This window comes from Endozoicomonas sp. ISHI1 (assembly GCF_024606225.1).
Taxonomy (GTDB): domain Bacteria; phylum Pseudomonadota; class Gammaproteobacteria; order Pseudomonadales; family Endozoicomonadaceae; genus Endozoicomonas_A.
The window spans coordinates 1-113,133 of record NZ_JAGRPU010000021.1 but is presented as its reverse complement, the minus strand read 5'-3'; the positions used below and the strand labels follow the sequence as shown (position 1 = coordinate 113,133).

Below are 113,133 nucleotides of genomic sequence, written 5' to 3'. Positions count from 1 at the left end.
AAGAACAAGGGCTTCATTTAAGGCTTTCCCCAGATGGCGAAAGCCTTTATGTAACAGGCAAAAGTGAAGACGACACGCCCTATCCTCTGTTTATCCGACAGTACGACAGTCAACAGCTAAAACCCGCTGCCTCTTTTGGCGACAATGGCAAAGCGATAATAACTATCAACGACATTGATACGGTCAAGAGTCAGCAGGACATTCTGATACAAAAAGACCAGATCTACTTTGCCCTATTCAGTTCTGAGGATGAGGTGTTGTTTATTCGCCGTTTCGCCACTGACAATGGACAGGTGGATAGTGCTTTTATGATTGACGACAAGATTGATTTTTCTTCCCGAACACCTGATTCGTTAGCAACCGTCAAGCTGATGACCACGGAAGATTATTTGCACGCCATTATTTACCACAGTGATGGACAACTGTCCGTGTTTACTTATCAAGATCAGGTTAATGTCCATCGTTTTGACACCACCATTAAACCAGAGGCAGCAAAGTCCATGCGCCTTGTTTTTGTCGATGATAAAGTCTATCTGGCTTTTGAAGATGCTGATATTGACGAGGGTAGTCGGCAGCTACGGATGCAAGAAATTTCACTGGATTTTGAAAACTATAACTATCAAAAATCGGCTGCCGTTTTATCCTCTGCGGGATCGTCTTCGGCCATTCAAGGTTGGGGAATTGGGCTTATTACAACGGGCACTGTGTTGGCTGTATCGGTTGCGGTTATCGTAGCCATTAAGAAGTTTAAAAGACAATCACTTGGAACAAAAATGGAAACCACTGAATTACTACCTTTAGGTAAGCTTGAATAACCGACAAATAGGAGCAACTTCAAGAGCAATCGCCAAAAACATTATCATTTTCACAAAGGGGTATCGGGCCAATAGCTTATCCGGAAAAAGTTGGCCCTTGGTATCCCCCTGCTCAAACGTAAGTTTTTCCCGGTTACCCGCATGTTTATGCATGATGACCCAACGTAGTCTATATGTACGGACACAAATACGAGTAGTTCTCATCATTGTTTTTCAGGGTACTCACTCAATGAATAACGGCCCGATGAAAGATCAGTATCGGAAAAGTCCGACTATATTTACAAAGTCGTCTGTATTGTTCTTATCACTTGTCGTTTGTTTTTCAGACTGGAACAGTTGGGCCAGCACTGTTGAGCTGGACAATAATAATTTCAAGCACTACCTGAATGCCGACCACCCGGTAGAAGGTCGCTATCGGTTGATCAGTGATATTGACCTTAGCAAATTCATTCGCTGGAAACCCATTGGCAATACCTCCAGACCGTTCTCTGTCACTCTGCTTGGCAATGGTCACGTTATTTCCGGTCTTAAATGTTCAACATGGGCAGCGAATAAAACCACAGGCTTGTTCGGAGTTCTGCAAGACAGCACCATCAGACAGATCATGCTAAACCAGCCCGAAGTTACCAGTTATGGAAGTTCAAGCCCCACAGGTGCACTTGCAGGAGAGTTGCAACGCAGCAGGATAGAAGAAGTGGTCAATTCTGCCGGTACCATCAAAACGACCGGTTCTAAGAGCCATTGCGGAGGTATTGCGGGGAGTATCTCTGACAGCGTCATACGCGATAGCGTGAACACAGGCACCGTTATTACAACCGGAAAAGCCACTGCTGGCGGTATCGCTGGATTGGCTGATCAGGCGTCTTCTCTTTCAAATGACCTGAATACCGGAACAATAATCTCCAGGAAAAGATTGAGCCTACCTGCCGGTGGCATTGTCGGAACACTGAAAAGCAACAGCGTTGCTAACAATAATATGAATACCGGCGAAGTCACGGTTACGTTTACCGACAGTTCCGGGGGGATTGCAGGAGAAGCGCAAGCAGCCAGGGTATTGCATAACCTGAACACCGGATACGTTGCCTCAGATCTTGTGATAGGTTCCAGTTATATCGGAGGAGGCAGTAGTGGCGGAATAGTGGGGAAGAGCAGTCAAGCCCTGGTCAGCCAAAACCTCAACACAGGCAGTATTTATTCAAAGCATTATTCAAGTGCGGGCGGGATAGCAGGGGAAGTCAGCAACGCTCCGGTTATTCAAAATGTAAATGTTGGAACGGTCACCTGTGACTGCAATTATGGAGCTGCGGGAGGTATTGCCGGAAAGCTTTCAGGTGGAAGCATTCATGACAACCTGAATGCTGGAGCAGTAGCAGAGAAAAACAGGATGGCAGTTTATGTCGGTGGAATTGCCGGGATCGCCTATGATTCGGCCTCGGTTTATAACAATGTCAATACGGGGGCAGTTGAAGCACATTCAAGCTATATAAGCCCAGCAGTCGGAAGTCCTTATGGAGCAGGTCGTATTGGGAATAACCTGGATACTTTCACAAGGTATAAATGGACTCCTAGCAGTAATTATGGATACAACTTAGGTGTCTTAAGAATATCGAAAAGTTCTCTCAAATCAAACCTGTATGGTTTAAACAGCGATCTCTGGAATGCCGGTAATGCAACACAGCTGCCGATGCTCAAAAGCGTTAACACCCCTTACCGTGACCTTGCCCGAATAGATGGTACCCAACAGACTGATAACCAGTTTCCCACCGTCCTGAATGAGTTTGCAGATCCTGGTGGTGCCATAGATGCTACCTCTTTCACTCGTACTATCTGGAACGGATGGGATGGTTATTTACCCTTTCCAAAAGTTTTCTCCAAACCACAAACATCACTGGCTGGAATTGATTGCACACCAGGGGGATTTGACTGCGGCCAGGAAAAACCTCCTCAATTAATCCATGAAATTGCAATAGATCCAAACAGGTTGCCGGTGCATGCTGCTCCAACGCCTACAGGAGGCGTTGTCCCACCAAGTTATTGCGGGCCCCACAGGGTTTTGAGTGTCTCATGGAATATGAACAGTATGCTCATGGCTGTGGGAATAGGTTCCGGTGGCGGTTCCGGATGCCCTGTTTCAGGCTCCGTACAAATCTTTGATATGAGTGACCCGGCGAGGCCCAGACTCCTGCATACCTTGCACGATGCTAAACACTGGGTGGAGACTGTTGCCTTCAACCACGACGGTACCCAGCTGGCAGTCGGGGGGTATGATAAAAAGGTCAGGATTTATGACCCAGTGAACCCGTCCACTCCCCTTGCCACCCTGTCCGATGCGAAAGGCCCGATAGACGGCGTTAAATACAATCACGGAGGTACTCAGCTGGCAGTTGGTAGATATAATAAGGTCAGGATTTATGACCCGAGGGATCTGTCCATTCGCCCGACAATTCTGACCAATGCAAATGATTGGGTACTGAGCCTTGACTACAATCACGACGGTACCCAGCTGGCAGTGGGGGGGTACGGTAAAAAGGTCAGGATTTATGACCCGTGGGATCTGACCATTGCCCCGCAAGCTGTGATCCCTGGGCTTTATCGTATGAGCGCTAAATTCAACCACGACGGCACGCTGCTGGCAACTGGGGGAAGTGACTATAGGTACAGAGGACACAGTGTTGAGGTTTATGACATAAAGAACCTGGACAGCCCAAAGTATACTCTGGGGGATACGCCATGGACGGTCACGAGCATTGACTTCAATCACGACAGCACCCGACTCGCCTTTGGGGCTGGGAGGAGTGTCAGGATATATGACATGTTGAATCCAACTGGGGTTCTGTACACCCTCTCTGATGCGACAAGTGCTATAAAGAGCGTTAACTACAACCACGACGGCACCTTGCTGGCAGTCGGGACGCACGCTGGAAAGGTCAGGATTTATCGGGTCGGTATAAAAGCTTCAGCGACAACATCGCCATCTGCAAGTCTCTCAACCAGTCAACCCACCACTGCTTCTACAACCATTTCGGGAACTCCATCAGAAAATTCAACGCTGGTCAGGCATTCATCGTCGTATACACAGCCATCAGCCGACGAATTGACGACCACTTCTGTTCCCACTACTTTGCCCAGTTCGGAGACACTATCAGCAACACCATCTGCTCTATCATCAACGTCTGAACGGTCATCAACCAGTGAATTGAGCACTCATTCTGAAGCCCGTACTTCAGCCAGTTCGGTGTCACATTCTGAAGTTTCATCTGCTGTCCCATCGTCATCAGCACAACCTTCAAGCAGTGAATTGAGCACGGCTTCTGTAGCCCAAACTTCAGCCAGTTTGGTGTCACCGTCAGAAGTTTCATCTGCTGCCCCATCGTCATCAGCACAACCTTCAAGCAGTGAATTGATCACTACTTCTGTAGCCCGAACTTCAGCCAGTTCGGTGCCACCTTCAGAAATTTCATCCGCTGCTCCATCATCAGCACAACCTTCAACCAGTGAATTGAGCACGGCTACTGTAGCCCGAACTTCATCCAGTTCAATGTTACCTTCAAGAGCTACGCCCAATGCCCCATCGTCATCCGCACAGCCAGCAATCAGCAGGGCCAGCACTGTTCAGCTGGACAATAGTAATTTCAATCAATATCTGAATGCCGACCACCCGGTCGAGGGACGCTATGAGTTAATCAGTGATATTGACCTGAGCGGATCTGAATGGAAACCGGTCGGCAATACCTCCAAACCCTTATCTGTCACTCTGCTTGGCAACGGCCACGTTATTTCCGGCCTTAAAATTTCAACATGGGCAGTGAATAAAGCCACGGGCTTGTTCGGAGTTCTGCAAGACAGCACCATCAGGCAGATCATTCTAAACCAGCCCGAAGTTAACAGTTATGGAAGTTCAAGCCCCACAGGTGCACTTGCAGGAGAGTTGCAACGCAGCAGGATAGAAGAAGTAGTCAATTCTGCCGGAACCATCAAAACGGCCGGTGCTCAGAGTCATTGCGGAGGTATTGCTGGCAGTCACTTTAATAGTGTCATACGCGATAGCGTGAACACCGGTACCGTTTTCACAACTGGACTCAGCAGCTCAGGCGGTATTGCTGGATTGGCCGATCAGTCATCTACCGTTTCAAATGACCTGAATACTGGAAAAATAATCTCCGGGTATGGGGGTTTATCATCTGCCGGTGGCATTGTCGGCACACTGAAAAGCAACAGTATTGCTAACAATAATATGAATACCGGCGAAGTCACTGTTAGCCATTACGAAATTTCCGGGGGAATTGCAGGAGAAGCAGAAGCAGCCCAAATATCACGTAACCTGAACACTGGAAAAATTGACTCAGATTATTTGACAGGCTCCAGACATAGAGAAGGTGGCTACAGTGGTGGAATAGTAGGGAAGAACAGGCAAACCCTTGTCAGCAAAAACATCAATACAGGTAGTGTTTCTACAGTAGGCTTTAACATTGTGGGTGGAATAGTAGGGGAAGTATGGGACGCTCCTGTGATTCAAAATGTAAATGTCGGAACGGTCACTAATGACGGTGGTTATGCAGACGCTGGAGGTATTGCCGGTAAGGTTTCAGGTGGAAGCATTCATGACAACCTGAATGCCGGAGCAGTAACAGAAAAATACGACATTATGGCTTACGTCGGTGGTATTGCTGCGACTGCCAGGTACTCGGCCTCGGTTTATAACAATGTCAATACCGGATCAGTTGAAGCCAAATCAAGATATAGCCATATGAGCCCGGCAGTCGGGCGCCCTCTTGATGTACGTCATATTGCGAATAACCTGGGCACTTTTACAAGGCCTGAATGGCCTGGTTATGAACGACAAAAATACAATAAAGGTGTCGTAAGTCTATCGAAAAGTGCTCTCAAATCAGGCTTGCACGGTTTGAGCAGAGAATTCTGGAACGCCGGTGACGCAACACAGTTGCCGATACTCAAAGGCGTTAACACCCCCTACCGTGACCTTGTCCGAATAAATGGTACCAAACAGGCAAACAACCAGTTTCCCATCGTCCTGAACGAGTTTGCTGACCCCGGTGGTGCCATAGATGCTACCTCTTTCAATTGTACTGTCTGGAACGGTCGGGATGGCTATTTACCTTTTCCAAAGGTTTTCTCCAAACCACAAACATTACTGGCTGGAATTGATTGCACACCAGGGGGATTTGACTGCAGCGGGGTAAAAGACAACACGACAACTCTGTTGACTATAACATTGTCATCTGGAAAGCCGCTAACCACTGAATTGACCACAGCTGCTGCATCCAGTGCCTTGCCTGACAGTACATACCCAACAACCGATGCACTCAGCCTGTCAGACAACTGCCAGCCACCAGAAGGCACACCGCTCTTTCAAACCTATGACTCGGAAAGCCAGCGGATATACGTCGTCATTCAGCCTGAGTCCACTTCCAAAGGGATCATTCTGGCACGCTATAGTGGTTCTGAACTGGATCAACAATTTGGCCGGTGCGGCATTGTGACTTACACCACATCTGCCGACCACTCCATAATACTGGACTCCTACCAGTCTCTGGCAGGACGGGTGACTCACGAAAACACTGGCTCTCAACTTAACCTTGTTGCAACAACACCTTCAGGGAAAACAGCTCTGTTCGAGTTCCCTTTAAGTGACACCCAGAAATATCCGGCACAATTCATCGTGCTTGACAAGGTATTCCCTGAAAGTGTGCAAATTAATGATACTGCTTATCATAATGGCTTCATGTATTTAACAGGTACTCTCGATAACAGACTATTTGTTGGCCGCTACCACCAGCGTCGGCTCTTTTTTCCTGAAAACACTGACCTGTATGATAAAGAACAGGGACTTAGTCTAAGGCTCTCCCCGGATGGCGAACGCCTTTATGTAACCGGCAAAAATGTAGGCGACTCGCCCTATCCTCTGTTTATCCGAAAATACGACAGTCAGCAGCTAAAACCCGCCACCTCTTTTGACAACAATGGCAAAGCGATAATAACTATCAACGACATTGATACGGTCAAGAGTCAGCAGGACATCCTGATACAAAAAGACCAGATCTACTTTGCCATATTCAGTCCTGAGGAAGAGAAACTTTCTTTTCGCCGCTTCGCCGCCGACAATGGACAGATGGATAGCGCTTTTATGATTGACGACAAGTTTTATTTTGCTTCCCAAACAACCGATTCGTTTGCAACCGTCAAGCTGATGACCACGGAAGATTATTTGCACGCCATTATTTACCACAGTGATGGGCGACTGTCCGTGTTTACTTATCAAGATCAGGTCAATATCTATCGTTTTGACACCACCATTCAACCTGCAGCAGCAAAGTCTATGCGCCCTGTTTTTGTTGGTGATAAAGTCTATCTGGCTGTTGAAAATGCTTATGTTGAGGGAGGTAGCCGGCAGGTACAGATGCAAGCAATTTCACTGGGTCTTGAAAACTATAACTATCAAAAATCCGCTGTCGCTTTATCCTCTGCGGGATCATCTTCGGCCATTCAAGGTGGGGGAATTAGGCTTATTAGAACGGGCACTGTGTTGGCTGTATCGGTTGCAGTTATCGTGGCCATTAAGAAGTTTTAAAGACAACCACTTGAAACAAAAATGGAAACTTCTGAGTTGCCCCCTGCTCAAAATTAAGTTTTTAATGGCTATCTGCATGATGATTCATTGTGGTCTATACATACGAATGCTGAATACGAGTACGAATATTTATTCTATCTGTGGTTGTGCCTCAATGAACAAAAACGTGATAAAAAATCAAAATCGGCAAAGCTTGGTTATCAGCAAAAAGCCACTAGCATTATTACTGTCACTTGTCGTTTTTTTTCCAAGCTGGAACAATTGCGCCGACACTATTGAGCTGGACAATAATAATTTCAATCAATATCTGAATGCCGAGCACCCGGTCAAAGGTCGCTATCGGTTAATCGGTGATATTGACCTGAGCCGATTCATTCCCTGGAAACCCGTAGGCAATACCTCTAATCCGTTTTCTCTCATCCTGTATGGCAACGGCCATGTTATTTCCAACCTTGAGGTTGCAACGTTAGCAAATAACACTGCCTCAGGATTGTTCGGGTCATTGCAAAACAGCACCATCAGGCAGATCCTGCTAAAACAACCAAAAGTGACCAGCACCGGAAATATGAGCCCAACGGGTGCACTGGTGGGAGAGTTGAAAGGCAGCAGGATTGAAGAGGTGGTCAATTATGCCGGTACCATCAAAACGTCAGGGTTTCGCAGTCATGCCGGAGGTTTAGCGGGCAGTGTTTCTGATAGCGTCATACGCGATAGTGTCAACACCGGCACCGTTCTTACAACCGGTCCTGCCAGCACAGGTGGCATTGCTGGATTTGCAAGTCGGGCATCGTCCCTGTCAAATGCCCTGAATACCGGAAAAATAGTCTCCAGAAATTTACATTCCTCGCCTGCCGGCGGCATTGTCGGTACCCTGAAAGGCGACAGCCTTGCTAACAACAATGTCAATACCGGTGAAGTTAATGTTGGCTTTACCGAATATTCCGGGGGCATCGCAGGAGAAGCAGAAGCAGCGGAGGTATTATATAACCTCAACACTGGAAACATTGCCTCAGATTATTCGAGAGCCTACTGTAGGCTAGGTGGAAGCAGTGGTGGAATAGTGGGGCACGCCTCCAGGCAAAGCCTGGTCAGCAAAAATCTCAATACGGGTAGCATTTTTACCAGGGATTGGCGTACCTACGGAGGAGGAATAGCAGGAGATGTAGTCAACACTACTGTTATTCAAAATGTTAATGCCGGAACGGTCACGACTCACGACTATCAGTCATCTGCCGGGGGAATTACCGGAGAAGCTGCTGAAGGTTCAGGCATTCGGGACAACCTGAATGCCGGAGCAATCATAACAAAAGGTGTGAATGGTCACTTGGGTGGTATTACCGGGGCTGCCACTCTTTCAACCTCAGTGTACAACAATGTTAATACAGGGTCGGTTGAAGCCCGGGAAATCTATAGCTATGAAAGCGGTGGAGCGGGCAGAGTTTGGAGAGCAGGTTCCATTGAGCATAACCTGGATACTTTCACAAAGTATCAATGGATCAGGAGAGGTAGTGGATTTAATGGACGCAATCAAGGTGTCATAAGACTATCGAAAAGTGCCCTCAAATCAAACGTAACCCTATTGAACAGCACGCTCTGGAATGCCGGTGATGCCTCACAGCTTCCAATGCTCAGAGGCATTAATACTCCCTACCGTGAACTTGCCCGAATAAATGGTACCAAACAAACAAACAATCAGTTCCCGTCGGCCCTGAATGAGTTTGCAGATCCCGGTGGTGCTTCAAATGCCACCTCTTTCAATCGTACTGTCTGGAACAATCGGGATGGCTATTTGCCGTTTCTGAAAGTTTTCTCCAAACCACAAACATCACTGGCCGGGATTGACTGTACAGAAGGGGGATTTGATTGCGGCAAGGAGAATACTCCGTCAGCGATACAGTCTTCAACCACCTATTCTCAAGGCTTGTCAGGTAACTGCCCGCCACCAGAAGGCACGCCACTCTTTCAAGCGTATGATCCTGAAAACCAGCAGGTGTATGTTGTCATTCAACCTGAGCCGTCTTCTGAAGGGGCTTCCACAGGAGTTATTCTGGCACGCTATAAAGGTTCTGAACTGGATCAACAATTTGGACGGTGCGGCGTTGTAACTTACACCACCTCTTCCGACTACTCTGGAATACTGGATTCCTACCCGTCTCTGACTGGGCAGGTTATTCACGAAAAGGCAAGTTCTCACCTGTTTCTTGTTGCAACAACACAGTCAGGAAAAGCAGTTCTATTCGAGTTCTCGTTAAGTGCTGCCCGGAGCTACCGGGCAGAATTCACTGTACGTAACGACCTATTCCCTGAAAATGTACAAATTAAGGATACCGCTTATCATCAGGGCGTCATGTATTTAACAGGCACCCTCGATAACAGCCTGTTGGTTGGCCGTTACCAGCAGCGACGGCTCTTTTTTCCTGAAACCAGTGATCCGTATGATAAAGAACAAGGATTTCATTTAAAGCTATCCCAAGATGGCGAACGCCTTTATGTAACCGGTAAAAGTGAAGAAGATGCGTCCTATCCTCTGTTTATCAGACAATACGACAGTCAACATCTAAAACCCGCTGCCTCTTTTGGCAATAATGGCAAAGAGATAATCACTATCAATAGCGGTGACACGGTCAACAGCCAGCAGGACGTCCTGATACAAGAAGATCAGGCCTTCGTTGCCGTATTCAGCCCTGGGGAAGAAACACTTTCTATTCGCCGGTTCGCCACGGACAATGGAAAGATTGACAGTGCTTATATGATTGACGACAGGGTTGATTTTCCTTCCCTCGCACCGGGTTCATTTGCGACCGTCAGGCTGATGGCAACGGAAGATTATTTGCACGCCATTATTTACAACAGCGATGGACAACTGTCCGTATTTACTTATAAAGATCAGGTCAATGTCCATCGTTTCGACACCACCATTAAACCTGCGGCGGCAAAGTCTATGCGTCCGGTTTTTGTGGGTAACAAAGTCTATCTGGCCTCTGAAAATACAGATATTGAGGAGGATAGTCGGCAGCTACAGATGCAAGAAATCGCTTTGGATTTTGAAAACTTTAACTATCCAAAATCCCTTGGCACTTCATCGTCTGCCGGATCGTCTGCGGTTCTCCCTGATTGGGGAATTGGGCCTTTCGCAGTGGGCTCTGTGATGGTTGCAACGTTTGCAGTTCTCGTAGCCATTAAGTGGTTCAAAAGACAACCACCCGGATCAAAAATGGAAACCACTGAATAACTACCCTTAGATGAACTTAAATAACCAACAAACAGGTGCATCCCTCAAGGGCAATCGCCATAAACATTATCATTGCCTCAAAGGGGTATCGGGCCAATAGCTTATCCAGAAAAAGTTGGCCCCTGCTGCCCCCCCCTGCTCAAACGTAAGTTTTTCCAGGTTACCCGCATGTTAATGCATGACGCCCCCTCATAGTCTATATATACGGGTCACAAATACGGATAGTTCTCATCATTGTTTTTCATGGTACTCACTCAATGAATAACAGCCCGATGAAAGATCAGTATCGGCAAAGCCCGACTATCTTCACAAAGTCGTCTGTACTTTTATTGTCACTTGTCGTGTTTTTTCCAAACTGGAACAGTTGGGCCAGTACTGTTCAGCTGGACAATAGTAATTTCAACCAATACCTGAATGCCGACCACCCGGTCGAAGGACGCTATGAGTTAATCGGTAATATTGACCTGAGCGGATCTCAATGGAAGCCTGTCGGCAATACCTCCAAATCCTTCTCTGTCACTCTGCTTGGCAATGGTTACGTTATTTCCGGTCTCGAACTTTCAACGTCAGCAGGTAACACTCCCTCGGGCTTGTTCGGGTCATTGCACAACAGCACCATCCAACAAATCCTGTTTAAACAACCAAAAGTGACCAGTACCGGAAATACGAGCCCCACAGGTGTGCTTGTGGGAGTGTTGAAAGGCAGCAGGGTTGAAGAGGTGGTCAATTCTGCCGGAGCTATTCAAACAGGCGGTTTTCACAGTCATGCAGGAGGTATAGCGGGCAGTATTTCTGATAGCGTCATTCGCGATAGTGTGAACACCGGCACCGTTTCCACAACCGGGAGTGCCAGTACCGGCGGTATCGCTGGGGTGGTGGATCAGGGGTCTTCTGTATCAAACAACCTGAATATTGGAAGAATAACTCCCAGAAACAAACAAAAATCACCTACCGGTGGTATTGTCGGAGGGCTGAAAAGCAATAGCGTTGCCAACAACAATGTGAATGCCGGAGAGATTAATGTTGGCAATAACGGAGATTCCGGAGGGATTGCAGGAATAGCAACAGCAGCCAGGGTTTTACATAACCTGAACACCGGAAAAATTGCCACCTATTATGTGGATGGCGCTGACTTGTGGGAAGGTGGAAGCATTGGCGGAATAACAGGGGAGGCTACCAGCCAAACCCTGATTAGCAAAAACCTCAATACAGGTAGCATTTCTGGGAAGTACCGCTCCCAAGTGGGTGGAATAACCGGGCAAACAGTCAGCGCTCCTATTGTTCAAAATGTGAACGCCGGATCTGTCACTACGGATGGTGGTTTTGCATACACTGGAGGTATCGCCGGAGAAGCCAGACGTGTAGTCATCCGTGACAACCTTAATGCTGGAGCAATTATAGGGAAAGGTTATCGTAGTCCAGTCGGTGGTATTTCAGCAGCCGCCCGCAGTGCTGAGGTTTACAATAATGTTAATACGGGCTCCGTTAATGCGACCGAGCTAGTAAGAGTAAGCGGCGTAGTTGCATACCCTTACTGGAGAGGCCTCATTGCGTATAATATAGACACTTTCACAAAGTATCACTGGTTTTCCACTTCCAATTCCACTTCCAATTCCACTTCCACTTTCAATAGGTATGGATACAATTCCGGTGTCGTACGGCTATCAAAAAGTGCTCTCAAATCAGGCTTAAACGGTTTGAACAGCACGCTCTGGAATGCCGGTGATGCAACACAGCTGCCGATGCTCAAAGGCGTTAACACCCCCTACCGTGACCTTGTCCGAATTAATGGCACCCAACAGGCAAATAACCAGTTTCCCATCGTCCTGAATGAGTTTGCCGACCCTGGTGGTGCCACAGAGGCGACCTCTTTTAATCGTACTGTCTGGAATGGCCAGGATGGCTATTTACCCTTTCCAAAAGTTTTCTCCAAACCACAAACACTACTGGCTGGAATTGATTGCACACCAGGGGGATTTGACTGCGGCCAGGAAAGACCTCCTCCATTAAACCATGAAATTGCAATGGATCAAAACAGGTTGTCGGCGCGTGCTGCACCAATACCCACAGTGCGTCCCTCAACCAGTCAACTCACCACTGCTTCTACAACCATTCCTGCAACCTCCACTCCTGCAACCTCTATTTCTACACTCCCCCCCATAACGGTACCATGCGATTCTCTTAAAGATCAGGCGACAGGGGTTCTTCAGCGGCTAAACCAATATAGAGACCTTGTTAGAGGACGACACTGCATTGTTCTCAGCACCAACTCGTCAGAGAGTTTAAGTAAGTTTCTCAATGAGATTCCAGAGAACATCGTTATTTTGTTCTCTTCCGAAACGACTTCTGGCGCAACGCTTTCTCAATCCGTTACCCCCGCATTAGGTAAAATCCCGGTTAAGTATTTAATTAACAGTGAAATAGTTTTGAAAGATGGACAGGACATTATCGGGGCTCCAAATGAAGGTTACGAAATCGTCATATCGCCTGATGCAACTTATACAGATTTATATATGATCACCCTTGGATCCTTTAACGAATTTAGTTTCAGTGAAACAAAAGACAACTATATAAGACACATTAATTTCCAGCCAACTGCACCTAATGGCCGCAAACCAATTAGCACTATTATTTCAGCACGCTGTACTAACCGGAGACTGTTTGTAGAAAACAACGTATTCAATCTCAATTGCCAGGACGGAGTCAGAATTGATTGCAGACTACCTCTGGATGCATCTGTCAGTGCTTTGCGCCCCGGGCCGGGCCTGATGTTCGCCAATAACATGGTCACCGGTGATACCATCGGTTCATGGCACCGCGACTATATTGCTGATGGAGGGCTATTTATTAAACTTCCCGCCATCAAAAGCCAGTTTCTCAGGATTGCGATTAACGGGAACATATTCCAGGGCAAGATGGGGTGGGCGGCTGAGTTACATATTGGGCCGGGAAGCAGTATCGACATCTTTAGAAACACGATCGACATTGACAATACAGGCCAAATTTTGTGGGAAACTGTGTCGCCGGGATATAAAAAAGAAAAGTTTGCTTTCTCTCTTGTCGGTCATTCGGATACCCATGAAGAACCTCCTGTTTATAATCTCGCGGGCAATCAGATCCAGGTAAAAAATACAGCTATCGAAATCAAAGGAATCGTTAAGCTGGTTCTCGCTTGCAACCAATTTCAGGCAGTCAAACTCTGGCGACAAGAGCAGCATGAATACAGCATTAAAAGCGCAGATCCATTCGTTTTGGCATACAATTGCGAAAGCTTCGTGAATTCAAGCATGGCAACTACCGGCCCACTTACACTCACCCAGATTGTGAATATCTGGACACCCATCGGGAATTCCACAGCCAGTGCTTTAAGTGGACTGACCAACTTCGAGGGTCAATTCTACTTTAACTCGTCTGTCTGGCTGACAGTCAATTCGTCCTCTGTTTCTCCTTCTGGCCAGACCTTCACTTCATCAGCACAGCCTCCAACCAGCGAATTGATCACCACTTCTGTAGCCAGCACTTCAACCAGTTCAGTGTCACCTTCTGAAGTTACATCTCTTGACCTATCGTCATCAGCAAAGCCTTCAACCAGTGAATTGAGCACGGCCTCTTTAGCCCGAACTTCATCCAGTTCGATGCCACTTTCTGAAGTTTCATCTGCTGTCCTATCATCATCAGCACCGCCTTCAACCCGTGAATTGAGCACGGCTTCTATAGCACGTACTTCATCCGGTTCGGCTTCACCTTCTGAAGTGTCATCTGCTGCCCCATCGTCATCAGTGCAGCCTTCAACCCGTGAATTGAGCACGACTTCTATAGCACGTACTTCATTCGGTTCGGTGCCACCTTCTGAAGTTTTATCTGTTGCCTTATCGTCATCAGCGCAGCCTTCAGGCAGCGAATTGAGTACGGCTTCTGTAGCCCGAACTTCATCCGGTTCGGCGACACCTTCTGGAGTTTCATCCGTTGTCCCATCGTCATCAGCACAGCCTTCAACCAAGGAATTGATCACGGCTGCTGCAATCAAAGCCTTAGCTGATTCGGAATCACCATCAGACACTTCATCCGCTTTTGAAATATCATCCACAACAAACACACGGCAAACTAAATATTCATCGTCGTTTATATCCTCGTCTAACAGAACATCCCCCACAACTCATTCACCCAGTCTGTCTGGTAACTGCCAACCCCCGGAAGGCACACCGCTCTTTCAAACCTATGACCCGGAAAACCAGCGGATATACGTCGTCATTCAGCCTGAGTCGCCTACCAAAGGGGTTGTTCTGGCGCGCTATCAAGGTTCTGAACTGGATCAACAATTTGGCCGGTGCGGCGTTGTGACTTATACGACTTCTGCCGACTACTACAGAATACTGGATTCCTACCCATCTCTGACAGGGCAGGTTATTCATGAACAGACGGGGTCTCACCTTGCCCTTATTGCAACAACGACGTCAGGAAAAGCCGTTCTGTTCGAGTTCCCGCTAAGTGCCACCCGGAGTTATCGGGCAGAGTACACTGTACGTAACGAGCTATTTCCTGAAAATGTACAAATTAATGATACCGCTTATCATCAGGGCGTCATGTATTTAACAGGCACCCTCGATAACAGCCTGTTGGTTGGCCGTTACCAGCAGCGACGGCTCTTTTTTCCTGAAACCAGTGATCCGTATGACAAAGAACAGGGACTTCATTTAAAGCTATCCCAAGACGGCGAACGCCTTTATGTAGCCGGTAAAAGTGAAGAAGATGCGTCCTATCCTCTGTTTATCAGACAATACGACAGTCAGCAGCTAAAACCCGCTGCCTCTTTTGGCAACAATGGTAAAGAGATAATCACTATCAATAGCGGTGACACGGTCAACAGTCAGCAGGACATCCTGATACAAGAAGATCAGGCCTTCGTTGCCGTATTCAGCCCTGGGGAAGAAACACTTTCTATTCGCCGGTTCGCCACTGACAATGGACAGATGGACAGTGCTTATATGATTGACGACAGGGTTGATTTACCTTCCCTCACACCAGGTTCATTTGCGACCGTCAGGCTGATGGCAACGGAAGATTACCTGTACGCCATTATTTACAACAGCGATGGACGACTGTCCGTGTTGACCTACGAAGATCAGGTCAATGTCCATCGTTTCGACACCACTATTAAACCTGCGGCGGCAAAGTCTATGCATCCGGTATTTGTGGGTAAAAAAGTCTATCTGGCCTTTGAAAATACAGATATTGAGGAGGATAGTCGGCAGGTACAGATGCAAGAAATCGTTCTGGCTCTTGAAAGCTATAACAATCCAAAATCCCGTGCTGCTTCATCATCTGCCGGATTGTCTGCGGTCCTTCCTGATTGGGGAGTTGCGCCTATTGCAGTGGGCTCTGTGATGGTTGCAACGGTTGCAGTTCTCGTAGCCTTGAAGTGGTTCAAAAGACAACCACCCGGATCAAAAATGGAAACCTCTGAATTACTACCCTTAGAAAAACGTAAATAACCGACAACCAGAAGATTCCTGGCAGCATTTATGCTGGCGTTCCCGGCATGACAACAGGCAAGATACTTAAAACCTGCCTGTGAGAACAACAAAACGCAAAACTGAATCCGACAGCTGAAGGTTTCCAAGTTAACGCAGTTTAGGTATCTTACGCCGACTTTTTCATTTGCAGACTATGTGCCTTTTATGACCGACCCAGTTGAACCTGATCACAGCCCCGATGCGACTAAACGTCGAGAAATAAAAAGTTTTGTCCTGCGCACTGGTCGTATGACCACAGGGCAGCGTCGTGGCTGGGATGAATGCTGGGACAAGTGGGGCCTGCAAAAGGAAGACGGTCCATTAAACATCCGTGAAGTCTTTGGTCGGGAGGCACCTGTCGTACTGGAAATCGGCTACGGCATGGGTCTGTCTCTGGTTGCCATGGCAAAAGCCGAGAGCGACAAGAATTTTATCGGTATTGAAGTGCATCGCCCGGGGGTTGGCAGCCTGTTGAATGAATCCCGGCTGGCAGGTGTTACCAATGTTCGCAGCTATTGTGACGATGCTGTTGAAGTGCTTCGTGAATGCATAGCCGATGGCAGCCTGTCCAGAGTTCAGATTTATTTCCCTGACCCCTGGCACAAAAAGCGTCATCACAAGCGTCGCCTGGTTCAACCCAAATTTATTGCAGCCATCAGACCGAAACTGGCTCTGGGTGGTGTTATCCATCTGGCCACAGACTGGGAAAACTATGCTGAACAGATGATGGAAGTCATGACGGCCGCTGAAGGTTTTAAAAATCAGGAAGATCAAGGCCAATACGCACCAAGGCCTGACTTCAGACCGCTGACCAAGTTTGAAAAGCGCGGTCAAAGACTGGGTCACGGAGTTTGGGATCTGCTGTTTGAGAGAACAGAATAAATCTTACCCCACCCGGAAGGGGCAGAGTTTCAATCGCTTTGCTCCCCTTAGCAACGCCCCAGTTTCTCCGACAATATCCCGACACAGATTGTGATCACCAGCAATACCGGAGCGAGAGTGTAATGATTGAAGTAGCCCAGTAAGTTGCCGAGCCATTGAGGCGCAAAATAAAAGATTGCACCAAACAGGGCGAGATTCAAAACAGCTCTTGCAGGAATTCTCACAGCGGCATGAAGCCGGTTCATCCAATCAGTGCTCCATGAGGCAATAAAACGTCCCACAAAGGCCACTGCTACTGCTGTCAGGGCCATAGCGATAACATCAAGATGCTCACGAGCCAACTTTGACAGAAAAATAATGTTGTCTGTTATCCATTCCATAGTTCACCCTTCGTTTTGAGTAAGGATACAGTTCCCAACAGATTCCAGAAAATGGCGTCCAGTCGCTAATTGAGTGGGAACATCATCCATCAGTAAACAGAGCCAGCAGATCATTCAAAAAGAGTCGTCCCTGTTTCGTTGGCTGTAATCGATCCTGCTCGAGCAAACCTTTTTGAATCGCTTGCTGACATTGAACGTCTATGTCTGAGTAGGCCATTCCGGTTCTTTGCTGAAACAATGAGTGATCAACCCCCTGGTTAAGACGCAGAACATTCATCATAAACTCAATCGGCAGATCATCCTCATTCAATATTCTACTGCCCGCTTCAAAGGGTTTATCCGCTGCCAGATAGTCTGAGGGCATTCTGGTTTTCCAGTTTCGATAAATTCTGCCCATCTCCTGCTGGGTCATCTTGCCATGAGCCCCCGCACCAATGCCGATATAGTCACCAAACTGCCAATAGTTCAAATTATGTTTTGCCTGTCTGCCGGGACGACTATAGGCTGAAATCTCGTACTGCTGATAGCCTGCCTCTGCCAGTAAATCCCACCCTTTTTCCTGAATGGACCAGAGGGTATCGTCCTCGGGTAAGACCGGAGGTTTTGAATAGAAAACCGTATTGGGTTCAATGGTGAGCTGGTACCAGGAAATATGAGTCGGTTCCAGTGCAATTGCTTTCTTCAGATCTGACAGACCGTCCTGAATGCTCTGGCCGGGCAGTCCGTGCATCAGATCAATATTGAAGTTGTCAAAGCCCATCCCCCTCAGGGACTCAATCGCCTTGCGCGCTTCATCTGAACTGTGAATACGACCCAGCGTCTTGAGCTTTTCGTCCTGAAAACTCTGAACCCCCAATGACAATCGGTTGATACCGGCTTTTCGATAATCTTTGAACCGGTCATGTTCATAGGTCCCGGGGTTGGCTTCCATGGTGATTTCAATATCCGGCGAGAAACGGATTCTCTTTTCCAGCTCACAGAGAAAACGATCAAAACCTCTGGCAGACATCAAACTGGGGGTACCGCCACCGAAGAAAATCGTATTAAGCGCTCTTCCCTGGAGAGTATTCACTTCACTGTCAAAGTCTGTTAACAGGGCATCGATATAAGCGTCTTCTGGAATACCATCGCTGAGCGCATGGGAGTTGAAGTCACAGTAAGGGCATTTTTTGACACACCAGGGAATGTGCACGTAAAGGCTCAATGGAGGAAGTTCGAGCATATTGAGAATCAGGCCAAGTGATTAAAGCGACCAGGTGTCATCACCGGCCGCATTGAGAAAAAGTAACATGCGTCTGTCAGAGGCGTTGCTTCAACTGCTTCAAAAGCTGTGTCATGGCTTTTGCCCGGTGGCTGATGCTGTTTTTCTGTTCCCGACTGAGTTCAGCCGCTGCACAGTTCTGATCAGGCACATAAAAAAGAGGATCATAACCAAAACCCCGATCACCAGAAGGTGCCTCCAGGATGTAGCCCTCCCAGCTTCCATGACATATCAGAGGAGTGGGGTCTTCTGCATGGCGCATGTAGACCAGTACACTGTGAAAACGAGCGGTTCTTTGCTCTTTGGGCAATCCTTCCAGTCTCTGCAAGAGCTTCTGATTGTTCTCTCTATCGGTGGCCTCTTCACCGGCAAATCGTGCCGAGTAAATACCTGGCTGGCCATTCAGGGCATCCACTTCAATCCCGGAGTCATCAGCAATGGCTGCAAGACCTGTGATTTTTGCCGCATTTCTGGCCTTGATCAAAGCGTTTTCTACAAAGGTCAGCCCTGTTTCCTCAACAGAACCTAGGCTGAACTCACTTTGAGCCAATACTTCAAAATCCAGCCCTGAGAGCATCTGCTGAAGCTCCTTCAGCTTGCCCTGATTACCACTGGCCAATACTACTTTCTTTGGCTCTTGCTTTGGCTCTTGCTTTAGCTCTTTTTTTACCAATGACTTCACTGGCCACCCTCGTAAAATTTCTGGCTGAACTGAATGGTATGACTCTGACTGGCGCCTTCAGGGTGTACTTTGATGGTGAATTTTAGCATTTCTTCATTACTGAACCGGAAACCTGCCAGATAATAGATGGCATCACCTTCCCTGATTTCCTTGAATTTCAGCGCTGACTGCTGACCCAGAAGGTTGGCGGTTTTGCCATCAAAAGAGGCTTTTACTGCCTTGCCTTCCTCACTGTCCCTGACGTTTCGGACAACCATATTGACCAAGCCATTTTTTGGCCCGCGCTCCAGGTCATAAGTCTTGGCTATGTCAGGCTGAATAAAGGTGCTGGGGAATGCACTGTAATACACTTCATAGTCGCCAAACCGGGCCGGTTTGTCATTCATGACACGGGCTTCGGGTACCGGGGCAGCATGGGCCCCCGAAAAAACGGCCAGCGCCAACAGTAGACTGAACAGCCTTACACAAGCCATGACTTCACTCTCCTCGAGTCAGATGATAGATAGCCACTTCTCCCATCAGGTTGGGCAGCAGGCGGGTTCTCCAGCCTCCCCTGTTGGCGCTATCTGTTACCATACGATTAATGATCTTCAGCTTTTTCTGATGGCAAAGATCTTCAAAATCCTTAAACGTGCAGAAGTGTATATTAGGTGTGTCATACCAGGTATAAGGCATAAATTTGGATACCGGCATTCTACCTTTGGTAGCCAGATACCAACGGCAACGCCAGTGACCAAAATTTGGGAAGGTAACAATGCACTCCCGGCCCACTCTCAGCATTTCATCGAGTGCTAAATGGGGAAACTGCAAGGCCTGTAGAGCTTGAGTCATCACCACGGTATCAAAACTTTGATCGCCAAAATTGTCCAACCCCTGGTCAATGTTTTGCTCAAGAACGTTCACGCCACTTTCAATACAGTTCTGAATATTCTGTGGATTAATCTCCAGCCCATAACCCCGAACCTGCTTGTTTTTGCCCAGGTCTGCCAGCAGAGTGCCTTCACCGCAGGCCAGATCAAGAACCCGACTGCCCTGGTCAATCCAGTCACTGATAATGGCAAAATCAACACGGTTACTCATACAGCAGCCTCTTTGCACTCGACAGCGACTCGTTTCATATAGCCCGAAATGGCATTCACATATCGGGGAATGTTCATCAGGAATGCATCGTGCCCCTGGGGAGCATCCACTTCCATGTAAGAGACCTGCTTGCCCGCCTTCAGGAGTGCATCGGTAATCTCTCTGGAACGCTCCGGGGAGAAACGCCAGTCGGTAGTGAATGAAACCAGCAAAAAGTGTGCTTTGGCTGGAGACAGGGCCTGAGCAAGATCATCATTAAACTTCCGGGCCGGATCAAAATAATCCAGTGCCCGGGTCATCAGCAGATAGGTGTTGGCATCAAAGCTGCCAGAGAAGTGTTCCCCCTGATAGCGGAGATAGCTCTCTACCTGGAACTGAGCGCCATAATCGAAACTGTACTCCCCACTCTTGAGTTCACGGCCAAACTTCTGTCCCATGGCATCATCGGACAGATAGGTGATGTGGCCTACCATCCTGGCTAATCCCAGGCCGCTCTTGGGTAGCGTTCCCTCTTCAAGATATTGGCCATCCCGAAAGTTTTCATCGGAGCGAATGGCCTGACGGGCCACTTCATTGAAGGCAATATTCTGTGCCGACAGTTTCGGTGCAGAGGCAATGACTACAGCATGACGCAGACGTTCAGGATAAGCCATAGACCAGTAAAGCGTTTGCATGCCGCCAAGACTGCCACCCACCACCGCAGCCCATTGTCGAATACCCAGATGATCTGCCAGTCTGGCCTGGCTCTCGACCCAATCTTCCACAGTCAGTATGGGAAAATCAGAACCGTAGAGTTTGCCAGTTTGTGGGTTGATACTGATCGGGCCTGTGCTGCCATGACAACCCCCGAGATTGTTCAGACTGACAACAAAGAAGTGATTGGTATCCAGAGGCTTGCCGGGACCAATAAAGTTATCCCACCAGCCAGGCTTACGGTCTTCCATGGTGTGATAACCGGCTGCATGGTGATGGCCACTGAGCGCGTGGCAAATCAAAACACCATTATTCTTTTCGGTATTCAGCTCACCATAGGTTTCAATTACCAGGTCATATTCGTTCAGGGTTTGACCACAACTTAGCCGAAGGGGCCGATCAAAATGAACCGTTTCGGGTTCGACCAGGCCCACCGAGTCAGGGGGAATAGTTTCTGGCATAGTTACCTATCTATCACTTGTTACCGTGAAACACTTTTCAGCACGTCGAGTGATGAAAAACTGTTCTTTTACTCATGGTGCTTTCCACGGATTGTCCATCGGCATGCATGATCATCAGACGAACACAGTTAACCTGGAAACCCAATCTGCATTCACAATCGGTAGAGGCTGCTGCAAAAGTTGCGAGCATAGCGCAGCACTTTTGCGGCAACCTCAGAACGGGGGAGTGTATCTATTTGATGGATACTTGTCAGTATGCAAGCCGGAGATCGCAAGAGTGAGTTCAGTGAAACAACACTCATCACATCAAATTCCTGGTTTGATACTTCATTGCAGGTGTCATTTTCAATAAAAATGACTTCATCCCCATGAAGATGAAATCTCTTTTTCTGAAATAGAAAATAGCCATTAAAAAATAAATACTGACTCAAGACCTCAGGTTCTTTAGTGGCTAAGCAGAAAACAACGGTCCAGAGCCAACTCCGTCAAAGCCAGCAGATGACTCAGGAAAACACCTTCTACCTGACGTGAAGAAAAGTAAAGATGCTGATCTTGAATGTATTCGTCGACGCTCTGATTACAGGTCAGGGAGATGTAAAAAGCCCTCATCGCTTCATCCTCGACATTGAGAACAGAGACAATTGTTGCGTCGGGTAGTGTCGTTTCGCTCATGCAAAACTCCTTGAGGCATTCCACCTCTATTACACAGGATCTTTGGCTGTCCTGTGCAATTCTGAAAAGCATCAAGATTCCTGAATGACTTCAGTAAAATTCCTGTGAGCCACACCAGCGACCTTTATTACCGTGAAGGTTGTCCCGCTGCACCGACATTAGAGATGGATCAGGAAAAGGGAAGTAATGAGTCGGTAGCAGACTGTTCAACCGGTAAGCGATGCTCGTCGTTTTCAAAGCATTTCTGAAACGATAGATTCACTTCAGAACAGAGTCATAAACATTCGCCTATCACCCTCATTCTTGTGTAATTACTTCGCAAGTATAGCCTGCATATAAGTAACTTATCTGAACTTAGCCTGAAGTATGTGCTATCGTAGAGCCAGTGTAAAAGTCACCCTTAACTGCACAGAAGCCTGCCAAACTGCTGCTTCGTTAGAATAGGCAGGCAGCTATCTGTTACAGACAGGCTGATTTCGTCCGAACTATTTCCCGGTGAAAAAGTAACAACTATGTCCATTGAATCCTTAAGCCAACTTGAAAACAAGCTTCAAAACCTGATCGACAAACTTGAGCTCACTCGAATGGAGCTTGAGGAATTGCGTTCAACCAATAACCGTCTGGAAGACGAAAACACTCATCTGAAACAGGAATTAAGTTCCTGGAGCGACAGGGTGGGTACTCTGTTAGGCAAACTGGACAGCGTATCCGATGAAGCTGAAGATGTGGCATACGAGCAGGCATAAAAGGTCATAAATCAGGTTCATGGCCCATGCTTCGGGAATGAAGCTCCTGCTCTTTAGCTGCCAGGCAGTTTCTACCGCCTGATTGTCATCAGGCGGAGAATGATCCGCTTTCCATTGCTTCAAGTTGCTCCAGCGCTTCAATCCACTCTTCTTCGGTTTCCGCGATGCCCTTCTTATATCGAGTCTGTTGATCGAGCAATAATTTCAAACGTTCTTTTTCTGCACTTTCATAGAGCTCCGGACTGGCCAGTTCAGATTCAACCTCAACCAGCAACGATTGCAACTTCTCCAGTTTTTGCTCCAGAGAATCCACTTTCTTTTTCATCGGCCTGAGCTGCTTACGACGCTCTGCATCCAGACGTTTCTGCTCTTTGCGGGCTTGTGCCGAGTGAGTCGATTGAACCGTTTCAGAAATATTTTCTGATTTATCTTCCTGACGCTGCTGAGTTAACCAGACGCTATAATCCTCCAGATCGCCTTCAAAAGCTTCAACCCGGCCATCATGGACCAGAAAAAGATCGTCTGTAGTACTGCGCAGGAGATTACGATCATGCGACACCAGTATCATGGCTCCTTCGAATGTCTGCAGAGCCATAGTCAGAGCATGACGCATCTCAAGGTCAAGGTGGTTGGTTGGTTCATCCAGCAACAGCAGGTTTGGCTTTTGCCAGGCTACAATAGCCAGGGCCAGCCTCGCCTGTTCGCCACCAGAAAAACCTGCAATCGTTTCCAGAGCCTTATCACCATGAAAACCAAAACCGCCCAGAAAGTTTCTCAACTCCTGTTCCCGTGCCCCAGGCGACATTCGTTGTAGATGAAGCAATGGGCTGGCATCGGCATCGAGTTTTTCCAATTGATGCTGGGCAAAATATCCTACTCTCAGGTGCTCTCCATCATGTCTCTGGCCAGCTACCAGAGGAAGCTCTCCAGCCAGTGTCCGAATCAAGGTTGATTTACCCGCACCGTTAGCCCCCAGCAAACCAATGCGACTGCCAGGCAGGATATTCAGTTTCAGCCTGATAAGTGTGTTGCCTTTATAACCCAACTCCGCCTTGTCGAGGGTCAGCAGTGGTGAAGACATTTTTTCAGGATCAGGAAAGCTGAAGCTGAAAGGTGAATCGACGTGGGCCGGCGCTATTTCTTCCAGTCTGGCCAGCGCTTTTAGGCGACTCTGTGCCTGTTTCGCCTTGGTCGCTTTGGCACGAAACCGCTCAACAAACGTCTCCATGTGAGCGCGCTGCTTTTGTTGCTTTTCAAAAGCAGCCTGCTGCTGTTGAAGACGCTCAGAGCGCATCCGTTCAAAAGCAGAATAGTTACCACGATAGGTGTGCAGTTTCCGATGCTCAATATGGAGGGTAATGTCAATCACTGCGTCCAGAAAATCACGGTCGTGAGAGATGATAATCAACGTCCCCTGGTAACGCTTAAGAAAACTTTCCAACCAGACAATAGCGTCCAGATCAAGGTGGTTGGTTGGCTCATCAAGGAAAAGTAAATCCGAACGACACATGAGAGTTCTTGCCAGATTCAATCTCATTCTCCAGCCACCGGAGAAATCTTTTACGCTACAGTCGATTTTTTCATGGGAAAATCCAAGACCATGGAGCATTTGTTCGGCACGGGAACGTGCTGTGTAGCCATCTGCCTGAAGCAGCTTTTCGTGAAGTTCAGCAAGCCTGCCATGCTCTTGTTCTTGTTCGGCACACTTGATGGATTTTTCTATTTCCCGAAGTGTTTCATCACCGTCCAGCACATAATCGACGGCTTTCTGGTCCAGAGCCAAAACCTCCTGGGCCATATGAGCAATCCCCCGACCCGCATCGATGCCGACATCGCCCTTGTCCGGTTGCAGGTTACCCATAATCAGGGCCAGCAGACTCGACTTGCCACACCCATTGGCGCCCACCAGTCCAACATGCTGGCCGTGATGAATTGTTGCGCTGGTTTCTTCCAGCAAAACCTTGCCAGAGCGCAATAAACTGACTGAGTTCAAATTAATCATGGCGCGCATTATAAACGCTGTTTCACTGGCATTCCTACGGGAATATGAACCCACTGTGGATTCAAAGATCGACATACTACAAGAAGTTAATATCTGGCAGGCTGATCAAGACATTCGAGATCAAAACCCAGGGCAGGCTACTTCCAAAAATGTGGCAACGTAATCATTGCCACAAAGAAGTACTCGCTGATAGCTGGCGAGAGGGATACGGATTATTTGGTTTTATTGCAGGAGAGGCTTTCCTCTCCTGCGGATACTGCTTAAGAGATTAACGCTTGTCTTTTCTCTTGGCTGTCGCTTTCTTCCTGGCTGGAGCCTTTTTGGCAGCGGCCTTGCGAACTGGCGCTTTTTTCTTCACTACCGCCTTATTGGCAGCTGCTTTACGAGCAGGCGCCTTTTTCTTAGCTACCGTCTTTTTGGCAGCCGCCTTACGAGCAGGCGCCTTTTTCTTGGCGGGCGCTTTTTTCTTGGCATCGGCCTTAGCCTTGGTCTTTGCTTTCTTCAAAGACTCTTTAGCCTTATCCAGTTTTTTCTTAAGCGCTTCAATTTCTTTTTCCAGCTTCTTAACCGGATCTACCTTGCGGGTAGTCTTCTTCGCTGCAGTTTTTTTAACTGCAGGCTTTTTGGCGGCTGCTTTTTTAGCTGCAGGCTTTTTGGCGGCTGCTTTTTTAGCTGCAGGCTTTTTGGCTGCTGCTTTTTTAGCTGCCGGTTTTTTTTCAACTGGCTTTTTAGCCGCTGGTTTTTTAACAGCCTTTTTAGCGGCTGGTTTCTTTTTGGCTACAGGCATTTGGTCATCCCTCGTCATTGCCTTTAGAAGTACCTCTATATAAAAGCTGAATAATTTATATCCAGTTTTAATTAGAAAATAGAGTGCTTATCACGCGACTGCAAATTTTTTTATACATTTTTTTATATAAAATGATTTTTTTCCTTCAAAAAAAACTTGCCGCCTCTCGTTTTATTTTTTTATGAGAGTCATTTAACCCTTGTATTTAAGGCATTTTTGTATAACCAATGTTCCATAGCACTTGCTATCTCTTGATGTTTGCACAAAGATGGAGGAACTTTTGTACTAAGAAAAATTTGACCCTTTCTTTGTCGAGCTAACACAAACACTCATGAGCCGGAAATGCAGCCTGGTCGGAACATGAAAACAATCACTGCAAATTCAGGAAGAGCTGCATTTTCGCAATAAATAGAGAGACTTCATGAGACTAAAAGCACTTGCTAGCATCGCCCTGATGTCCTGTTCCATGCAATCAGTTGCTGTCCTGGAGAAAGAGTCAGACAAACTCAGCTACAGTCTGGGTGCAATTTTGGCCGAGCAACTCAAGCAGTTCGAGGGCATTAACTCAGACGCATTGTCTCAGGGAATCAAGGATACTCTGGAGAACAAACCTTTGGCTTTTGACAAGCAGGAAATGTTCAAGCTGATCGAAAAAGCCCGGAAGGATCAAGAGAAAAAACGTCAGGAACAACTGGCAGAAGAAGCAAAAAAGAACCTTGAAAAAGGTCAGGCTTTCCTGAAAGATAACTCTAAAAAATCAGGCATAAAGACACTGAAAAGTGGCCTTCAATACAAAGTGATTAAAAGCGGTCAAGGTATTAAACCACAAGAAAACAGTGAAGTGACTGTCCATTACGAAGGACGTCTTGTTGATGGCAGGGTCTTTGACAGTTCATACAGCATAAACCAACCGGTGACGTTCAAACTGAATCAGGTCATCAAAGGCTGGACTGAAGGTCTGAAGCAGATGCAAGAAGGCTCCATTTGGGAACTTTATATCCCTTCGGACCTCGCTTATGGTCCCGGAGGTATTCCCGGGAGAATCAGACCTAATGAGGTGCTGATTTTTAAAGTTGAGCTTTTGAGTGTGAGAAAAGACTCACAGGTCAATGAGGAGAAACAGAAGTAAATATCCCCATCATTGACTGAGCGGTTTCCTTCATACTGCGTGCTGGAAGATATTCAGACTATCTGCCGGCATTACTAATGCTGGGAGAGCAATTCTCTGTGAGATTCGTGAAGCACTTCAATCATCTGGTCTTCCAGAGAAAAACGTTCTTCCAAAGCTTCACCTAGCTCGGACAGGTGAGCCTGCAGCATAGACACACTACTAAGGGACTCACAACCGTCGTTAAAATCCAGACAAACCTGCGTATTTTTTTCCAGTTCGGGCAGAATAGAGTGAGCCATTTCTACTCCCCCATCATTAAAATCAATACCTTCCTGAATCAGTTGTTCGTAGACTTCGAAATGACCAGCTGAAACATAATCAACCAGAATCTGGCACATTTCTTTCAATTTATTTGCAACAGGCCTTTTATCATCGTGAAATTGATTCACTCCATTGATTGAGCAGTAGAGAACGATCAGAGCCTGCCGCTCGTTTAGCCAGCGGTCAATGATTTCTGATACGCCACCCCAACGTTCTCTGGCCGTTTTGCACCCCTCCAGCATGACTATTCCTCTTCGTTTGGATCTCATCTACTCGAAACGGGATCACTTTATCGCCCCTTAAAAATGACGACTCAGTTGCTAGGTTATGACAGTGGATTTTTTGCGGCAAGAGGTAATTTCAATTTACTGTAAATTTCGATCTGAATTATATTTGTACACTCGCTCCAAAAGTCGTTTTTTCAGGGATTTGAGCGTTTTTTAATTCTATTAAGGATAAGAAGATCAGATTTCATTAAAAAAAATTATTTAATAATGCAGTCAAAAAAGAGACTCTGTCTTCCATGCCCTGAACTCCCGGCTCATCTAAAAACAGGGTATGACCAATGACATAAAAATAACACAGGAGAAAACAGTTAAAACAACTTTATACCCTCCATCAGGAAAGGGTTTTCCAGTAAAAAGAAAGCTCCATGCGTGAGAAAGTCTGACAGGATCCGAAGATCATTCGACTTACTCACCAGATCCGTTTTTTCAAAAAATCATGAATCATTCAGATTCAAAATAATGTTTCAGAAACTCATCAAAATGGGTCGAGTCAGACGCTTTCAATCGCTCCTGGTCTGCTCTCGATTCTGCGGCTATACGCCCAAAATACTCCAACCTTTCAGGCTCAATCTCTTGTTGGCTGAAATAGCGGGAGTGCTCTTCAGACTGCTTGAGCATCCAATTAATATAACCGTCTCCGCTGCTTTTTAGTGCCTGCAGGATTCTGGCTGAGGGTGTGCACTCAGAATCCAGTAGCTTTTCTTTCTGCTGAATCAGAGATTCCGAGAACAGATCAGACTCATTGGCCTGATCCAGTATCCGGGCCACGGGCATCATTTTGTCGATTAAACTCAGTCCCCAATCAGTCAGAGTGACCGGACCTTGCTCATCATTTAACTTCAAGCCGGGACGTCTTCCTTCTGAAACAGTTCGGGCAAAGTTTTCAGTCACTCTCTGGCACTCTGCATGATTAATTTCAGGACTGTCCATCAAAGCAGTAAACACCAGAAAAACATCCAGAAACGCAGCATCGACCATGGACAACCCCAGCGGCTCCATTGGATTAATGTCCATGCAGCGCACTTCAACGTATTCAACGCCATAATGTGATAATGCGGTCAGGGGCTTTTCGCCCCGTTTGGCAATTCGCTTGGGTCGAATGTTGCTGTAATACTCGTTCTCGATCTGGAGAAGATTGGTATTCAGCTGTAGATAACGATCGCCATTTTTGAGCCCGATCTCTTCATAAGGCTGATAGGGGGTTTTAATGGCTTTAGCAAGGCTGGAAACGTACTCTCCCAGAGTGTTGTAACAAATACTCAAAGATGACTGAGCATTATTGGTGTAGCCCAGGTCACTCATTCGCAGAGAGGTTGCCCAGGGCAAATACAATGTGTCTTCATCCAGTTTTGCCAGTGATTCGATGGGTTTTTGCTGAGTAAAGAAACTCTTGCTCACTGCAGGTGAAGCTCCGAAAAGATACATCAGCAGCCAGGAATATCGGCGAAAGTTTCTGATCATTGCCAGATAGGATTCTGACTGGAAATCTTCCAGAGAACGATCTGAAGACTCAGCATCAGACAACAACTGCCAGAGTGACTCCGGCAACGAAAAGTTATAGTGAATGCCGGCAATAGTCTGCATCGCCTTGCCATAACGATGCGCCAGTCCTTCACGGTAGACAGTCTTCATTTTGCCTGGGTTAGAGTCGCCATAACGGGCAATAGGAATACTCTGCTCACCTTCCAGCAAAGCCGGCATACTGCCCGCCCAGAGCGTTTCACTATCAAGGTTTTGGCAGGTGTAGCTATGAAGCTCTTCCAGAAACTTCATGACATCTTCCAGCTTGCAGTAGACCGGAGTAATGAACTCTAGCAAAGCTTCAGAGTAGTCAGTCGTGATATAGGGATGCGTCAGAGTCCTGCCCAAGACTTCCGGATGAGAAAACTGCGACAAACGTGCGTCAGCCGATACCCTCAGCCCTTCACGTTCGATTCCGTGTCGTATACCACTGAGCAGGTTTTGGTTGGACGACTGCTGAAGCAGTTGCAGACGAAACTCATACTGGCTAGTCAAAATACAATTCCAATCCAGGTGCGTTTTTTTGAGATCAACACTCTGCCCGGGAGCCTGCGAGCAGTGTATAAGGCGGTAATCATTTCTTGGAACGGACTATATAACGTTAGAATCTGCCTTGCACCTATCGAATAACTGCGAAGCCTCTCAGACCGTGAGCAGCCTCTCAGAGGCTGCTCCTGTGACCCACTTACTTTCTCAGCTTTTTAGCATTGGCAAACAGATCAGCAAAAGAACCAGCGGACTGCTCTTTTTTAACCTGCTGGTTATTTCTTTTGCCACCACGATTTTGAGGTTTTGTGCCACCAGTGCGTTCACCACGAGGCTGCTGCCTCGCCTGAGCCACTTCTTCAGCCTTGTCACCCATGCGCATGGAGAGTCCAATACGCTTGCGCTGGACGTCTACTTCCATGACTTTGACCTTGACGATATCACCGGCCTTAACCACTTCAGCAGGATCTTTTACGAAGGTGTTGGACAGCGCAGAAATATGCACCAGACCATCCTGATGAACACCCACATCAACAAAGGCACCAAAGTTGGTAACGTTGGTAACAACGCCTTCCAGCTCCATGTTCAGCTTCAGGTCACTGATTTTTTCAACACCTTCCTGGAATTCCGGCGCCTTGAATTCTGGACGAGGGTCACGTCCGGGCTTGTCCAGTTCAGAAATAATGTCGGTCACGGTGGGCAGACCAAAGCTTTCATCCGTAAACGTTTTGGGATCCAGAGACCTCAGGAACAGGGAGTCACCAATCAGGCCGTGCACTGCGCGCTCGGACTGACTGGCAATCTTTTCCACAACCGGATATGACTCAGGGTGCACTGCAGAAGCATCCAGAGGGTTTTCACCATTCATGACGCGCAGGAAACCTGCAGCCTGTTCAAATGCTTTAGGACCAAAACGACCTACTTTCTTGAGTGCTTCACGATCAGAAAACACACCGTTCTGGTCTCGGAAGGCAACAATGTTATCTGCCAGCGTTCTGTTTAAGCCGGACACACGGGTCAGCAAAGCACTGGAAGCTGTGTTTACATCAACACCGACAGCGTTTACACAATCTTCAACAACCGCTTCCAAAGAGCGCGACAACTGAGTCTGACTGACATCGTGCTGATACTGGCCGACACCAATCGCTTTAGGTTCAATTTTAACCAGTTCAGCCAGTGGGTCTTGCAGACGACGAGCAATGGATACGGCACCACGAATAGAAACATCCAGGTCCGGGAATTCACGAGCTGCCAGTTCAGAGGCAGAATAAACCGATGCACCGGCTTCACTGACGACAATTTTAGTCAGACCCAGTTTGGGGTAAGCTCTCATCAGTTCTGCGACGAGACGATCCGTTTCACGGGATGCCGTGCCATTGCCAATACTGACCAGCTCGACACTGTGAGTCAGACAGAGAGTTGCCAGTGTACCCAGAGCCTCTTTCCACTGACGCTGAGGCGCGTGGGGGAAGATGGTGGTGTGCTCTACCAGTTTGCCTGTAGCGTCCACGACGGCCACTTTAACACCCGTTCGCAGACCCGGATCAAGACCCAGAGTTGGGCGCAGCCCCGCAGGAGCTGCCAAAAGCAGATCTTTCAGGTTCTTGGCAAAAACCTTGATCGCTTCTTCCTCTGCACTTTCACGTATGCGGGTCATCAAGTCAGTTTCAAGCTGGGTCAGGAGCTTTACTCTCCAGGTCCAGCGCACGACATCTTTTAGCCACTTGTCAGCCGCTCTGCCCTGATCAGCAATGTGCCAGTGGTCCGCAATGACTTTTTCGCAGGGATGCGTTTCCAGACGCGAATCAGGTTCATTCTCCAAACGAATGTTAGACTGAAGCACACCTTCATTACGGCCACGGAAGATCGCCAGAGCACGATGAGAAGGAACCTGTTTGATCGGCTCATCATGTTCAAAGTAGTCGCGGAACTTCGCACCCTCTTCTTCCTTGCCTTCAACACTCCGGCTGGAAAGAATGCCTTGACTCCATAACATATCCCGGAGTTTGCCCAGCAGTTCAGCGTCTTCACTGAACCTTTCCATCAGAATGTAGCGGGCACCTTCGAGTGCCGCCTTACTGTCAGCAACGCCTTTATTAACATCAACAAAATCGGCAGCAACCGCTTCCGGATCGGTATCCGGCTCGTTGAACAGTTGATCAGCCAAAGCTTCCAAACCGGCTTCAATGGCGATCTGACCTTTGGTACGACGTTTCGGCTTATAGGGAAGATAAAGATCTTCAAGGCGGGTTTTAGTGTCCGCAGCACGAATGTCCTTTTCCAGCTCAGGCGTCAGTTTCTCCTGATCCCGAATACTGTTCAGAACCGTTTCACGACGCTCCTCCAACTCACGAAGATACCGCAGACGCTCTTCCAGCGTACGCAGTTGTGTATCATCAAGAGCGCCTGTAGCCTCTTTACGGTATCGGGCAATAAAAGGAACGGTTGCGCCATCATCCAGCAATGCAACAGCACTGGTGACCTGCTCCGGACGAACGTTCAGCTCTTCAGCGATACGCTGAAAGATGATTTCCATAGAACCCACTCAATGTTAACTTTGAATTTATCGAATACGGTACAAAATAATATCCGCACCATTAGAGCAGACTGACAGGCATTTAGGCAAAAGTCCTGAAAACGTTCCTGCCTGGAAGCTATCAACTTGTCTTCACCCAGCTTGCCAGAGTATTGAGGGTCGAGGGCGTGTTCAGCATCAGCAAACGCATAGTTAGCACTCTGCTTGCGGTCACCCATACGCATGACTGCGCGCTTGCCAAACTGCCTGTCAATCTGACCAGGGCTGCGACCACGACTCTTTTCTATCGTCATCCGTTGTTGATACCCTCAACGAGCTCTTTTTGACAAGAGACTGTGTGAATGACTCCCACCAAACTGCCTAATGCAGCTATGGCCAGAGCTTCTATAGTCCGTAGGCCGTATTCTAATGACAATCGATTGATTGTCACGGGGTGATGGCAGCGATTCTGTTATCTTAAGCAGACTTTGCTACACAATATTGGAGTAACTGATAAGACCCTTTGTGCCAGTCGGGGCTGTCCGCAACAGAAGTACGCTCCCTGTACACCGGATAAGCCGACTGTCATCTTAATCCTTCTTCGTCCATTTAAGAAAGAGACAGCCTCAACTTCTGTACAAAACTAGTCTTTGAATCGCCCTGGTACCAAGACTTGACGCCCTGACTTGGTTGAAACCAGATTTTCATCCGTGTCTTTTGAACGCTTGCGCTTAAGCGCTTGTTTATCGTTATCCTCGTCCTTTTTACCTTCACCCTCATCCTTTGATTGACGCCTTTTGGTGGTATGGCTGATGGTGGTATGGCTGGGCAGTGACGTTTTTACCGGTTGTACTTTGCTGGCAGTACTTCTTCTGTCTGTCCTGAGATACTCGAGTTTAGCCCTCCAATTAAAGTCGATATTGCATCTGTCAATTTCCATGTCGAGCCACAATACCATCAGAGCCATTTCAGTGGGCTTCATCATGCTGGTCTCACGGAATAAAGCATCCAGAACTGACAAGAGAGTGTCCTCGAACACTTTAAATTCCTCAAGGGATTTATTCTTTATGAATCCTTCCAATTCGCTAAAGTGAAAAAGAAGATTCCATAATACCTGTGAACGGAAATCTTTTTTGTTGAGCTTATTAGCACGCAATGCTGTAAGTGTTAGCTTGTTGTGCTCCATATAATCCTGCCCCCATTTTGATAATTGATTTCTGTGAAAAAGGGGTATTTCCTCATAATCAAAGAGAAAATAAGACAACTCTTTTTCCTTGAGTAGCCAACTTTCGACATTTATACGATTATTGCTTTTTATGAGTCCATATTTGAGCCAGGTCTTGCAGAGATTTGCTATTTTCTGGCCTTCCGTTGCTTCCAACATTGCTCTTAATACCAGTTCTAGTGCAGGATCGAACTTTGTTAACATTTTGGAAAAGTCCATTTCGACTTCACTGGAGCCTCGATTGGATCTCAGTGCATCATGAACTTCATGCATTATCATCCATACGACCAAAGGACAATCTTCAGGTATAAGATCTGTAGTCACCTCTTCCCATGTAATCCCGAGTGCAGCTGCCTCAGCTTTAAGTGCCTCTAGCCTCAACTCTTCAATAAAAGCACTGTATGATTTTTCAGCTGTTTTTTTGTTCCTTTTCTTACTTGCGTTTTTTTCCTTTCCAGAGGGGGCTTTGTTTGCAAAAGACTCTTTCTGGGCCGCAACCTGCCGGGGGTCTGAATGATCAGCACTTTCCACCCCTTCATTATTGGACTGAGTCTGTGAATTGGACTGAGTCTCTGAATTGCTCTGACTCTTTGATGAATCTTTAGATGTGGCAGCGTTATCAGGCACTGACCTGATTCTCCACGAATAATCATTGAAGCGGCCGGATAAGAAAAAATCATCTATCCAGCGCATGAACTTTTCATAGCTTATGGAAGGTTCATGGCCAGCTAAATCCAGCCTCTGTGCACTGTTGCTCCCCAATCCATGAACATTAAGCATCATACTCAAAATACTGGGTGAAAGTGGCCTCAACTCATTGAGCATCGGGGGTGCGTAAGGCTGGGAAAACATGTCATAAGTCTCATCACAGTGAACCGCTGCCGATTTTAAAAAAACAAGAAAAAATACAAGAAGATGCACGACACTAGACAAAGTTCTTTGTATTAACATAAAAAACTCTAACAGTTGTTGGTCATACTAAATATTTACAAGTTCGGCAAACAAGCTAAGCCATGCAAACATTACTTTTGTAGCCTGACTTGTGAAAACAACATGCAACAGAGAGGAAAACGACATCCAGAGCATGTATTCATACCACTGAAGTTAAAATCTCATTTTTCTCAGATTGCACTAAAAGCAGATCAACAGGATGGCACTAAATCATCAAATTGCCAGTAAATGTATGGGAATATTACTCGATCGGGGGCAAATTTTTATTTTTTATTATGGCATTATCGCAACATCAGGCACTTAAGAAAGGTTGACCAGCTTGACACTGTCTTTCACCACTAGCCAGCCACTTCATGATTCCAGACGTCAAACTATAACGGATGGCAATGGGCTCTCTTCCTCTGCGTGGAAAAACTGCGGGCATAAAAAACTGCCGGACAAAAGCGCTTAAAACACCTGTTGAACGACAGTTTTTATTTGTATCAATCTCAATCCAGTGATGGACCAGCGGCGATTAGAGCCTTGCCTTCGTCGATATCAGTAAACTTGCTGAAGTTGGTGATGAAGCGATCAGCCAGATCACGAGCTTTATTATCCCAGTCTTCTTTGCTCTCATAGGTATCCTGAGGATTCAGGATACCATTTTCCACGCCTTCAACATGGGTTGGAACTTTCAGACCAAAGTAAGGAAGCGTCAACGTTTCCGCTTCATCAATGCTGCCATCAATGATGGCATCAATGATGGCACGGGTGGCCTTGATGGAGATACGTTTGCCTGTGCCATTCCAGCCGGTGTTAACAAGGTAGGCCGTTGCACCATTGGCTTCCATCTTTTTCACCAGTTCTTGAGCGTATCGGGTCGGATGCAAGGTCAGAAACGCTGCGCCAAAGCAAGCAGAAAATGTTGGCGTTGGCTCAGTAATGCCACGCTCAGTACCCGCCAGCTTGGCGGTGAAACCAGACAGGAAATGGTACTTGGTTTGCTCTGGCGTCAGCTTGGATACCGGAGGTAGCACACCAAAGGCATCAGCCGTCAGGAAAATCACTTTTTTGGCATGTCCGGCCTTTGAAACAGGTTTAACGATGTTTTCAATGTGCTCAATCGGATAGGAAACACGAGTGTTTTCTGTCTTGGAGCCATCGGCAAAATCGATCGTGCCGTCTTCAAGAACCGTCACGTTCTCCAGAAGCGCATCACGGCGAATAGCGTTGTAGATGTCGGGCTCGTTTTCCTTACTCAGATTGATAGTCTTGGCATAGCAACCACCTTCAAAGTTGAAAACACCATCGTCATCCCAGCCATGCTCATCATCACCTACCAAAGCCCGCTTTGGATCAGCAGACAGGGTGGTTTTACCGGTACCGGACAATCCGAAGAATATTGCAACATCGCCGTCTTTACCGACATTCGCAGAGCAGTGCATGGAAGCCATACCCTTCAGAGGCAGTAGGTAGTTCATGATGGAGAACATCCCTTTCTTCATCTCGCCACCGTACCAGGTGCCACCAATAATCTGTACCCGCTCAGTCAGGTTAAAGGCTACGAAATTCTCAGAGTTCAGACCCTGCTCCTGCCAGTCAGGATTAGTGCACTTCGCACCATTCATAACCACGAAGTCAGGTTCAAAGGCTGCCAGCTCACCTTGAGAAGGACGAATAAACATGTTCTTAACAAAGTGGGCCTGCCAGGCTACTTCAGTGATGAAACGAACACTCAAACGGGTTTCTTCGTTGGCACCACAGAAACCATCAATCACGAACAGACGTTTGCCGGACAACTGCTGGGTCACAAGACCTTTCAGATCAGTCCAGACGCTCTGAGTGATCGCCTTGTTGTCATTTTTACCCTGGTCAGACCACCACAGGGTATCGCGGGTCGTATCATCTTTTACGATGTATTTGTCTTTTGGGGAACGGCCGGTAAAAATGCCCGTATCAACAGAGACAGCCCCTAGCTCGGTTACTACGCCTTTTTCATAACCTTCCAGCTCAGGGCGTGTCTCCTCCTCAAATAGAAGCTCGTAGGACGGGTTGTAAACAATGTCCGCTACGTCTCTGATACCAAGACTGTCCAGAGCTTCTTTGTTCAGCTCAACATTTGCGCTAACTTCTGCCATTAAGAGCTCTCCCAAGCTTCAAGAAAGTTGTTATGTTTGCATTTGTGATTCTATGATAATCGATGAAGCGGCACCTATGATAGGGGATATATTGGTTCAGATAAACGCTTAAGTCGCTTATTTATCCGTTAAAGTTTGATTGCCTGAGTTCAGTGGAGTGAGGATTTGGCCGGAGAACCTCCGGCCAGGAAGCGCATTCGCAAAGTAGCGAGGCCCATCAGTGCATCCTGGGTTCATTACCCCGAAAGATCTCAGCCACATCCTGTGCTGTAAAAGTATAAGTCTGACTACAGAACTGACAAGCCATCTCGATCTTTCCAAGATCGGCTACCATGGACTCAGCCTCTTCCTGACCCAGGCCAGCCAGTATTTTTGCACTGCGAGGACGTGAGCAGTTGCAGCTGAAGGCCACCGTTTCACGATCAAAAACCCGAACTTTTTCTTCATGGAAGAGTCTGATTAACAGAGATTCGTGCTTAAGCTCAAGCATCTCTGCTTCGGTTGCTGTATCTGCCAACATCACCATGCGACCCCAGGACTCCTGACGCTCACCTTCTTCCCGCTCAATGCTGGCTGGCAAAGCCTGCAACAAAATGCCAGCCCCCTGATCACCATTACTGGCCAACCAGAAACGGGTTGGCAACTGTTCGGATTGCTTGAAGTAGGCATTCAGACCTTCTGCCAGGGTTTCATGATGTAGGGGCACAATACCCTGATAACGATTGCCCTTGTGAGGATCAATAGTCATTACCAGCTGGCCATTACCCAGAAGACCTGAAAGGCCTTTTGCTGTGAGCTTGCTTGTATTCTCCTCATCCCAACGCGCCAGAGCACGGAAGGTTTTTTGGTCGGTACACTCAACCATCAACAGCGACAGAGGACCATCACCCTTAGCCTGAAGGCTCAGAATACCTTCAAACTTGAGGGTAGAGCTCAGCAGAACGGCAGCAGCCACCAGCTCTCCCAGCAACGCTTTAACATTAACCGGATAGTCGTGGGCTGCCAGAGACTCCCTAAGACTGCTGCTCAAAGAGACAATTTCCCCCCTGAGATCAGCATTCTCAAATATAAATCGCTGAGCACAGTCATTCTGGCTCACGGCTTCTTTCTGGCTCACGGCTTCTTTCTGCCGCAAGGCTGTATCTTGTTTACTCATCAACGGCTCTATCTGCTGCTTTCGCTTCTGGCTGGCCAGCTCCGGTGTCTGAGCGGGACCAGGAGCCTGACATTATAGCGATTTCGTGCCTCCATCTCATTTGTTGCTTTTACTGACCGATAACAAAGCAATAAGTTAAATAGCTAGCAGCCTGTCGGACTTAAGCGTCCGTAGCGAGGATTGCAACCGCAGTAGGACAGCCTTAAGTCCGACAGGCTGCTAGAAGCATTTAAGGTTAATTTATTCGGGAATAAGCTATGTCTACAGGTGGTGGAAATATACCTCCTTCGCGGCCAGGATCTCATATTCCGGTTGTGACTGGGCCTCAGCCCCCCTCATCGTCAGGCACGGGAGGGATCGAACCGCACACACAACCCAATGCACTCCCCGGTGGTCAGAGCGAAACAGCTGATACCCCAATCGGCCAGCGCCGCACAGTACCGACAGCCACCGCAACCCAGCTCAGCCGATTAAAGGCGCTGGAGGGTGAATATCATGAACAATTCAACCAAGTGCTTTCCTTTCAGGCTCAACATGATTTCCTGAACTTTATCCCCAGTCTGCAACAACGCCTTCATGATCCATCACAGTTTCAGGATGACCTGCCTTTCGAAATTGTGTATGTAAAAGATGGCAAAATGACCTCTGTTTTGCCGCCAGACCCTGACCTTCCGGAGGATTCGGAAGAAGCCGCCCGTCTCAGAAAGTCACTGCAAGAAAAACTGACGGTGATTGATCAGAAAAACGGTCCTGAAGAAAAGAGGGCGCTCAGAGAACAGATAGAGGACTCCACAACACTACTGGGTCACATTGGCAGAGAGATTGAAGATGCTGGCGGAACCGTCCCTGCGCCGCCTATCCCGAACATCACTCTGGTGATTGATGAAAATCAGTTCACCGCCCGGGCTCCGGCGAGACGTTTCAACCCTGATGAAGCACGTCAAAAACAAAAGGATCAGGGCCAGTTCCTCATGATTCCAAAAGGCCCTTCCAGACGTATGTCGCCCCCCGTAGCCACAAAATCGTTCAGGTCCGTGCCTATACGTGATGAAGGTACCAGCACCCGATCAACCGAAGTCCAGCCTCCCCACCCTGTACCGGTTGTCAGTGATGTGGAACTTGTTGAACGGGAGATTCCGGTTAACGGAGAAGGTCAATACTCAGATATTTACCTGACGAGGGAGACAGAGGCCGATTACGGCAAAACAGGCAACATTGCCTCCGTGAACGCAGGTTCTGTCGATTTGGTATTTGGAAAAAAAGCCTCCGGAATCAATGCCCGGTTTGGGGAATTTTTTACAGACACTCAGCAAGAGGCTATAGAAGAGGTTCAGAAAGATTTTTTGGAAACAGCGAGTCAGGAAGAATACACAGGAGACGTCTTCGCTGGCAGAGAGCTCACTGATAATACCCCTCTGGCAGCCATGTACGGTTTTGTCAGCAAAGAGAGCGATAACCAGGGCACGGTTCTCGTCAGCGTTTTCAGGGATGAACACTGCCCGGCAGGGATCAAGAAGAACCGTGCCATGATTTATGTGGTGCCTCCGAAAGGGTCTAACGAGAACTTTTTAGACAAAAATGACTTTCTTGCAAATGTCCGAATGACCGCTAAAAACGTTGTTGCGACACAGAACAAATACAATCATTGGGCAGCCAAAAAAGATCACCCCACTTTACCTGTACTGCGCACCTGCGCATTTGGTGGCGATATTTATCGTCACCCTGACGCCAATCAGCCGGAAGTGGCGAAGGCCATTCGAGAGGGCATTGCGGATTACTTTCATGAAATCAGCCCTGATCAGAATACGATCAGGGAAGTTCAATACGAACATGGCGTCTGAACGTTTCTCAACGGAAGAATATTATGAGCATACCTCCTTCCAACCCCAATAGGCCTCTGGTTCATGGATCAGAATCACCCAACGGGCCGGGACAACGGTCAGGTGATGAAACACAGCCTGTGATTCCCAGAGGAGAGCATCCTCCATCGCAAAGGTCTCTGGCGGGTCGTAAAGCATCACAAACCGTGCCCGTTCCCTATTCAACGTCCTCGCCCGCAACTCTCCCACCCACAAACCCGGAAGAAGCCGAAAAGCATTTCATTCAGCAGCGCTTCAGGGTAGAAGCCCTTGAAACCCGAACAACGCTGGCCAGATTTGCAGACAGCTTGAGCCAGCATATTGCTTCAGGCAACCCCGACAGGGCCGAAGCACCACTGCTGATCATTCATGTTGGCAGCAATGGCAAGATGACCAATATCATCCCTGCCGATGAGGCCATCAGAGACCCACAAACATCAAAAACACTCCGGGAGTCATTGGCAAAAACGTTTAAGGAAATTAATGAATATTACACACCGGAAAAAAAGGCTGCGCTGCAAAAGGATCTCGCCGAGGCCAAAAAGGAGTTGGCAAGCAGCGAACAAACTTTGCTGGACCTGCAACGCCCCCTGCCTCAACCTGATTTGAAAGGGCGAGGTATTCCCATTGATACGTCTTCATTGAAAAAGCCACCGGAACTTTCAGAAACTTTTCCGCCACCCAGGCCCAATAGCCACAGGCCAGGCACCTATGCAGTGTCACATGATCTTTCAGAGACAGATGGGCGTACTGAAAAAATTGTCTTTGATAATGTGTCCGGTAAACTCAAATACCCACCCTCAGAAGAAGACTCGGAGCCGAATCTGGCTGCGGGCAGTGACCCAGCGATCGAAACGCTTCAGTTTTATCAAGCGGATTTTTATCAAGATAGCACTGCAATCAGAGATTTTGACTCATCGGGAGATAAGGCCATTCTTTTAAGGCAGGGCGACCCGCTTGAGGACGAAGCTTCTGTCGGTGCTCCGCTGGCCTTATTGGCGGGTCAAAAAAACCACGACTGTCAGGGTTCTGATCACTCTGCAAGGAAAGCTCTGTTGTTCCCGCTACTCATGAATTTCATGCGAAAGCACCGACACCCATCAGCCAATCAATTTCCCAAAGAGGCTACCTATGCCTATCAGGTGGGATTGGCTGCTACCTTGCCTAATACCGTTAAGGTCCTTGAAGGCTACGGCAGTGATACAGAGAGAGAACGTTGTCAGAAGCTGCTGACTGATCTTGAAGATATGCACCCGGCCGTAGCCGAAATAGTTGCCAGGGACGTCACTGGCAGCCAGAAGACCCATCCTCAGGTCGGTGACGAAAAGCCCGGAACAGCACTCTACGACACTCTTACAGCCTCGATCATCCGGGATATCGAGAGGCTTGAAATGGCCCGGTTCGAAAACCGGATGGATGTAGAAGATCTTGAAATTTATAAGAAGCTCAGACAGTCCATGTCTGAAGAAGAGTGGCAGAGTAGGGTATCTGACATCTCACTTGACCTGGCTCAATTGTGTTATTGCTGGATGAAAGGCCTTAAAGAGCAGGGTGAGGTTACTGATGACTGCCAGATCTATCTGCAGGAAAAACCTCTGGATTTTATTGACGAAACCAGACCTTCCCTCGGACTCAATGCCGTCGGTGCATACTCGCGACAGAGAGACTGGATGCTCAGTTATGAGCACCTGCAAAGCCTCTATGACTGGGACGAGCAAGACGATTTCGAGGACGAGGACTGACCAGAGTTCACTCCTGACCCAGTTGCGCCATCACCGCTTCCGGATTCCGAATCGCTTCTGATACAGGTACCTTGATGACCCTCAGATCCCTGAAGCGCTCTTCACCATCAACCGTAATATCCACCGCCAGAATTGCAACATCAGCCTCTTCTACATCCTGAAGGGTGATTTCGTTCTCGATGCCCATAGCCCCCTGAGTTTCTACCTTGATGTCATGCCCCTGATTGAGTGCAGCCTCGGTGAGTTTCTCGGCAGACATATAGGTATGAGCAATACCGGTTGGGCAGGCAGTTACAGCAAGTATTTTCATTGATCGACCCTCTGGAACCACTGTTACCAGTGGAACAGCCCTACTTCATTGTCCCTGTAAGGCTAGTAGAAGATTTCAGGAGTGGGAAAGTATTGATCAAAACTTGCAGAGGTTAGATCAAGTCAGCACCAGAGCAGTGTATTGCTCTGGTGCATCAGTCATTAATGATTATTCCTGCTCGTGCCAGCCTACAGGAAGGTTAATTTCCAGGTTATCCAGCAGCTCCCCGGTAGCAGCAACAATCCGGAATCGAGCGAAAACTTCCTGATAAATCGCGCTAGTCAGGTTGCGGCTTGACTGGAAAAGCTCATTCTCACTGTCCAGAAGGTCCAACAGGGTTCGTTTACCAATATTAAACTGCTCCTGATAAGCCTTAACGGTTTTTTTACTGGATGCCTCATGTTGGCGAAGGTATTCCATCTGCTCACCAACAAACTCGTGGGCAGACCAGGCCAGCCGCAATGTTTCTTCGACATTCCTCAGCATCCTGTCCCGTTGTGCCCTGCTCTCTTGAGTCCTGTAGGCACTTTCTTTGGAACGGGCCCTGTCAGAACCTCCGCGAAAAAGGTTATAGCTGAGCTTCAGAACTGCTGTCGTGTCGACATGGGTGCCCAACTGGCCATCGGCATTATGTTTCCAGCTCTTATCGATATTCACATCCAACGATGGGAAAAAGCTGCTGTCAGTAGCGGATTCTTCTGACTCGGAGGCCTTGATATCCTTCTCCGTCGCCAGGATACCCGGATGCCTCCTGACGCTGGCCTGAAGCGCCTCATCAAAACTCCCATGAACGGCCAGCTTATAAGCGTCCGGCTGCTCCAGATCGCCGGGCATGGAGCCCACCAGACTGTAGTACTCGCTCTCAGCATCTATGAGATTATTACGGGCATTAATCACGTTGACTGTTGCTCTGGCCACTCGCCCCTCGACCTGATTCAGGTCTGAACTTCTGGCAACACCCTGACGACTGCGCTGGGCAATCTGCTTGAGGATGGAGTTGTGGAGTTTCAGGTTCTCTTCAGCGAGCTCCACCATCTCCCTTCTTTCCAGCACCTTCAGATAGACATCGGTGATTTCCAGAGTCAGATCCTGCAGGGTACTCCTCAGGCGCAGATATTCAGCAGCGGCAGTATGGCGGGCCTGCTCAACACTGCTACTGGTATTGAATCCGGAAAACAGATTCTGGCTAATGGAAAAAGAGGCTTCCTTGCGGGTAAAGCTCTTGTCACCCACAGTTTCATTGGGCTGATCATCAGGGTAACTCTTTTTCTGGCCACCAATCCCTGTTGTGATATCAACAGAAGGCCACCAACCTCCCCAGGCTACATCAATATTTTCAGTAGCTGCCCGGTATCGACTCAAGCCAGCCTGAGTCTGAGGGTGGCTGATCAAGGCCTTGTTGATCACCTCACTCAGGGTCTCTGCCATTGAGAGGCTGCTGAACAGAAAACTGCCGGCCAAAGAAATGCCCAGCAGGCATGAACGAGAAAGGCGAAGCAGTAACACTTGCCTCGAAGACGATATCGGATTGAATTTCATAAGCATCCCTGTCCGCCAGATAGTTCAGTTGGATGATTGTCCAATACATCGGCGCGCAAAGAATGGGCTTGAGTCAAAACCCCCTCAGTTCGTCAGGCTAATGGCTCACTTATCGTCTGGCTATTCACCGGCAAATTGTGTTAAAAGATGGAGAACTCTGACTGGAATAAAGCCCTTTCAGAATGAACATAAATCGGCCATGAACGACTGAAACCATTTTTCGTCTCCCTCGGGGATGAAAAATTTTTCATGGTAAAAAGTTCAAAAATCTTGAGTCATCAATGCTCTTATCTTCTCAATGAGGATTGAGAAAAGTAAAAAAACAAAGAGCCATGAGCGGAAAAGACTGACCATCAAGACGTAAAAGCAGATCAGTATTGCCATGGTAAACAAAATGAAAAGCACCTGAAGCAGAAGGATCAGATTTCAGGTGATCAGAGTGTGTACGGACAAAAGCATGAACAGCTATGAGTCAAACGTTTTGTCACCAGTGGGTCATAAAAAGGGGGTTGCAACCCTTGATCACCTGAAAGTTATGGTAATCGACGACAGCAAAACCATTCGCAGAACCGCAGAAACACTCCTGAGAAAAGAAGGCTGTGAAGTGGTAACAGCCATTGATGGTTTTGATGCCCTGGCAAAGATTGCTGAAAATCAGCCCAACATTATTTTCGTCGATATCATGATGCCACGTCTGGATGGCTATCAAACCTGCACACTGATCAAGAACAATCACTCGTACCGGGAAACCCCTGTCATCATGCTATCCAGCAAAGATGGACTTTTTGACCGGGCGAAAGGCCGTGTAGCCGGGTCCGATCATTACCTGACCAAACCTTTCAGTAAAGATGAACTACTGGGTGCTATCAGGAATTACTGTCCAGCCATTGCCAGGTGAGGACAGCTCTGAACGGAAGGCAGTCCATTGCAGACGTTGAAAAGGGCAACAAAGTCTTGTTGGGCTGCATTTTCGTAGTAAAAAATGTTAAAAAATCTGGTATAAACGTTTACTGAGTCTTCTAACCACTCGTTCTGGCATGAACCTGATTATTCCAAAACAGAAACAGCCCATAGCCAGCACAGGAAAATAACCCCATTCCAACGAAGAATATTGGGTGTTTCCGTGGTAAGAAAGAACAGCTAATAACAATGAAAAAAGCTTGGCCCTGAGGATTTGGGCAAAAGCAGTAACAGGGGAACATAATGGCAAACATTCTCATTGTTGATGACTCGCCCACTGAGTTATTCCAATTGAAAGCCATGCTGGAAAAACACGGACACAGCGTATTGACCGCAGAAAATGGTGCCGACGGTGTAGCACTGTGCCGGGCTGAGCATCCCGATGCTGTATTAATGGATATTGTCATGCCGGGTCTGAATGGTTTTCAGGCTACACGTCAGCTGTCTAAAGGTAAGGACACTTCCCATATTCCGGTAGTGATTGTCACCACCAAAGACCAGGAAACCGACAGAGTCTGGGGAATCAGGCAAGGTGCGAAAGATTATCTGACCAAGCCTATCAGTGAAGGAACCCTGCTCAAAACACTGGATAATGTTCTGGAAACCAAACCAGCATGAATAACCCCCACACCCCTTTTGAGGCATTGGTGGCGCTGGATGCCAAGGTCAGCCAGCATGCTTTTGACCTTCCTGAAAAACAGGCACGGGTAGAGTCTTGGAGTGGCGTTGGCTTCACACTGAATGATCAGCAATTTGCCGTACAGATTGGTGAGGTAACGGCCATTCTCCCCGTTCCGTCCACCACCCCCCTCCCAGGTGTACAACCTTGGGCAAAAGGCGTCTCAAACGTACGCGGGCGTTTACTTCCCATCATAGATCTGGGAGAGTTTCTGGGTAAGGTCAGAGACAGTCACACATCGACCAACCGGATTATGATGGTTGAGCGGGGAGAAGTATCTGTTGGTCTAATCGTTGATGAAGTGCAGGGGATGGTGCATTTTTCCACCAGCCAATTCAGCGATGCAGTACCTGACCATCTCTTTGATGAAGCTAAACCATTTACTGTTGGTCATTATCAGCAAGAAAAAGATTACATGGTATTCAATACGCAGCTGTTAGTGAATGATTCTCGCTTTCTCAAAGCAGCCATAGCGTAATCAGCTTTAAGCTGGATAAGAAACAGAAACCATCTTTCCTCACCACAGGTGACGAAAGAGGTTACACGATAAAAAGCATTCGAACAAAAACAAACAACAAAGCGAGCATTCCGAAGAAGTCACCGGGGACCACAATAATGAAAGGCAAAACCGCAACCAAGGCCCAGGGAGCAGGGGCAAGCCGAGCCATTCTGGCCTCGATTATCCTGTTAATCGTCTCTCTTTCCGTTATCACCGGCTCATTTATTTTTATTAGCCAACAAAGTGAACTTGACCAACAGCATCTGACTGACGCCGGCGAGCTCCGGGTACTCTCTCAGCGAATTGCAACCAGTGCCACCGAGGCTTCGGCTGGTAAGGAAGAAGCCTTTGTCCTGTTGCGTGAAGCACGGAATGAGTTCGATGCACGTTTTACCTCCCTGAAAAACACCAGACTTTCTGTGGCTCCGTTTCTTAGTCCCGGTGACAAACACGCCAGAACTCAGATCGAAACGCTCGACGCAGCCTGGTCTGAATTGAAAATAGAAGCGGACAACATTCTGGCCGCAGAAGAAACCGTATTGGCCCTGCACGATGTGGCAAAAACACTGGGTGAAACCATTCCCCAGCTGCAGGTAGAGTATGACGAGGTGGTGGAGATTCTTCTTGAGAGTGGTGCTCCCAATGACCAGATCGCACTGGCACAGCGTCAGCCATGGCTCGCAGAACGCATTATTCGAAGTGTTTCGAAAGTACTGGAAGGGGGTGAAGACTCCATTATGGCAGCAGATAGCTTTGGTCGTGACGCCAAGCTGTTTGGTCGAGTACTGAACGGTATGCTGGAAGGTAACCTGGCCATGCGCATCAGTCAGGTCACCGATGAAGAAGCTATTGATCGTCTGGCCGAAATCTCCGACCTGTTCGGATTTGTAGAAGGCAGTGTTGACGAGATTCTGGAGACCTCCCCGGAACTGTTCCAGGTACGTGCCGCTTCTGACCAGATTTTCACTGACTCCCAGCAATTGCTGCAACAGACTTCCATTCTCGTAGACACCTTCGAGACTCTGACGGACCAGCGCCTGATCAACAACACCGTCATCAGTATTGCCGGTGTAATTGCGCTGCTCTCCGTGTTGATTATCGCCGTGGCCATCGTCAGAGACACCCGTCAGCGTCTGGCTGAAACTGCCGCCCGAAATGAAGCCAACCAAGCTGCCATCCAGCGACTGCTGGATGAAATGGATGGTCTCGCGGACGGTGACCTGACCGTACAGGCAACAGTCACCGAAGACTTTACTGGTATCATCGCCGACTCCATAAACGTCTCTATTGAGCAGCTCCGGGCATTGGTTAAGACCATCAACGAAACAGCGGTGGAAGTCGATACCTCAGCTCAGGAAACACAGAGTACCGCGAAAGAACTGGCTGAAGCTGCAGGCCATCAGGCAGAAGAAATCAACTATGCCAGCCAGGCGGTCAACGACATGAGCGAGTCAATGACCATCGTATCCGCAAACGCTTCCGAGTCAGCACAGGTAGCAGAAAGATCGTTAGAAATTGCCACCAGTGGTGGTCAGGTAGTGCGTAATACCATCGAGGGCATGGATACTATCCGTGAACAGATTCAGGACACCTCAAAGCGCATCAAGCGTCTGGGCGAGTCCTCCCAGGAAATTGGTGACATCATTGCCCTGATCAACGATATCGCAGACCAGACCAATATTCTGTCCCTGAACGCCGCCATTCAGGCCTCCATGGCAGGTGAAGCCGGTCGGGGCTTTGCAGTGGTGGCGGATGAGGTACAGCGTCTTGCGGAACGTGTATCCGGCGCAACCAGACAGATTGAGGCATTGGTATCCACCATCCAGACTGATACCAACGAAGCCGTTATCTCCATGGAACAAACCACTTCAGAGGTGGTAAACGGTGCCAGACTGGCACAGGATGCGGGTGTTGCCCTGGAAGAGATTGAGAAAGTATCCAGTAACCTCGCCAATCTGATCCGTAACATTTCCGACACAGCGAAGAAGCAGACTGGTTCTGCAGAACAGATAGCCCTGCGTATGACCACCATCCGTGACATCACCACCCGGACGGCTTCCAGTACCACAGCAACAGCCGGTTCGGTAGGTAACCTGGCGGAAATGGCTCTGGAAATGCGTCAGTCTGTATCCGGCTTCCGCCTGCCTTCAGCAGCAGAAAGTGGAGCGACGAATACAGCGCAAGAAGACGAAATAACCGTCTGATGAGTATTTTTATTCCAGCAGCATGGGTTGCTGGCACGGAATAACGGGGGCCGGCAATGGCTGAACAACAGGATTATGCAGGCCTGGACTGGGTTAAGGAAGAGATTGAGCAGACGCTCGTTGAAGCCCGCCAGGCATTGGAAAAGCACCAGCAAGAGCCAGACAACCCCGCCCATATCAATGCCGGGCAGAGCTCATTCAGCCAGATCCATGGCGCACTCAAAATGTTGCAGTATGAAGGTGCAACCCACCTGAGCCTGGAAATGAACAAACTGTCCGAGGCCTTGCTCAGTGAGCGGGTGCCTGATGCGGGTGTGGCCCTGGAAGTCCTGATGCAAGCTACCTTGCAGCTGCCAGGTTACATTCAAAAGACTCTGAACAGTGGCGTTGATCGTCCATTGTCGCTTCTGCCGCTGATCAATGAACTGCGGCAGCTGCGGGGCGAAGATCCTCTGTCGGAGGCCACTTTTTTCTTTCCGGATACCCACTCACTGATCGATCCTGTCGAGCCATCACAGCTGGACACGCTTGAACAGAGTGGTTTGGTACCATTACTGAGAAAAATACGACAGAAATATCAGTTGACGCTCGCAGGTTATCTGCGAGGTCAGAACCGGACTCAACAGATTAAAATTCTGGCCAAATTGTTTGCCAAACTTCAGGACCTTTCCTGGGGCACTCCCCTTTCTCCCCTCTGGGAAGCCAGTATTGGCCTGACTGAAGGGCTGGATAATCAGTCGATCGTACAGAACATCCATGTCGCCAATTTGCTCAGAGAACTGGATGGCCAGATCCGTCTGTTCATCCAACAGGGTGCTCCCTTCATCAATACTCATCCCGATGATGCACTGTTTCGGGGATTGCTCTACTGCATCGCCACTTCAGCAGGTCATGATGGTTTCACCGGTGCCCTGAAATCGCGCTACCATCTGGAAGAAGAACTGAACAGGGCTCAGGCAGGTATTTCGGATATTCTGACGGGCGTGAATGCTACCCAGCCTGTTGTGGAAGCTTTGAACTATGAGCTGACAGGTGTCAAGGAAGCACTGGACCTTTATCTTCTCTCAGCCGACCCTGATCCAATGGTTCTGCAAACCCAGCTACCGGTCATTCAGCAAGTGGCGGATACCCTGACCATCCTGGGCATGGACGACCTGAAAAGCCGACTGCTGCAGAAAAAAGCGCTGATCCAGAATGTGATCAATAGCGGTCAAAATGCTGAAGAGCATCTGATGGAGGTAGCAGGCACCATTCTTGATCTTGAGACTGCACTCTCCAGATACGCTGCGGGCGAAGGTCCGCAGACAAGCGATGGCTCACCCTTGCTGGAAGAAGTCTATCAGGCGGTTATCAAAGAGGCTCGCTATTATCTTGAGCAGAGCAAAGATGCCATCGTTGATTTTGTGGACAGTCATCATCACCCGGACTTCTTGAGCCCAATTCCCGAACTGCTCCATAAAGTCCAGGGCGGTTTGTCCATGACACCTCTGACCCGGGCCGCCGATCTGGTCAGAGCCTGTTCAGAACACATCAGTAAAGAGTGGGTAGAAAACAGTAAAACACCTGAAAAAATGGAACTGGAATACCTGGCTGATGCAGTGACCAGCATTGAATACTACCTGGAGAGGTTGAGTGACAAAAATCAGGAAGAACATGAAGTCATTCTGGATGTCGCAGAAGCAAGCCTGTCTGCCCTGCGTGTGACCGATCCTGAACAGCTTGAAAGTCCCGCCAAACCAAATGAAGTCTTTTCTGAACAGACAGAAGGCTCTTACCCACCGGCTGAGGGTTCTTACACTCTGGCTGAGAGCTCTCTGGAATTGCAGATTGATGAGCAAAGCTTTCTGGACGGGTCAGCCCCCGTCACCCTCGATGAAGATCAATTACAAGAGCCCTTGGCGGAAGAAAAACAGAGTTCAACAGAAACCAATGATCTGGCAGTTCAGGCTTCTGTGACCCTCACCAACAGACAAAGACCTGTAGAAGTCAGCCCATACGATGTGGTCCAGTTCAATTTCACCACGTCAGGCAGCGCAGAGGCAGAGGCTCCGACTCAAGCTTCACGGGTGGCTGAGCCCGGACAGCCGCAAGCCCCTGCTTCGATAGTCGAAGAAGTCCCTGCTGAACAGGAAAGCATCATCGACGACGAGCTACTGGCAGTCTTCATTGAAGAAGCCGGCGAAGTTCAGGCGCAACTGACTGAAGGTGTCACGGGCTGGGTCAATGATCAGGATGACCTCAAAGCCCTGAAAGATGTCCGCAGGGCTTTCCATACCCTGAAAGGCAGTGGTCGCATGGTGGGCGCCAGCGTTGTGGGTGAGCTGGCATGGTCCATAGAAAACATGTTGAACCGCCTGATCGACGGAACCGTACATAACAGCCCTGAATTGAGCAAACTGGTTAGCCGGGTTACCCATATGCTGCCGGGACTGATTTCGGACTTTGCCGAGCAGAGTCAGGTTCTGACTCACGATGTTCTGGTCTGCATGGAGCAGGCAGATGCCTTATCCAAAGGTGAAAAATACACCATTGAGGACGAGGAAGACTCTATTGATGACGCCATCGTCAGTGATCCGGATATCGATTTCGAGCGGACAGATCAACCCGACCCAATGGTGACGCAACTGGCCATTGTTGAAGCGTTATCAAAGCCAGTGCCAGAGTCCGAAGCAGAGATACAGGTTCAGAAAGACATTTCAGAGTCGACCGAACAGGATGCTTACGACATCCAACTGCTCAACGTATTTCTCGGCGAGTCCAGGGCTCATCTGGAAGTCGTCCAATCCTTTGTTGACCAGGTAAAAGTTCAGGGCGGTAAACGTCAAATCAGTGACCAGGTACAACGCTCTCTCCATACCATGAAGGGTATTGCCCTGATGGCAGAGATAGCCCCCCTCGCTGAGATCATTGTTGCCCTTGAAAAGAACATCAAGGATTTCAGAGCTCACCTGATTCCGGCCAATGACCGGGTGATCAGTATGCTGGAGAAGGGTCTTGAGCTAATTGAAGACGGCCTCGAGCAGCTGGCCCTGTCACCCGGGCAACCAGAACTGGACTCTGAAAATTACCTGTCCTGGCTGGAAGCACTTAATGCCCAGCTCATCTCCGAGCAATATAAGGCACAGTCCACCAAAAGAAAATACACTGGCGGTCAGGATACCCAGCTGTTTGCCCACAGCGATCTGAGCCTTTTGCTGGATGCCGATGAGTATCTGTCTACCTGGCGCAACGCTCTACCCGGGGAAGAGTTGGCACTGTTCCAGAAAGAACTGACAATATTGGCTGAACGGGCAAACGAAGCACGACTAACGTCTCTGGCTGAGCTATGTGACGTGCTTCTGGATGTCATGAACTATCTGGACAAGCATCAAAACATTCTACCGGGGGTTCTTGCAGCACCACTATCCAACGGCTTTGAAGCCCTGGTCGATATGATGAATATGGTTGCAGCCCAGCAAACTCCGGTGCCACCGCAATCGGTATTTGCAGAGCTCAGGGAGTCTCTGGAAGCTCTGCTCGTCGCTGAAGCGGCTCAGGCAGAGCCCGTCTTTGAAAATATTGAAATTGAAGAGGTTGTTCTGGCGTCATCTACTCCAGAGTTCGTGATTAAAAGCCCTGAAGTTGAAGAAGTCGTTCTGGAGTCCCTGACAAAAGAGCCTGCCATTGAAGAGCAACCTGCTCTTGAGCCAGAGGCTGAAGCAACTGTCGTTGTTAAAGATGTTGAAGAAATGCTGCTGGAGCCCATAGTTACTGAGAAGGCAGCGGCTCTCAACATTGAAACGGAATTGGAAGAGCATGACCTTGAACTGCTGGAACTGTTCCTGGAGGAGGCTACTGATCTTGCAGAAGATTGCCACCATGCTCTGGATGACTGGCTGAATAATCGCGAGAACCTGACAACCCTGACCGATCTGCAGCGTTCTCTGCATACTCTCAAGGGCAGTGCTCGAATGGCTGATCAGCCGGAACTGGGTGATCTCAGTCACGCCATTGAAGCTATCTACAGTGCTATTGCCACAGGCAGAAGTGCTGCAGATAAAGCACCGGTTCACCTGTTGCAGGCTGCTCACGATCAGGTCGACCAGATGCTGATTGCCCTTAAACACCAGCAGACACCCGATTCAGTCATTCCGATGGTAGAAAAGCTGGAGATGTGGGCTATCAATAATGACTCTGAAGCAGAATTGCCCACCCCTGCAACCACTCAAGCACCTTTAGAGGTTCTTCCTGACTATTTAGGTCGGGTCAAAAAAGAGACTGACACAACCTGTGAACAGCCCGCGGACACGGCAGTGGGTGACACTCTGGTTTTTGTTGAAGAACCTCTGAACAAGGACGTTTTCAGAGAGCCCGAATCCGGAAAAAATGCCTCTAATGCGCCTGAAATTATCGTAGAAGAGCCTGCTCTTGCGACGACACGCATAGAAACGCCTGTTACCAGCAGCGCAGCCCATAGGCTGTCCAAGGATATCGAATTGATTCGTGTCCCTGCGCAGCTTCTGGAATCGTTGATTAATCTTTCTGGTGAGTCGAATATTCATCGGGGTCGTATTGAGCAGCAGATTCACGACATCGGTAGCATCCTCGTGGAGATGAACAGCACCATCGACCGGGTAAAAGAACAACTGAGTCGTCTGGATACCGAAACTCAGGCCCAGATTATTTCCACCTTTGAAGAAGAGTACGGCAGTAACCCTGAATTTGATCCGCTGGAAATGGACCAGTATTCAGAACTAAGCCAGCTATCCCGCTCGCTCGTTGAATCTGCGACTGACCTTCAGGATCTGAAGGAAGGTATTCAGGAAAAAAATCGTGATGCAGAATCCCTGCTGCTTCAACAATCCAGAACTCTGATTGAGCTTCAGGAAAAATTGATGCAGGCCCGAATGGTTTCATTCAGTCGTCTACTGCCGCGCCTTCGTAAGATTACCCGTCAGTTGTCAACTGAATTGGACAAGCCGGTTAACCTGAATGTCACCAACGCCGAAGGTGAGATGGACCGTACTATGCTGGAACGGATCCTCGCACCATTGGAACATCTGCTTCGAAATGCCATTGACCACGGTATTGAGCCGTCTGTTGAGGACCGTCTGAGACTGGGCAAACCAAAAACCGGCAATCTGACGCTTGCTATCGCCCGGGATGGTGCCGACATTGTTATTGAACTCAGCGACGATGGCCGGGGCATCAATCTTCAGGCAGTGCACGCCAAGGCACTGGAAAAACATCTGATCACTCCGGAAGATGAGCTAACCGACCAGGAGATTGCCCAGCTGATTCTGGAGCCAGACTTCAGTACGGCTGAATCTGTCACCCAAATTTCCGGTCGAGGTCTGGGTCTGGATGTGGTCAATACTGAAATGCGTCAGATGGGTGGTAGCATCCAGATTAATAGCGAGCCTGGCAAAGGCACCTCCTTCAAGCTCCGTTTACCGTTCACTCTGTCGGTAAACCGTGCCTTGATGGTTGAGGTTGCCGACAACCTTTACGCCCTGCCTATGCAGGCTATTGATGGTATTACGGTATTGGATCGCAAAGTCCTGATCGATTGCTACCAGAACAATACCCCCCTGCAGTACGGCGGTGAGGGGCACCAGCTCATCTTCCTGGGGGAACTTCTGGGGGATGCTAACCCCAAAATTCAGCCCGAACAGTGCCCGGTTGTGATCGTACAGCGGGGCGGCAAGAATCTGGCTCTGCACGTGGATGAAATCATGGGTGGTAGTGAAATTTTTGCCAAAAGTCTGGGTCCACAGTTTGCTGGTCTTGTAGGTGTCAATGGTGCCACTATTCTTGGAGATGGCCGTGTCGCCATCATTATCGATCCTGCCACACTGTTTCACAGACACCGGATTGAACAGCACTGTGTAGAACTGACCAGCCAGATGGAAGAAGAAGCAGAAACCATCCAGCGTGTTCTGGTGGTGGACGATTCAGTGACTGTACGTAAAGTAACCACCCGTCTGCTGGAGCGAAATGGCTACCTGGTTGAAACTGCGAGGGACGGTGTCGAAGCCATGACCAGGCTGGCTGAAAGCAGCTATGACATCATACTTCTGGATATCGAAATGCCGAAGATGGATGGCTATGAGGTGGCCAGTGCCGTTCGCAATGATGGCAGACTGAAGTCTTTGCCGATCATCATGATCACCTCCAGAACCGGTGAGAAACATAAAGCCAGAGCCTTCAGCCTGGGTGTTAATGAATATTTGGGTAAACCTTTTCAGGAAAATGAAATGCTGGCCTCCATCGAAAAATTGATCGGAGCCAAAGCTCACAATAATCAATAAAGGAGTAGCGTCATGACCGGCAGTGCTGAACAGATTGACAGCCCTGAACAGGTGAACAGCCCTGAGCGGATGAGCAGCCCTGAGCGAATAAAGAGCAGATGCCTGAACTCCCGTTTGATCCCAATGCAGCAGAAACCGCTTCTGCTCCCTGTCTCCTGTATTGCCGATGTTGTGGACTACAGTCGTCCATCCGGTGGCAGTGAGACAAGCCCATGGTTGCTTGGTGAAATTGACTGGCGGGGACAAGCGCTCCCGTTGATTTCCTTCGAACGAATCAATGGTGGTCGCTTTGCAGAATTCTCTGCCACAGCAAAGATTGCTGTTATGCACAGCATTACCGGGAATGAACAGCTGCCTTTTTATGGCATGGTGATACAGGGCATTCCTCAGGCTCTGGATCTGACAGCGGGTGAACTTCAGCCCGCTATCGAAGCCAATAACAGTAAAGGTTCAGCAGAAACATCCAGGGTCATTATCAGGGGTATCCCCGCCGCCATTCCTGATCTTGAAAAAGTGGAACAACAGCTGTCAGCAATAATTACAGATCGCCCCAGAGATACTGCATCACACTGATTGCAGTGATCGGAGCGGTTTCCGTTCTCAGAACTCTGGGACCCAGTGCCAGCGCTCGAAAGCCTGACGACTCCGCGCTGGTAATTTCTTCCTGAGTCAACCCACCTTCCGGACCGATCAACAGAGTAACCGTTTCTGGCTGATCAAATCTCTCCAGTTTTTTTTCGGTTCGGTGGTGAAGTACAAACTTCAGGTCAGCGTTTTGCTTCGCCATCCAGCCCACCACAGACTCAGGCGAGTGAATAACCGGAACTCTGTTCAAACCACACTGTTCACAGGCACTGATAGCGATCTGTTGCCAGTGTCTGACTCGCTTTGCCTGACGTTCTGCATTCAACTTGACTTCACAGCGCTCAGAAAAGAGCGGCGTTATTTCAGTCACGCCCATCTCGGTGGCCTTCTGGATAGCGTAATCCATTCGCTCACCTCTGCTAAGACTCTGACCCACGTGGACTTTCAAGGGAGATTCCGTGACCTGACTCAATTCTGCTTCCAGGACAACAGTAACGGTTTTTTTTGCAACAGACTGAATCGTTCCCTGCCACGACGCCCCAATGCCATTAAACAGGACAAGGGGCTCCTCAAGCTTCATGCGAAGAACCTTACCGACATGGTTGGCAGCACTGTCGGTTAACTCAACGACCTGACCTTTTGCCAAAGGCTGATCGGTATAGATTCGAGGATTTCTCATGACGTTCCCATGGCAAGGTCGTGACTCCCTGAGAGTGAGAAAAGACAATGGATTAAGGCCAAAAGCACTCCCGGCCTCCGGCCGCGGGTTCAGAACAACTTGAGGTTCTGACAGATTGCTTTGGAGGGTGCAGCCTGATTCAGGGCATAGAAGTGCAGCCCGGGAACACCTTGCTCAACGAGTCTTTCACACATCCGGGTGACCACTTCTTCACCAAACTGTTTGATGCTGTTGATATCATCACCATAAGCTTCCAGCTGCTTGCGAACCCATCTTGGAATTTCTGCACCGCAGGCATCGGAGAAACGAGCCAGACGGGTGTAGTTGGTGATAGGCATAATACCCGGGATAATCGGCAGATCAATCCCCAGACCTCTGGCACGATCGACAAAGTTAAAATAGCTGTCAGCGTTGAAGAAGTACTGGGTAATGGCTGAACTGGCCCCTGCATCCACCTTGCGTTTGAAGTGAACCAGGTCCGCTTCAAAGTTTTGCGCCTGAGGGTGGGCTTCCGGATAAGCAGCGACTTCCAGATGAAAATGATCACCGGTTTCTGCCCGGATAAATTCCACCAGTTCATTAGCGTACTGCAACTCTCCGTTTGAGCGCCCCATACCCGATGGCAGATCGCCGCGTAGAGCAATGATTCGATTAATTCCCAGACTCCGGTATTGCTCCAGCAGGCTTTTCAACCGGGCTTTGCTATCGCCCACACAGGAGAGATGAGGGGCAGTAGGAATATCAGTGCAATTGCGAACACTCAATACGGTATCAAGTGTTCTGTCACGGGTGGAACCACCAGCACCATAAGTTACAGAAAAAAACTCTGGCTGGCATTTGGAGAGCTCGATCGCGGTCTGATCAAGCTTTTTAGCACCCTCTTCCGTTTTGGTCGGAAAAAACTCAAAGCTGATAGTCAGCTTTTTATCGCTAGTCGTCATCTTTAATTTAAACCTTCGTCACTGCTCTGGCGCTTGTGGTTCTTTATAAGCGCCAGGAGCCTGCACAGAGGCGCAGGCTCAATGCTGATCAGTACTTGTACTCATCCGCTTTGAATGGACCTTCAACAGCAACATTAATGTAGTCTGCCTGTTGTTCGGTCAGCTGGGTGATGACCCCGCCAAAGCCCTCCACCATGTAGCTTGCCACCTCTTCGTCCAGCTTCTTGGGCAGAACCTTCACGTACAGGCTCCGGGCTTTCTCGTCAGCGGGCAGGTTGGCAAAGCCTTCTTCATACAAATGAATTTGGGCCAGAACCTGGTTAGCAAATGAACCGTCCATGATACGAGACGGATGACCTGTGGCATTACCCAGATTGACCAGCCGACCTTCGGAGAGCAGAATCAGGTGATCATTGCTGTCCTTGTCACGCCAGATCTTGTGGACCTGAGGCTTAACTTCTTCCCACGCCCATGTCTCTCTCATGAAAGCCGTATCAATTTCGGTATCAAAGTGACCAATATTGCAGACAACACAGCTGCTCTTCAGCGCTTTCAGCATTTCACGGTCACAAACGTGCAGGTTACCGGTGGTGGTTACCAGCAAATCGGTAGTGCCCAATAAGTCTGTGTTGATACTGGCAGCAGTGCCGTCGTTGAGACCGTTAATGTATGGAGACACCACTTCAAAACCGTCCATGCAGGCCTGCATGGCGCAGATAGGATCAATCTCGGTGACTTTTACGATCATACCTTCCTGACTCAGGGAAGCAGCAGAACCTTTGCCGACATCACCGTAACCAATCACCAGGGCTTTTTTACCCGCAAGCAGGTGATCTGTACCCCGCTTGATAGCATCATTCAATGAGTGACGACAGCCGTATTTGTTGTCGTTCTTGCTCTTGGTAACCGCGTCGTTAACGTTGATCGCCGGTACTTTCAGAGTGCCTTTCTCGAGCATTTCCAGCAGACGATGAACCCCGGTAGTGGTCTCTTCGGAGATACCGTGGATGTTATCCAGAATCTGAGGGTATTTGTCGTGCATCATCAGAGTCAGGTCGCCGCCGTCGTCCAGAATCATATTGGCATCCCAGGGCTGACCACCTTCTGTCAGAATGGTCTGTTCAATACACCACCAGAACTCTTCTTCCGTCTCCCCCTTCCAGGCAAATACAGGAATACCCGCAGCAGCTATTGCCGCAGCAGCATGATCCTGGGTGGAGAAGATGTTACAGGAAGACCAGCGTACATCAGCACCCAGATCGACCAGGGTCTCAATCAGTACAGCGGTCTGAATGGTCATGTGAATACAGCCCATGATCTTCGCTCCTTTCAGAGGCTGCTGATCTTGGTACTTCTGGCGGATAGCCATCAGGGCAGGCATTTCACCTTCAGCGATCTGTATTTCGCGGCGACCCCACTCGGCCAGGGAAATGTCGGCAACCCGATAGTCAGTAAAGCTCTGAACAACTGCAGGAGTGGCGCTCATGGGTATAATCCTGTTATGCGTAATTACCGAAAAACAGGTTGAAGTCTAACAGTCACCTTAATCTATATCAATTTTTTTTGATATAGATTTTGAATAAGCAATACTCCGGGAATGCAATCGACTGGTCAGCTTTTTCACTGCCTCAGCCAGTAGTTGGCTACATCGAGCATACGGTTGGAGAAGCCCCACTCATTATCAAACCAGCAAAGCAGCTTGATCAGCTTGCCAGAAGTTACTTTGGTCTGGGTACCGTCGACCACACATGAGCGGGCATCATGGTTGAAGTCTACTGATGCGTGGGGTTCATTGGAGAAGCCCAGAATTCCTTCCAGACGACCATGGGTAGCCTGTTCCAGAATCCGGTTGACTTCTTCTGCTGTTGTTTCCTGTTTGACATGAACGCAGAGATCCATACACGAAACATTGATGGTGGGCACCCGGATGGAATTGGCTTTGAAGCAGCCCCGAAGGTCAGGAAGCAGTCTGTCAATACCCCTTGCCAGTCCGGTATCCACAGGAATGATCGACTGCAACGCACTTCGGGTCAGCCTGAGATCGCTATGGTGGTATGCATCGATTACCGGCTGATCATTCATCGCTGAATGAATAGTTGTGATACTACCGTACTCTATACCAAGGGCATCATTCAGGGTCTTGATAACAGGCACAATGCAATTGGTGGTACAGGAAGCACTGGAGACAATGCGCTGATCACGGTTGAGATCCTGCTCATTGATACCAAAGACAATCGTGGCGTCTACATCCGGCTTTGCAGGCTGTGAAAAAAGCAGTTTACGGGCACCACTCTCTACGTGTTGTTCCGCTGACGCCCTTTCTCTGAATGACCCTGAGCACTCCAGTAACAGATCAATATCAAGGCTTTTCCAGTCAATATTTTCAGGCCGGGCTTCGTGAATAAGCTGGATTCGGTCGCCTGCTACTATGAGCTGATTTTCTGAAGACTCCACTCTGGCGGGAAAGCGACCGTGGGTAGTGTCATAGCGGGTCAGGTAGGTCAGGGTGTCCTGGTCAGACAGCTCGTTGATGGCAACGACCTGCAAGTCTTTGCGATAACCATTCTCGTAAAGAGCACGAAGAACACACTGGCCAATACGGCCGTACCCGTTGATGGCTATTCGAAACATAGTCTTGCTGTCAGGCTCATTACTGCTGAATGGGTCGCTATTATAAGCGCAATACCAGAGGCGATAAAAAATATTTGCCCCACCGTACTGCCAAGGCAGGGCTCTGGTTCGATCAGGCAGGCGTCTGGACTTCTGAATCTGAAGTGCCTTCCGGCGTCACTTCATCCGATGGGATGCACTTGTTCCTGACCAGTAACAAGGATGCAAAGGAGAGCAAACCACAGACGGCTATCACGGCTGTCATAGGTATATTAGTACCATTATGAAGCAGACCTACTACCGCAGAAGCAATACCACCAATAGTGAAGCGAAGTGCACCGGACATAGCATTGGCTGTGCCTGCAGATCTTGGAAAGTGAGACAAGGCCAGAGCATTGGAGTTAGGGCCTGTCAGACCAATGCAGCTGACGTAAATCACCACAGGAATCATCAACCCAACCAGCCCACCGATTTCAAACTTTGCATTAACCACCATCACTACAGCGCTGATACTGGCAAGAATGCTGCCTGTTTTCAGGATAGTGAACAGTGGCAGGCGATCTATCAGACGAATATTGATCATATTCATGACCATCATCGCAATGATATTGACGGCAAACAGCAGGCCATAATGCTCTGGCTTGACCCCATACAGGTCGATATATACGTAGGGTGAGCCGGTAATAAAAGCAAACATACCGCCAAAGAAAAACCCATGACAGAGGATACAGCCCATAGCCTCCCGGTTTTTCAGGACGGACAGGTAGATCAGGAACAGCTGACTGGCAGGAATCACCAGTCTTTTCTCCTCCGGGAGGGTTTCCGGAACTTTTGAAGCAGCCAGCACCATGGCAAGTGCTGACATGACAGCCAGAAAAATAAACAGACTTTCCCAACCCATGAATTTAAGCATCTGACCTCCCAGCAGGGGGGCAATCAGAGGAGCTATTGTCATGACCATTAAAATAGACGACATAATCTTTGCGCTTTGCTGCCGTGAGAACAGATCCCGGACCATGGCGGGAATGGTGACCATGACTGCAGCAGCGGCCATGGCCTGCAGAATTCGGACAACAATAAGTTGCAGACCGTTTTCACAGAGTGCAGCCATGACACTGGTCACCATAAAAGCAACCAGACCCGGAAACATTATTTTCCTGCGGCCAAAACGGTCTGAGAGAGGTCCATACAACAGCTGCCCCAAGGCAAAGCCCACAGTGTAGGCGCTGAGTGTATACTGGATAATGCTCAGGGGTTCTCCCAACTCTTTTGCAATCGCAGGGATTGCCGGGAGATAGAGATCGACTGCCATAGGGCCAAGTGCGGTTAAGGCACCCAGGGTCAGTATGAAAAGTAGCCTGTCGCGGCTATGGCTCATTGAAATGCCATGTTTTTTATCTTCTTGCCTGGTTGCTTTTGGCTCAGGACTGCTTTCGATATTGATGGTCATGTACTTCCTTGGATCACGCGGATGAGTCGCTGAAATCATTAAATGTTTGTGCTGTATTCCTTCTGTCTGGGCTGCACAGATGCAAGGTTGCGACACTGCCGTCGCAAGGTTGAGGAATAAAAATAAGTTCGCTGTCGTATACAGAAGAGATGGCAGTTTTATAACGCTATCTTAAGTCTTATCGACATAAAAAAATATATTTGATAGGCAAATTTATAATATCAGGGGTGCACTCTGGTATATCTCGTAAGCTTTGCCGTTATCAGTGTTTTGTCAGTGCTGATCGACAAACTCAGGCCACACACGGCTTAAATGCATGAGAGGACAACAATGAGCAATCCTGACTGGGTTAATCGCTGGAAAGAAGGACGGATTGGTTTTCACAGATCTGAATTCAACGGGACATTATTGAAATTCTGGCCACAACTGAACCTGTCAGAAGTCCGCTCAGTGCTGGTGCCATTGTGTGGCAAGAGTCTGGATATGGTCTGGCTCAGACAACAGGGGCTGGAAGTGATCGGTACAGAGCTGGTAAAAGCCGCTGTGGAATCGTTCTATCAGGAGCAGTCACTGCAACCGGCAGTGACAGAGGTTCAGGCTTACCGACATTGGCAAGCCGATGATATACATATCCTCGAAGGTGATTTCTTTGCTTTACCCAAGGGCTTCATTGACAGCACCGTTTTTTACGACCGTGCCGCTCTGGTTGCATTGCCCCGGGAGATGAGACAGCAATACGTTGAACAACTGTTAAACACTGCACCCCATTTACAGGAAGGCCTTTTGATCACGGTTGAGTATGATCAGGATCTGGTTTCGGGCCCTCCTTTTTCGGTTCAGGAGCAGGAAGTCAGAGCTTTATATTCACCGCGGTTTGAAGTGATCAAGCTGGATACACACAACTCACCGGCTTCAACCAACTTGAGGGAGAAAGGCATTAGCGAGTTGATCGAAGCGGTCTACAAACTCGTAGCAGTAACTTAAGCTTTCAACTTCCCGGTCTTTTTCTAAAATATTTGCGTTTTTCGCAAGGTAACAAGGAACTCTGGTTGATTATTGCTGTCTTAGCTGGTTATGGAATGAAATTTCCAATTGGGTTTACATAAAATTACTTACGGAGATGTTTAAGTATGGATATATCAAAAGCTGGCATTCAGCCATTCAATTATGATGGACTGACTGCTAATGAAGTGACTACTAAAGTTACACACGATAAAGATGGTAAGCTTTCTTCGATTAACGTATTCGCAAGGTTAGAGCTACCACTGCGAATAAATTTACGAAAAAGTGATACCCAAGACTCTGCCACACCCATCGTGGATCGTAATATTCAAGCGTATTCACAAGCTTCAACTTCAAATGAAGCTGCTCAGAGTGATAGTAGTGATAGTTTCAAAACACAGAAAAAGCCATTCACTGATGACTCAGAGGCCGAATCCCAACAGCGCAATATAATGAAAAGAGAGGCTATGGCTATCTCTACAGGAGATGCCAACCCGGAGCGTTTTGCAGAGAGCCTTGTAAAGGTGATTACAGACCCTGATAGCACTGACCCTGATACTTCGGAAGCTGTAAGGTTGATAGCTGAGTACGGTGCCGATGAACTTGCCAGGTTAACAATCCCGTTTTCTTTTCATATGAAGACCACTAGAAGTTTCCCTGCTATTACTCTATTTGCTCTTGCATGCAGATTCGGTAAGCTGGATTTAGTTAAGGCTCTGTACGTGAATCAGGAACAATTAAACCAGACATTTGATATGGAAAATGGGACTAATGGAAATACAGCAATCATGCTTGCAGTTATTCATGGCCATGCAAATGTAGTGAAGTATTTATTAGACTTGGGGGCTGATCCTCTAATTCTTAATGAAGATAACAGGTTTGCCGAGCATCTTAATTCAGCTCATAACGCAGGCAGGCCTGATTCATACATTGAAATCAGAGAATTATTAGCAGACTATCGCAAAGAAAGGAATCTACCACCTCTTGAAGAACCCGCTATGAGTGGTTATTACATTGAAGGTACTGAGAAAAGGGTGATTTCTGTTAACATTCCGGAATTCTTTTCTGAACATCCGGAATTTCTTGAAAAATTCATTTCTGATAACCCGGGTTTTCTGAGTCAACTCGCTGGTGAAAGCCCACAGTTTTTGTCATACCTCGTTATTAAATACCCGGAATTACTTGAAAGATTCTTTTCTGAAAAACCGGGTTTTCTCAGTCATATTCGTCGTGAAAGCCCGGAGCTTATGGAACTCCTCCTTTCTAAAAACCCGGATCTTCTCGAATCTTTATCCAAGGAATAGTCATGGGGTCATAACCCATGACTATTCCTTGGATTTATTGCGGTTAGTTCCTGAATTTAATAGCCCTTGCTATGAAGAGATTAACGCCTTAAGTCAGTGACATTGATCTACAAAATGAAGACAGCCATAAGTCACAGGAAGGTTTTTAAATGTCTTGCCTGTGGTCAGGATTAACGTTGCCAAGGATATCTTGGCGTCAGGACATGGCTTGTTAGCATGTTATCCCACTCTTTTTGAGAAATTAGCGTTTTTGCCAAAGTAAAAAGGAACTTTGGCTGATTAGCGCTGTCTGAGTAACTATGTAATGAAATTCCAAAGCATGTTTACATAAAAATAAATCAAGGAGTTATTAAAATATGGATATATCAAAAACTGGCACTCAGCCATTATGTTATGGTGATATGACTACTGTAGTTACACGAGATAAGAAAGTTAGTGCTTTTATGAGTGACATTGCCGCAAAGACAGGGCTACCACGGCAAACAACTTTACAAGAAAGTTATCCCCAAGACTCTGCCCCTTTCATCGTGGATCGTAATATTAGCGCGTACGCTCAATCAGATGAAGCGGCTCAAAGCGATAGTAGGGATAGTTTAAACGCACAGAAAAGGCCATTGGCTGATGGCTCAGACACCGTATCTCAACTGTGCAAAATAATGAAAAGTGATGCTATGGCTATCTCTGGCGGACGTGTCAGCTTTGAACGTTTTGCAGAGAGCCTTGCTAAAGTGATTACAGACCCTGATAGCACTGATGCTGATACTTCTGAAGCCGTAAGGTTAGTATCCGAGTATGGGGCCGATGAACTTGCCAAGTATACAGTCCCATTTTCTTTTCATGTAAATACCACCAGATCTTATCCTGCTATTACACATTTTGCTCTTGCATGCAGATTCGGTAAGCTGGATTTAGTCAAGGCTCTGTACGTGAATCAGGAACAATTAAACCAGACATTTGATATAGAAAATGGGACTAATGGACGTACAGCACTCATGCTTGCAGTTATTCATGGTCATGCCAATGTAGTGGAGCAATTGTTAACATGGGGAGCTAATGTTCTAATTCTTGATGAAGATAACAATTGTGTTGATCGTCTTAATTTAGGTTTTAACGCGAACAATCCAGGATTATGCATTAAAATCAGAGATTTATTAATAGACTATCGTAATGAAAGGGGTCTACCGCCTTTTAAAGAACCCGCTCTTATTAATGATTACATTACAGATACTGGGGAAGATAATCATTATTGTGACTTTACAGGAATTCTTTCTGAACGCCCGGAACTTCTTGAAAAATTCCTATCTGTAAACCCCGTTGCTTTCGCTATAATCTGTGATGGAGACCCGGTTCTTCACGCACTTTTCCGTTCTACTCTCCGTTCTACAAACCCGAGTCTTCTCGAATCTTTATCCAAGGAATAGTCATGGGTGTATAATCCGTGACCCTTCCTTGGGTCTATTCCGGTTAATGCCTGAATGTGATAGCTCTCGCTATGGAGAAATTAACGGCTTAATTCAGCTCCATTGATCTACAGACCCCGTCTTTTTTAGCAATTTTCGTTTTTCTAAATATTAGAAGAAAACTTAGGAACCTTGGTTAATTAATATTGTCAGAGCAATTGTAATGTTAAATGACATGGTTGTTTTCAATCACAATATTAAATACGGAGGTGTTTAAATATGGATATCCCAAAGGCTGGCACTCAGCCACGACGTCTAAATGAAATGACTCATGCCGTTGCACAAGATAAGAGTGATGCGACTTTTACAGGTGCCGGTGTCACAACCATTGGTCCACAGTCACAAATAACTTCACAAGAAAATGATAATAAAGTACATTATTCTCCCGTCGTGGAACGCAAGGTTGAAGCCTCTTCCCAGGTTACAGCTTCAGATGAAGCTACTCCAAATAATTGTTGGCATAGCTCCAAAGCACAGGTAAGGTCAAACACTGATGACCCGGGCGCCGAAGCTGTACCGTGCAAAATGATGAAAAGAGATGCTATGGCTATCTCGACAGATCGTGACAAACTGGAGCGTATTGTTGAGAGGCTTTTCAAGATAATTACAGACGCTGATAATACTGATGCTGATATTGAAAAAGCTAAAAGCCTGATATCCGAGTATGGGGCCGATGAACTTGCCAAGTGCACAGGCGTATTTTCAATTGATGAGAACCTTTTTTACCCTGCTATTACGCCTTTTGCTCTTGCATGCAGATTCGGAAAACTGGATTTAGTTAAGGCTCTGTTCGTCAATCAGGAACAATTAGACCAGACATTTGAATTAACTAATGGGACTAATGGGCGAACAGTACTCATGCTTGCAACCATGAAAGGGCATGCAAATGTAGTGGAACAATTATTAGTCTGGGGAGCTAACCCTCAAATTCTTGATGAAGCTAACAATGGTGTTAATGCTATTAATTTCGCTTATAACGGGTACAATCAAGATTTGTGCTCGAAAATCATAGTTTTATTACAAAACGCTCGTAGAGAAAGGAATCTGCCATCTTTTGAAGATGCAGAACCTGATAGAGTGCGTTATCAGGCAGTGGGCTCTGAGGGATACACTTTTACTTTTAATCGTGAAAAGCTTAAACGTAAATTCTTGGATTATCTCGAATCCAAATACGGGAAGTAGTCACCTTTTGAACTTAAAACTGTCCTTACGGTCAAAAAATTGGAATACCAAATAGAACCATGGAGGATATGACAATGCAACCCACTGGATCTGGGCTTGGCCAAATGCCAAGGTTACGTCGATTTGACGAAGTGGACACGGCTGCTCCCCCGGCAAAAAAATCATGCTTACGGCAAGTTGAAGAAAGCGAGGTAGCCGAGAAATCTCTGCCATCCAGTTGCAAGCATGGTTGTTTTGATGCGACGGAGACGATATTTAAACATTCAATGGATCTTTTAAAAGCCAGAAGGACCAGAGTAGTTCCCGGAGAAAATTATTCAAAAATCATAAAAAGCCTGTCATCTTTTAAGGACTTGATATCCTCTGAACTTCTACGTTTTACTCAGAATGGTGGAAATCCTGCTGCTGATGGACAAGGAGCAATGTATTCCCCTGAATCTCCGGCTTCAGAAAGAGCATCGACACCAACATCGCCAGGGACTGAATCATTCACCACTCCCGGTATAAAAAGTTCAACAGAAGGCGTGGTACACGGTACCGGTGTCATTGCTACCCGGAGCTTTAAAAAGGATGAGGAAGTATGTCACTACGATGGACCGCTGGTTTACAGAATCCGTAATTTTCATACTGGCAAATATCATGTCTTTACGATGAAGGATATGGGCAATCAGATCGATTTCCCGGAAAACGACTCCTATGTCGCCTGGTCGGGTGCTTTTATTGCAAAATCTGGCAGACCGGCCATTGAAATTGGCCGTGACGGTAAGAAGGATATCCGATTCCTGAATCACTCCAAGGAACCCAATGTCATGATCCGCTGTTCAGGCAGTGATACGGTAGAATGGGGGAATCAGGACAGTATTCAGCTAGTGGTTGTCGCTATAAGCGATATAAAACCGGGGGAAGAGCTGCTATTCGATTACGATAAAAACAAGCAAGACTCTGAAATAGACTTCAGCAAGTCAGACGTAGAAATAGCAACCGAAAAACAAAAAAACAAAATAATCAACAGAGTTAAAAACCTGAATCAAAAAGGTTTACACACCGAAGAAAAAAGATCAGCCAGAACAATGCAAAAAGAGATTATACTGCCATCAGAGCTTGATGATGAAATTGGTGAGATCTTGGAAACGCTCCGCGAAGTTCGTCGTGCAAATTGTGCACCCGCAACGCTTGATGACATAAATAAAGAATTAGATGACTCTCAGAAGAGACTTCTCAATATCATTTTCTCTGATAATCCCTCAGTTTTAAAGGATCTGGCTTCACATTTATTCCCGGGAAAAACCGGACCAAAAAAACAAGCTTTTATGAAAAAATTAACCATTGAAAATATTGAACAATTGAAAACCTATTTATCTCGATCCATTTTTAATGGCAGTCAAACCTGGTTTAAGGTTCCAGAATTAAAACGACATATCTCTTCTTATAGATAGAATTAAAAAACGGCAGTTGATATCAACCATCTGCCGTTTTTTCGCAGGCTTTTAAAAGCCATTCAGGGCGTCAGGTTCCCTGTTGTTGCTATCAGTCCAGAATCTCTTCAGCGGCAGCAACAATATTTTCTACAGTAAACCCAAAGTATGGAAAGAGATCACCGGCCGGTGCAGACTCACCGAAAGTGGTCATGCCGATGACCCGTCCGTCCAGGCCAACGTACTTGTACCAGAAGTCAGCCGCAGCGGCTTCAATCGCGATACGGGCAGGGACTTCAAGAGGCAAAACCATCTGCTTGTATTGCGCATCCTGAGCATCGAAAACCTCAGTGGATGGCATGGATACAACGCGGACCTTACGGCCCTGAGCGGTCAGGGCAGCTTCAGCGTTCATGGCCAGTTCCACTTCAGAACCGGTAGCAATCAGGATCAGTTCAGGAGTACCTTCGGAATCCTTCAGTACATAACCACCACGGGCAATGTCCACTACCTGATCAGCTTCACGATGCATACAGGGCAGACCCTGACGGGAGAAGATCAGTGCACTGGGGCCATCTTCACGCTCGATCGCATGTTTCCAGGCCACCGCCGATTCAACGGTGTCACAAGGACGCCATGCATTCACGTTAGGCGTCAGGCGCAGGCTGGCAATCTGTTCTACTGGCTGGTGTGTGGGACCGTCTTCACCCAGACCAATAGAGTCGTGAGTATAAACCAGAATACTGCGCTGCTTCATCAGAGCCGCCATGCGCACAGCGTTACAGGCGTATTCCATGAAGACCAGGAAGGTTGCACCGTAAGGTACGAAACCACCGTGCAAGGCGATACCGTTCATCATGGCGGTCATGCCGAATTCACGGACGCCGTAGAACACGTAGTTACCAGTGGCGTCAGCAGGCTTAACGCCTTTGGAACCACTCCACAGAGTCAGGTTGGAGCCCGCCAGATCAGCAGAACCACCCAGCAGTTCTGGCAACAGCGGACCAAAAGCATTCAGGGTGTTCTGGGAAGCCTTACGACTGGCGACTTTCTCGCCTTCTGCCTGACAGGACTTAATGAAGTCATCTGCCTTGGCAGAGAAGTCAGCAGGGAGTTCGCCTTTCTGACGACGAACAAATTCAGCCGCCAGTTCAGGGTGAGCAGACTGGTAAGCAGCAAACTTTTCGTTCCATACGGTTTCTTTAGCGGTACCGGTTTCTTTGGCATCCCAATGGCTGTAGATGTCGGACGGGATTTCAAAAGCAGGATGTTCCCAACCCAGACGCTCACGGGTTAATTTGATCTCTTCGTCACCCAGGGGGGCACCATGACACTCTTCCTTGCCTTCCTTGTTGGGAGAACCAAAACCGATGACAGTCTTGCAGCAGATCAGAGTAGGTTTGGTTTTTTCCGCACGGCCTGCTTCGATAGCAACACGTATTGCTTCAGGGTCATGACCGTCAACATTTGGAACAACGTGCCAGTTGTAGGCTTCGAAACGCTGCACGGTGTCGTCGGTGAACCAGCCTTCTACTTCGCCATCAATGGAGATACCATTGTCGTCGTAGAAAACGATCAGTTTACCCAGCTCCAGAGTGCCTGCCAGAGAGCACACCTCATGGGAAATACCTTCCATCATGCAGCCATCACCCATGAAGACATAGGTGTGGTGGTCAACAATGTTGTGACCTTCCCGGTTGAACTGAGCCGCCAAAGTCTTTTCGGCAACTGCCATACCCACGGCATTGGCAATACCCTGACCCAGAGGACCGGTAGTAGTCTCGATGCCCGGAGCGTAACCGTACTCAGGGTGGCCTGCGGTTTTGGAGTGCAACTGACGGAAGTTCTTGAGGTCTTCAACAGACACATCGTAACCGCTCAAATGCAGCAAAGAGTAAAGCAGCATGGAGCCGTGACCGTTGGACAGAACAAAACGGTCCCGGTCAGCCCACTGAGGGTTAACCGGGTTGTGATTCAGATAATCACGCCACAATACTTCAGCAATATCAGCCATACCCATTGGGGCACCGGGGTGTCCGGACTTGGCTTTCTGTACAGCGTCCATACTCAGGGCGCGGATGGCATTGGCTAGCTCACGACGTGAGGACATAGGAATCAGGGCTCCGAAGATCCAGTCTGTTTTAAATTGGCGCTATTCTAATGCCTTCAGCCACAAACTGAAATCGCTATATATGACTATCCTGAATCTCCTGAACACTTTATTGATAGCCATTGCCTCTGAAAATCCGGGGTGTCTGCGATTCGAAAGTCACTGATCAGGAAGACTCCCGTTCAGTGAATGACTGTCGTGTTCGATTAGCATAGGCAACCAGTGACAACATCACCGGCACTTCCACCAAAACACCCACAACCGTTGCCAAAGCGGCCCCGGAATTCAGTCCAAAAAGACTGATGGCCACGGCAACAGCCAGTTCAAAAAAGTTGGAGGCACCAATCATTGCACCAGGTGAGGCAATGTTATGGGGTTGCTTCCACTTCTTCATCCATAAATAGGTGATGGCAAAAATCAGATAGGTCTGGATGATCAGGGGTATGGCAATCAGGAAGATATCCAGGGGATGGGCAATAATCGTGTTGGCCTGAATCCCAAACAGAAGAATGACTGTGCCAATTAACCCAATGATCGAAAAGGGCTTGATGCCTGTCAGAAATAGACTCAGTGCTTGTTCGCTGCGAACAGCTTTTCGGGTCAACCAGCCTGCAAGCACTGGTATCACCACAAACAGTCCGACGGACAGAAACAGGGTATTCCAGGGTACAAATACCTCTGTTACTCCCAGCAAAAAGGCGGCAAGGGGAGCAAACGCAATGAGCATGATCAGGTCATTGATGGCGACCTGAACCAGAGTGTAGTTAGGGTCTCCCCTGGTCAACTGACTCCAGACAAAAACCATGGCAGTACAGGGTGCGACACCCAGTAGAATCATACCGGCAGTATACTCTTTACCCAGCTCAGGACTGATCCAGTCGCCAAAAACATAGCGAATAAACAATACGGCCAGCAGTGCCATGGTGAAGGGCTTGATCAACCAGTTAATAGTGACGGTGATGATCAACCCTTTTGAACGACGATGAACGTTTTTAATGGCAGAGAAATCCACCTGCATCATCATTGGATAGATCATCAGCCAGATCAGTACCGCGATAACCAGATTAATGCTGGCGTATTGCCATTGGCCAAGAGCCTCAAAGAATTCTGGAAATTGCAGTCCACCAAAAAGCCCTGCAAATATGCCCAAAGCAACCCAAAGGCTGAGATAGCGTTCAAAAATCCCCATAGCTGACCTCATATTCTTAAATCGCCAGATGTCACGGCAAAAGCTATTATCAGTGGACCGGATGGAAAGTCTATAGGTTTTTAGGGCTGTCTGGACCAGCCGCGGATTTTATCGATCTCCTCTTTATCAATGCCCAGTGACTCCAGAAATTCCTGATGCGCCTGCGGCTCCATTTTTTCAAACTGCTGATGCCAGCTTTTCATATCCTCCTCGCTGAACCCGGCCGCTTTCATAATTTCTACCCAACGATCTTTGTTGACCATATTTTGCTCCAGTAATAAAGGTTGTTTAAGCAGCAATACAGTGGCTTTTTGCTGCTGGCGCAACTTCTGAATCTCATGCTCAAGAGCCAGCAGCTGGCCACGCAAAATGCGTTCTTGCTCCCTATCGTCTTCACCGTCGAGAAGTCGCACAATATTGCTGACCGGTGTGCCGAAAGCACGGTAAGCCATGATCGCTTCAAGACGTTTGATTTCATTCTGCCCATACCATCGATAGCCATTCTCTGATCGAGTGTGGGGCATTAGCAGACCTTCACGCTCATAATGTTGCGGAAGATCGACAGGTTGGTGGAAGCTGATCCGGCATACCGAACCCGCTCTGGTTTCCTTCAGGAAATCGCGCGCGCCAAGCTGCACACAATAGGATAAAGGGATTATCAGGGAAGGAGATGAACTCATTTCAAGCAAAATACATGAAGAGCCAGTAACAGGTCGCACCTGGCTCCGGCTCAAGTATTACGCGGTATCGTACAAATGCCCGAGCTTCCAGACCTTGGTGGTCAGGTACTTCTCATTGTGGGGATTCTGCCCGGTCTGATGGGGCTGACGATGAACAACATCAACCCCCTGACGGGCCAGGGCTTCCACCTTCTTTGGGTTGTTGGTCATCAGTACTAGTTGTGTAACCCCCAGGTGATCCAGCATGGTCTTGCACATATCGTATTTGCGCAAGTCAGCGGCGAAACCCAGCTCTTCATTGGCTTCTACAGTATCCAGACCCGTGTCCTGAAGCTGATAGGCCCGGACTTTGTTCATCAAACCAATGCCACGGCCTTCCTGACGCAGATAGAGAATAACCCCGCGACCAGCTTCGGCAATCTTGCGCATGGCTGCCTCAAGCTGGGGACCGCAATCACAGCGCATGCTGAAAAGAGCGTCTCCGGTCAGACACTCTGAATGGACCCGCGCCAGAACGGGACCACCCTGGCTCACATCCCCCATGGTGAGAGCCAGATGCTCCTTGCCAGTGCCACTCTCTTCAAATCCATGCATGATGAACTCACCGAAAGGGGTGGGCAAGCGAGACTCTGCAACGTAACGAACAGACACTCACTACTCCTTAAGACAGTCGTGCGATGGAATTGTAACAGTACAAGATGTTACAGGCGAGCTAATAAGGAGCCTGCAGTGTCATGACCCCGCCTTCTTCACTGAATCGGATATGCTTGAGATAGCTCATGCCCAGTAGCACGTTTTCAGGCCTGCTGCCTTCAATGACGGTGGCTTCAACATTAGCAACCCGTATGCCACCGATTGCCACGAAATTCAGCATCACCCGAAAACCTCTGACCACACCACTGGCAGTTTCAACACGAACCGGACTGCCACTTTTGTAGCGGATGCCAAGCCGTTCAGCCGTGGCACTATTGATAGCCACAACATTTGCTCCGGTATCGACCAACACCTGGACCGGGTTATTGTTAATAACACTTTGGGCAAGGTACTGCCCATCATTGTTTCTGTTGATTCGAAATATCAAAAGCTCTGGCGATTGAATGCCATCCCCCATATCACGACTGAGAAAATAATCTTTCGCCACGCCATTGATTTCAACCCGGGCTTTTCGACTGCTGGCATCAATCAGTCTGACGCCTTTCACCGGTTCTTGACCGACCTTAAGAAATTGACGTTCACCATCAATGAATACCAGAGCTTTGTCTGGAAACAGGGCTACCACCCTGACATCGACAGCATGGGAAAGCGAAGAAAAAAACAACAAGAGGCTGGTAAAGAACCAACAAGCAAAGACGGATTTCATTCTATTTTTTTATTACCTTAAATAATCTTTCACCACCAAAGGCGATAAAAGATTATTTTGATCGCTCATGGTGGGTTCTAGCCCAATTCCGTTTAGGCTCTATCTTGAGCACGTCAGACATTGGGGTCAAGTCGCTGGTATGAGACCTGATACACCTATAATTTCCATTGTCGTATAAGCACCAAAAAACGAAAAAGAAATCTCAGGCCGCATAAGTATTTATTCGTACAAACCAAGAGACACAGGAGTTCAGATCAGGTAGAGTTAGTCGCCCATATGTCGCCTAATAAAGAAGAATCTAAAGAGACATGAGAAAGTACTATTATCTACCGCTATTGTTTTCACTGCTGGGCATAACGGCCTGTAGTCCACTCCCTCAAGCCAACAATGTCATTCAAACCTCTCAGGCAAAACTCCAGTCTGCTCAACATTGGGGAGTGATCGCGGATCACCTTTCAGACCAGTTGACACAGGATGGGGATTTGCTCGGTAAGTCTCTTTACATTGATGAAAGTCGTTATAACACTGATTTTTCAAAAGTATTTTCAAAGCAACTGGTCAGTGAGCTGGTCAAAAAAGATGTGGATGTCAATCTTTCCTCTTCACCCACTTTTTCAGAGCTGGAAATTGATGTCGATGTTGTTCGTCATCCCAATGACAGGGACAAAGGCACCGGATTCCCAATGTCTATCGGACTTGCAAGTGCCTGGTTTATCGTTAAAACCAAAGGTTACGGGGTGATCCCTGCGGTCGTAGCGGCTGAATATATGAGCAGTGAACCCAGTCGGACAAACACTGAAATTGCTGTGACAACAAGAGTTATGGAAGGCAATAGTATCCAGTTTTCAGAAACCCATATTTACTACATAACGGATCAATCTATTAAGCAGTTCAAAACACCAGGTTCTGTTAGTTTGACAGATAAAGAAGTTCCGGGAGGTTTGTGAGATGAAAGCCATATTTATCCGATTGTCTATCCTACTGGTTTCTGTCTTCTTGGCAGCTTGTGAAAGCCAACCCGTTTACGAAGAGCCACCGCGCATAGATCTGGTTGGAATCAGTAACATTGCGGCTGCAACTTTACACTCCAAAGCCAGTGACTTATTACCGGAAGGTTCCACCATTTTGTCAACCAGTCTGGCCGATATCGATAGTTTGAGTGCTACCTCAACACTGGGAAGAATTTTATCTGAGCAACTTTCATCAAGACTTTCTGACCGGGGTTACGAACTGATTGAAATCAAAATGCGAAACAGTGTTTTTATCAGTAATGAACGAGGGGGCGAATTTACTTTATCTCGCCAACTTGCCGCTATCAGCAAAGATTACAACGCAGATGCAATTTTAACTGGAACCTATGCGCTTGGCAGTCAGACCGTTTACATCAACGCTCGTCTGATAGATACAGTGGATAATATTGTACTGTCCACTGTGGACTTTCAGTTACCCATAGATTCTGACATTCGGATGATGACTAAAAAGTCTTATTAATCAGCTTCAGGTTGTGGTCTTTTTCCATTTTCAGGAATCTATCGCGAAAGTACACAAGTTCAGAAGTGTTCTTAAACCATCATCTCCGCATAAGCGGAGATCATATTTTTATTGTGGATTGACGCCTTTGCGAGCAAGGCAATGGAGTCAATTTCCCCGGGCGATTAAAAACGTCAAAGTCACTTGGTAGTTAGCCCTTGGTGTTAACACTCTTTCAGGAAATGGACAGCCGGACTGTAATGAGATTGATCATCGGGGGAAACAAGTGGCAGAACCTGCATTCCTTAAACAAGGCTACCACTTGGATATGAATGCACTACTTTAACTTAATCAAAGACATTATTTGTGAGCCAATTAATTCAGTAGAAATAGTATCCAAGATTCAAGGACCATTGCCCAACTTTACTTTTCTCATAACCCAATCTAAGGTCCCAGTTTCTTGCCAAAGCCATACGAGCTTGTAATAGATACTGTTCTTTCTCCTTACTGACTCCGTTTGCATCAGGCAGATAGCTACGTCGATATTCAGCCAACCCGCGGAGCCCGTAAGGAAACTCATAAACCATCGAAACAGTCCCTCTGAACTCTACATTTCCCTGTCGCTGTATATTATCCTGAATTGCCCCCCCTAAATAACCTGAAAGCGCAAGTCCTGATAATGGCGACCAGACATAACCTTTGTCTGCTTCAAGCTTAAACTGGAGGCAGTCGCTCCAGCATTCTTGCGTAGCTGGCTGCCAACCGCCCCTTAATCTCCATGCCACAGGCTTATCTCCGTGCAAACCGGTCGCTTCTGGCCTTACGTTTTCAATACTCACCAGATCCAGCGAGCGCAGCTTAAGCTCCCCATTAAAACTCGCTAATTGCGTCTTCAGCATGCTAAGTCCAGCATAGGGAACATGCTGAGCCGCCGAATCCAGAGCATCATAATAAGCAGGCCGCAGAGTCAAAGAATAGCCACTGCCAAGCTCTTTATTACTCAATATTCCAACCTGTATAAGACTTGGCCTTCTTCCTTCATCAGGAGATTCTTCAGGCCAGGAAACAGATTGACTGCGAACAGGCGGAAGTTGATATCTCTCTGACAGAATTTCGCGATATGGCTCAGCCACTGCCTCTTCACCCTCTTCAAGGGCCAGGAAACGGTAATAATCTAAAAGGGTGTCCAAAGCCTGATATTTATCGTCCAGTGATAACTCAAGATATCCACCACTTCGCTTGAGTTGTCTTTGATCAACACTCTCATTAACAACAACCTTTGCAGCATCATTAAGTTTGAAATATCGGCCACTCAAACGCTCCTGACGCGATGGCCAGAAACGAATATCACTGATCTGCTGTCGTCCAGATGGGGGCATTTGTGAAAGTTGCTGAACCTGAGATTGAGGCATTATCCAGAAGGCATTATCTGGATTCACTGTAAAGTCTTCAACTACTTCGAGCAATTCGCCTAATCGATAAGAACAGTTTTTATTTGCAAAGTAGTAAGTAAACGAACGACCCTTAAGCTCCCAAATATGAGCCAAAACCATATCCAGCTCTTCAGGCTCCAGATTCAACTGATATTCCCAGAGATTACGCAACTCTAATTCACGATAATTCTGGTTGTGCAGATAGTATTCACTATCTGTGAACGACCCCTCATACCAACCAAACAAGCCACTGAGTATATATTTAACAGGTCCATCTTCTCGAGAGAAATCAGCACCAAAATTTATGCTGCTATCCAGAAGCCTTGAGCCACCTGAACCATTTGCTTTCAGAAAAGTATGCCCATAATATGATGCTGGATTACCCAAATAACCCGATGCAAATATCACACTAAGAGACTCAACACTATCTTCTTCTCGCCAAGCTTTATATTCAAGGCAATTAATTTCAGGAAAATCAGTAAAACGCTCACCCAAATGACTTTTGAGAAAAAGATATCTTGCCGGAAATCGACACTGAGCATGATCAAAACCTTCTATTTCAGGTTTTACCATCGCTAATACTGTCTCCCTGAGCTCTGACTCAGGATCATATTTTCCAGAAGGGGACAAAAAGTAATCTTCATTCAGAACAGCGCTTTGCAGCCGTGAACCCGGGAGCAATCCTTTCTCATATGCGATTAAGCGATGCCAGGTGCGCATTTGGGAAAGTTTTAAATTGTTTGCATGGTCAATCAAATATTCAACATCATCTGCCTGAACGCTATTGAAAGTCCAAACGGCCATTAGAAGAAAATAACTAAAAAATCTATTGATCAAGGTACTACTCTGCATCAACCATGTAAGAACGAAAGGGTCAGCACAGGCAGCTGACCCTGAAACTGCGTCAGGCTGCGCAACTGGCTGAATTACGGGCAACCCCAGACATCACCGCCTGGTAGTAATAAGCAGACTTTTTCGCGTCATCAGCAGAGGAATAGGAAGGCAGAGCAACAAAAGAAGTCATTTCCTGACGAATAGCACCAGTAATGGCCTGACGTGCAGCTACTGAGCAGCCTCGAATTTCCAACATAGCATTCAAGTGCTCGCCTTGACCTTCAGCTGTCTCCTCAGCCAAATTGTCATAGTTGTCGATGATAAACTGAGCTACTGCAACATTTTTGCCATTACAGGTTTCAGGGCTGGCAGTTGCAGAGGTCACTGCTGTTGTACCAATATCCCAAATTATATTACTTGATACTGCCGCCCACTTTACTGTTGGAAACAATGCAGCACCAATACCACAATCAGAGAATGGATTTGGACCACTTCCTGGTGTCTTGTCTTTAGCTAAAACAGAAGTTGCGGATGTAGAAATCACTGCGGCAAATGCACAAACCGCCAAAACTTTACTGGAACGCAAAGGAATATACTCCCTTAATTTTGTATTTATTTTATTGATAACAAAAGCCAGTCTGGTCGTCCTTAGAACCACTTTTCACTATACCTTTGGCCGACATTATATACGTATATGAACGTATTTTGAAGAATTAGTCTCTTCCAATATGAAATGAGCCTGAAGGGGAGCCCAGTTTCCAACATGAAATGAGCCTGTAAAATCCAGCACTGTCGTTCATGATGAGAGGATGAAGATCATCATGAACACCACTTTCATCAAAACACTGAAGGACGTGCAAAGCCTTCTTTCACAGGCCTCTTGTCTGGAGCCGGGTTGGGATTCCAAAGATGAGTGCTATCGCTGGATAGAGCTGAACCTAAGCCATTTCAAGTACCGCTCTCTTGGGAAGGAGGACAAAGGGCTTGTCCGCCGTTACCTGTTGGTGGCAACCGGTTACTCAAGAGCCCAGATTACCCGGCTGATCAACCAGTACATAACCCAAGGCGGACTGAAGCGGAGACAGCGCACCATTAACGGTTTCCAGACCCGTTACACCAAGGCCGATATCAGACTGCTTGCCTACACCGATCAGCTTCACAGTGATCTGAACGGCGCTGCCATCAAGAAGATCTGTGAAAGAGCCTATAGGGGAGGCGATAAGCGTTATGAACGCCTGGCTACTATCTCGGTCTCTCACTTGTATAACCTCAGACAATCAACCACCTATGAGTGTGTGAGGAGATACAAGGACGGCACTCACCCCACCAAGACAGTCATCGGAACCCGGCGTAAACCTGTCCCTGAGGGACGCCCCGGTTTTATTCGTGTAGACACGGTTCACCAGGGTGACAGAGATGGTGTGAAGGGGCTTTATCACATTAATGCTGTTGATGGAGTGACCCAATATGAAGTGATTTGCACCGTTGAGCAGATCAGCGAACGATATCTGGTGCCGGTGCTCGAAAGCCTGCTGGCGGACTTTCCATTCAAGCTGCGGGAGTTTCATTCTGACAATGGCTCGGAGTTCATTAACCGCAGAGTGGCGAAGTTGTTAAACAAGCTTCATATAGAACTGACCAAATCCCGCTCCCGTCACAGCAATGACAACGCCCTGGTGGAGAGTAAAAACGGTTCAGTGATCCGGAAAATGCTGGGGCATGCTCATATTCCACAATGCTATGCTGAGCCATTTAACCAGTTTGACCATGACCACCTGACTCCTTACGTGAACTATCATCGCCCATGTTTTTACCCGGAAACCAAGACAGACGACAGAGGCAGAGAAAAGAAGATCTACAGGTACGAAAACATGATGACACCTTACGAGAAGCTCCTGTCGCTGAACAAGCCTGAGCAGTATCTGAGGGAAGGCGTCACACTGAAGCGGCTGAAGGAAAAGGCTGAAGAAATGACTGATAATGAAGCTGCGGAACAACTTCAACGAGCCAGAGAGGCCCTGTTCAAAACTGTTCATGAACGACAAGCTGGATTATAGGTGGTAATACCTATCTTCAGGCTCATTTCAGGATTGGAAAATACTGAATTTCTTTTACATGAAAAACTATTAAGAAGGACAAAATGCTGTATATGCTGCTCGAAGACACCCACCCCCTCAAAGCCTTCAGTCAACTTGATGGCTTTGAGACTCAGCAGGCTGCAAACCATCACAGCACTATATAAGCAATCACCTGAAGAAAGATAAGCGCAAAAATACCGGCAACGATGTCGTCTATCATAATACCCAGGCCACCATGCACTTTCTTGTCCAGCCAACCGATGGGCCAGGGTTTCCAGATATCAAAGATTCGGAACAGGATAAATCCGGCCAATACCCACTCCCAGCCACTGGGAGCAGCCAGCATAGTGATCCAGTAACCGACGAACTCATCCCAGACAATACCCGGATGGTCGTGGACACCGAGGTCTTTAGAGGTCTTTCCACATAGCCAGACACCCAACACAATGCTGACAGCCAGTACGAGCAGATAATTCCACAGCGGCAGGTACTGAAAAAGCAAATAGAAAGGAATGGCCGCTATGGTGCCGAAAGTTCCCGGCGCGACAGGCGACAGACCACTACCCAGACCAAAGGCAAAAAAGTGAACCGGATTTTTCCAGACTGAAGGTGTTTTACTCATAAGTACCTGTAGCCCATGAAAGAATGTTCTTTCATAAAAAAGAAGTCACTAAAAGTGCTGATAGGCTCGGGGAGAAAGGGGCTGTGCCGTCTCTGCATCCACCAGCCCGGGAGCGGAAGTTATACGACCGATGCAGGTTACAGGATTATCTGTCAATAAGCTGTCAGGAAGCAGTAGCTTTTTCCGATCGGGCCATGTAAAACACAACTCATAATCATCACCACCGGTCAGCGCCAGCTCTGTGGCTTTCTCCATACCCAGCAAACTTTCCAGCTCTTTGGAGACGGGTACCGATGAAGTATTAAGTTCAGCACCAACCCGACTGGTTTTGAGAATGTGCCCCAGGTCGCCCAAGAGACCATCGGAAATATCCAGAGCAGCCGTGGCGCCATTTTCCAGCAACCACTGACCCAATGCGATTCTGGGTGTCGGTCGATAGTAGCGCTCCAGCAGATGGCGCTGTTCAAGGGTGCGAGCACTCTTTGGGTTCTCATCTCGCAAAACATCAGGTAGTGCACCAGCTGCGTCCCCAAGACAACCGCTGACATAAATCAGATCCCCGACTTGTGCGCCATTTCGCCGTAGCGCAATGGCTCCGGATAATGTTCCCTGTACCTGTATCGAGAGGGTTAAAGGCCCTTGGGTGGTGTCTCCCCCGATCAGCCCTATCTGGTGGATTGACGCCAGCTCTGCCAAACCGTCAGAAAACGACTGAAGCCAGGTATCATTCGATTCTGGCATGGTCAAACCCAGCATAAAGCTGTGGGGTTTTGCCCCCATAGCAGCGAGATCACTGAGATTAACGGCCAACGCACGATAACCCAGCAGATAGGGGTCACAGTTTTTCGGGAAGTGAATGCCTTCAACCAGCGTATCCAGAGACTGGGCCAGTTGCTGACCGGGTTGAAGAGACAGAAGTGCACAATCGTCGCCTATACCAACGACATCAGTTGATGACGATCGAAGACCCGGACGATCGAAGAAACTGCGAATCAGATCAAATTCGCCAAGCGCCATGTGAGGTTCCAGCCAAGCTAAAATACGAGTTTAACGCGCTGCAATGCGGGTTAACAGATCAGGAGAGAATAGCATTATCTCCTGATCGAAAACCGACTACTTCCGACGGAAGTTGCGCACTTCATCAGGGCGAACACGGGGTGCCAGCTTGTCCAGGATGCCGTTGATGTAACGGTGAGAATCCTGGGCACCAAAACGCTTAACCAACTCAATCGCTTCGTTGATGACAACACGGTACGGGACATCGGAGCGGTTCATGAGTTCATAGCAACCAATGCGAAGGGCCGACATTTCAACCGGGTCCAATTGTGCGATAGGACGATCCAGCAGTGGCGACATGGCGTCATCCAGTCGACTGGCTTCACGGGCAATCCCGGTCAGCAGCATGTGAAAATAGCCGTCGTCCACCTTGCTGAAATCGTTGTCCGCACGAAACTGCATTTCAATCTGGGTGATGGATGCCTGGGACATCTGCCACTGGTATAACGCCTGCAACGCCAGTTGACGTGCACGACGACGGGCAGATGGTTTTGGACGCGGGGCAGATTTCTGCCCGGCTTCCTGCTTCTCAGTAGACAACTCAGGCCTCCAGTTTCTTGAGCAGGGATACCATTTCGAAAGCCGCCATGGCAGCCTCTTCACCCTTGTTACCCGCTTTGGTACCGGAACGCTCGATAGCCTGCTCGATGGTATCTACGGTCAGAACACCGAAACTCACTGGAATTTCTTCGTCCAGATTCACGTGGGAAAGGCCTTTCACACATTCGTTAGCAACGAATTCAAAGTGTGGTGTGCCACCACGAATGACAGCACCCAGGGCAATAATGGCGTCGAAGCGTTGGGTTTTGGCAACTTTCTTAACCGTCAGTGGAATTTCGAACGCGCCCGGGCACCGGACGATAGTGATATCCTGTTCCGCAACACCGTGACGGGTCAAACTGTCCACAGCAGCATTGAGCAGACTTTCTACAACAAAGGCATTCCAGCGGCCAACAACGATCGCATACTTGCCGCCATTTGCCTGCAGAGTACCTTCGATGGTTTGCAGTGACATTGCGTTTTCCTCAATAAATCTTTGTGTCTGTTGCACTTACAACAATGTGCTCTGACAATCAGTCTTCACACGGAATATATTCAACAATTTCCAGATCAAATCCGGACAGGGCCGCGAAGCGAATCGGTGAGCTAAGCAGGCGCATTTTACCCACTCCCAGATCACGCAGAATCTGTGAACCAGTGCCTATGGTCAGATACGCGCCGGACATACCGTTGCTGTTACTCTTGCCTTCCGAGAACTTTTCCAGGGCCCCGCCCAGATCAAGCCTCGACTCGGAGTCGAGCAACACAATCACGCCACGCCCCTCACTGGCGACCTTGGCCATTGCTTTGTGCAGTGGCCAGCTGGATTTACCGTTTTCAGGATGTGCCGACAGCAGATCACGAAAAGGTTCCATAGCATGAACTCGCACCAGCGCCGGTGAGTTCGGTGTAATATAGCCCTTGGTCAGGGCAATGTGCGTCGCACCGCTGATGGAATCCTTGTAGGCCGTCATATCAAACTGGCCAAAATCGGTATCCAGAGAGCGCCGCTCTAGCTTTTCGACGGTTTTCTCATTCAGGATTCGGTAGTTGATCAGATCGGCGATGGTGCCGATTTTCAGATCATGCTCTTTGGCAAACACTTCCAGATCAGGACGACGAGCCATGGTGCCGTCTTCATTCATGATCTCAATAATAGCGGCTGCCGGCGTCAGTCCGGCCAGACGGGCCAGATCACAACCGGCTTCAGTATGACCCGCACGGCTGAGTACACCGCCAGGCTGGGCTCTCAATGGGAACACGTGACCTGGCTGAACAATATCGCCGGGGCGAGTCAGAGGATCCGCGGCTACCCGAATCGTTCTTGCCCGGTCATGGGCCGAAATACCTGTTGTTACCCCTTCTGCCGCTTCTATGGAAACGGTAAAGGGTGTACCAAAGCCCGATGAATTGTCTTCCGAAGTCACCATCGGTGGCAGTCCCAGAAAATCGCAGCGTTCTCCGGTCAGAGTCAGGCATAGCAAACCTCTGGCTTCACGGGCCATGAAATTCACGATCTCAGGAGTGATCTTCTCAGCAGCGATTATCAGGTCACCTTCGTTTTCACGATCTTCATCATCCATCAGGATGACAGGTCTTCCGAGGCGGATATCCTCAATAATCTCTTCGATGGAGTTAAGCTGCATAACACCCCCGTGTGTGTTTTCTATACATCCGGTATGCGAAACCGGCGTATTCTAACGGTTTCATACCCAAGCTGGAAGCGATCACTTCATAAAGCCATGTTCGGCAAGAAAACCGGCGGTCAGACTGACAGGAGCCGATGGGCTCTCTTCCCTGAGGCTGGGGTCCATCAGCCTTTCCAGATACCGGGCCAGCACATCCACTTCCAGATTGATTTCTGTTCCTGCCCGATAGCCGGTAATAATGGTTTCCTGCTGAGTATGAGGCACGATGTTCAGGGCAAAGCGACAGCCGTCCACCTTGTTGACCGTCAGGCTGACACCATCTACCGTGATCGATCCCTTGTGGGCAATATACCGGGCCAGATTGGAGGGCGCCTCCACCCAGTAGACCGTTGAACGCCCCGAAGGTTCAATGGAGACTATTTTACCAACACCATCAACATGACCACTGACCAGGTGACCACCCAGCCGGGTTGAAGGTGTCAGAGCTTTTTCCAGATTCAGAGCAGAACCGACGGCCAGGCCCGAAAGCGTTGAATATTCGAGCGTTTCCAGGGAAACATCAGCCACATATCCCTGCCCGGTCAATTCAACTACGGTCAGGCAGACACCATTGGTGGCAATGCTGTCACCGAGTTTTACGTCTGAAAGATCCAAACAACCTGAGTTAACCGTTAGCCTCAGATCACCAGAGCGGGGTTCTACTTTTTGCAGGCTACCAACAGCCTCGATAATACCTGTAAACATGAATAGCGAATCTCAGTCGTCAGTGTTCTGTTTGAAAGTGGCCTTAAGGAGCCAGTCAGTACCAATAGCGCGAATATCAGAGATATTCAGTGCCAGCTTTTCTGACATCGACTGAAAGGGAAGGTTCAGCAATGGCCGGGCCGCTGACCCCATCAAGGTTGGGGCCATGAAGATATTCAGCTCATCCACCAGTCCTTCACTGACAGCCGCTCCGGCAAGGGTCGCCCCTGTTTCGAGCAAGACCTCCTGACAATCTCTCTGAGCCAGTTCGCTCATTAATGCGTTCAGATCAACCTGTCTGCCGGGGTTCAATCTAATCACTTCGGCACCGGCAGCCTCCAGCTGCGCCAGCCGGTTCTGTTCTGCCTGATCCGTGCAGACAACCAGAACCTTTCCGGGCCCGGTGACTACTTTCGCGTCTACAGGGGTTTGCAGAGATGAATCCAGAACGACCCTTAGTGGTTGTCTTCGAGCGAGTTTTTCAGCATCTGGGAGCCCCAACTCTTGCGCTCTGACGGTCAAAGAAGAATTATCGTGAAGAATAGAGCCAACACCCGTAATAACAGCACAACTTTGCGCCCGGAGCTTTTGAACTTCACTGCGGGCATCGGGTCCGGTAATCCATTGGGATTCACCACTTGCCATGGCCGTTCTGCCGTCCAGACTCATGGCCAGCTTCAGCCGGACATAAGGTTGTCCAGTCACCATCTTTTTGATAAAGCCTGGGTTCAGTGTTTTCGCTTCAAGCTCAAGAACACCCGATTCAACCTCAATGCCAGCGTCACTTAGCAGGCTCATACCACGACCGGACACCAGTGGGTTAGGGTCCTCCATAGCAGCAACCACTCTGCCCACTCGAGCTCTGATCAGTGCTTGCGCACAGGGCGGTGTTTTTCCAAAATGACTACAGGGCTCAAGGGTGACATAGGCTGTTGCTCCCTCAGCCCGGTCACCCGCCATTTCCAGAGCATGCACTTCAGCATGGGGCTCGCCCGAACGCTCATGAAAGCCTTCACCAACAATGACGCCATCCTTCACGATCACACAACCAACCCTGGGATTGGGCATTGTGGTGTACAACCCTTTCCGTGCCAGTTGCAGGGCTCGGGACATCATTTCATGATCAATGGCAGACGCCATAGGAGGCTCTCCGGGCTAAGTCAGAAATGGGGGCAGTTTATATGATTTTGCGGCCAGCATCACTCACTGACGGAATAGCCCGAGCACATCAATCGTAAGCATTCGCACTGTTCATCACACTCGATACCCTAGTAGAATCAAGCAACTACAAATGAGAAGAGTTGAGAGCAAGCAAGTGCAGCAACTTCGTTTTCACCATGTCGGGATACCTACCCGGGAAAAGCTATCAGACGATTGCTATAACGAGAAACTGAAACATCATGCCACCGGGTATTTCGAAACCCCTTATGGTGTTGAGTGGATGAATTTTGATGAAGACAATACATTACCGGAGATTATAAAAACCACGCCCCATATTGCCTTTGAGGTGGACGATATTCAGGAAGCCATAAAAGGGAAAGAAGTCGTTCTTGAGCCCACCTCTCCTGCAGAACATGTCACTGTAGCTTTCATCAAAGATGGAAGAACGCTCATTGAGTTGATTCAGTTTGATCGGCCAGAGAGTGAGATCTGGCCGCATCCGGAAAAATTCCTGCTGAAGTAAGCCATCGGGGCTTTTAGCGGGATATTTCCAGTTAAAAGCCCTTATCAGAGCGGGCTGACAAAGGAGGCCAGGGACGCGAATCTTCACTTTCGATCCAGGCTTTTACCCAACCTTCCGGCTCTGGAGACCAGTCTTCCATATCCATGGCTTTTCTGACGCGTTCAGTAGCGACTATCCGGCCCTTCTCGGTAACAGCCGTTCTTAACAGGACTGAAGAAGCCGGTTCACCTTTCACCCACATGGACTGGATGATATAAACCCATCGCTCATCCATCGCGGTCACCTGGGTGTACGTAGTCACTTTGTCGAACATTCGGACCCGCTTTCGATAACGAGTGGTACTGCCTGCCACCACCAATCCCCATTTCTCCCTTTTAAGGACAGCAGACAGCCCGCTCTGAATAGAAAGAGTAAACCGGCCCAGATCGAACAGCGTCAAAACCCGACCATTATTCATTTCCATGAACAGATCTAAATCCCATGGCATACAGCGAAAGCGATTCTCACTGATGGCGTCAACAGAAATTTTGGGGGCTTTGTTGGCCCTGCGGAGAGTGGTCAGGAGTCGAATGAATGGATACATGCTCAAATCTTCTAGTAATAATGCCCAGCATCATAGCCATTCAAACAGCATAAAGAAACAATCGTTTAACACTGAGTGATTCATGCATATTAATGAATGGATCAGCCGTTTTTTGTCTAAACTAGCCACGGCGACTTTCAGCCTGTAAGAGGTGTTTCATGGCTAAAAACAAGCTCATGCAAGTGATGAAAGTACGTGATGACAGCGCCCCTCCACAGACAATGTAACCATTGATAAAACCTGCTGGAACGGTGAGAAATTCAAAAATAAGTGAGGGAGAGGCTCAGAAAACAAGACTTCCTTCCGGAGTAAGCTATGAAAAAATCATTATTTATTATTGTATGCTGGTTTATTACCAGGCCTGTATTGGCATTAACAACTTTCCTCTGCATTGACTCCTCTGATTACATGCGCAACGGCGACTATAGTCCCAACCGTATCATGGCTGTCCAGGAAGCCTGCTCCCTCCTTTGCGAAGCCCTCATCCAACGCAACCCCGAAAACGTCATTGGTTTGCTCACCTTCGGCGGCAATGCCTGCTCCGTCCGTGAAACCCTCACTGAAGACATCGACCGCATCTCTGCTAGCCTCGCCTCGATTGCCGTCGGTGGCGAATCCCACTTTGCTAATGGTGTCCGAATCGCCATGCTCGCTCTCTCCCACGCCAAGAACAACCGCTCCCAAAAGCAAGTCGTCATCTTTGTAGGCTCCCCTGTCACCGACAGCCCTGACAAGCTTCGTCAACTCGCCACCGCCCTCCGCAAGCATAATGTCGGTGTTAGTATCATTAGTCTTGGATGCCCCTCTAACACATCAATCTTGAAGGAATTCACCGAACAAGTCCGAAAGAACGCCTACTTTTATGTCGTCCCTGAACACGGTAGCGTTATTGATTTATTGTTCTCTACTGCCTTGATGGGAGATGGACCTGGTTCTGGTAGCTTTGGTGTTCATACAGGCGTCAGTGCCACTGGTGGTGCCTTCAACTTCGGCACCGAAGCTGACGATCCTCAATTAGCTATGGCTATTCTTGCATCATTAGAAGAAGAACAAAGACGTCAAGCTGCTGCCGCTGCCAATAGTGACAATAACAATCAACAAACTACTACGACTACACAACAAGCTGATATTCCTATTACTAATAATCAAGATGCTGCTCCTGAAGATGATTTGGAACTTGCTCTTCTTTTGTCTATGGAAGAAGCTTTGAGAGCTGAACAACAAGCTGCTGAAGAATCGAATAAACCTACAAGCTCTGATGCTGCTCCTTAGCGGTTCTCACTGACAGCATTAACAGAAATTTTGGGGGCTTTTTTGGCCCTGCGGAGATTGGCCAGGAGTCGAATGAATGAATGGATACATGCTCAAATCTTCTAGTAATAATGCCCAGCATCATAGCCATTCAAACAGCATAAAGAAACAAGCGTTTAAAACTGAGTGATTCATGCATATTAATGAATGGATCAGTCGTTTTTGTCTAAACTAGCGACAGCGGCTTTCAGCCTGTAAGAGGTGTTTCATGGCTAAAAGCAAGCTCATACAAGTAATGAAAGAACCTGGTTAGCGCCCCTCCAAAGACGACATAACCTTTGATAAAACCTGCTGGAAAGGTGAGAAATTCAAAAATAAGTGAGGGGAAGACTCGGAAAACAAGACCTCCTGCTGGAGTAAACTATGAAAAAATTATTATTTATTATTGTATGCTGGCTTATTACCAGCCCTGTATTGGCATTACCAACTATTAAACCGCCCCCTCTGAATAAAGGCGATACCGTTGCCTTCATTTCCAGTGGCTTTCGTGTTAATGACGCTCAGGATGTGCAATTTGCAACAGAGCGACTTCAGGCATTGGGATTGAACGTTATCTACGGTAAAACGATTTTTCAACAGAGCGGATATTTTGCGGGTACTGATCAGGCACGTGCTGCTGATATTAATGACATGTTTGCCAACCCGGAAGTTAAAGCCATCATTGAGTTACGTGGTGGCTGGGGGTCGGCCAGAACACTGGAGTATCTGGACTTTCCTTTAATCAAAAAGAACCCCAAGATTTTTATGGGTTTTAGTGACATTACCACCTTGCTGTTAGCCATCTACCAGAAAACTGGCTTAATAACGTTTCATGGCCCGATGGCTGCGGCTTTTCCCTGGACGCAATACACCGTCAATTATTTGGAGAAAATTCTCTTTCAAGGTAATGCCATTACTATGGGTAACCCGATCATCAAAAGCGATGATTTAACCCGGACTATTGCGCGAATTCAAACTATTCACCCTGGCATTGCCACAGGGGAAATTCTGGGGGGCAACTTATCCGTGTTAGTTTCCATGCTGGGAAGCACCTATTTACCCAGTTTTAAAAATAAAATTCTGTTTTTGGAGGACACAGGTGAAGATGTTTATCAAATTGATCGCATGTTAACCCAATTACAAACTGCCGGTATTTTAAAAGAAATCTCTGGCTTTATTTTTGGTCAATGTACACATTGTAATGCCAAGGTTCCTTATGGCTCTTTCCGCTTGCAGGAAGTGCTGGAACAACACATTTCACCCTTGCAGATTCCAGCCTGGAATGGGGCAATGATTGGCCACCAGGATAATATATTTACCATTGCCGAAGGTGTAAACGTCCGTGTCGACGCGAGTGAGGGCACCATTGAGATGCTAGAGCCTGCTGTTAACCCCTGACCCGGAAATTTCAATCACTGCTTCGGTAATTCCTCTGGATATCGGCCTCTTAACTCAATATACTCACCCATCACTCGGGGGAGTAGCCTGCCTGGCAGACAGCAGGTGTATACGTCAACATCATTGGTCATTCGACTGTGGCGTATACGACAGTGTGGCAACACATTGTTTGGCGAGACTCGGTTGGCAGCACTGGTTTATGAGGGCCTGGTGATTGCTGACTGTGTCAGAAGCCCTCTCACCTATTGATATGATTGAAATTCTTTCCTTTGTTGCCGCTATAGCGGTGGGCTTTGTTGTTCTATCCACCAGCGCTGATCGTTTGATCGAAGTAGCTTCTACCCTGGCCTCTCGACTGGGTATGTCCATTCTCACCATTGGCATGACCATTGTTGCCTTTGGTACTTCAGCACCAGAACTTCTGGTATCTTCTGTTGCCGCACTGGACGGTTCTGCCGGTATTGCCATTGGTAATGCCCTTGGCTCTAACATCATCAATATCGGTTTGGTGCTGGCATTGTGCGGAATTATTTACCCCTTAGTAGTCAGCCGTCGCATTATTACCCGTGAGCTACCGCTTTTAGTGCTGGTCGTCGCTTTCGCAATGGCTCTAATGCTCGATGGCGACCTCAGCCAGATGGACGGCTTTATCCTGGCCGGGGCCCTGCTCGCTTATTGCTACTATCTGGCAAAACATTCCGGTGGTGACAATGAAGATGAAGACGAAGTGGTTATTCTCTCTATTTCTACCACCCGCGCCGTTGTGGAAAGTCTGGTTCTGCTGGCCTTGCTTATGGGCAGTTCAAAATTGCTGGTTTGGGGTGCCAGTGAACTGGCCCGCTCATTCGGTATCAGTGAAATGATTATCGGCCTTACCGTCATCGCCTTCGGAACCAGTCTGCCAGAAATGGCTGCTGCTTTGGCCAGTGCCCGAAAGGGTCTGTTTGATCTGGTCATGGCCACGGTTATTGGCTCCAATATATTCAACCTGTTGGGGGTTCTGGCTTTTCCCGGGATTCTCAGCGGCGGACTGGCAATTGATTCATCGGTTCTACAGAGAGATGGTCTGGCAATGGCGGGGCTTACTGCGCTTCTGGCGATTTGCATAGTCACCAGTTTGGCAATGGATCGCGACGAAACAAGCTCATCATCCATGACCCTGGGAAGGGTCACTTGCAGCAGAGTACCGCGCTATAAGAGCGCCATTATTCTTGCTGCATTTACCACCTATATGGGTGTGCTGGCCCTCTCTATCATTAGCTGATAAACGAAAACTCTGCACTGAGGTCAGCAATGACCTCAGTGCTTATCAGTCGTCTCCAGTCGTTCAATCTCTTCCCGGAATTCATTCAGATCCTTGAAGTGACGATAAACGGAGGCAAACCGGATGTAGGCGATTTCGTCGAGTTCCCGAAGTTCATGCATGACTTCTTCACCCAGAACCAGAGATTTGATTTCCCGCTCACCGGTGGCCCGGAGCCGAAGCTTGATACGGGTCACTGACTCTTCGATCTGTTCCATGCTGACAGGGCGTTTTTCCAGAGCCTTAGACATGCCCGCACGTAACTTTTCTTCATTGAAGGGTTCACGGGAACCATCTCTCTTGACCAGTCTGGGAATCAACAACTCTGCCATTTCATAAGTCGTAAATCGTTCACTGCAAGTCAAACATTCACGACGACGGCGCACCTGGTTTCCATCTGCCACCAGGCGGGAATCAATGACTTTGGTATCGACAGCGTTGCAAAAAGGGCAGTGCATGGGTAATGGAAACGTTCTTCAGAGTGAGTCTTCCATCATAATTCACCCTTGCAGAATTACCAACACTTTGCAGCAATGAAGCGAGAAGTGTGAGAAGCCCACTGACCCGTTTCAGATCAGCGGTCTTCAGTTGAAAAGCAGTCTCAGATTAGCTGTATACAGGCAGACGCTTGCAAATTGCCAGAACATTCACCTTTACATCCGCTACAACCTGCTCATTACCGATGTTTTCCAGTACGTCGCAGATCCACCCCGCCAGAGCAGCGGAATCTTCTTCGTTGAAACCACGGCGGGTAATGGCTGGAGTACCAATACGCAGACCACTGGTGACAAAGGGTGAGCGCGGATCGTTTGGAACCGCATTCTTGTTGACAGTAATGTTAGCTTCACCCAGTGCCGCTTCAGCGTCTTTACCAGTGTACTCTTTACCGATCAGATCCATCAGGAACAGGTGATCGTCGGTACCGCCAGAGACAATTTTGATACCACGCTCAAGCATCACGCGGGTCATCGCCTGAGCATTTCTCACAACCTGCTGCTGGTAAGTCTTGAAGTCATCGGACATCGCTTCCTTGAAGCAAACCGCCTTGGCTGCAATCACATGGCACAGAGGACCACCCTGAGACTCAGGGAATACAGCAAAGTTAAACTTCTTATTCAGCTCTTCATTATCGTTAGCCAAAATCAGGCCGCCACGGGGACCACCCAGTGTTTTGTGAGTAGTTGTCGTGACGACATCGGCAATGCCTACAGGAGACGGGTAAACACCAGCAGCCACCAGGCCAGCCACGTGAGCCATATCGACCAGCAGGTAAGCACCTACCTTGTCGGCAATATCACGGAAGCGCTGCCAGTCCACAACACGGGAGTAGGCAGAGAAGCCTGCAACGATCATTTTTGGCTTGTGCTCATCCGCCAGACGCTCAACTTCCTGATAGTCGATCTCACCGGTTTCAGGGTTCAGTCCGTACTGAACTGCTTCATAAATGCGACCGGAAAAACTGACCTTGGCACCGTGAGTCAAGTGGCCTCCGTGAGCCAGACTCATACCCAGAACCTTGTCACCGGGCTTAATCAGAGCCATGTAGACCGCCGCATTGGCCTGAGAGCCGGAATGAGGCTGAACGTTAGCGTAGCTGGCACCAAACAGCTCTTTAGCGCGATCAATAGCCAGCTGTTCAGTGACATCAACATGCTCACAGCCACCGTAGTAGCGCTTACCCGGGTAACCTTCTGCGTATTTATTGGTCAGGACAGACCCTTGTGCTTCCATCACTCTGGGGCTAGTGTAATTTTCGGAAGCAATCAGCTCGATGTGCTCTTCCTGGCGAACCGTTTCAGCATCGATAGCAGCCTTGAGTTCAGGGTCGAACTCAGCGATGGACATGTCCTTTCTGAACATTAATGATTCCTCGGAATGTTGCCTGTTAATGAGGTTTTTCGGCGACCATTCTAATACACCTGTTCAGGATTTCGTATCGAAAAAGTTTCATGTCAATTTGAGCAAGGCTCATGGGCCCTGACTTAACTTTCCGGCAGCCAGTCCTCAGTCATGATTTGCTCAAAGCTCCAGGGGCACTCAGCCGGGAAATCATCGGGCTTATATTTCATGTCAGCCGCTGCATCCCTCTTTGCAGACCGATAAGCTTTTGGTAAGACCTCATCAATCTTACTGTTTAGGCTGGGGTTATCTTCGAGAAGATCGAGGATGACGCCTCGTTGTTTAGCGACGCTGACCAGCCAGCTCCTGTACCAGTCCGTCATTGTGTGCTGATCGTCTTTTCCGGACTGTATTTGCCATTTGAGCAGGTGCAGGAGCAATTCTTTAGTACAACTGCGTAAAGCCTGATACTGAGCCTTGCCCATATCTTCAATTTCCTCTACCAGGTTGGCAATATCAAGCTCATCAAAGCGTCCTTGCTTAATCAACTCGGCCTGACGATAGGACCAGCTATAGAAGTCAGTGTCATACAGGTTTTCCATAAAAAATCCTCCATTGCCCTACCACTCTAGGCGTAAACCAGAAGGGAATCAAAATGGACTGCAGTTGCAGGCACCATTGCGGTCGGGATTTTGCCCGAGAGTTTGACATTATTGACAGTAGGTACGAGCATACAGAAAAGCCTCAAAAGTGCTATTATTCCGGGGTTTCAGTCAAACCTATTATGGATGCCTAAATTGTCACAATACGTCTATACCATGAATCGGGTGAGCAAGACCGTTCCCCCGAAGCGCCAGATTCTTAAAGACATTTCCCTCTCTTTTTTCCCCGGTGCCAAAATTGGTGTCCTGGGTCTGAACGGTGCCGGTAAGTCCACTCTGCTGCGCATCATGGCCGGTGTTGACCAGGAATTTGATGGTGAAGCCCGTCCGCAACCCAACCTGAAGGTTGGCTATCTGCCTCAGGAGCCTCAACTGACACCCGGTAAAACGGTTCGTGAAGTAGTGGAAGAAGCCCTGGGTGAAATCAAGGAAGCTCAGGACAAGCTGGAAGCGGTTTACGCCGCCTACGCCGAGCCAGATGCCGACTTTGATGCCCTGGCGGCAGAACAGGCCAGACTGGAAAACATTATTCAGGCGGCGGATGCCCACAACCTGGAGCGCAAACTGGACGTTGCTGCCGACGCCTTGCGTCTTCCTGAATGGGACGCTGTCGTAGACAAGCTGTCTGGCGGTGAACGCCGTCGTGTAGCACTTTGTCGCCTGTTGCTCTCCAGCCCCGAAATGTTGTTGCTGGACGAACCTACTAACCACCTGGATGCCGAATCAGTTGCCTGGCTCGAGCGCTTCCTTGTTGAATATCCGGGAACCGTTGTGGCTATTACCCACGACCGTTACTTTCTGGATAACGCAGCGGGCTGGATTCTGGAACTGGACCGTGGTCATGGTATTCCGTGGGAAGGTAACTACAGTGACTGGCTGGAGCAGAAAGAAGCTCGACTTGAACAGGAAAGCAAGCAGCAGGACGCTCATCGTAAAGCAATGCAGCAGGAACTGGAATGGTCACGCTCCAACACCAAAGGTCGTCAGTCTAAATCCAAGGCACGTCTGGCGCGCTTTGAAGAAATGCAGTCACAGGAATTTCAGGCCCGTAACGAAACCAACGAAATCTACATTCCACCTGGCCCGCGTCTGGGCGATAAAGTTCTGGAATTCAATCATGTTTCCAAAGGCTTTGGTGATCGCCTGCTGATCGACGACCTGAGTTTCAGCATTCCCAAGGGCGCTATTGTCGGTATTATCGGTGGTAACGGTGCCGGTAAAACCACACTGTTCAGGATGATTACCGGAGACGAACAGCCTGATTCCGGAACCATTGAACACGGTGAGACGATCAAAATCTCTAATGTTCAGCAGATGCGTGACGAGCTGAAAGATGACAAGACGGTTTTCGAAGCGATCTCCGATGGCCAGGACATCCTGCGCATCAATGGATACGAAATGCAGTCCCGTAAGTATATTGGTCGGTTCAACTTCAAAGGTGGCGACCAGCAGAAACGCGTGGGTGAACTCTCCGGTGGTGAGCGTGGACGACTGCAACTGGCAGCGACACTGAAAGAAGGCGGCAATGTACTACTACTCGACGAGCCCTCCAACGACCTTGATGTAGAAACCCTGCGTGCCCTGGAAGATGCACTTCTGGCTTTCCCGGGCTGCGCCATGGTGATCTCTCACGATCGCTGGTTCCTGGATCGTGTTGCTACTCATATCCTGGCGTATGAAGGCGATTCCAAAGTCACCTTCTTTGAAGGCAACTACACTGAGTACGAAGCCGATCGCAAGGAGCGCCTGGGTGAAGAAGCTGCAGGCCCCCACCGCATCAAATACAAGCGTATTGATGCTTGATTGTCAGACGTTTAGAGCGTAGCTTTCTGGCTACGCTCGCCCCACACCACCGCGTATGAGTCAACACTGCGTGATTCGTACGATTACGCCGCCATTGAGCGAGGGACCTGAAAAAAGTCCACCAGCAATATTAAAAAAACCATCAATATCTGCTTCAGCCGAGCGGCAAAGACCCGGAAAGAACTGGAAGCATTTGTTCTATGTGCTCTCAATTTGTCGACTGCGCGCTAAAAGTTGCTGGCGTCATAGGGCCAGGGAACAAATTTGGCTTTGAACCTATAAAGTTCAGCCATTGGATTTCCAGCGTTGAATAACGGCAGCTTTTCATCAAGTTTATTTGAGTAGTCGATAACACAATCAGTATTGTATCCACTCAGTTGCGAAACCTGTGAAATTATTTCATTTGGATCTGTCGTTCCATCCAACTGTCTTATTAATAGCCCCTCTTCGGAATTTTCGCCTGCGTATATCCTCATCCCCCTCCCTACAATGGAGAATGGTTCATCGGTTCCTAACTCTGTTGCAACCTTTAGTGCTGATCTTAATTTTATATAGTGGACTCTTTTTCCATTAATAGAAATTGGTGGCTTCAACCTGAATTGCTGTTCGTAAAATAGCGATCCTTCATTATTTTCAACACACTCCATTGTCTTCGTTATTGCGAAAGCTCCTGATGACGTGCTCATCATAATAGCTACTGACAATATCAGCCTGAGTCTAAACATCTTCTATACCTTTTTACAAAAAATGTAAGGGTGGTACAGATTCTATTTTTTTCAATAGCAGCTAACGATTCTGTAGAAAAAGAAGATAAGAACAACTGCTTCTGGATTGTTCTCAATCATTGCCTGAACTCACTTTGTATGACTTCACATCACTGCTGACCTATAAAGGTTATTCATTTATGAGGAGGCAGACTTTTCTTTTGATAGCACCCATGCCGCTTTATCCATTGACTCGCTGCGCGCTTCAGCATAGTAATGAGGCAATGGGACAAAAAATCAATCAGCACTTAAGTACCTTTTTCAGGCCCTGAACATTTAATTCTGAGTGAGCGTAGAGCTTTCCAGAGAATAGGCTAATCTTTTCAACTCTGCTGATGAACTCAGGATTTACGACGATGCTTTTTAGGGTACTCAATGGCCTGTCTCTTGGTGTGCTGTCCATTATTACAGGCTCAATACTTTCAAATAATGCACAATCTTCCGAGGCTGTTTTTGTTGGGAGAATGGGAGGGTTGGAAGTTCAGGTTCAGGGAGATAAAGCCCTGTTTAGAAACAACGAATTAATTCATAACAGCAATCCTTTGTCTCTGGCAATGAATAATAAAGGTGTTCAAAAAATAGAAATAGAACCAGACAAGATAGAAATTTACACCTACAAAAACAACTTGCCAGACACTATTTATTTTCCACTACTGATTGAACCAACCCCAACGGCCTCAGGCATTCAAAGCATTGACCAAACCAGAGGATTTCAACTACTGAACGACAGCGTCATATCACTGGCAACCACTGTAATCGATAAAACCATAGTTCTTCCAACGCCCACACTGAATTACTTGCCAACGGAATACAACCCTAAAACGATCACTCACTCTGAGATAGAGCTTTATCAGGAGACTCAACATACGTTTTATGCGACTGCCTCTATCCCTATGTTACCTCCTGTGTCCTCAGTAGCGTCCGGGGGAGATTATATTGACCTTGACTTTGAAGCACCGGATACCATCAGGGTTTACCCAAAAGGAAAAGACAATAGTTCCGAATCCGGTTTTTTTGAGCAGATTATCAGAAAAGTGGCTGATAGCCCTGAGAAAAAAAACGACAATGACAGGCAACAGGAAAAGCAGACAACCACTTCGTCTACACAAAGTGATGCCACCAACTCAGAAAGCACTACTACCACAACAACAAACTCCTCTACCGGAGCCGAAGCTGCTTCAACTTCCACGCTTCGATCAGAAGCCTCAGCCTCGGATGAAGATGCGGATGAAACGCTCAAAAAACCTTTATCCGAACAATTCAATTCCTATCACTCAATAGAAAACAGTTCGAATCAAAAGGTCCTTGATGCCATCAGAGCACTCATTGAAGAAAATGATGAGCACGACCTGCCATGGGTAGTACTTGAAAAAATTCATGGCTGTAATTACAGCTTCTGGACTGATGGCACCGTTGTCAGGGTGGGTAGGAGGAATGACTGGGTGGGCGATGATGAAAAGTTTTTTAATCACCGCCCAGTATATGAACAATACAGAGAAATGATTCTTGATATGTACCGAAAGTTCTGTAAAGAAGGAGACATTTTAAATGTCACGGGCGAACTCTATGGCAAATCTATACAGAAACAAATTTTTTACCAGGACAATATCAAATTTGCAGCTTTCGACATTTTCGTCAACAAACAAAAAATAGATTATAACACTTTTAAACAATGGACTTTGGCGACGGGTATCCCTACCGTTATAGAGTTAAAAATGTGTGACTCCTTTGAAGACGCTCTTTCTTACAACCCGGTTTTTAAAAGTCTTCATAGTCAAACTGCTGACATTGCAGAAGGTGTTGTCATTAAACCTGTTGAGCCCAAATTTTTAAAATATCATCAACCCGTTATTTTAAAAATAAAAAATTCGAACTTTGATGAAACCAATTCAAAAAAAGCATTACCTAAAACTAAAAAAGTCCAACACATCAGTGAAGAAAACCAGATTCTACTTGCTTCACTTCTTGCAAAAGTTACAGAAAACCGTCTTGATTCCGTTACTTCCAAGTCAGGTGAATTAACAAAAAAGAACAATAATAAAATCAGAGGCGAATTTCTTCAGGATATTTTAGATGAATATAAAAGAGAAAATGAGTTAACCGCAAAGGATAAAGTGAACGATGTTAAGCAGTGGAAGCTTTTAATTGGGGAATTATTTAAAGCAATAAATGAACTTATACGGCCTAAGACATATCAATAAATGAGTAAAATTATTGAGTTGTTCCCACGCTCCTGAGGGTGTTGCAAAACCGTTAAGCTACCTCATGAGCGTGAGAACGAGACAACATCAGCTTGCTCGAGTATTTTTTTTGAAGCTCTTTCCCAACAGCTGCATAATTTTCAAGGTCATAAACAGAAGACTGAAACGATGTTTTTTAATCACTAAAAATAATCATTATAAAAATTTATGTGCCTTGTAATATCGCTGCAATTAAGATCTTTATCTTGATAACTCAAGCTCAGTGTTATATTGACCAATATAATAAGAGCAGTATCATTGCCATACTCGTTAATCCAGACCAACAGGCTATCTAACAATTCATCATTCCCGAGAACTCTTGATAAAACATTGAACCTTTCAGAAAAAATCAATATCGAATCATCGAAAATAGCTTTTAGTATTATCCCTACTAATGACCGTTTCTGTGATGGGGTATAAAAAACGTCCTCTATTATATATTCAATCCAGACGCTAATCCCGGTAGTACTCTTTTGTCTAAGAAGAATATCTTCTAAAAGAAGATCACACGATACATTCAGTGGCATAAAAAAAACAACAAACAACACAATCGATTTAACATTCAACATCAGGCAGATCCCCAATACTCATTTTTGAGAGCTGTACGTTTAACGCCTGCTTCAAGTCCTCCATGTATCAAAATAGAAATCGCCCTATTTATCGACGACTCTCACTATATGAAAACCGATGGAAAGAGACTGTAATGGATCGTTACTCTGAAGAAATGATTTCAGCGGCTCAGCTTAAAAGAGAGAAACCGGCAGTGCTTCATAATAGCTGATAGATTCATTGAGATGAATTCAACAATGACCCTATTGTGAATCTCTGCTGGCTTGGAAAAGCAAATAGTCCTGCGGGTTAGACTGTTTAACCAGGTTCTCAGCGTTCTGACTTCTGACTGTTATTTCCTCTAAACCTGAATGAGCAAAAATCCCCACTGACTAAAGACTGTTAATTGCGTACAATACGCAGTCCGAGAAACGTCACCTTCGCTTCGCAAGACGATAAAACAGCAGAGCCCGGGAGTAGGAAAGTGATCAGCAAACTGAACCAACAGGCCGTCAATGCCAACAGCGCAGAAGGGACGCTGTATCAGAACTTTGCCGATCGGTTGGCCAGCTCCGGATTCCAGGGCGATATAGAGCTGGGTTATGCAGAACGGACTGTGCTGGCCACCGACAACTCGATCTATCAGGTGTATCCGGAAGGTGTCCTGTACCCCAAAGGCACTGAAGATCTGAGCAAAATGCTGTCATTGGCCAATGCACCTTCTTTCCAAACTATTGTGCTCTCTCCGAGGGGAGGGGGTACCGGCACTAATGGCCAGTCACTCACCTCGGGATTTATGGTAGACACCAGCCGCTATATGAATCAGGTTCTGGAGATCAATCCTGAAGAGCGCTGGGCGAGAGTTCAAAGCGGCACCGTCAAAGACCATCTGAATGACCTGGCCGCCAGGCACGGTCTGTTTTTCGCCCCGGAACTGTCCACCAGCAACCGGGCTACGATCGGCGGCATGGTAAACACCGATGCCAGTGGTCAGGGATCGGTTGTCTATGGCAAAACCCGCCACCACGTCCTGGAACTGACTTCAGTCTTCGCTGATGGCACCGTGTGGAACTCATCGCCTCTGACAGAACAGGAGCTTGACGACATCTGTCAACGTGAAGACCGTGCAGGGCAGATTCACAAAACGCTGATTGAAGCCTATAACCAGAACAAAGAGCGAGTCGAAGCCGTTTTTCCAAAGCTCAACCGAAATTTGACCGGTTATGATCTGGCCAATATCCGCAGAAAAGACCCTGTGAACCCTGAAGACTCTGGCAAGTTTGATCTCAATGCCATTCTCTGCGGTTCCGAAGGGACACTGGCCATGATCAGTGAGATTAAGGTCAACCTTCTGCCAATACCCGAAACCTCAGCACTGGTTCTGGTGTTCTATTCAAGCTTTCAGGAATCGCTGAGGGATGCCCGGTCTCTTATGCAAGCCACCCCCAGCTCTGTTGAGACCATTGACTCCAAAGTCCTGTCGCTCGCCAAAGCAGACAGTGTCTGGGAGACCGTGAAAGCCTATTTCCCGGATGATATTAACCGGATTGACGGCATTAACTTTGTTGAATACACCGGACAATCGGAAGCCGATATTCAGGAAGGTATTGAGCGCTTGAAAGCGGAGCTGAACAAGCCTTCGGAAATCCAGCGGGTGGGTCACAGCATTGTGACAGGCACCCCAAACGTCAAAAAGATCTGGAATATGCGCAAGCAGTCCGTGGGCCTGTTGGGCAACATGGAAGGCGACGCACGACCTATACCCTTTGTAGAAGACGTAGCCGTGCCACCAGAGAATCTGGCTGCTTTTATCGCTCGCTTTCGGGCTTTGCTCGATAGTCATAACCTGTCTTATGGCATGTTTGGTCATGTCGATGCAGGGGTTCTCCACGTTAGACCCGCTATCGACATGAAAGATGTGCAACAGGAGGTTCTGGTCAGAACGATCAGTGATGAAGTTTCTGCACTGGCAAAAGCGCATGGTGGTGTTCTCTGGGGAGAACATGGCAAAGGCGTTCGCTCTGAATACGCACCCGACTTTTTCCAGGATCTTTACCCGGTACTGCAAAACATTAAAAGTGCTTTCGACCCCCATAATCAGCTGAATCCGGGGAAAATAGCGACCCCCTCCACCCGGGTCTCAGAAACCCTGCTGAAGATTGACGGTGTGCAAACCCGTGGCCAGCTTGACAGAACCATCGAAAGAAAGGCCTTCGAGGTTTTTACCCGAGGCATGTACTGCAATGGCAATGGTGCCTGCTTCAATTACAACCCCAACAGCGCCATGTGTCCAACCTGGAAGGCCACTCTGGATAGAACTCAATCACCCAAAGGTCGTTCAGGACTGGTACGTGAATGGCTGAGACTGCAGAGCACATCGGGCAGCAATATCTCTGAAGCAATCGGCGAGGCACGCCAGTCCGGACATTTCTATAATGCCTTGGATAAGACCCGTAACAGCATTGACAAGCTGCGGGGCAAAGGAGATTTCAGCCATGAAGTCTACGAAGCTCTGGACAGCTGTATGAGCTGTAAATCCTGTGCAGGTCAATGTCCTGTTCAGGTGAATGTGCCTGATTTGAGATCCCGGTACTTTGAGCTCTACCACACTCGCTACCTGCGTCCCGCCAAACATCACGCTGCTGCCATGCTGGAGCCCATGCTGCCGGCACTGGCAAAAGCCAAATCCGTTTATAATCGGGTAGCCAGCTCGGGTTTGATGAACAAGCTTTCGGCTAAAACATCAGGTCTTCAGGATCTACCGGCTATCACCAGTGCATCGCCTTTGGAAGACAGTTGTCGTTCTGGTGCTTCTGTGGCTTCAGACAGTCTGCTGGCTTCCATGACAGAAAAAGAGCTGGCTCGAACGGTGGTGATTGTCCAGGACGCCTTTACCAGTTTTTTCGAAACCCCGGTACTGACTGATCTGGTGGAGCTGTTAGTCAGACTTGGGTATCGCCCCCTGGTTGCACCTTATAAACCCAACGGAAAAGTACTGCATGTCTATGGTTTCCTGGGACGCTTTGAAAAAGTCGCAAAAACCAATGCCAGGGCACTCAAAAAGCTTGCCGATAAGGGCGTAGCCCTGATCGGGATTGATGCCGCCGTTACCCTGACTTACCGGGATGAGTATCATGAGATCATGGGTGAAGAGGCTCCTGAAGTGCAATTACTCTCGGAGTGGTTCGCCAGTCAGGCGGATACTATTCGTGAGCTTCAGTTAAACCTGAGTGGTGAGTTCAAGCTGCTGGGTCACTGTACGGAGACCACCAATGCACCTGCTGCACCGGCACAATGGCAAAAGCTGTTTTCCGCCTGTGGACTAAAACTGACATATCAGGCAACTGGCTGTTGCGGCATGGCGGGCATCTATGGGCACGAAACCCGCAACCAGAAAACGTCCCGAAAGCTATACGACATGAGCTGGAAGCCTGTAGTGGAGAGTCCTGAAAACCAAGGCCAACTCGTGGCTACAGGCTACTCCTGCCGAAGTCAGGTAAAGCGTTTTGGGGATACCGAGATTCCTCACCCGGTTTCAAAGCTGCTGGTCTTAATGGACGGGTAGAATAATCGTGCTCAACCCACTGCCAACAGCTCTGACAACTCATGACGATTTCCAATCAGATCAGCAAGCGTGTAACCATCCAGAACCGCCATGAATGCAGCCATGGCATCAGCTAAAACCCTTTTTAAACGACAAACATCTGATATACGACACGCTGGCTCATCACAGTCCACCAATACCAGGGTGGATTCCATCATTCTCACCAACACCCCCAGGTTGATATCTTCAGCAGAACGTCCCATCCGGAAACCACCACCTTTACCACGGATTGTTGACAGATAGCCTTCCTGACCCAGCCGCTGGACAATCTTCATGACATGATTTCGCGAGAGATCATACACCTCTGTCACTTCCTGAATTGAGATCAACCGGAGCCTTGGCTGTAAAGCCGAGTAGATCAGGATTCTCAGCGCATAATCGGTTTGCTTGGTCAATTTCATGGGAGCTATAGACTTTTTTTAAAGATGCATCTAGGATGCACCTAATAAAGATGCATTACAAATACATCTTTTAAAAAACCCATTTGGAGCTCCCCATGAACCTGAGTGAAAAGACCATCTGCATCGTCAAAGCCACTGCCCCTGTTATGGCTGAATGTGGCGAAGCGATTACCCGCCACTTCTATCAGCGTCTGTTCAGCCATCATCCTGAACTGCTGAATATTTTCAACGCTTCCCACCAGAAGACAGGGCGTCAACAAGCCGCTCTGGCAGCGGCTGTCTATGGCTACGCTGCCCACATTGATAACCCGGGAGCACTGAGTGACGCCATACAACGTATTGCCCACAAGCATGCCAGCTTTAATGTCAACCCCGAACACTACCCTATCGTAGGTGAACACCTGCTGGCAGCAGTGGCCCATGTTCTGGGTGATGCTGCAACGGGCGAGATTCTTGAAGCCTGGGGAGAGGCGTATCACTTCCTGGCCAATATCTTTATCGAAATGGAAGAAAGTATTTATCAGGAAAGTGAGGGCCAAAAAGGTGGCTGGCGCGGTACCCGCACATTCAAAGTGACCCGAAAAGTGAAAGAGAGTGATCTGATCACTTCCTTCTACTTTGAGCCAGTGGACGGAAAACCCGTCGCCGACTTTAAACCGGGACAATACATCGGCCTCTACATAACCCCGGAAAACAGTGTTAACCGTTGTATCCGTCAGTACAGCCTGTCCGATGCGAGTAACGGCAAAAGCTACAGAATTTCGGTAAAACGAGAAGGAAGTGGAGATATTCAAGGCCATATTTCTAACTACCTGCACGACCATGTACAAGAAGGTGATGCAGTAGAACTGAGCCCTCCAGCGGGAGACTTTTTTCTGGATACCCGCAATCAAAGCCCGGTCGTTCTGCTCAGCGGCGGTGTCGGTGTCACACCGCTACTCAGTATGTTGAATACCCTGACAGCCTCAAATATTTCAGAACCTGTTCGTTTTGTTCACAGTGCAATAAACGGCAGTGTTCATGCTTTTTTTGATCATGTAAGCACTCTGGCAGAGCAACGTGACAATATTGAACAGATTGTTTTCTATGATCAGCCTGAGGAAGGTGATCAGAACTATGATCATGCTGGCCGTACTGACCTGAACCTGATTCGTGAACAGATAGAAATACCGGGGGCTCACTACTACTTTTGTGGTCCGTTGGGCTACATGAACATGGTCAACGAGACACTCCTGGGCTGGGGTGTGCCACCAGCAAACATTCACTATGAGGTATTTGGTCCTCACAAGAACATCTGACCTTTGCTGGAGAGAGCTAAATGCGCTCTCCTCCTGACGCTTTTTTGTCAGTTCCCCCACCTGCTTATAGTTATGGGTTACCAAGGCTGATTTCTGACACTTATATGGCTTCCTCTTTTGTTGCTAGATTCTTGATAGAGAAGCATTAAAACAGGGAAGTAAGCGATGACTCCAGGTCTTTATGAACAGGTTCGAGATCTTACTCTGGATCAAAAAAAGTTTTCACCGGGTACCAAGGTTGGACTCAACAGCGAATACGAATTGGTGGAAGTGGTAACCAGCTATAAAGACTGGATTGTCACCCACCCAGCCCCGGTACGCCTCAGAAACCTTCTTGGCTCACTGATTCAATCAGCTCACAATGTGAATCAGCACCTCAACCTCAGTGATCGTTGTGCCTCAACGCTTGAAGCAAAGGTAGCGGGAGAACTGCACTTCTCGATACTGACCGGACAGGTCGCAGAGTTCCTGAAAACCCCCGCCTGTCAGATCATACGCACCAGAGAGCAGCTAAATAAAGCACTGCAAGCTTCTGTCCGGGCCAAAAAGCCCGAGAAGAATCTTCAGGACAAGCTGAAAAAAGCAATGCATGAAAGCTTTTCAAGATTCTATGACTTTATGGACACCAGTGATCTTAACCAGCTTGTCGGATTCTATAGAGCAGCACTGCTTGAATGGCTGGACGAATTCCGTCATCAATGCGCCTGTCAGGGCGACCTGAACAATGTGTATCAGGCCACCCGGAACAGTGTTGATGTGTTCACCAGAAACCTTATCACTGAGATACCGCCTTCTAATGCGGGGGCTGTTGATTATGGTGCAGAAGCTGTGTGGCATGGGTGGGGTGAAAATGCCGAATCACTGCGTGAAATGGATGGCTGGTTACAGGCAGCCCAAGCTGAAGATCTGGAAAAGCTGCTAACAAAAATCCGTCAGGATAAAGACCTTGGTGAGAGGTTTCTGAAAGTCAGGGAGCCTGAACTCAGATCCCGTCTGGCAAAACGCCCTGACGCCGTTGCCAGAAATCTGCTGGGCATGAAACTTTCTCTGGATGATCATCTTCTATGCACTCTAAAGCGGCAGCGCAAGAAACAAGATCCCCTTTATCAAATCTTAGTCTCTGTCGCCATGCAACAAAGCGCCGAGATTATCCCCCGACTGCCACAGAATGATCCTGACATGTTGGGCCTTAGTCTTTATTTGAAATACCCGAAAGTGCTGGCTCGATGTAAGTCGACTCTGGTGCATCAACTCATTTTTCTGATTCAACTCAGCCCGGAAATGGAAGAGCAGCATATTGCCGTGGCTGCTCAACACTATCTGAGGCATCATGAAGGTTTGATGATGGTTCAGTCACCGATTTTTTACAAAGCCGCCCGAGATACACTACTGCTATCTGACTTTACTCTGACAGAGTCCATTACCCTGGCGTTTATCAAACAGTATCCAAAAGCTGCTCTGGACATTGAGCCAGCTCTTTTTAAACAATTACTTACTCACCCTGAACTGGTCGACTTCTGGCCTGTGTTTATCACAGAAAATGCGACCCGGCTCAGTGTTGAAAACTGGCAACAGCTCTTTTCTGGAAATCTTCCCGGATTTCATAAATTGATTACCCGACAAATTTCTGCAACACCGCCACTGGTTTGCCGATTCCCCAACGCTTTCACCGCTCAGTTAAAGAGCTTCTTGAAAAACAACCCGGATGTCTTAAGCAAAGTGCTGAAATTACCCAGACAAGTGGAGAATGCTGGTTACAGAACGTTGATAGCCATCGCCAAATCACTCTCTTTTGAAGTTGACATCCTCCCCGACGTCAAACCCGACCCGGGGAGCCTGACATCAGGCAGGCCAACGCTGCTTAATGACCAGACTCAACAACATTAAAAATTGAAAACAGGAGAAAATAGTTTACCTCCTCAATAAGTAAAATATATGAATGTCCTTTTTATTGTTCTTTTTATTGTTTTCTTGATCTAAAAACTTTCTGGTCTAGCCTTTTCATTTCAAAAAAACGAAATAGTTATTAAGGATAAACTCTTGAAAGAAGCATTTTCTGCGGCACTGCTGTTCTTGCTAGTGTCATTGTCCATTATCTGTTGCGCCGAGCCGGGCGACAGCGCCCTGAGCGCCAAACCTTATTCGATACCGGTCGAAGCATTTGTCGCCGTTGGCATGGTATTGAAAAACTATTGGAACCCCAATTCATTGCTGTTCAACCCGACGAATCAACCGGGGGCCAGTCAGGATCATCCGTTTGCCATCACCACTATGGTACTTCCCGGACCGGGTCAACAAAAGAATGACCAGCAAAGCCAGGCATCAGCATCATCCGGTCAGCAGGCCTCAGGAACAACCAGCCGCCTTAAAAGATTTTTCGCCAAGTTCCTGCCTAACCGCAGCGACGGTGATGGAAACCCCGAACAACACCAACATACTTACGGTTTAAATTGTTACGCCGATTCCTGCAATGGCGTTTGTCGATTCCGACCACCCTCCGATAGCGAAAGGCTAGATGAAGCAGATGACACAGATGACACAGATGACACAGATGAAAAGTGCATTATATGTTTTGAACCCCTTCAAAAAGAGATGACTGTGGTTCTTCACTGTTGTTCGATAAAAATTAGCACAAAGTGTTTAAGGAGATTAGCGCCAACGAGAGGCTGCCCAATTTGCAGAAGAGATCTGCATTCATTATTACAACCAGAGGATTTTCCAGTAAGCGCAGAGGCACAGCAGGACTTATCAGATTCTTATAACGAGCCCCCGGGTGCCACTGCCTCACAAACAGCCTCCTTCGTTATCCCTCCTGACTACGTTGAAGGCCTTGAACAACACCAACATACTGTCGGTTTAGATGGTTACGTCGATTCTGCTAATACCGCTTGTCGATTCCAAACACCATCCGATAGCGAAAGGCTGGCTGAAGCAGATGAAGCAGGCGAGGAGTGCCCTATATGTTTTAGCCCGCTTAAAAAAGAGACGACTGTTGCTGTTCCCTGTTGTTCAAAAAAAATTGACTCAGACTGTTTAAGAAGATTGCCAACGAGTAGCTGCCCATTTTGCAGAGCAGATTTGTTTTTTCTGGCTGAAACACCGGATTTTTCTCTAAGTGAAGCACGTGAGACTTGCCCTATATGCCTTGAAATGCTTGGCGATGATACGATTGTTACTCCCTGTTGTTCGCAAAGAATGGACAGATATTGTCTACTGAACGCTTTAGTATGTTCGGGATGCTGCCCGCTGTGCAGAACAGGCATTTCTTCAGTATTACAATCATTAGGTTTTGCAACAGGCGCAGAGGCACGGCCGAGCTTAACAGTTTCTTTTAGCGAGCCCCAAGGTGACATTCTCTCACAAACGGTCTCTTCCGATATGACTGCGAGGGCAAGCGTGCTGGTCTGTGACGTGCCCGTATTCCGCGGTCGCTGCCTGAAGTCCTTTAAAAATTCCCGAGCCCTGTTGCATCACAAAGCAAAAATACACGACGGGCACTCGATCTGTGATGAAACAGTGATCGGGCAGGATGGCCAGCAGCGACTATGTGGGGCGATCTGCAAAAATCGCCCAGCCCTGATAGCTCACAAAAAGGGATACCACGGACGGCGATGAACCTGTGATGTGACCGTGCCCGGGTGACTGCCAGCCCGGTCACTGATCTGACACCCGTCCTCTCAGGAAATTATGTCCGGCGCACACTTTGATTTTTAACTGAGTTTTCTAATTGAAGTTCTTTGATAGAGGTTCTTTAACAGAAGGCCTTTTAAAGAAACATCCACTGATCTTGTTATTGGTCTACTTTGCACGTAAAGAAAAGTTGTATGGACATAATGATGAAAAAAACACTTTCTACGATGTTTCTTTTTCTGCTGCTCCCGTTGTCTGTGATTTGCCAGGCCGAAATTGTGACAAGACGTTTTGTTGTCGAGCTGTTACAGAATCAGGATACAGCTTCTCCGGACCAGGTCTTTTCTACAAAGCGTGACCTGAATACATTGTCAGGCAGCTCATTAGACATCGACAACACAAACGACTTTACAGGCCCTGATTTTCCGGCTGATGACAATCTACATGGATTTAATGGTTACGGATTAGCAACAACCTTTATTAAGTCGATTTCGTGGCAATTGCTTTATGCCACTCCCCTGCTGGTTGCTTACGAACTGGCTCTGACCACCCATGAAGCCCCCCCGGGCTCCAAACCTTATTCGTGGCTACCTGGAGAAGCATTGATTGCCGTTGGCTGGCTTTTGAAAAGCTATTGGAACCCCAATTCATTGCTGTTTAGCCCGATGGATCAACCGGAGGGAAGTCAGGATCATCCGTTTGCGATCACCACTTCGGGGCTCAGCGAACAGGGTGAACAAGATAATGGTCCACCAAACCAGCCACCTGCATCATCCGATCAGCAGGCTTCAGGAACAACCACACAGTCTACAGGTTTTTTCACCAACCCTCTAAATTACGGCTCTGACGACGGTAACGAAGACCCTCAACAACAGCAGCATACTTTTGCTTTAAACTGTTTCGTCCATCCCTGTCATGGCGTTTGTCGATTCCGACCACCCTCCGCTAGCGGAGGGCTGGATGAAGCAGATGAGGAGTGCCCTATATGCACTGAAATGTTTAGAAATGAGATTGTTACTCCCTGTTGTTCGAAGAGAATTGACACGCATTGTTTACGAAGGGCGTTTCTTAGCACTCCGGGATCGTCAACGAAAACCTGCCCATTTTGCAGGGAAGACCTGTCTTGGTTAGCACAATCACCGGCCTTTTCAGTAAGCGAAGAGGCACAGCAGGGCTTGGCAGATCCTTTTCACGAGCCCCCAGGTAACAGCTCTTCACAAACGGACCCTTTCGTTTTTGCTAGCGGGCAAAGAATCTGTGAGGCGCCCATAATGGGCGAGGATGGTCAGATTCGGCCATGCGGGGTGCTCTGCCCAAGTGCTAAAGACCTGAGCTATCACAATTTCAGAATGCACACCAAACAACGAATCTGTGGAGAAACAGCAACCGGCGTGAATGGCTGGGAGCGGCAATGCAAAAGGGTCTTCAGGAATTCAAAAGCCCTGGCGAAACACAAAGCAAAATACCACAGAGAGCGACGAGCCAGTGACGTGAGATCGCAATATGAGAACCTCTGAGTTGGAGCCAACGCAACAACAGGCTACCATAGAGTTTTGTCTGAAAGGTTCTGATGGCCAAAGCAAAATCCAGAAAAGCCTACGTCTGCACCGAGTGCGGCAGTGAGTCCTCAAAGTGGCAGGGGCAATGCCCGGATTGTAAAGCCTGGAATACGTTCAAAGAAGTCAACCTGGGCCCTGCGGCTTCCCCTTCTATCGGTGCTACTAATAAATCCGGCTTTGCAGGCACACTCAGCGGCCTTCAAACCCTCAGTGATGTGGATGTTGCTGAAGCGCCCAGATTCAGCAGCGGCACGTCAGAGTTTGACAGGGTACTGGGTGGTGGGTTTGTCAAAGGCAGTGCCGTCCTGATTGGTGGCCATCCGGGGGCTGGCAAGAGCACCATTTTGCTCCAGGTATTGTGCCATGTCGCCGAGAGCATGAATGCCCTCTATGTTTCCGGTGAGGAATCGCTGCAACAGATTGCAGCCCGGGCCAAGCGCCTCGACCTGCCTACTGATCGCCTGAGGATGCTGGCAGAGACTTCAGCCGAGAACATTGTCGCTGTCGCCGAACAGGAGAAGCCGGGTGTTATAGTGATTGACTCTATCCAGGTGATGTACATGAATGGCGTGGATGCTGCTCCCGGAGGCGTCGCCCAGGTCAGGGAGTCCGCTGCCTTCCTTACCCGCTTTGCCAAGCAGACGGGCACTGTCTTGTTGTTGGTCGGTCATGTAACCAAGGATAATTCTCTGGCAGGCCCCATGACCCTGTCCCATATTATTGATACCCAGATCATGCTTGGAAATACCGATGATTCACGCTTCAGGGTTATGCGGGCTACCAAGAACCGATTTGGTCAGGTGAATGAGCTGGGCATTTTTGCCATGACGGAAAGGGGAATGAAAGAAGTCAAAAACCCTTCGGCCATTTTCCTGTCCCGGGCAGCCGAGCCAACCTCAGGCAGCATTATCAATGTTTTGTGGGAAGGTACTCGCCCTCTGTTGGTGGAAATTCAGGCTCTGGTTGTGGACTCGCAACTAGGAAATCCGAGACGTGTAACCGTAGGACTGGATCAAAACAGGCTGGCCATGCTGCTGGCAATACTGACTCGACACGGTGGCATTTTTACCAGTGATCAGGACGTTTTTCTCAACGTGGTCGGGGGTGTTAAAGTCACGGAAACCAGTGCCGATCTGGCCGGTTTGCTGGCGGTTGTTTCCAGTCTGCGCGACAGTGCCCTACCCCAGGATCTTTTTGCCTTTGGGGAAGTGGGCCTTGCCGGTGAGATCAGGCCTGTTGCCAACGGCCAGGAACGCCTGACAGAAGCGGCCAAACATGGCTTCAGAAGAGCCATTGTCCCGGCGGCAAACGCTCCCAGAAAACCCATTGAAGGGTTAACCGTCGTCGGTGTGCACAAATTGTCTGAGGCACTGGAGGCTATCTGAATTATTCGGGTCAACATTGATCCTGTTATACTTTGCGACGAAAATGTTTGAAATCAGGTTAGAAGATGCTCAAAGGTCTATACGGTGTAACCGACAGCCAGCTTCTCCCCGACGATCGTATTCTGATGGAAGCGGTTGAACAGGCTTTGATGGGAGGCATGAAAGTACTTCAGTACCGAGACAAGAGTCTGGATCGTGAAAAGAGGCTCCGTCAGGCCAGCACACTGCGAGTACTCTGCCACAATTACGGTGCGCTGTTTATTATCAATGATGACATTGAACTGGCTGCCGAATCGGAAGCAGATGGCGTACACTTGGGACAACAGGATGAATCCGTAGACTCCGCCCGGAAAAGGCTTGGGGATTACGCTATCATCGGTGTCAGCTGCGAAGGCTCTCTCGATCTGGCTCACACGGCTGTTGAGGAGGGCGCCAATTACATTGCCTTCGGACGTTTTTTCCCCTCACGCACCAAGCCGGACGCCAAACCTGCTGAGCTGTCACTTTTGCCATCTGCCAAAGAGGTCTTTAAAGTCCCTGTTGTAGCTATTGGAGGAATTACCGTGGATAATGCCCCGCAGCTTATTGAAGCGGGTACTGATATGGTGGCAGTGGTTCATAATCTCTTTGCTTCCGCGGATATCCGGACTCGTGCCCGCAGTTTTACTGAATTGTTTAATCAGGAATAGATCATGTCCCTTCCCCATGAGCGCTCCAGCACTCTGTTTACTGAAGCCCAGGCTGTCATTCCGGGGGGTGTGAACTCACCGGTCAGAGCGTTCAAAGGTGTGGGTGGCGAGCCAATCTTCTTCAAAAGCGCCAAAGGGGCCTATGTGCAGGATGTTGATGGCAACCACCTGATTGATTACGTGGGCTCCTGGGGTCCGATGATTCTCGGACATAACCATCCGGATGTTGTCAGCGCCGTTCGCGATCAGTCACTGGATGGACTGAGCTTTGGTGCGCCCACGGCCCTGGAGACCGAACTGGCTTTGAAAGTTCGCGAAATCTTTCCCTCCATGGAACTGCTCAGAATGGTCAACTCAGGCACCGAGGCCACCATGAGTGCTATTCGTCTGGCCCGGGGCTTTACCGGCCGGGACAAGATTGTGAAGTTTGAAGGCAACTACCATGGTCACTCTGACTCACTGCTGGTAAAGGCTGGCTCTGGCGCACTGACTCTGGGGGTTCCAAGCTCTCCTGGCGTCCCTGAAGCGCTGGCAGAAAGTACTATTACTCTGACGTACAACGACCTGAATTCTGTTAAACAGGCCTTTGCAGAAGTAGGCAGTGAAGTCGCCTGCATTATCGTTGAGCCAGTGGCCGGCAACATGAACTGTATTCCCCCCGTCAAAGGTTTTCTTGAAGGTCTGAGAGCAGTGTGCGATGAGCACGGTGCCCTTCTGATCTTTGACGAAGTTATGACCGGATTCCGTGTTGCCCTTGGTGGCGCCCAGGCTCACTATGACGTTAGGCCGGACCTGACAACACTGGGTAAAATCATCGGTGGCGGTCTACCGGTTGGTGCGTTTGGTGGCCGAAAAAAGGTCATGGAGCACCTGGCTCCGCTGGGGCCGGTTTATCAGGCCGGAACCCTCTCTGGTAACCCGTTGGCTATGGCCGCAGGTCTGGCGACACTGAGAAACCTGAGCCGTCCCGGCTTCCACGCAGAACTCACTGAAAAAGCAACCAGCTTACTGACAGGCCTCAGGGAAAAAGCTTCAGAACACGGTATTGCCCTGCACACCTCTCAAGTCGGAGGCATGTTCGGTTTATTCTTCACTGACCAGCCCAGCGTCAACCGCTTTGACCAGGTCATGGCCTGCGATGGAGCGCTCTACGGTCGCTTCTTTCATGCCATGCTGGATGAGGGAATCTATCTGGCTCCTTCTGCGTTCGAAGCCGGTTTTATATCCGAAGCCCACGGTGATCCGGAGATTCAGAAAACCATTGAGGCAGCGGGCCGCGCTTTCAGAAACTGTCAATAAGGTAATCAATTGACCGTGAAAAATAGTTTGCTGCGTCGTGTTTCATACATGCTTTATTCATGTTTTGGGATGACGCAAAGTAGTTTTCTTCGCTCACGGCTGTTTTCACTATGAGTTCACTGGCTCTTTCAGATGCGGTGCTGGCCGCTGCCAGCACCTTTGCGGTCTTCCTGCTTTGTCAGCAACAGGCATTTGCCGAGATTCACAGAACGGCTACCAAAGGTGCTCTTCTGGGGTTCCTCCTGGTCGCGCTTGCCTCGGCAGCAGGCACCCTGAAGTACGGGTTTTCAGAGATCTGGACCGGCGCCTATCTCTTTCTGAATAATGCTGCCACTTACCTCTCTCCCCCTCTGGTCGGTACGGCGATCGCTCTGCTTCTGTCTAACAGGGAATGGAGTAAACCGGCCTGGGGAAGGATGATCATCGGGCTCTGTCTGGCTTATGAAATAACCCGCTGGTACGGAATTGAAACACTCTACAGGGATGCCCTGCTGGCTGTCAGTCTGCTCATAGCCCTGTACAGTGTCCTCAGAGCCCAGATAGAACCCGGCCCCAAAGGTCTGCTGCTCATTGCCTTCACCAGTTTTTTTATTGGCGGTCTGGTCATTGGCAATCAGGGTACCTTGGGAGGATACCTCAGGCTTAACCTGTTCCGCTATATGATTGCCCTGGGAAGTCTCCTGCTGTCAACCGGTTTGTTTATGCTATTGAAAAACCAGAACCGGACTTTCGAACAGGCAGACACACATCAGGAATGAACAACCACTTTCGCCTGACGGACCAGAAGGTGGCGGGCGCAACCAACGCGTGGGTGCAAACCCTGAGGCTCACGCTGGAGGCAAAGGAAATAGTCTGACGTTATTGCCCTTGGCTTCAGACACCTTGGCTGCCCCTTCTTTTTCAACTTCGTCAATACGGATAATAGACGACAGAGGAATATAACTCCGCTTCACGCCTTCGAAAGTGCTCTTGAGTTTCTCTTCACTGGGGTCGACCAACAACTGGCTGCGCTCACCAAAGGCAAACTCTTCAACTTCAATAAACCCCCAGAGTTCACTCTGGAAAATCTGCCGGGCATAAACTTCAAAGACTTCAGATTCGTTCTGAAAAATAACGCGAAAAACCTGAGATTTCGACATTGACTCCAAACACCTGTGACGCCGGAAAACCTTAATGAAAAACGTTCATTTCCAGAGGCAACCAGGATCTGGTTCTAACGCCTATGGTGTTTTCGGGCATGTAATAACAAAAGGCGGCTAGCATAACACAGACTGTTCGGCCATGAGCCAAAAACAGGGAGTTCATTGGACTTTAGTAATTTTTCAATATCTAAACTATATTTCACGATGGGCTGGTTATGAACATGGTTAAGATTCGGTATGTTTACGGTACGGCAAGTTTCGGGCCCGGTCTTCTTTTTAGCTAATTCTGGTGAACTTAAGCCTCTTGAGTCAGGCATGTCGATTTCTGAAAACACGCTAATTTCCAGCCCCAATGGACATTATGTCATTCTTCAGGGGGATTCAGGATCCCCAATCTCTGTTTCAGTGAAAGACCTTCAGTCTCTGGCCAGTATCTTGTTGAATAATGCTGCTGACTCTGAGGGAGACAATACCTATTCAGCTAGTGATTTACCTGAAAACAGCCTGGATGAAGCAGTAAAGGAAACTAAAACAGTTCAAGCCCACAAGGTCTTGCATTTTACTGAATTTGAAGATGGGCATCATAAGCCAGCGGCTGTTGTAGAACGCGACAACCTTGAAGTAGATGTCTCAAAAGGGCAAGCAATTGCCGGAGACTGGCCTACACACGACTACAGTAGTGTTTTAAATACAGATTCCGGATCAGCTTTGCCATTTGATGAGAAATCTGTTTCAAATTCACTAAATGGGATCGCTGCTCCGCAAGTAACAGAAGCCACATCAGAGTTATCAGGGAGGGTTGCTTCGAACGATTTACCCCTGACGATTGTCGGTAGTTTTGTTAATCAGGTATACGAAGATTCGCAGATCAGTGCTCACGGGCAATTTGATTTAAAGGGTGGGGAAGGCACTTTTCCCAGACAAACTTATCAGGGGAAATATGGTGTTCTGACTATTGAGGCAAATGGCGTATGGGGCTATTCGCTGGATAACAGCGCATCCAATGTTCAGGGGCTTAAGGACGGACAGCGTGTATCTGAGCATTTTGTCGTATATGCTCAAAATGCAAATGGCGTTGATTTCTCCCATGCTTTTACTGTTGATGTTCAGGGTACTAACGATCTGCCAGTGGTAAATGGCGGGCACGTTGGCAAATCAATTGAAGGTGCCAGCCAGCCGACCACCGGAAGAATGACCTCCACCGATGTTGATGCGGGCGACACTGCAACCTACTCCACCACGGTGAAAGTGCCAGGGTTTACGTTAAGTGCCGATGGCACCTATTCTTTCGATCCGACCCATCCGGCCTACAATGGTCTTGCTCAAGGCGACACGCAAAGAATCGTGATCCCGGTCACGGTGACTGACGGTAGTGGCGGTTCTGATACTAAAGCTTTAGTGATGACAGTCAGCGGTACTAACGACGCCCCTGTGCTTGATCAGATACAGACGCAAAGTGCTACTGAATATGGTCGTCAACTGAAGGGCCAGATTACTTCACAAGACCCGGACGCCCACGCAACAGCCACATACTCAATCGCTTCTCCGGTTGGTGGCTTTGCGCTCAACCGTGATGGTCATTATATCTTCGATCCGGGCCACACCGCGTATCAACACCTTGCCGCCGGTCAGGATAAAACAGTGACTATCCCCATTACGGTCACTGATCAACACGGAGCCACCGACACGCAAAATCTGGTGGTTATCGTACATGGTCAATCCCGTTCGGCAGTGATCATCGGAACAGACTCCGGTAGCGTCACTGAGGACGTTTCATTACAAGTCACTGGTAGCCTGAGTATCACCGATAAAGACGCTGGGCAGGATCACTTTCAGGCAGGTAACTACACAGCACCCCATGGCACCCTGAATCTTGATGCTGATGGTCACTGGGCTTACAACCTGGATAACGCCCATGCCGACGTCCAGGCGCTGGGGGTTGGCGCAACAACCACCAATAGCCTGACCGATACCATTCAGATTCAGAGTGCGGATGGCACAACGCATAATATTGTTATCACTATTAACGGTTCCAACGATGGTCCGGTACT

The 113,133-nt window shown here is 48.1% G+C and carries 84 protein-coding genes and 1 riboswitch; of the genes, 39 read left to right on the top strand and 45 right to left on the bottom strand.

Annotated features, from left to right (window positions below; genetic code table 11):
* The 5 genes from KBW69_RS14395 to trmB form a co-directional block, all read left to right on the top strand.
* A partial coding sequence (locus KBW69_RS14395) for a hypothetical protein (RefSeq protein WP_257281300.1) occupies positions 1-815 on the top strand: 815 nt, incomplete at its 5' end.
* Positions 816-1,110: 295 nt separating this feature from the next.
* Positions 1,111-7,404 carry a hypothetical protein gene (locus tag KBW69_RS14390; RefSeq protein ID WP_257281299.1) on the top strand — a complete coding sequence of 2,098 codons (6,294 nt, stop codon included), beginning with the start codon at positions 1,111-1,113 and terminating at the stop codon, positions 7,402-7,404.
* 154 nt (positions 7,405-7,558) lie between these two features.
* The gene (locus KBW69_RS14385; protein ID WP_257281298.1) at positions 7,559-10,636 is read left to right on the top strand and encodes a hypothetical protein; all 3,078 of its coding nucleotides are present in this window, start codon (positions 7,559-7,561) and stop codon (positions 10,634-10,636) included.
* Positions 10,637-10,908: 272 nt separating this feature from the next.
* On the top strand, positions 10,909-16,128 hold the full coding sequence (locus tag KBW69_RS14380) for a hypothetical protein (RefSeq protein ID WP_257281297.1): 5,220 nt from the start codon (positions 10,909-10,911) through the stop codon (positions 16,126-16,128).
* 186 nt (positions 16,129-16,314) lie between these two features.
* The gene (trmB, locus tag KBW69_RS14375; protein WP_257281296.1) at positions 16,315-17,031 is read left to right on the top strand and encodes a tRNA (guanosine(46)-N7)-methyltransferase TrmB; all 717 of its coding nucleotides are present in this window, start codon (positions 16,315-16,317) and stop codon (positions 17,029-17,031) included.
* 47 nt (positions 17,032-17,078) lie between these two features.
* Here trmB and KBW69_RS14370 read toward each other — a convergent pair whose 3' ends face one another.
* From KBW69_RS14370 to KBW69_RS14340, 7 genes are all read right to left on the bottom strand, one after another.
* The gene (locus tag KBW69_RS14370; protein WP_257275434.1) at positions 17,079-17,411 is read right to left on the bottom strand and encodes a DUF3392 family protein; all 333 of its coding nucleotides are present in this window, start codon (positions 17,409-17,411) and stop codon (positions 17,079-17,081) included.
* A gap of 82 nt (positions 17,412-17,493) precedes the next feature.
* On the bottom strand, positions 17,494-18,633 hold the full coding sequence (hemW, locus tag KBW69_RS14365; RefSeq protein WP_257281295.1) for a radical SAM family heme chaperone HemW: 1,140 nt from the start codon (positions 18,631-18,633) through the stop codon (positions 17,494-17,496).
* Between the two features lie 76 nt (positions 18,634-18,709).
* Complete coding sequence (locus tag KBW69_RS14360) at positions 18,710-19,354, bottom strand: XTP/dITP diphosphatase (RefSeq protein ID WP_257281294.1); 645 nt, start codon at positions 19,352-19,354, stop codon at positions 18,710-18,712.
* A complete protein-coding gene (locus KBW69_RS14355) occupies positions 19,351-19,827 on the bottom strand; it encodes a DUF4426 domain-containing protein (protein ID WP_257281293.1) in 477 nt (158 codons plus the stop codon). The genes KBW69_RS14360 and KBW69_RS14355 overlap by 4 nt, the downstream gene beginning before the upstream one ends.
* Positions 19,828-19,831: 4 nt before the next feature.
* The gene (gene metW, locus KBW69_RS14350) at positions 19,832-20,434 is read right to left on the bottom strand and encodes a methionine biosynthesis protein MetW (RefSeq protein WP_257281292.1); all 603 of its coding nucleotides are present in this window, start codon (positions 20,432-20,434) and stop codon (positions 19,832-19,834) included.
* A complete protein-coding gene (locus KBW69_RS14345; RefSeq protein ID WP_257281291.1) occupies positions 20,431-21,588 on the bottom strand; it encodes a homoserine O-acetyltransferase in 1,158 nt (385 codons plus the stop codon). The genes metW and KBW69_RS14345 overlap by 4 nt, the downstream gene beginning before the upstream one ends.
* A gap of 444 nt (positions 21,589-22,032) precedes the next feature.
* Entirely contained in the window at positions 22,033-22,260 is a 228-nt protein-coding gene (locus KBW69_RS14340) for a hypothetical protein (protein ID WP_257275441.1), read from the bottom strand.
* Positions 22,261-22,772: 512 nt separating this feature from the next.
* Between KBW69_RS14340 and KBW69_RS14335 the strand changes: the two genes are divergently transcribed.
* Entirely contained in the window at positions 22,773-23,006 is a 234-nt protein-coding gene (locus tag KBW69_RS14335; RefSeq protein WP_257275442.1) for a cell division protein ZapB, read from the top strand.
* An 88-nt stretch (positions 23,007-23,094) separates the two neighbouring features.
* On the opposite strand, the gene KBW69_RS14330 is transcribed toward KBW69_RS14335, so the two are convergent.
* Complete coding sequence (locus KBW69_RS14330) at positions 23,095-25,008, bottom strand: ATP-binding cassette domain-containing protein (protein WP_257281290.1); 1,914 nt, start codon at positions 25,006-25,008, stop codon at positions 23,095-23,097.
* A gap of 268 nt (positions 25,009-25,276) precedes the next feature.
* Positions 25,277-25,795: a histone H1-like repetitive region-containing protein gene (locus KBW69_RS14325; RefSeq protein WP_257281289.1), complete on the bottom strand. Its 519-nt coding sequence runs from the start codon at positions 25,793-25,795 to the stop codon at positions 25,277-25,279.
* A gap of 421 nt (positions 25,796-26,216) precedes the next feature.
* On the opposite strand from KBW69_RS14325, the gene KBW69_RS14320 reads away from it, so the two are divergent.
* Positions 26,217-26,924, top strand: a complete 708-nt coding sequence (locus tag KBW69_RS14320; protein ID WP_257275445.1) for an FKBP-type peptidyl-prolyl cis-trans isomerase — start codon at positions 26,217-26,219, stop codon at positions 26,922-26,924.
* Positions 26,925-26,998: 74 nt separating this feature from the next.
* Here KBW69_RS14320 and rsd read toward each other — a convergent pair whose 3' ends face one another.
* The 7 genes from rsd to hslO form a co-directional block, all read right to left on the bottom strand.
* On the bottom strand, positions 26,999-27,469 hold the full coding sequence (rsd, locus tag KBW69_RS14315) for a sigma D regulator (RefSeq protein WP_257275446.1): 471 nt from the start codon (positions 27,467-27,469) through the stop codon (positions 26,999-27,001).
* Positions 27,470-27,955: 486 nt separating this feature from the next.
* Positions 27,956-29,530 carry a glutamate--cysteine ligase gene (gene gshA / locus KBW69_RS14310; protein WP_257281288.1) on the bottom strand — a complete coding sequence of 525 codons (1,575 nt, stop codon included), beginning with the start codon at positions 29,528-29,530 and terminating at the stop codon, positions 27,956-27,958.
* A gap of 190 nt (positions 29,531-29,720) precedes the next feature.
* Complete coding sequence (locus tag KBW69_RS14305; protein WP_257275449.1) at positions 29,721-32,057, bottom strand: Tex family protein; 2,337 nt, start codon at positions 32,055-32,057, stop codon at positions 29,721-29,723.
* The gene (locus KBW69_RS23830; RefSeq protein WP_257275451.1) at positions 32,021-32,350 is read right to left on the bottom strand and encodes a DNA recombination/repair protein RecA; all 330 of its coding nucleotides are present in this window, start codon (positions 32,348-32,350) and stop codon (positions 32,021-32,023) included. The genes KBW69_RS14305 and KBW69_RS23830 overlap by 37 nt, the downstream gene beginning before the upstream one ends.
* Positions 32,351-32,679: 329 nt before the next feature.
* Entirely contained in the window at positions 32,680-33,792 is a 1,113-nt protein-coding gene (locus tag KBW69_RS14295) for a hypothetical protein (protein WP_257281287.1), read from the bottom strand.
* A 908-nt stretch (positions 33,793-34,700) separates the two neighbouring features.
* Positions 34,701-36,302, bottom strand: a complete 1,602-nt coding sequence (pckA, locus tag KBW69_RS14290; protein WP_373690699.1) for a phosphoenolpyruvate carboxykinase (ATP) — start codon at positions 36,300-36,302, stop codon at positions 34,701-34,703.
* 244 nt (positions 36,303-36,546) lie between these two features.
* Positions 36,547-37,485, bottom strand: a complete 939-nt coding sequence (hslO, locus tag KBW69_RS14285; RefSeq protein ID WP_257281285.1) for an Hsp33 family molecular chaperone HslO — start codon at positions 37,483-37,485, stop codon at positions 36,547-36,549.
* 257 nt (positions 37,486-37,742) lie between these two features.
* On the opposite strand from hslO, the gene KBW69_RS14280 reads away from it, so the two are divergent.
* Together KBW69_RS14280 and KBW69_RS14275 are read left to right on the top strand one after the other, a co-directional pair.
* The gene (locus KBW69_RS14280) at positions 37,743-39,326 is read left to right on the top strand and encodes a hypothetical protein (protein ID WP_257281284.1); all 1,584 of its coding nucleotides are present in this window, start codon (positions 37,743-37,745) and stop codon (positions 39,324-39,326) included.
* Positions 39,327-39,349: 23 nt separating this feature from the next.
* Positions 39,350-41,086 carry a hypothetical protein gene (locus KBW69_RS14275; protein WP_257281283.1) on the top strand — a complete coding sequence of 579 codons (1,737 nt, stop codon included), beginning with the start codon at positions 39,350-39,352 and terminating at the stop codon, positions 41,084-41,086.
* A 7-nt stretch (positions 41,087-41,093) separates the two neighbouring features.
* Here KBW69_RS14275 and KBW69_RS14270 read toward each other — a convergent pair whose 3' ends face one another.
* Together KBW69_RS14270 and KBW69_RS14265 are read right to left on the bottom strand one after the other, a co-directional pair.
* Positions 41,094-41,396: a PTS fructose transporter subunit IIB gene (locus KBW69_RS14270; RefSeq protein ID WP_257281282.1), complete on the bottom strand. Its 303-nt coding sequence runs from the start codon at positions 41,394-41,396 to the stop codon at positions 41,094-41,096.
* Between the two features lie 168 nt (positions 41,397-41,564).
* Positions 41,565-42,935: a TolC family outer membrane protein gene (locus tag KBW69_RS14265; protein ID WP_257281281.1), complete on the bottom strand. Its 1,371-nt coding sequence runs from the start codon at positions 42,933-42,935 to the stop codon at positions 41,565-41,567.
* A gap of 535 nt (positions 42,936-43,470) precedes the next feature.
* Between KBW69_RS14265 and pilG the strand changes: the two genes are divergently transcribed.
* From pilG to KBW69_RS14235, 6 genes are all read left to right on the top strand, one after another.
* Complete coding sequence (gene pilG / locus KBW69_RS14260) at positions 43,471-43,833, top strand: twitching motility response regulator PilG (protein WP_257281306.1); 363 nt, start codon at positions 43,471-43,473, stop codon at positions 43,831-43,833.
* 305 nt (positions 43,834-44,138) lie between these two features.
* Entirely contained in the window at positions 44,139-44,513 is a 375-nt protein-coding gene (pilH, locus tag KBW69_RS14255) for a twitching motility response regulator PilH (RefSeq protein WP_257281280.1), read from the top strand.
* Positions 44,510-45,052, top strand: coding sequence for a chemotaxis protein CheW (locus KBW69_RS14250; protein ID WP_257281279.1), 543 nt, complete (start codon positions 44,510-44,512; stop codon positions 45,050-45,052). The genes pilH and KBW69_RS14250 overlap by 4 nt, the downstream gene beginning before the upstream one ends.
* Positions 45,053-45,189: 137 nt before the next feature.
* Positions 45,190-47,277 (top strand): methyl-accepting chemotaxis protein, encoded by a 2,088-nt coding sequence (locus KBW69_RS14245; RefSeq protein ID WP_257281278.1) that lies wholly within the window; start codon positions 45,190-45,192, stop codon positions 47,275-47,277.
* Between the two features lie 56 nt (positions 47,278-47,333).
* Positions 47,334-53,567 (top strand): Hpt domain-containing protein, encoded by a 6,234-nt coding sequence (locus KBW69_RS14240; RefSeq protein ID WP_257281277.1) that lies wholly within the window; start codon positions 47,334-47,336, stop codon positions 53,565-53,567.
* A gap of 12 nt (positions 53,568-53,579) precedes the next feature.
* Complete coding sequence (locus KBW69_RS14235; RefSeq protein WP_257281276.1) at positions 53,580-54,140, top strand: chemotaxis protein CheW; 561 nt, start codon at positions 53,580-53,582, stop codon at positions 54,138-54,140.
* Here KBW69_RS14235 and KBW69_RS14230 read toward each other — a convergent pair.
* From KBW69_RS14230 to KBW69_RS14210, 5 genes are all read right to left on the bottom strand, one after another.
* Positions 54,106-54,831, bottom strand: coding sequence for a 16S rRNA (uracil(1498)-N(3))-methyltransferase (locus tag KBW69_RS14230; RefSeq protein WP_257281275.1), 726 nt, complete (start codon positions 54,829-54,831; stop codon positions 54,106-54,108). The genes KBW69_RS14235 and KBW69_RS14230 overlap by 35 nt on opposite strands.
* An 89-nt stretch (positions 54,832-54,920) precedes the next feature.
* The gene (gene metF, locus KBW69_RS14225) at positions 54,921-55,772 is read right to left on the bottom strand and encodes a methylenetetrahydrofolate reductase [NAD(P)H] (protein ID WP_257281274.1); all 852 of its coding nucleotides are present in this window, start codon (positions 55,770-55,772) and stop codon (positions 54,921-54,923) included.
* Between the two features lie 88 nt (positions 55,773-55,860).
* Positions 55,861-57,258 carry an adenosylhomocysteinase gene (gene ahcY, locus KBW69_RS14220; RefSeq protein WP_257281273.1) on the bottom strand — a complete coding sequence of 466 codons (1,398 nt, stop codon included), beginning with the start codon at positions 57,256-57,258 and terminating at the stop codon, positions 55,861-55,863.
* 134 nt (positions 57,259-57,392) lie between these two features.
* On the bottom strand, positions 57,393-58,403 hold the full coding sequence (locus KBW69_RS14215) for a type I glyceraldehyde-3-phosphate dehydrogenase (RefSeq protein WP_257281272.1): 1,011 nt from the start codon (positions 58,401-58,403) through the stop codon (positions 57,393-57,395).
* A gap of 112 nt (positions 58,404-58,515) precedes the next feature.
* Positions 58,516-59,832, bottom strand: a complete 1,317-nt coding sequence (locus KBW69_RS14210; RefSeq protein ID WP_257281271.1) for a Bcr/CflA family multidrug efflux MFS transporter — start codon at positions 59,830-59,832, stop codon at positions 58,516-58,518.
* Between the two features lie 330 nt (positions 59,833-60,162).
* Here KBW69_RS14210 and KBW69_RS14205 point away from each other — a divergent pair, with 330 nt between their 5' ends.
* The 5 genes from KBW69_RS14205 (at position 60,163) to KBW69_RS14185 (ending at position 66,216) form a co-directional block, all read left to right on the top strand.
* Positions 60,163-60,816, top strand: coding sequence for a thiopurine S-methyltransferase (locus KBW69_RS14205; protein WP_257281270.1), 654 nt, complete (start codon positions 60,163-60,165; stop codon positions 60,814-60,816).
* Positions 60,817-60,962: 146 nt separating this feature from the next.
* The gene (locus KBW69_RS14200) at positions 60,963-62,138 is read left to right on the top strand and encodes an ankyrin repeat domain-containing protein (protein WP_257281269.1); all 1,176 of its coding nucleotides are present in this window, start codon (positions 60,963-60,965) and stop codon (positions 62,136-62,138) included.
* Positions 62,139-62,494: 356 nt separating this feature from the next.
* Entirely contained in the window at positions 62,495-63,559 is a 1,065-nt protein-coding gene (locus KBW69_RS14195) for an ankyrin repeat domain-containing protein (RefSeq protein WP_257281268.1), read from the top strand.
* 258 nt (positions 63,560-63,817) lie between these two features.
* Positions 63,818-64,780: an ankyrin repeat domain-containing protein gene (locus KBW69_RS14190; RefSeq protein WP_257281266.1), complete on the top strand. Its 963-nt coding sequence runs from the start codon at positions 63,818-63,820 to the stop codon at positions 64,778-64,780.
* A 59-nt stretch (positions 64,781-64,839) separates the two neighbouring features.
* Positions 64,840-66,216: an SET domain-containing protein gene (locus KBW69_RS14185; protein ID WP_306674560.1), complete on the top strand. Its 1,377-nt coding sequence runs from the start codon at positions 64,840-64,842 to the stop codon at positions 66,214-66,216.
* Between the two features lie 91 nt (positions 66,217-66,307).
* Here KBW69_RS14185 and tkt read toward each other — a convergent pair whose 3' ends face one another.
* The 5 genes from tkt to KBW69_RS14160 form a co-directional block, all read right to left on the bottom strand.
* Complete coding sequence (gene tkt / locus KBW69_RS14180) at positions 66,308-68,305, bottom strand: transketolase (RefSeq protein ID WP_257276443.1); 1,998 nt, start codon at positions 68,303-68,305, stop codon at positions 66,308-66,310.
* A 166-nt stretch (positions 68,306-68,471) separates the two neighbouring features.
* The gene (arsB, locus tag KBW69_RS14175) at positions 68,472-69,494 is read right to left on the bottom strand and encodes an ACR3 family arsenite efflux transporter (protein WP_257254959.1); all 1,023 of its coding nucleotides are present in this window, start codon (positions 69,492-69,494) and stop codon (positions 68,472-68,474) included.
* 80 nt (positions 69,495-69,574) lie between these two features.
* Positions 69,575-70,075, bottom strand: coding sequence for a MerR family transcriptional regulator (locus KBW69_RS14170; RefSeq protein WP_257281304.1), 501 nt, complete (start codon positions 70,073-70,075; stop codon positions 69,575-69,577).
* 156 nt (positions 70,076-70,231) lie between these two features.
* On the bottom strand, positions 70,232-70,825 hold the full coding sequence (gene ribA / locus KBW69_RS14165; protein ID WP_257281265.1) for a GTP cyclohydrolase II: 594 nt from the start codon (positions 70,823-70,825) through the stop codon (positions 70,232-70,234).
* Positions 70,826-70,886: 61 nt separating this feature from the next.
* Positions 70,887-71,534, bottom strand: a complete 648-nt coding sequence (locus KBW69_RS14160; RefSeq protein WP_257252829.1) for a TIGR02281 family clan AA aspartic protease — start codon at positions 71,532-71,534, stop codon at positions 70,887-70,889.
* Positions 71,535-71,842: 308 nt separating this feature from the next.
* Here KBW69_RS14160 and KBW69_RS14155 point away from each other — a divergent pair, with 308 nt between their 5' ends.
* Both KBW69_RS14155 and KBW69_RS14150 read left to right on the top strand, forming a co-directional pair.
* Positions 71,843-72,481 (top strand): hypothetical protein, encoded by a 639-nt coding sequence (locus KBW69_RS14155; RefSeq protein WP_257252827.1) that lies wholly within the window; start codon positions 71,843-71,845, stop codon positions 72,479-72,481.
* 1 nt (position 72,482) lies between these two features.
* Positions 72,483-73,025 (top strand): FlgO family outer membrane protein, encoded by a 543-nt coding sequence (locus KBW69_RS14150; protein ID WP_257252825.1) that lies wholly within the window; start codon positions 72,483-72,485, stop codon positions 73,023-73,025.
* Positions 73,026-73,384: 359 nt separating this feature from the next.
* Here the strand turns inward: KBW69_RS14150 and KBW69_RS14145 are convergent, their stop codons facing one another.
* A complete protein-coding gene (locus KBW69_RS14145) occupies positions 73,385-75,274 on the bottom strand; it encodes a DUF4105 domain-containing protein (RefSeq protein WP_257252822.1) in 1,890 nt (629 codons plus the stop codon).
* A gap of 67 nt (positions 75,275-75,341) precedes the next feature.
* Positions 75,342-75,857 carry a DUF3015 domain-containing protein gene (locus KBW69_RS14140; RefSeq protein ID WP_257252819.1) on the bottom strand — a complete coding sequence of 172 codons (516 nt, stop codon included), beginning with the start codon at positions 75,855-75,857 and terminating at the stop codon, positions 75,342-75,344.
* A 235-nt stretch (positions 75,858-76,092) separates the two neighbouring features.
* Here KBW69_RS14140 and KBW69_RS14135 point away from each other — a divergent pair, with 235 nt between their 5' ends.
* Complete coding sequence (locus KBW69_RS14135; protein WP_257252369.1) at positions 76,093-77,328, top strand: hypothetical protein; 1,236 nt, start codon at positions 76,093-76,095, stop codon at positions 77,326-77,328.
* Between the two features lie 169 nt (positions 77,329-77,497).
* On the opposite strand, the gene KBW69_RS14130 is transcribed toward KBW69_RS14135, so the two are convergent.
* From KBW69_RS14130 to ribD, 7 genes are all read right to left on the bottom strand, one after another.
* A complete protein-coding gene (locus KBW69_RS14130) occupies positions 77,498-77,971 on the bottom strand; it encodes a phosphatidylglycerophosphatase A (protein WP_257252367.1) in 474 nt (157 codons plus the stop codon).
* Between the two features lie 48 nt (positions 77,972-78,019).
* Entirely contained in the window at positions 78,020-78,988 is a 969-nt protein-coding gene (thiL, locus tag KBW69_RS14125) for a thiamine-phosphate kinase (protein ID WP_257281264.1), read from the bottom strand.
* 96 nt (positions 78,989-79,084) lie between these two features.
* Positions 79,085-79,567 (bottom strand): transcription antitermination factor NusB, encoded by a 483-nt coding sequence (gene nusB / locus KBW69_RS14120; RefSeq protein ID WP_257281303.1) that lies wholly within the window; start codon positions 79,565-79,567, stop codon positions 79,085-79,087.
* Between the two features lies 1 nt (position 79,568).
* The gene (ribE, locus tag KBW69_RS14115; RefSeq protein ID WP_257274822.1) at positions 79,569-80,042 is read right to left on the bottom strand and encodes a 6,7-dimethyl-8-ribityllumazine synthase; all 474 of its coding nucleotides are present in this window, start codon (positions 80,040-80,042) and stop codon (positions 79,569-79,571) included.
* 58 nt (positions 80,043-80,100) lie between these two features.
* On the bottom strand, positions 80,101-81,213 hold the full coding sequence (ribBA, locus tag KBW69_RS14110; RefSeq protein WP_257252362.1) for a bifunctional 3,4-dihydroxy-2-butanone-4-phosphate synthase/GTP cyclohydrolase II: 1,113 nt from the start codon (positions 81,211-81,213) through the stop codon (positions 80,101-80,103).
* Between the two features lie 81 nt (positions 81,214-81,294).
* The gene (locus KBW69_RS14105) at positions 81,295-81,960 is read right to left on the bottom strand and encodes a riboflavin synthase (protein ID WP_257252361.1); all 666 of its coding nucleotides are present in this window, start codon (positions 81,958-81,960) and stop codon (positions 81,295-81,297) included.
* A 12-nt stretch (positions 81,961-81,972) separates the two neighbouring features.
* Positions 81,973-83,100 carry a bifunctional diaminohydroxyphosphoribosylaminopyrimidine deaminase/5-amino-6-(5-phosphoribosylamino)uracil reductase RibD gene (gene ribD / locus KBW69_RS14100; protein WP_257252360.1) on the bottom strand — a complete coding sequence of 376 codons (1,128 nt, stop codon included), beginning with the start codon at positions 83,098-83,100 and terminating at the stop codon, positions 81,973-81,975.
* Positions 83,101-83,275: 175 nt separating this feature from the next.
* Between ribD and KBW69_RS14095 the strand changes: the two genes are divergently transcribed.
* The gene (locus KBW69_RS14095) at positions 83,276-83,644 is read left to right on the top strand and encodes a hypothetical protein (RefSeq protein ID WP_257281263.1); all 369 of its coding nucleotides are present in this window, start codon (positions 83,276-83,278) and stop codon (positions 83,642-83,644) included.
* Positions 83,645-83,675: 31 nt separating this feature from the next.
* On the opposite strand, the gene KBW69_RS14090 is transcribed toward KBW69_RS14095, so the two are convergent.
* Positions 83,676-84,227: an acyl-CoA thioesterase gene (locus KBW69_RS14090; protein WP_257252356.1), complete on the bottom strand. Its 552-nt coding sequence runs from the start codon at positions 84,225-84,227 to the stop codon at positions 83,676-83,678.
* A 315-nt stretch (positions 84,228-84,542) separates the two neighbouring features.
* Between KBW69_RS14090 and KBW69_RS14085 the strand changes: the two genes are divergently transcribed.
* From KBW69_RS14085 to KBW69_RS14075, 3 genes are all read left to right on the top strand, one after another.
* The gene (locus KBW69_RS14085; protein WP_257254790.1) at positions 84,543-85,499 is read left to right on the top strand and encodes a VWA domain-containing protein; all 957 of its coding nucleotides are present in this window, start codon (positions 84,543-84,545) and stop codon (positions 85,497-85,499) included.
* 402 nt (positions 85,500-85,901) lie between these two features.
* Complete coding sequence (locus KBW69_RS14080) at positions 85,902-86,915, top strand: LD-carboxypeptidase (protein ID WP_257254791.1); 1,014 nt, start codon at positions 85,902-85,904, stop codon at positions 86,913-86,915.
* A gap of 63 nt (positions 86,916-86,978) precedes the next feature.
* A riboswitch (yybP-ykoY riboswitch) is annotated at positions 86,979-87,085 on the top strand.
* Between the two features lie 53 nt (positions 87,086-87,138).
* Positions 87,139-88,179 carry a calcium/sodium antiporter gene (locus KBW69_RS14075; protein WP_257281302.1) on the top strand — a complete coding sequence of 347 codons (1,041 nt, stop codon included), beginning with the start codon at positions 87,139-87,141 and terminating at the stop codon, positions 88,177-88,179.
* A gap of 35 nt (positions 88,180-88,214) precedes the next feature.
* On the opposite strand, the gene nrdR is transcribed toward KBW69_RS14075, so the two are convergent.
* The 3 genes from nrdR to KBW69_RS14060 all read right to left on the bottom strand — a co-directional run bounded on the left by nrdR (position 88,215) and on the right by KBW69_RS14060 (position 90,659).
* The gene (nrdR, locus tag KBW69_RS14070; protein ID WP_257254793.1) at positions 88,215-88,676 is read right to left on the bottom strand and encodes a transcriptional regulator NrdR; all 462 of its coding nucleotides are present in this window, start codon (positions 88,674-88,676) and stop codon (positions 88,215-88,217) included.
* Positions 88,677-88,824: 148 nt separating this feature from the next.
* The gene (glyA, locus tag KBW69_RS14065) at positions 88,825-90,078 is read right to left on the bottom strand and encodes a serine hydroxymethyltransferase (RefSeq protein WP_257254794.1); all 1,254 of its coding nucleotides are present in this window, start codon (positions 90,076-90,078) and stop codon (positions 88,825-88,827) included.
* A gap of 122 nt (positions 90,079-90,200) precedes the next feature.
* On the bottom strand, positions 90,201-90,659 hold the full coding sequence (locus KBW69_RS14060) for a DUF29 domain-containing protein (protein WP_257254795.1): 459 nt from the start codon (positions 90,657-90,659) through the stop codon (positions 90,201-90,203).
* Between the two features lie 195 nt (positions 90,660-90,854).
* Here KBW69_RS14060 and ettA point away from each other — a divergent pair, with 195 nt between their 5' ends.
* The gene (gene ettA / locus KBW69_RS14055) at positions 90,855-92,522 is read left to right on the top strand and encodes an energy-dependent translational throttle protein EttA (protein WP_257281301.1); all 1,668 of its coding nucleotides are present in this window, start codon (positions 90,855-90,857) and stop codon (positions 92,520-92,522) included.
* A 227-nt stretch (positions 92,523-92,749) separates the two neighbouring features.
* On the opposite strand, the gene KBW69_RS14050 is transcribed toward ettA, so the two are convergent.
* A complete protein-coding gene (locus tag KBW69_RS14050; RefSeq protein WP_257254796.1) occupies positions 92,750-93,211 on the bottom strand; it encodes a hypothetical protein in 462 nt (153 codons plus the stop codon).
* Between the two features lie 410 nt (positions 93,212-93,621).
* On the opposite strand from KBW69_RS14050, the gene KBW69_RS14045 reads away from it, so the two are divergent.
* Complete coding sequence (locus tag KBW69_RS14045; protein ID WP_257281262.1) at positions 93,622-95,487, top strand: RNA ligase family protein; 1,866 nt, start codon at positions 93,622-93,624, stop codon at positions 95,485-95,487.
* Between the two features lie 769 nt (positions 95,488-96,256).
* Here the strand turns inward: KBW69_RS14045 and KBW69_RS23825 are convergent.
* Positions 96,257-96,409, bottom strand: coding sequence for an IS1 family transposase (locus KBW69_RS23825; RefSeq protein ID WP_368736468.1), 153 nt, complete (start codon positions 96,407-96,409; stop codon positions 96,257-96,259).
* Positions 96,410-96,559: 150 nt separating this feature from the next.
* On the opposite strand from KBW69_RS23825, the gene KBW69_RS14040 reads away from it, so the two are divergent.
* Entirely contained in the window at positions 96,560-99,640 is a 3,081-nt protein-coding gene (locus KBW69_RS14040) for an FAD-binding and (Fe-S)-binding domain-containing protein (RefSeq protein ID WP_257281261.1), read from the top strand.
* Between the two features lie 11 nt (positions 99,641-99,651).
* On the opposite strand, the gene KBW69_RS14035 is transcribed toward KBW69_RS14040, so the two are convergent.
* Positions 99,652-100,080, bottom strand: a complete 429-nt coding sequence (locus tag KBW69_RS14035) for an Rrf2 family transcriptional regulator (protein ID WP_257281260.1) — start codon at positions 100,078-100,080, stop codon at positions 99,652-99,654.
* Between the two features lie 95 nt (positions 100,081-100,175).
* Here KBW69_RS14035 and hmpA point away from each other — a divergent pair, with 95 nt between their 5' ends.
* The 8 genes from hmpA to KBW69_RS13995 all read left to right on the top strand — a co-directional run bounded on the left by hmpA (position 100,176) and on the right by KBW69_RS13995 (position 110,698).
* On the top strand, positions 100,176-101,378 hold the full coding sequence (gene hmpA, locus KBW69_RS14030; protein WP_257281259.1) for an NO-inducible flavohemoprotein: 1,203 nt from the start codon (positions 100,176-100,178) through the stop codon (positions 101,376-101,378).
* 165 nt (positions 101,379-101,543) lie between these two features.
* Positions 101,544-103,265: a hypothetical protein gene (locus KBW69_RS14025; protein WP_257281258.1), complete on the top strand. Its 1,722-nt coding sequence runs from the start codon at positions 101,544-101,546 to the stop codon at positions 103,263-103,265.
* Positions 103,266-103,418: 153 nt separating this feature from the next.
* Positions 103,419-104,993, top strand: a complete 1,575-nt coding sequence (locus KBW69_RS14020; RefSeq protein WP_257281257.1) for a hypothetical protein — start codon at positions 103,419-103,421, stop codon at positions 104,991-104,993.
* Between the two features lie 209 nt (positions 104,994-105,202).
* A complete protein-coding gene (locus KBW69_RS14015; RefSeq protein WP_257281256.1) occupies positions 105,203-106,525 on the top strand; it encodes a hypothetical protein in 1,323 nt (440 codons plus the stop codon).
* Positions 106,526-106,578: 53 nt separating this feature from the next.
* A complete protein-coding gene (radA, locus tag KBW69_RS14010) occupies positions 106,579-107,952 on the top strand; it encodes a DNA repair protein RadA (protein WP_257281255.1) in 1,374 nt (457 codons plus the stop codon).
* A gap of 65 nt (positions 107,953-108,017) precedes the next feature.
* Positions 108,018-108,641, top strand: coding sequence for a thiamine phosphate synthase (gene thiE / locus KBW69_RS14005; RefSeq protein ID WP_257281254.1), 624 nt, complete (start codon positions 108,018-108,020; stop codon positions 108,639-108,641).
* Positions 108,642-108,644: 3 nt separating this feature from the next.
* On the top strand, positions 108,645-109,940 hold the full coding sequence (gene hemL / locus KBW69_RS14000; RefSeq protein ID WP_257281252.1) for a glutamate-1-semialdehyde 2,1-aminomutase: 1,296 nt from the start codon (positions 108,645-108,647) through the stop codon (positions 109,938-109,940).
* A 110-nt stretch (positions 109,941-110,050) separates the two neighbouring features.
* On the top strand, positions 110,051-110,698 hold the full coding sequence (locus KBW69_RS13995; protein WP_257281251.1) for a hypothetical protein: 648 nt from the start codon (positions 110,051-110,053) through the stop codon (positions 110,696-110,698).
* A 69-nt stretch (positions 110,699-110,767) separates the two neighbouring features.
* On the opposite strand, the gene KBW69_RS13990 is transcribed toward KBW69_RS13995, so the two are convergent.
* Entirely contained in the window at positions 110,768-111,079 is a 312-nt protein-coding gene (locus tag KBW69_RS13990; protein ID WP_257281250.1) for a DUF1820 family protein, read from the bottom strand.
* Positions 111,080-111,397: 318 nt separating this feature from the next.
* Here KBW69_RS13990 and KBW69_RS13985 point away from each other — a divergent pair.
* A partial coding sequence (locus tag KBW69_RS13985) for a VCBS domain-containing protein (RefSeq protein ID WP_257281249.1) occupies positions 111,398-113,133 on the top strand: 1,736 nt, incomplete at its 3' end.

What these genes read in the sequence shown, in the direction of transcription:
- pilG (WP_257281306.1), top strand. Translation starts at nt 43,471, where the DNA reads ATGGTAATCGACGACAGCAAAACCATTCGCAGAACCGCAGAAACACTC.
- KBW69_RS14320 (WP_257275445.1), top strand. Translation starts at nt 26,217, where the DNA reads ATGAGACTAAAAGCACTTGCTAGCATCGCCCTGATGTCCTGTTCCATG.
- KBW69_RS14130 (WP_257252367.1), bottom strand. Translation starts at nt 77,971, where the DNA reads ATGAGTAAAACACCTTCAGTCTGGAAAAATCCGGTTCACTTTTTTGCC.
- KBW69_RS13990 (WP_257281250.1), bottom strand. Translation starts at nt 111,079, where the DNA reads ATGTCGAAATCTCAGGTTTTTCGCGTTATTTTTCAGAACGAATCTGAA.
- KBW69_RS14200 (WP_257281269.1), top strand. Translation starts at nt 60,963, where the DNA reads ATGGATATATCAAAAGCTGGCATTCAGCCATTCAATTATGATGGACTG.
- trmB (WP_257281296.1), top strand. Translation starts at nt 16,315, where the DNA reads ATGACCGACCCAGTTGAACCTGATCACAGCCCCGATGCGACTAAACGT.
- KBW69_RS14025 (WP_257281258.1), top strand. Translation starts at nt 101,544, where the DNA reads ATGACTCCAGGTCTTTATGAACAGGTTCGAGATCTTACTCTGGATCAA.
- KBW69_RS14345 (WP_257281291.1), bottom strand. Translation starts at nt 21,588, where the DNA reads ATGCCAGAAACTATTCCCCCTGACTCGGTGGGCCTGGTCGAACCCGAA.
- nrdR (WP_257254793.1), bottom strand. Translation starts at nt 88,676, where the DNA reads ATGCACTGCCCTTTTTGCAACGCTGTCGATACCAAAGTCATTGATTCC.
- KBW69_RS14245 (WP_257281278.1), top strand. Translation starts at nt 45,190, where the DNA reads ATGAAAGGCAAAACCGCAACCAAGGCCCAGGGAGCAGGGGCAAGCCGA.
- ribBA (WP_257252362.1), bottom strand. Translation starts at nt 81,213, where the DNA reads ATGCAGCTTAACTCCATCGAAGAGATTATTGAGGATATCCGCCTCGGA.
- thiL (WP_257281264.1), bottom strand. Translation starts at nt 78,988, where the DNA reads ATGGCGCTTGGCGAATTTGATCTGATTCGCAGTTTCTTCGATCGTCCG.
- KBW69_RS14085 (WP_257254790.1), top strand. Translation starts at nt 84,543, where the DNA reads ATGAAAAAATCATTATTTATTATTGTATGCTGGTTTATTACCAGGCCT.
- KBW69_RS14045 (WP_257281262.1), top strand. Translation starts at nt 93,622, where the DNA reads ATGAACTCAGGATTTACGACGATGCTTTTTAGGGTACTCAATGGCCTG.
- KBW69_RS14080 (WP_257254791.1), top strand. Translation starts at nt 85,902, where the DNA reads ATGAAAAAATTATTATTTATTATTGTATGCTGGCTTATTACCAGCCCT.
- KBW69_RS14160 (WP_257252829.1), bottom strand. Translation starts at nt 71,534, where the DNA reads ATGAAATCCGTCTTTGCTTGTTGGTTCTTTACCAGCCTCTTGTTGTTT.
- KBW69_RS14215 (WP_257281272.1), bottom strand. Translation starts at nt 58,403, where the DNA reads ATGTTTCGAATAGCCATCAACGGGTACGGCCGTATTGGCCAGTGTGTT.
- KBW69_RS14305 (WP_257275449.1), bottom strand. Translation starts at nt 32,057, where the DNA reads ATGGAAATCATCTTTCAGCGTATCGCTGAAGAGCTGAACGTTCGTCCG.
- hemW (WP_257281295.1), bottom strand. Translation starts at nt 18,633, where the DNA reads ATGCTCGAACTTCCTCCATTGAGCCTTTACGTGCACATTCCCTGGTGT.
- ribE (WP_257274822.1), bottom strand. Translation starts at nt 80,042, where the DNA reads ATGTCACTGCAAACCATCGAAGGTACTCTGCAGGCAAATGGCGGCAAG.
- KBW69_RS14050 (WP_257254796.1), bottom strand. Translation starts at nt 93,211, where the DNA reads ATGATGAGCACGTCATCAGGAGCTTTCGCAATAACGAAGACAATGGAG.
- KBW69_RS14280 (WP_257281284.1), top strand. Translation starts at nt 37,743, where the DNA reads ATGTCTACAGGTGGTGGAAATATACCTCCTTCGCGGCCAGGATCTCAT.
- rsd (WP_257275446.1), bottom strand. Translation starts at nt 27,469, where the DNA reads ATGCTGGAGGGGTGCAAAACGGCCAGAGAACGTTGGGGTGGCGTATCA.
- KBW69_RS14275 (WP_257281283.1), top strand. Translation starts at nt 39,350, where the DNA reads ATGAGCATACCTCCTTCCAACCCCAATAGGCCTCTGGTTCATGGATCA.
- ribD (WP_257252360.1), bottom strand. Translation starts at nt 83,100, where the DNA reads ATGGCGTCTGCCATTGATCATGAAATGATGTCCCGAGCCCTGCAACTG.
- KBW69_RS14355 (WP_257281293.1), bottom strand. Translation starts at nt 19,827, where the DNA reads ATGGCTTGTGTAAGGCTGTTCAGTCTACTGTTGGCGCTGGCCGTTTTT.
- KBW69_RS14240 (WP_257281277.1), top strand. Translation starts at nt 47,334, where the DNA reads ATGGCTGAACAACAGGATTATGCAGGCCTGGACTGGGTTAAGGAAGAG.
- KBW69_RS14060 (WP_257254795.1), bottom strand. Translation starts at nt 90,659, where the DNA reads ATGGAAAACCTGTATGACACTGACTTCTATAGCTGGTCCTATCGTCAG.
- KBW69_RS14015 (WP_257281256.1), top strand. Translation starts at nt 105,203, where the DNA reads ATGGACATAATGATGAAAAAAACACTTTCTACGATGTTTCTTTTTCTG.
- KBW69_RS14380 (WP_257281297.1), top strand. Translation starts at nt 10,909, where the DNA reads ATGAAAGATCAGTATCGGCAAAGCCCGACTATCTTCACAAAGTCGTCT.
- KBW69_RS14370 (WP_257275434.1), bottom strand. Translation starts at nt 17,411, where the DNA reads ATGGAATGGATAACAGACAACATTATTTTTCTGTCAAAGTTGGCTCGT.
- KBW69_RS14250 (WP_257281279.1), top strand. Translation starts at nt 44,510, where the DNA reads ATGAATAACCCCCACACCCCTTTTGAGGCATTGGTGGCGCTGGATGCC.
- KBW69_RS14105 (WP_257252361.1), bottom strand. Translation starts at nt 81,960, where the DNA reads ATGTTTACAGGTATTATCGAGGCTGTTGGTAGCCTGCAAAAAGTAGAA.
- KBW69_RS14135 (WP_257252369.1), top strand. Translation starts at nt 76,093, where the DNA reads ATGAACACCACTTTCATCAAAACACTGAAGGACGTGCAAAGCCTTCTT.
- KBW69_RS14265 (WP_257281281.1), bottom strand. Translation starts at nt 42,935, where the DNA reads ATGAAATTCAATCCGATATCGTCTTCGAGGCAAGTGTTACTGCTTCGC.
- KBW69_RS13995 (WP_257281251.1), top strand. Translation starts at nt 110,051, where the DNA reads ATGAGTTCACTGGCTCTTTCAGATGCGGTGCTGGCCGCTGCCAGCACC.
- KBW69_RS14230 (WP_257281275.1), bottom strand. Translation starts at nt 54,831, where the DNA reads ATGAGAAATCCTCGAATCTATACCGATCAGCCTTTGGCAAAAGGTCAG.
- metF (WP_257281274.1), bottom strand. Translation starts at nt 55,772, where the DNA reads ATGACGACTAGCGATAAAAAGCTGACTATCAGCTTTGAGTTTTTTCCG.
- KBW69_RS14235 (WP_257281276.1), top strand. Translation starts at nt 53,580, where the DNA reads ATGACCGGCAGTGCTGAACAGATTGACAGCCCTGAACAGGTGAACAGC.
- hslO (WP_257281285.1), bottom strand. Translation starts at nt 37,485, where the DNA reads ATGAGTAAACAAGATACAGCCTTGCGGCAGAAAGAAGCCGTGAGCCAG.
- KBW69_RS14195 (WP_257281268.1), top strand. Translation starts at nt 62,495, where the DNA reads ATGGATATATCAAAAACTGGCACTCAGCCATTATGTTATGGTGATATG.
- KBW69_RS14205 (WP_257281270.1), top strand. Translation starts at nt 60,163, where the DNA reads ATGAGCAATCCTGACTGGGTTAATCGCTGGAAAGAAGGACGGATTGGT.
- ahcY (WP_257281273.1), bottom strand. Translation starts at nt 57,258, where the DNA reads ATGAGCGCCACTCCTGCAGTTGTTCAGAGCTTTACTGACTATCGGGTT.
- tkt (WP_257276443.1), bottom strand. Translation starts at nt 68,305, where the DNA reads ATGTCCTCACGTCGTGAGCTAGCCAATGCCATCCGCGCCCTGAGTATG.
- KBW69_RS14155 (WP_257252827.1), top strand. Translation starts at nt 71,843, where the DNA reads ATGAGAAAGTACTATTATCTACCGCTATTGTTTTCACTGCTGGGCATA.
- metW (WP_257281292.1), bottom strand. Translation starts at nt 20,434, where the DNA reads ATGAGTAACCGTGTTGATTTTGCCATTATCAGTGACTGGATTGACCAG.
- KBW69_RS14090 (WP_257252356.1), bottom strand. Translation starts at nt 84,227, where the DNA reads ATGTATCCATTCATTCGACTCCTGACCACTCTCCGCAGGGCCAACAAA.
- radA (WP_257281255.1), top strand. Translation starts at nt 106,579, where the DNA reads ATGGCCAAAGCAAAATCCAGAAAAGCCTACGTCTGCACCGAGTGCGGC.
- KBW69_RS14185 (WP_306674560.1), top strand. Translation starts at nt 64,840, where the DNA reads ATGGAGGATATGACAATGCAACCCACTGGATCTGGGCTTGGCCAAATG.
- KBW69_RS23830 (WP_257275451.1), bottom strand. Translation starts at nt 32,350, where the DNA reads ATGACGATAGAAAAGAGTCGTGGTCGCAGCCCTGGTCAGATTGACAGG.
- KBW69_RS14330 (WP_257281290.1), bottom strand. Translation starts at nt 25,008, where the DNA reads ATGATTAATTTGAACTCAGTCAGTTTATTGCGCTCTGGCAAGGTTTTG.
- thiE (WP_257281254.1), top strand. Translation starts at nt 108,018, where the DNA reads ATGCTCAAAGGTCTATACGGTGTAACCGACAGCCAGCTTCTCCCCGAC.
- hemL (WP_257281252.1), top strand. Translation starts at nt 108,645, where the DNA reads ATGTCCCTTCCCCATGAGCGCTCCAGCACTCTGTTTACTGAAGCCCAG.
- KBW69_RS14035 (WP_257281260.1), bottom strand. Translation starts at nt 100,080, where the DNA reads ATGAAATTGACCAAGCAAACCGATTATGCGCTGAGAATCCTGATCTAC.
- KBW69_RS14150 (WP_257252825.1), top strand. Translation starts at nt 72,483, where the DNA reads ATGAAAGCCATATTTATCCGATTGTCTATCCTACTGGTTTCTGTCTTC.
- KBW69_RS14190 (WP_257281266.1), top strand. Translation starts at nt 63,818, where the DNA reads ATGGATATCCCAAAGGCTGGCACTCAGCCACGACGTCTAAATGAAATG.
- KBW69_RS14325 (WP_257281289.1), bottom strand. Translation starts at nt 25,795, where the DNA reads ATGCCTGTAGCCAAAAAGAAACCAGCCGCTAAAAAGGCTGTTAAAAAA.
- KBW69_RS14340 (WP_257275441.1), bottom strand. Translation starts at nt 22,260, where the DNA reads ATGAGCGAAACGACACTACCCGACGCAACAATTGTCTCTGTTCTCAAT.
- KBW69_RS14385 (WP_257281298.1), top strand. Translation starts at nt 7,559, where the DNA reads ATGAACAAAAACGTGATAAAAAATCAAAATCGGCAAAGCTTGGTTATC.
- hmpA (WP_257281259.1), top strand. Translation starts at nt 100,176, where the DNA reads ATGAACCTGAGTGAAAAGACCATCTGCATCGTCAAAGCCACTGCCCCT.
- KBW69_RS14270 (WP_257281282.1), bottom strand. Translation starts at nt 41,396, where the DNA reads ATGAAAATACTTGCTGTAACTGCCTGCCCAACCGGTATTGCTCATACC.
- pilH (WP_257281280.1), top strand. Translation starts at nt 44,139, where the DNA reads ATGGCAAACATTCTCATTGTTGATGACTCGCCCACTGAGTTATTCCAA.
- KBW69_RS14335 (WP_257275442.1), top strand. Translation starts at nt 22,773, where the DNA reads ATGTCCATTGAATCCTTAAGCCAACTTGAAAACAAGCTTCAAAACCTG.
- glyA (WP_257254794.1), bottom strand. Translation starts at nt 90,078, where the DNA reads ATGTTCAGAAAGGACATGTCCATCGCTGAGTTCGACCCTGAACTCAAG.
- arsB (WP_257254959.1), bottom strand. Translation starts at nt 69,494, where the DNA reads ATGGGGATTTTTGAACGCTATCTCAGCCTTTGGGTTGCTTTGGGCATA.
- KBW69_RS14210 (WP_257281271.1), bottom strand. Translation starts at nt 59,832, where the DNA reads ATGACCATCAATATCGAAAGCAGTCCTGAGCCAAAAGCAACCAGGCAA.